Genomic DNA, 115,343 nt, shown 5'->3' on the forward strand with positions numbered 1-115,343 from the left:
ATGCCGCGTAAGGTCCCGCGACGGTGAGCGGGCAAGGACCAGTCGAGATGGTCGGTGTGCATGGTTTTCAATAAAACAGCCTGCAAACTTCCTGGCGCGGTGTCCTCACCGCTTGCGGGACCGTGTGGCGGCATGGATGCCGCCACCGAGCCTCCACGGACGGATTCACGGCGTGTCCCGCGAGCGGTGAGGACATCGCGCCCTCGACCAAAGCGCTTGGGCCATCCAGATGACGCCAAGAGCGGCTAAACCTTACACCGCCCGCGTAACCTCGCCGCACAACCCGATCTGAGCCAGCACCGCCTGCGCCTGACTCAGATGCAGGTCGGCCACGCAGACCTGCAGTACGCCGAATGCAGGTAGTTCGCCGGCGCCGCCCAATAGCGACTCGCCGAACACAAACGCGGTGATGCCCGCATCTTCCAGCGCGTGCTTGGCCAGATGCGCGTCGATGATGTGGCTGGCGCGATACGCGATCTGCATGGTCAATGACGCCCCAGACGTTCGCGCTCGGCGCCCTGCTTCCACTCGCGCAGTGCTGGCAATGCATCGAGTGCGGCCAGATAGTCGCCAGCGGCTTCGAACAGCGGAACGCCGTAGCTGGCAAAGCGCAGTGCGACCGGGGCGAACATGGCATCGACAATGCCGAACTCACCACACAGGTACTGGCCGGCATGCCCGTGCTCGGCGCGCAGGCTGGCCCACAGCGCCTGGATGCGGGTAATGTCACGCTCGGCGGCCGCGTCCCAGTGCGCGCGGCCGGGCGCGCGGGCCAGATCCATCGGCAGTTGGCTACGCAGGGCGGCGAAGCCCGAATGCATTTCCGCCGCGGCAGCGCGTGCCTGCGCCCGCACGGCCAGGTCGGCCGGCCAGCCGCGCCCATCCAGCCAGCGCTCGTTGATGTATTCGCAGATCGCCAGCGAATCCCAGACATGCAAGGTGCCGTCCCACAGCACCGGCACCTGCCGGGTCGGCGAATAGCCGGCGATGCGTGCCTGGAACTCGGGCGTCTCCAGCGGCAGCGCAATCTCCTCGAACGGCACCTGGAAGTGCCGCAGCAGCAGCCACGGGCGCAGCGACCAGGAGGACAGGGTCTTGTCGCCGATCACCAGGCGGGGCAATGACATGCGTGGGGCACTCCGAAGGATCGGCGCAGCGTACGCGTCGGCGGCGATGACAGCCAGCCTGGTTATCGCTCGCCAATGCAGCTGGTCCTGGCCTGGGGTCGACCACACGGAGCCCTTGGCAGCTCGGTGCTTGCCCGCAGGTAACGAAGGCGCGCGATTGCCGCCAACTGCCCGGCTACCCACACGCGTCCTACCCCTAAACCGGTGCCACCGCCTAAACTTGTGGTTTACCTATTGCTGATGCGCGCATGTCCGAGACCCTAGCCACCGACGCCACCGCCCCGGCGGAGAAGAAAGACTTCATCCGCCAGATCGTCCGCGAGGATCTGGCCAGCGGCAAGCACACGGTCATCCGCACCCGCTTCCCGCCCGAGCCCAACGGCTACCTGCACATCGGCCACGCCAAGGCGATCTGCCTGGATTTCGGCCTGGCGGCCGAGTTCGGCGGGCTGTGCAATCTGCGCCTGGACGACACCAACCCGGCCAAGGAAGACCCCGAGTTCGTGGTCGCCATCCAGGACGACGTGCGTTGGCTGGGCTTCGAATGGGCGCAGCTGCGCCACGCCTCTGACTATTTCGAGGTGTATTACCTGGCTGCGGAAAAACTGATCCGCGACGGCCATGCCTTCGTCTGCGATCTCTCCGCCGAACAGGTGCGCGAATACCGCGGCACGCTGACCGAGCCCGGCCGCAATTCGCCGTTCCGCGAGCGCAGCGTCGAGGAAAACCTGGAACTGTTCCGGCGCATGCGCGCCGGCGAATTCCCCGATGGCGCGCGCACGCTGCGCGCCAAGATCGACATGGGCAGCGGCAACATCAACCTGCGCGATCCGGCGCTGTACCGCATCAAGCACGTCGAGCACCAGAACACCGGCAACGCATGGCCGATCTACCCGATGTACGACTTCGCGCATTCGCTGGGCGATGCTGTGGAAGGCATCACCCATTCGCTGTGCACGCTGGAATTCGAAGACCACCGCCCGCTGTACGACTGGTGCGTTTACAAGGTGGATCTGGCCGCGCATCCGGAGTTGCTGCAGCCGCTGCTGGACAAGGGCCTGCCGCGCGAGGCGGCCAAGCCGCGCCAGATCGAATTTTCGCGCCTCAACATCAACTACACGGTGATGAGCAAGCGCAAACTCACCGCGCTGGTGGAAGAACAGCTGGTGGACGGCTGGGACGACCCACGCATGTACACGCTGCAGGGCCTGCGTCGGCGCGGCTACACGCCGGCGGCGATGCGACTGTTCGTGGATCGGGTCGGCATCAGCAAGCAGAATTCGCTGATCGATTTCTCGGTGCTGGAGGGCTGCCTGCGCGAGGATCTGGATACAGCTGCGGCACGCCGCATGGCGGTGATCGACCCGATCAAGCTGGTGCTGAACAATCTGCCGGAAGGCCACACCGAGACGCTGACTTTTTCCAATCACCCCAAGGACGAGAGCTTCGGCACGCGTGAGGTGCCGTTCTCGCGTGAGCTGTGGATCGAGCGCGAAGATTTTGCCGAAGTGCCGCCAAAGGGTTGGAAGCGTCTGGTGCCGGGTGGCGAAGTGCGCCTGCGCGGCGCCGGCATTGCGCGCGTGGACGAGGTGATCAAGGACGCTGCTGGCGAGATCGTGGAGCTGCGTGGCTGGCTGGATCCGGAATCGCGTCCGGGCATGGAAGGCGCCAACCGCAAGATCAAGGGCACCATCCATTGGGTCAGCGCCGCGCATGCGGTGGAAGCGGAAATCCGCTTGTACGATCGTCTGTTCTCGGTCGAAAAGCCCGACGACGAATCCGAAGGCAAGACCTACCGCGACTATCTCAACCCCGAGTCCAAGCGCAGCGTGCGCGGCTATGTGGAGCCGAGCGCCGCGCAGGCTGCGCCCGAGCAGTCGTTCCAGTTCGAGCGTACCGGCTACTTCGTTGCCGATCGCCGCGACCACAGTGCCGCCACGCCGGTGTTCAATCGCAGCGTGACCCTGCGCGACACCTGGGCCAAATGAGTCAACTCCGCACCGGATGGCAGCCATCCGGTGCGGATGCGGCAGTGACAGCCGCAGCGACGCGTGGCATCCGGTTAGCGGCGCGCTGCTGGCTGCCACGCGCGTCACGCACCCCACGTGACGCCACCTCAGAGCGTTGTCTTCTGAGCTAATGAACAATTGAACAAGCGCAATGGAGCCTGCGTGCCGCACTTCATTGCATGCTGCACGGCATAAAGGAGCAGCACGATGCGTGAGCGCTTGATGGTGGGTGTCGCCTGCGGGATCGGTGCAGGCGCGTTGTGGGGATTGGTGTTTCTGGCGCCGCAATTGCTGGCGGCATTTACGCCGTTGCAACTGGCCGTGGCACGCCATCTGTCGTATGGCGCAGTGGCAGCGTTGGTGCTGGCACCGCGCGCACGCCAGACCGCTGCGCGGATGGGGCGCGCCGAATGGTGGGCGCTGGTGCGTCTGAGCTTGTTGGGCAATCTGATCTATTACGTGCTGCTCGGCAGCGCGGTGCAGTGGGCCGGCAGTGCGGCCACCGCGCTGATCATCGGCCTGTTGCCGGTGGTGGTCACGGTGATCGGCACGCGTGCCGCCGGCGCAGTGCAATTGCGGCGCCTGGCTGCGCCGTGCCTGTTATGCGTCATTGGCGTGGCGCTGGTCGCCCTGGACACCTTGCAACACGATTCCGGCCAGCACGCCAGCGATCGCGCCACGCGCATTGCCGGCCTGCTGTGCGCGTTCGGTGCGTTGGCATCGTGGTCGGCCTATTCGATCGTCAATGCGCGCTGGCTGCGGCGGCGCCCGGACCTGTCCGGCGGCGATTGGTCGCTGCTGACCGGCGTGGTCACCGGTGCACTGGCGCTGGTGCTGGCGCCGGCCGCGCTGATCGGCAGCGCGACGCACGCGCCGATCGAATGGGCGAGTTTCTGGGGCATTTCGCTGTTGCTGGGCATCCTGGCCTCGGTGATCGGCAACGCATTGTGGAACCGGGCCAGCCGCGTGTTGCCACTGACCCTGGTCGGCCAGATGATCGTGTTCGAAACGATCTTTGCGCTGCTGTACGGCTTTGCCTGGGAAATGCGCCTGCCCACGCCGCTGGAGCTGGCCGCTATTACCTGTTTATTGGTCGGCGTGTTGTGGTGCGCGGCGCTGCATGCGGAGGCGAAATGACACAGTCGGCTTGCAATGCGTGATAAACCGCAATGGACTCCACTGAGACGGATTACCCGGCCTCATTGTCTGCACAAGATCAGCTGGTGATAAATCGCTACTACGGACACGACCAAACCGCCGTAAGGCCTGAAGCATGCACGAGTGTGCGGTGCCCTCGCCACTGGCGGGACACGCCGTGAATCCGTCCGTGGAGGCTCAGTGGCGGCATCCATGCCGCCACATGGTCCCGCAATTGGCGAGGACACCGCACCAGAAAGTTTGCCGGCTGTTTTATTGAAAACCCTGCACACCGACCATCTCGACTGGTCCTTGTCCGCTCACCGTCGCGGGACCTTACGCCGCGTAAGAGCCTACATGGATGTACTTGCGGCGTGTCCCGCGATGGTGGGTGGGCAAGGGCCCTGCAGCAAATCCGCAAATCAGCCGCTCTACAAGTGAGCTATCCCCACTGACCAACCACTTCATCAACAGCTGCATGGTCTAGAACGTGTAGATCCAAACCCGGCAGCAGTGACTGACCCACGTCTTGCCACACTCCGCACATCAGGGGCTTACCATGGCAGCTCACATGTCCTGATCGGAGCGGCCGCATGTCCCGTCCTTTGTCCTGGTGTCTGAGCAGCTTGTTGTTGCTGGCCTGTCTTGTGTCGATCGGTTGCGTCGCCGCACCACCGACCGATGCCGCCACGCCGCCTCCAGCCACCGGCTCGGCCAGCGGCACAGCGACCGGCAAGCCGATCACCGTCACTACCACCTGTCGCACCGATGCCGATTGCACGGTAAAGAACGTCGGCAACTGCTGTGGCGCATTTCCCGCCTGCGTCAACGTCGACAGCGCCACCGACCCCAAAGGCGTGATGGCACAGTGCCAGGCCAGCGGCATGATGAGCGTGTGCGGATTCCGCGAGATCAGCGCCTGCCAGTGCGTGGCCGGGCAATGTGCCGCAAAGGACGCCCAGGCCGATACACTGCGCCCCGCTCCCCCCTCTACAGAAACGGTCCACTGATGCTTTACGCGCAAGTCCACCTCACGCTGCCCGACTGGATCCACGCGCATGTCGATGACAGCCGCGCCTATCCCAGCGACGCCGACAAGGTGGCGCTGGCGATCGAGCTGTCGCGGATGAACGTGCAGGAACGCAGCGGCGGCCCGTTCGGCGCGGTCGTGTTCGGCCCGGATCACCGCATCATCGCTGCGGCAGTGAACCGCGTGGTGCCGCAGACCACCTCGCTGGCGCATGCTGAAAACATGGCCTATATGCTCGCGCAGCAGCGCCTGCAGACGCCGCGCCTGAACGATGTGCTGTCGCCGGTGACGCTGGCCACCTCTGCGCAGCCGTGCTGCCAGTGCTACGGCGCCACCGTGTGGGCCGGCATCGATCGTCTACTGATCGGCGCACGCGCCGAAGACGTGATGGCATTGACCGAATTCGACGAAGGCCCGCTGCCCGCCGATTGGGTGGGCGAACTCACCCGCCGCGGCATCGAGGTGGTGCGCGACGTGCATCGCGACCAGGCCTGCACCGTGCTGCGTAACTACGGCGAGGGCGGCGGTGACCATTATTGATCTCGAACGCCTCGATCAAGCACGCCAGGCACTGCGATGAGCGGCCTGCTGTGTTATTGCCGCCAAGGCTTTGAGCCGGAGCTGGCTGCCGAGTTGAGCGCACGCGCCGCATTCGTCGGCATCGCCGGCTATGCGCGCACGCAACGCAACGATGGCTATGTGCTGTTCGTCTGCGATGAGGCCGCACAACTGGCCGCCAAGCTGCACTGGCGCGAGTTGATCTTCGCGCGGCAGAAGCTGGTGGTCATTGCCGAGCTGAAAGGCATCGACCCCAAGGACCGCATCACGCCGATCCTGGCCGCACTGGAAGGGCAGCAGCGCTTCGGCGATCTATGGGTGGAACACCCGGATTCGGACGCGGGCAAGCCGCTGGCAGGGCTGGCACGCAGCTTCGGCAATGCGCTGCGTCCGGCCTTGCGCAAGGCCGGCCTGCTCACCGACAAACCGCAGCCGCGCCAGGCACGCCTGCACATCTGCTTTCTCGATGGCGACCACGCCTTGCTGGCAGTGGCCGACAGCGCCGACAGCGCACCGTGGCCGCTGGGCATTCCACGTTTGAAGCTGTTGCCGGAGGCGCCATCGCGCTCGGCGCTCAAACTCGACGAAGCACTACTCACCCTGCTCACACCCGAAGAACGCGAAGCGCTGGTCAAGCCAGGCATGCGCGCGGCCGATCTGGGCGCGGCGCCTGGCGGCTGGACCTGGGTGCTCACGCGCCAGCACGTGCATGTCACCAGCGTCGACAACGGCCCGTTGCGCGAGCATGTCCTGGAAACCGGTCTGGTCGAGCATCTGCGCGCCGACGGGTTTCATTGGAAGCCTGCGCAGCCGCTGGACTGGATGGTCTGCGACATGGTCGAGCAACCGCGTCGCGTCGCCGAACGCATGGCCACCTGGATCCGCGAAGGCTGGTGCCGCAACACCATCTTCAACCTCAAGCTGCCGATGAAAAAGCGCTGGGACGAAACCCGCCTGTGTCTGGATCTGTTCGAGCAACAGTCCGAGAAATCGCTGATCGTGCGCGCCAAGCAGCTGTATCACGATCGCGAAGAGATCACGGTGCTGGCGATGCGGGGCTGAGAGCTGGGATTGGGGATTCGGGATGGGGGATTCGTAAAAGCGGGGGATTGGTGGCGTCATTGCTTTGGGCGCTGGTGAGCATTCGCGTGGCTTGATGTGATGTTTCACCCGCGCGCAGTCGCAGTGTTGGCAGTCCGGCGTGATTGCTGGGCAGCCGCTCCGTTAGTGGACGCACGGCCTGTGGTACGTCACCGTGGCAGGCTGGTGCGCGCCAGCCTGCTCGCATGGCTCAGGCGGGCTTGCCCCGTCGATTGACGAAGCGAGGCGCGATCACAGCACGATCCGCTTGCTGCCCTCGCGGGCCGAGCGGTAGATCGCATCGACGATGCGGATGTCGCGCAGGCCTTCTTCGCCGGGCGCACGCAGCGGTGTGCCGTTGATGATCGCCAGTGCGTCTTCGTCCATTTGCAACGCCTGCTGGTGCGGCACCTTGGCGTCGAACACGCGTCCATCGCTGGCCTTGCCGGTCACGCCCTGATAGCTCTGGAACGGCGACAGCTCGTACCAGCCGCGCTCGCACTCGGCGCGCAGCACATTCATGTTCTTCCCGAAGCTGGTCTTGCACTCGGCACGCACTGAATTGGGAAATTCAAGCGTGAAGTCCATATGCTCGTCGACTTCGTCGAACAGGTCGGGACGATCGGTCCAGCGCTTGGCCGTCACTGCCAGTGGCTCGGTGCCCACCGTGTAGCGCGCGGCATTGAGCGGATAGACGCCCATGTCGTACATCGCACCGCCACCGAATTGCGAACGCAACCGCCACGGACGGTCGGCCTTGGTCGCATCGTGATAACCGTTGTAACCGGCCTCGGCACGCACACGCTGCATCGCACCGAACGGCTTTTCGCTGGCCATCGCAATCAGGCGACGCGTATTGGGTTCGTGCTGCATGCGGTAGCCGATCGTCAGCGCCACCTTGTTGCGTTTGCAGGCCTTGATCATGGCCTCGCATTCGCCGGCATGCATCGCCATCGGCTTTTCGCACCACACATGCTTGCCGGCCGCCGCCGCGCGCAGGGTCAGCGGCGCATGCAAATGGGTTGGCGTGACGATGTACACCACGTCGATCTCGTCGTTGTCGGCGATGCGATCGAAGTTCTCGTAGTTGTAGACGTTGCGATCGGCGATGCCGTACTTGGCCTGCCACTGCGGAATCTTCGAGGGAGTGCCGGTGACGATGCCGGCCAGCTTGCAATGTTTGGTCAATGCCAGACCCGGCGCGAGTTGTTCGCTGGCATAACTGCCCAGGCCGGCCAACGCCACATTCAGCGGTTTTCCAGGCTTTTTCTTCGGCAATGCCCAGCCAGGCGCGGCGAGTAGAATGCCTGCACCGCCGAAGGCAGCGAGCAAGCGGCGACGTGTGATCGATTCCACGGACATGCAAACCTCCTTCGCAAGATGAGAGCGGCTGACACAGCCAGCGCGCGCAATCGTCATCTGACGACGACGCACTCAACCGGAGTGCCAGCGGATACATGCCGCACCGCGTCCCAATCGCGCCGCCCGAAGGTGGGCGCCATCGTAAAACTGGTCGCCGTCGGCCAATGCTGCCCGGGCACCTTACTTGATCGTGCGTGATCACCGCCATGGTCGCGGCGCACGTTCTGGCACACTGCCAACGATCCCATCCGGAGCATGTCGCATGATCGCTGTCGCACGCCGTCGTTTCCTTCCCCTGGCGTTGCTGTTGTCCAGCTCGCTGGCGGTTGCCGCCGATGCGCCCTTCGTTGCGCGCGACCTGATCGGCGATGGCGCCTTCACGCATAACGCCGAGGGTCCAGCAGCCGGGCCAGATGGCGCACTCTATGCGGTGAATCTGGGCAAGGACGGCACCATCGCACGCATCGTCTTGCACGCCGATGGCAGCGCAAAAGCCGAGGTCTTTGTGACCTTGCCCGAAGGCAGCACCGGCAACGGCATCCGCTTCCGCGACGGCGCGATGTATGTGGCCGATTACACCGGCCATAAAATTCTGCGCGTGAACATGCAAACGCGCGCAGTGAGCACCTTCGCCGCGCTGCCCGATGCCGATGGCCCCAACGATCTGGCACTCGCACCCGATGGCAGCTTCTATGCAAGCGACCCGAACTGGAAGGACAACAGCGGGCGCCTGTGGCAGATCAGTCGCGAGGGCGTCGTGCAATTGCTGGAAGCCGGCATGACCACGCCCAACGGGCTGGACGTCAGCCCCGACGGCAAGCATCTCTACGTCAACGAAAGCATGTCGCGCAAAGTGTGGGTGTACGACCGCGTCGATGGCGGCCTGCGCAACAAACGCCTGCTGATCGAATTCCCCGACTTCGGCATGGACGGCATGCGTTGCGATGCCGACGGCAATCTCTACATCGGCCGCTACGACGCCGGGCAGATTGCAGTGGTCTCGCCACAGGGCAGGTTGCTGCGCACGGTCGCACTGAAAGGCCGCAAGGCCAGCAATGTCGCGTTCGGCGGCACCGATGGCAAACAGGTGTTCGTCACCTTGCAGGATCGCGGCGCAATTGAAACGTTCAGATCAGATCGCCCGGGACGCGAAACCGGACGCTGAAACTGCTGCCCGCGTCGCACTGGTTCTCAGGTCGCGCAACAGCGTCCTGGCATCCTGCAGATCACCTGTAGAGGACTCCCCCATGCAACCGATCGAACTCAAGGACGCAGCCGCCTTCGGCAACGAATTCCTGCGTCTGACCCTGCTGCAGGGTTTCCAGTCGCTGACCAAGCGCGATCTGGAATTGCTGATCTTCGTGCTGCTAGAACGCGACGGCGCCATCTCGCGCAACAGCTCCAACGCGATGGTCGCGCTGCACCTGCGGGTGACCTCGGCAAAGGTCAAGGCCTTGCGTCGCGATGGCTATGCGCGCTGGCGCTCGCTGGTGCCCGAAGAAGGCGACGCCGCGATGCAGCGCATCGTCGCCAACGTGCTCACCGAAGACAATCTGCGCTCCGGTGCCAAGCACGTCAGCGAACGCAGCCGCAAGGAAGGATTTCTGGCGGTGCGCATCGAACACCCGGATGATGCGCAGCAATTCGAGCAGGCCATTCTCGATGTCGGCGCCCTGCCGGTGTACGAGCGCAATCGCGAAGTGGTTGCGGTGCGTTTCGACACGCTGCTGAAGATCGCCGAACGCTGGGGCTATCTGCAGCCGGATCCGCAGGCCACCGTGCGTGAACTGCAAAAGCTCACGCCCACCGCTGAAGAAGTGGGGGATCTGTTGAAGAAGGACATCGCGCAACTGCGGTGGGAAGACGTGCGGCGCGCACTCAACAGTCTGGGTGCCAAGGCCGTGGCCAGCACCGCCGAGGGCGGCTTGAAGGGATTGTTGAAGATCGTGTTCCCGTTCATTCCTGGCTGAGCAGGACGCACAGTGGCGTGTCACCCGGTGGCGTGCGATCACCGTGGCGACACGCCATGCATCCTGGCTCATCACCAACGCAGATCCTCGCAAGGGGCGCCACACGTTCTAGACTTGCGGGCTGTTCCACATCAGGGGGATCTGATGACCATCACCACCCGCATCACCGTAACGACCATCTTGCTGCTTTTGGGCAGCAACGCTTTCGCGCAACAAACGCCCACACCCGCCAGCAGCATGCCGCTGGTCGACGTTCCCAACGTCATTCGCACCCAGCCGCTGTCCAGCGGCGACGTCACCCACCAGACTCAGTTGGAGCGCCCACGCGGCGAATCCAGCGTGATCGTGCGTTCGATTCAACCCAGCAGCGTGGTCGGCAGCTACCGCATCGACTTTCAGGCGATGGATACCGATGGCGACGGCCGCATCAGCCGCGCCGAAGCGCAGGCCAACCCCGCGCTGGCCGACGAATTCGATGCGCTAGACACGCGCCATAGCGGCCACCTGATCCGCGAACAGCTCGCCGGCTGGTTGATCCAGTAACCAAGAGCGACCAACAAAACCTGCCAAACGCCGTAGCGATAGCGCACGCGCCTTCGTTGACGCCTGGCCCGTTGTCGGACACGGAAGTGACATTCTTCGGATCGAAAGGAGCCGATCGACCGTACCTCATCGAACGGCCGCAAAACGCACACTGCTCGCAACCAAGCTCACCGACCACCTCCACTGGTCCTTGCCCGCCCACCGTCGCGGGACCTTACGCGGAAGGGCCTACATGGACGTACTTGCGGCGTGTCCCGCGAGGGTGGGCGGGCAAGGACCCTGCAGCCAGCCTGCAGATCAGTCGCTCACACGAGCCAACACACCGGCACTACGCCATCGCGCACCACGCTTCGTTTGTCATCGCATTTGCCTAGATGGACGTACCTGCAGCAGGTCCCGCGATGCTGGGCGGGCAAGGACCTTGCAGCCAGGCCACAGATCAGTCGCTCTACACGTGCCAACACGCCGCCGCTACGCCATCGCGCACCGCGCTTCGTTTGTCGTCGCATTTGCCTCTTGCAGCGCCCGCTTTGGTCGGCTAGATTGTATTTAACGGATACAATTTGGATGGATCGATGACCGCTCGCCTGGCACTTGCCGCAGACCTTGGCTACCAACTGCAACTGGCCGCATTGGCGTCCAGCCATGCCGCGCGCCAGGAGCTGGCCGAGCTACAGCTCACCCCGGCGCGCGTCACCGCGTTGATCCATATCCGCGACCAGCCCGGCTGCGACCAGACCGAACTCGGTAACCGCCTGCTGGTCAATCGCGCCGCCGGTATGAAGATCGCCAACCTCCTGGCCGAGCAAGGCCTGATCGAACGCCTGGCCGGTCGCGATCGGCGCAGCAAGGGCCTGTACCTCACGCCATCGGGCGAACGCACGCTTGCCATGGCGCAGGCCTGCCTGGCCCGCGCGGTCGAGCGCACCTGCAGTGATCTGCAGGCCTCCGAGCGACAAACACTGCTGCGCCTGCTGTGCAAATTGAACGCCAGCGCCGCACTGGAACGGGCCGGCGTGGCAGACACCGCGCTGACCGAAGAACTCTGATCCCCGCACCATTACGACTCCAAGGAGACGCCGCTTGAACGAGCATGACGTGGTATCGGTCCGCATCGAAAACCGCATTGCCTGGGTGAAGTTTGCACGCCCCGACAAGCGCAATGCGATGAGCCCGGCGCTCAATCGCCGCATGATGGATGTGCTGGACGAGCTGGAATTCGACGACAACGTCGGCGTACTGGTGCTCGGCGGCGAAGGCACCGCCTGGTCGGCCGGCATGGATCTGAAGGAATACTTCCGCGAAACCGAAGCCCAGGGCCTGCGTGGCGTACGCCGCTCGCAGCGCGAATCCTACGGATGGTTCCGCCGCCTGCGCTGGTACCAGAAGCCCACCATCGCCATGGTCAACGGTTGGTGTTTCGGTGGTGGCTTTGGCCCGTTGTTCGCCTGCGATCTGGCGATTGCCGCCGATGAAGCGCAGTTTGGCCTGTCTGAAATCAACTGGGGCATCCTGCCCGGCGGCGGCGTCACCAAGGTCGCGGTGGAATTGCTGTCCATGCGCGATGCGATGTGGATGACGCTGACCGGCGAAATGGTGGACGGCAAGAAAGCTGCCGAATGGCGCCTGGTCAACGAAAGCGTGCCGCTGGAACGGTTGGAAACGCGCACCCGCGAAGTGGCCGAGTTGCTGCTCAAGAAAAACCCGGTCGCACTGAAATACGCAAAAGATGCAGTGCGCCGCGTCGGCACCATGACCTACGACGAAGCCGAAGACTATCTGGTGCGCATGCAGGAAGCAGCCAATTCCTTCGACAACAACGCCCGCAAGGAAGGCATCCGTCAGTTCATCGACGAAAAGAGCTACAAGCCCGGCCTGGGCGAATACGACCTCACTAAAAACAGCGCCTGAGTAACGCCTACGGCGCCTGACGCGATGCGTGCACAACACGCATCGCTGGCGCTGCCAGTGGTTTTTCGCACCGAGGAGGCAGTATGGAAGCCTTGTCCGCAACCCTGCGCGGGATTGCCGCGCGTGGGCCGTTGGGTCTGTTCATCGATGGTCAGTGGCGCGCCAGCACCGGCGATCGCCATGTCGATGTGATCGCGCCGCACACCGAAGAGCGCCTGCTGCGTTACACCGAACCCTCCTCTGCCGATACCGATGCGGCAGTCGCTGCTGCGCGTGCCGCGTTCGACACCGGCCCCTGGCCACAGCTGTCGCCGCCCGAACGTGGCGTGGTGCTCAAGCGCATTGCCGAACACCTGCGTGCACGCATGCCGGAACTGGCCGAGGCCTGGACCGGCCAGGTCGGCGCCACCATCGGCTTCAGCCGCCGCGCCTCGCAGCAAGCGCCCGGCCTGTTCGATTACTACGGCGACCTGATCGCCACCCATCCGTTCGTGGAGCCGCGTACACGCGCCAACGGTGGCCGCGTGCATGTCGTGCAGGAACCGGTCGGCGTGGTCGCGGCGATCACGCCATGGAACGCCCCATTGGTGCTGCTCTGCTACAAGGTCGCCGCCGCATTGGCCGCCGGTTGCACGGTGGTGGCCAAGCCCTCCCCGGAAACACCGATCGATGCCTACATCCTGGCTGAATGCATCAGCGCCGCCGGTGTCCTCGATGGCGTGTTCAATCTGTTGCCGGCCGGTCGCGAGGTCGGCGAACAACTGATCGGTCATCCGCAGGTGGACAAGGTGAGCTTTACCGGTTCCACCCAGGCGGGCCGAGCGATCGGCATTGCCTGCGCGCAGCGGTTGGCACGGTGCGGGCTGGAGCTGGGCGGCAAATCCGCAGCGATCGTGCTCGACGATGCCGATCTGGCCAAGGTGCTGCCCAGCCTGGTGCCCTACTCCATGCCGATCACCGGCCAGGTGTGCTTCGCGCTCACTCGCGTGCTGGTGCCGGCGCAGCGGCGCGAAGAGATCCTGCAGGCCTATTGCGCGGCATTGAGTGCGCTCAAGCTCGGCGACCCGTTCGCCGCCGATACCGGCATGGGCCCGTTGGCGCTTGGCCGCCAGCTCGAGCGCGTGCAGTCCTACATCGCGCAAGGCAGCGCCGAGGGTGCGCGCCTGGTCATGGGTGGCGGTCGTCCGGCGCACTTGCCGCGCGGTTTCTTTATCGAGCCAACGGTATTTGCCGAAGTGACACCGGACATGACAATCGCTCGCGAAGAGATCTTCGGCCCGGTGGTCAGCTTTATCGATTATCACGACGACGCCGACCTGATCGCCAAGGTCAATGCCAGTGACTTCGGTCTGCACGGCACGGTCTACAGCGAAGATCCCGAGCGCGCGTATCGCATCGCACGCCGTGTGCGCAGCGGCAGCCATTGCATCAATGGCATGTGGGTGGATATCGAGATGCCATTCGGTGGGTTCAAGAATTCCGGTATCGGCCGCGAAGGCGGTATCGAAGGCCTGCACGCATTTCTTGAAACCAGGACCATTTATCTCAGTTAGAGCGTCCATCGACACAACGACGCGTCCGCTACATAAACGCTCGCTACGTTCTGTTGGCCACCTCTGTCAGCCACGTTCAACCTTCAGCTCTCAGCAGTCGCACTCACGCCAGTCACTCCCCAACTCCGCACTCCGGAAGACCGCGCCATGACCATGCCGACCGACTCGATCGCTTTTCACGCCCGTCTTGCGCCACACACGCTCGCCGCACGCGACCTGTTGCTCGGCGTGCAATGGACCTACGCCGAACTCGATGCGTTGATCGGCCGCTTCGCCGCGTTGCTGCAAGCGCGCGGCTGTGCGGATGGCGAACGCGTCGCGGTGCTGGCACGCAATTCGGTCTGGCAGGTAGCGCTGCATTTTGCCTGCGGGCGGGTCGGCGCGATCTATGTGCCGCTCAACTGGCGATTGAGTGCGGCAGAGCTGGATGCCTTGTTACAGCGTGCCGAGCCAAGGCTTTTTTTAGGCGATGACGTCGCCGCCGGGCGCGCCGATGTCGTGCCTCTGATCGACTTCATCGAAGAGGCCAACGCACGTGAACCCGCCGACACCGCGCCGATTCCGCCCGATCGCGTCAGCCTGATCCTGTTCACCTCCGGCACCTCGGGCCAGCCCAAAGGCGTGATGCTGAGCGAGCAGAATCTGCAGCAGGTGGCGCACAACTTCGGCGTCACCACCCGCGTGGATGCGACCAGCAGCTTTCTGTGCGAGGCGCCGATGTTCCATATCATCGGTCTGGTCACCAATGTGCGCCCGGTATTGGCCGTCGGCGGCTCGATCCAGGTGTCCAGCGGCTTCGAACCAAAACGTACCCTGGGCTGGCTGAGCGATCAATCGCTGGGAATCACGCATTACGTCGGCGTGCCGCAGATGATGCAGGCCTTCCGCAGCCAGCCCGGTTTCGATGCGGCCTCGCTGCGTCACCTGACCGCGCTGGTCAGCGGCGGCGCGCCACATGCCAACGAGGATCTGCTCGGCTGGTTGGACGACGGCATCCCGATGGTGTGCGGTTTCGGCATGAGCGAGGCCGGCACGGTATTCGGCATGTCGGTGGACTGCGCGGTGATCCGCAACAAGCTCGGCGCGGTCGGCATTTCGACACCGGCAGTGCAAACGCGCGTGGTCGATGGCGATGGCAACGACTGCCCGGCCGGTGTCCCCGGCGAGCTGTTGTTGCGCGGGCCCAATCTCAGCCCCGGCTATTGGCGCGACCCGCAGGCAAGCGCCGAAGCGCTCGATGAGCACGGCTGGTTCCGCAGCGGCGACATCGTGCAGCGCGATGCAGATGGTTTTTTCTGGGTCGTCGACCGCAAGAAAGACATGTTCATTTCCGGCGGCGAGAACGTCTATCCGGCAGAAATCGAAGCCGTGCTCGCCGAGCATCCGCAAGTGCGCGAATGCGCGGTGGTGGGCATCGCCGACCAGCAGTGGGGCGAAGTCGGTTATCTGGCAATCGTGCCCACCGATGAGGCACCGGATCTGGACCAGATCCGCGCCTATCTGGTCGAACGCCTGGCCAAGTACAAGGTGCCCAAACACCTGCGCGTCGTCGAGACGCTGCCACGCACCGCGACCGGCAAGTTGCAGAAGGCGCGTTTGAAAGAGACATTGGCGAATGAGGCGTGATATGCGTTGGGTGCGTGCTGCGCCCAGCCATCTCCAAGCCATCAATTCAGCGACCGGACGCGGACGACTTGGCCGCACACGACCTGGCCGCACACAACAAAACGGGCAGCCTGGGCTACCCGTTGTTCGCTTGCATCAGACCCACAGCGCAGTGATCGACAGCACGCATCAAGCACTTACCACGGCACTTTCAGTCGATTACGCAGACGCGTCCAGCAGCATGTCGTCTTCGCCGATCTGCTCATCCACCCACACCGCACCCTGCTCGGCCATCACCCCCAACTGGTGCTCCAGCTCGCGCATCAGCAAGCGCACGCCGGGTTTATGGATCGCTGCGCCATCGCGATAGATCACCCCGCCCGCCCGCGCCTGCGAGGGCTGCTGCAACTGGAACGCGCGCAGCTCGCCACGTGCGATATCGCCTGCCACCATCATGCTCGGCATCACCGCAATACTGTCGGTACCGAGCAAAATCTCGCGGGTGAAACTGGCCGAACTGGAACGCAACTGATCGCGTGTGGCCAGGCCGTGTTCGCGCATGACTTGCGCCACGTCACGTTCCACATGCTGGCTCAACGTCGGCAACACCTGTCGATAGGCCGCGGCTTCAGCAATGCGCACCGGGCCGTTGGCAAACAAGGGGTGATCGCTGCGTGCGACCAAGGCGATCGGATCCTGGTACAGCACCTTGCGGATCAGCGCATCGTAACGAGCCAGCGGATACAGCCGACCCACGACCAGGTCGATCTCGTTGCCGGCCAGCTTGGGCAGCAACTCGTCGGTACGACCGTGCAGCAGGCGTACCCGCAACGTTGGCTCGGCGCGGTACAACGCGGCCAGCACGGCCGGCAACAATCCGCTTGCCGCCACCGGCAATGCGCCCACGGTGATGGTGAGCGCATCGTCCTGCAGCAGACCCTCGAAGGTATCTTGCGCACGCCGTAGCTGGCCAAGAACGACATGCGCGGTCTGTACCAGCACCTCGCCCATCGCATTGGGGCGCACGCCGCGCGAATGGCGCTCGAACAACGGCGCGCCGACGATCTCTTCGATCTCCTGCAGGGCACGCGTCAATGCGGGCTGGGTGACGTTCAATACGCGTGAGGCGCGCAACAGGCTTTTTTGCCGGTCCAGCGCCTCGATGACACGTAGATGCCGGACCTTGATGCGGTGTTCGAAGAACACAGAGGACATGGTCATGGGGAGGACCTTACGTTTGGGAAGTCGGGTGAAGCCGCGCTGCGGCACAGGGCCGACGCGTGCAGATCAGCGTGCATCGGGCACACGCCGCGTCTGCATGAAGTCTTCGAAAGATTCGCCGCGCATGATGGCGTAAACCTGCAGATTGGTCATGCGCACCACGCGTGCAAATTTCTCGATCACAAAAAAATTGGCGCCATACTGCACCAGGCCGAGCCAGTCGCGCGCACGGATCAGCGCTTTTTCCTGATCGGTGAGCTCGGCTTCCTGCATCAGGGTTTCGGCATCCTGCAAAAAACGATCGCGCCAAGGGGCGCGGATCATGTGCCAGAAAAAACGATTGATGCGTAGCGCGCGGTTGCTGGTGCGCAGATCGAACACGTAGGTGCCGCCGATCTGCTCCATGCCCTGTACTTGCGGATTCATCGTCAGGTCCTCATGCCGCGTTCGCGGTGTGCGCGAGCAACTCTGCCGAGCGCAGCGCGCCGGCGGCTTCTTCGCCAGGTTCGTACAGCACCACGGTCATCGCAGTGGTGGTCATCAGGTAGTAGTTCTGATGCAGCTTGCGGATCGGCCCGTCCAGAGCACCGCGCATCGCCAGCCACATGATCTGCTCCACGCTCTCGGCACCGCCCAGGCGCACGTAATCGGTGTGGGTCAACTCGGTCAGCGTTTCAGGCGCATGCTGGAAACGATCCAGAAATTCCATGTCCCACTCGGTGTTGTTGAAACCGGTGCGCTCGCCGTGGATCTGGTGCGACAGCCCGCCGGTACCCACCACCACCACCTTGAGATCTTCCGGATAGGATTCGATCGCACGCCGCACCGCCTGGCCCAGGCGGTAGCAGCGGCGCGCGGTCGGCAGCGGGTACTGCAGCACGTTGATGGCGATCGGCACCACCGTGCCCGGCCAGTCCGGCACGTGCGGCCACAGCAGCGGCAATGGCGCCGCGCAGCCGTGGTCGATGGGCTTGTCCTGGAACACGGTCAGGTCGAATTCGTCGTTGACCAGGCATTCGGCGATATGCGCCTGCAGTTGCACATCACCGCGGATCGGCGGCAGATTGCGCAGCCCCGCACCTTCGTCGGCGACCGGAAAGCGCTCGCCGATGCCCAGTGCGAAGGTCGGGTACAGATCGAAGAAGAAGGTCGTGCAATGGTCGTTGTAGAAGAACACCAGCACGTCGGCCTGTTGTTCGGCCAACCAGGTGGCCACCGGTGTGTAACTGTCGAACAGCGGCTTCCAGTGCGGATCCTGCTGCTTGCCCTTGTCGTAGGCCACCCCGATGGTGGGAACGTGCGAGGTTCCGATGCCGCCGATGATGCTTGCCATGTTGCACTCCTGCGACGCGGGCCGGCCGCTGTTGGGGCCAAACGCGCGTCATTGGTTGAGTCGGGATCAGTGACGCAATGGATCCCAAAGAAGGAAGACCAACGACTCCGGACCGCCAGAACGGTATCCTTGGGATCCAAATTGCCATCAAGCGTTCTCATCCGCAAGGTTTTTATACAAGTAATTGCAAGTTTCCCCGCTCGAAGGAACGTGCGCTGCGGTACGGCGCGAGAGAATGGAGCCAATGGCGAACAACCACCGATTGCAAGCGGTCCAGCAACTACGCGAATTGATCCTGTGCGGCACCTTTGCCCCGGGCGAACGCATCACCGAAGCGGCCTTGGCCGAGCGCTTGGCCATTTCCCGCACCCCCATCCGGCAGGCATTGCCGGCGCTGTGCCAGGAAGGCCTGCTGGTACAGACGGGCAACCGCGGTTATGCGGTGCGGCGTTTCAGCCAGCAGGAGAGCCTGGACGCGCTGGCGGTCCGGGCGCTGATGGAAGGTATGGCCGCGCGCGCCGTGGCCGAACAAGGCGCCTCTGCCGCCCTGCTCGCCGCCCTGCATGCCTGCCTGGACGAGGGTGACCGCATCCTGGCCAAGCGCACCCTGGATGCCAGCGACGAGCTGGCCTACGGCAACATGAACGCGCGGTTCCACCGCATGATCGTGATGGCGGCCGACAAACCGATCCTGATTGAGACGGTGGACCGTTGCACGCTGGTCCCGTTTGTCAGCCCCACCAACGTGGTGTTCGGGCAACGCTCGCCGACGCTGGCCTACGACGATCTGTATTACGGGCATCGGCAACATGGGGCGATCGTGTCGGCCATCGAGCAACGCGACGGCGCGCGCGCCGAACTGTTGTTCCGCGAGCATGCCAACACGCAGCGGCACAGCATGGGCATGTAACTCTGCGGCTTGGTTGCGTTTTCAGCGCGGCCAAACCGCGAAGGCAGCCGACGTCAACACTCACGCGTGCCAGCTCCCTTGCGTTGCGCAAGCGCGCAGTGCGAGTCACGTCACCCCCGCGCTGCACGTCACGTGCATGCCGACTTTGCGCCCGCATGCACGCCGTTCGGCCGCACTACAACGAATGCACGTACATCAGGTTCACGCTGTTACCGGCGACCGAATTCTCCACGTCCAGCGGGATGTAAAGGTTGAGGTTGAACAGGTTCTTTGCATCCACGCGCCATGACAGCCCGGGCCCCAGATACAGCTGCATGCGCTTGCTGTCCGCCACGCGCGCGCCATTGGTCCGGTTGTCTTTGAGCTGCTGCAGGAAATAGCCGTTCACACCCACGCGCAGTTGCTCGCTCACTTTCACCGAGCTGGCAAAGTTGACCCAGACCGCGTCGCCGGCCTGGCCATTGCGAAACCGAAAGCCCGGGATCGGCGGCACGCCACCGGCACGGTCGGTGCGGAAATTGTAGAGATAGTTGATGCGCGCACTGATTTCCCAGTTGTCGGTGGGCTGCACCGTGAATGCCCAGTGCGGTGCGATCGACCAAAAGCCGGTACCCTGGTTGATGGCAATGTCGCGATCGAACTTGCCGACCGGTGCGAACAGATCCAGCGCAAAGCGCTGAAAGAAGAACACACGCCCGTCCCGCATGACCGGCGGCATCTGCAGCGCCGGACCGAACGAAATATCGCCCATGCCAAACCCATTGCTGCTCAATCGCACCGGGCTGTCGGCTGCGAACGAGGTGTCGTAGTTCACCAGCGGGATGATGGTGTTGAAACTCAGCGAACCGCGCCCCAGCGAATACGGCGTCACATAGATCAGCTGGGTCAGTAAGGCGCTGACCCCGACCTGCGGGTCGCGAAACGCAGGCGAGTTATCCCCGCGCGCATTCTTGATCGTGTTCAAGTCGTAGTAACGCAGGTATTCCAGCACCGTCCAGCCCGGCGTGGTGGAGCCGAAGCCATCCATGAAACTGGTGCCGCCCAGGTTGATGCCCTGCGGCATGGCCACTGTGTCGGGCGCTGCCTGCGCGAGGACGATCGCCGGTGCCAGCGTGCCAAGCAAGAGGGCCAGCCTGCCCGCATGCTGGCGGCGCGACCGGGACGATGAAGGACGACGACCAACAGACAAGCGTGCGCGTTCCACTAGGCGATTCTCCGATAAGGATGGGCGATTGAGGCAACGCGACAGGGGGGGAGGAGCAGTGGTGCGATGCCACCCGGGTTCGCCGGGGGCACCGTTGAACAGCGGTGGTGGGTGTCTAGTGCGCTTCCACGCGCACCAGCAATGCGCCGAGGCGTTGTTTGAACAGCCAGTGGTCATCCTGGCGCACCAGCACATCGTCGAACGTGCCAATCAATGCCGGCGCCTGTGCGGTCCACGGCGGCGGCACAGTGGCCTGTGGTGCGCTGTACAGCACCACGTAGCTGTGTGCATGGGCCAATGCGTCTGAGTGCACGCTGACCAGGGTATTGAGCATGAGATGGCAGGTACTGCGCGGCGCCCGTGCACGGAATGCCTCGCGGATCGCCTCGCGCCCATGCACGGGCGCGTCTGGTGCGCTAGGCCTTGCAAAGACGCCATCTGCGGTGAACAACGCAGCCAGTGCGTCATGTTCATGGCGATCGTTGTGCAAGGCGAACCGGCGGATCAGCTGTTCGCAAGCAACGATGATCGAAGCGTCTGGGGACACGCGGTGGCCTCACTGGCAATGGGTGATACGAGAAAAAAGTGGCGGGCGACGCTGACGTCAGCCAACGTGCATTCGCGAGCCGATGGATGTGACGCCGCAAGGGGAGACGGTGGTCATGCAGCCAGCCAATCGCGCAGCGCGGCACTGACCGCAGCAGGCGCTTCCACCGGCGTCATATGCCCGCTGTTTTCGAACACCACCAACTGCGCGTGCGGGATCTGCCGCGCCATGTCCTGATGACGTTCCAGCGGACTCCAGCTGTCTTGCCGGCCAACGCCAAGCAGCGTCGGGCAATGCACCTGCGCCAGCACGGGCGCGGCATCGGGCCGATGCAGTAGCGCGGTCACCTGGGCGGCATAGCTCTGCGGGGTCTGCCGCATGACCATGGCGACCAGTGCCTGCATCAGTTCGGCGTCGTCGTGGCGGTCGGGGTGCAGCATCGGCGGCAACCACTGGCGGGCCAGCGCCTGCATGCCGTCACGGCGCGCCAGCTCCACGAGCGCACCACGCTGCGCATGCTCCTGCGCGTGCGCCGGATGCACGCCGGTGTCCAGCAGCGCCAGACGCTGCACGCGCTCCGGCGCCTGCCGCACGATCTCCAGCGCCACCCGGCCGCCCATCGAATGACCGGCCAGCGCAAACTGGTCAGGTGCCGCGGCCAATGCATGTGCAGCCATCTGCTGCACGCTGTCGATGCCCGGGAAATCGAGCACGCGCACCTCGGCGATGTCTGCCAGCGCCGCACGTTGCGCGTCCCAGATGCTGGCGTCACACAACAGCCCGCTCAGCAGGAGCAGCGGCGGGGTGAGTCGTGCGGAAACGGCGGAGGTCATGGCCCGACTGTAGCCAGCCCAGGCGCGTCCGTCGTATGGAAACTGCGGCCTTCGCTATTACCGCCGGAACATAGCGTCCAGCAGACCGTCAGCGCGGTGCGCTCACGCGTTGCCGGACGCGCGCTTCCACAGCAGGTCCACCAACGGCGGGAGCTTGCCCGCCGCCCCAAGCACCGCGCCACGCAGCAGGGTCAGATGCATCTCGTCGTTGGAGAACACCGTGTTGATCGCGTCGAAGCCGTACGCGGCAACGGTGTTTTCGCTGCGCCGCGTGCGTGCCCAGCGCTGCAGGCGATGTGGGGCAGCCCAGTCGGCACGCTTTGCGAGCGCGTTGCGCACCTCGTCGCGCAACGCCGCCACATCGCGCAGGCCCAGGTTGACGCCCTGCCCGGCCAGCGGATGCACCACGTGTGCGGCGTCGCCCAAGGTCAACACGCGGCCGCTGACGTACTGCTCCACCAACTGCCGCTGCAGCGGAAATGCCGCGCGCGCAGACACCACGCGCACGTCGCCTAGTCGCCCGGCAAAGGCCTGGGTCAACTCGCGCGAGAAGTCGGCATCGTCGAGTGCCAATACGCGCTCGGCTTCGGCATCCGGCAAGGTCCACACGATCGAACTGCGGCCATCGGCGAACGGCAGAAATGCCAGCGGGCCGGTGGTCAAAAAGCGCTGCCAGGCGGTGGAGTGATGCGGCTGCTCGGTCTCCACGAACGCCACCACGCCTCGCTGTGCATAGGCATGCCGCGCCACCGGCAGGCCGGTCAACTCGCGCAACGTGGATGCCGCGCCATCGGCAGCAATCGCAATCGCCGCCTCCAGCCGGCTGCCGTCATCCAGGCGCAGGCGCACGCTGCTTGCGTCCTGCTCCAGCTCGGTCACGCGCGCCGGGCAATGCACTGCGATGCCTGCGGCATGCACGGCGGCCCACAGGCGATCGACCAGCAACGCGTGTTCGACGATCCAGCCAAGTTGTTCGCGGCCCAGCGTGTCGGCATCGAAACTCAATTCGCCGCCACCGCCGGCGTCCCAGACCCGCATGCGCCGGTACGGCTGCACACGTGCGGCGCGCACGGCCTTCCACACGCCCAGGCTGTCGAGCAGCGCAGCGTTGTCAGCGGCAAAGGCGTACACACGCAGATCGAGTTGCTCTGCGTGCCACCGCGTAGGCTCACGGCCTTCGACCAAAGCGACGCTCAAGCCCGCATCGGCCAGGGCCAGCGCGCAGGCGGCACCGACCACACCACCGCCGACGATCAACGCATCGCGGGTGCTGCGGCGGCTCATGCGATTCCCCGGCACAGCTGCGGCACATCGCCACGGAATCCCATTGCCCCGCCGACCAGCATCGATTGCAGCGGCGCCGCCTGCGAGGTGGCGAGCAGCCCGAGACTGCGCAACGGCCGCAGCAACGGCGCCGGATTGCCGGTGAGCCGTGCCAATCCGCTGGAAAACCCGATGGTCTGTTCGCGGTCCACGCGCCGACGCGCCAGATACTCGCTCAGAAGCGCGCCCGCACCGGCATCGCTGCGATCGTGTTCGATCAATTCGGCCAGCGTCAGCGCATCGCGCAAGCCGAGGTTGAAGCCTTGCGCGCCGATCGGGTGCAGCGTCTGCGCCGCATTGCCGATCAGCACCACACGCTCGGCCACCAGATTGGTGGCCAGCACCTGCACCAATGGATACGCGCTGCGCTCGCCACTGGCGACAAAACGCCCGGCGCGCCAGCCGGCTGCGCGCTGCAGGCGGGCCAGCCAGCCTGCCTCGTCGAGCGCAGCCACTGCCTCGGCGTCGGCACGCGCCACGCAATGGATGGCACCGTAATGTCGGTCGCCGCGCGGCAGTAAAGCGGTTGGCCCGTGCTCGCCGAAGCGCTCCCACGCGGTGCCATCCGGCGGCTTGGATGCACGCACCCGCGCGACGAACAGGGTCTGGAAAAAGTCGTGCGCGTCGCTGCCGATATGCAGCAGCTCGCGCACTGCGCTGTCGCGGCCATCGGCGCCGACCACCAGCCTGGCCCGCACAAGCTGCTCGCCTTCATCGGTGGACAGGCGCAGCGCGCGCAGGCCGTCCTGCACCGGTTCGACCCCGATGCAACGCGCCGGGCGATAGCGGCGTAGATGGGTCAATTCGTCCAGGCGTGCCTGCAAGGCGTCACCGAAGTCTCGCGCCACCACCACCTGGCCGAAGCTGTCGCGCCCGTAGTCGGCGGCGTCCAGCTGCACCCGGCCAAAGTCGCCGGCGCGGCTGACATGGATGCGCCGGATCGGCCCCGGCGGGCTGCGCAGCTTGGCCATCACCCCAAGTACGCCGAGCGCGTTGACGGTGGCGGCGGCAAAACTGAGGTTACGTTGGTCGAACACCGCTGGCGGAGTGCCGGCCGGGGTGGCTTCCACCAGCCCGACATCCAGGCCGATGCGGTCCAGCGCGATCGCCAGGCTGGAGCCGACCAGGCCGCCGCCAACGATCAGAACGTCATGTAGGTGTGTCATCCCCACATGATAAGCCTTCGCCCATGGCCTGTTGGCGTGATCGGGTGGGACAGCTTGACGCGCCAGGCGCGCATGGCGCGGCGGGTTCCACGCTACACTCCCGGGCCTGTGATCCGGCTCCTTTCGCGCATGACTCCTCGCTCGCACGACACCCTGATTTTGAGCCTGCTCGCCATTGCGATGGCGGCCACGCGGATCAACCACTTCGCGCCGGTCCCGGACGCGTCATGGGCGGTGTTCTTCATTGGTGGATTCCATCTGGCCGCGCGCAGCAAACTGGCGTTCTCGCTGCTGATGCTGCTGGCGGTGGCGGTGGACTGGCTGGTGATCACCCGGCAGGGCCTGAGCTTCTGGCAGCACTACTGCGTGTCGCCCGCTTACTGGTGCCTGATCCCGGCGTATTTCGCGCTGTGGGCCGGTGGCGTCTGGCTGCGCCGGCATTACAGCGGCGCCGAGTGGAGCGCGCTGGGCAAGCTGGTGCCGGCGCTGTTGATCGCCGTAGCGCTGTGCCAGCTGATCGCCCAGGGCAGCTTCTACTGGATCAGCGCCAGCGTGGCCGAGCCGACCGTCGCCGGCTGGTTCAAGAACTACACCGATTGGCTGGGTCCTTACCTGCGCAGCGCCGCGCTCTACGTTGCGGCGGCCGCGGTGATCCAGGTTGCCGCCGAGCGCCTGACCAGCGCGCACGGCCAGACCCAGGCCGGCTGAGATGGGCAACCGGCTCTCACGCATCTATACGCGCACCGGCGACGACGGCAGCACCGGTCTGGGCGACGGCAGCCGCACCGGCAAGGACGCGCTGCGCGTCACTGCCTACGGCACCGTGGACGAAGCCAATTCGGCCATCGGCGTATTGCTGGCCGCCCCGGGCGTGCCGGAGCCGATCGCCGAGCTGCTGACGACCATCCAGCACCAACTGTTCGATCTGGGCGGCGAGCTGTGCATCCCCGGGCACGCAGCGATCGACGCCGCCGATATCGAGGCGCTGGAGCGTCAGCTCGACCACTTCAACGACACGCTTCCCCCGCTGCAGGAATTCATCCTGCCGGCTGGTGGCGAAGCGGCCGCACGCTGCCATCTGGCCCGCACCATCGTGCGCCGGGCCGAGCGCGAGACCGTTGCGCTGTCGCGTCAGGAGGAAGTGCGCAGCGAGGCGATCGGCTATTTGAACCGCCTGTCCGACCTGCTGTTCGTACTCGCCCGCGTGCTGGCGCGTGCCGATGGCCAGCAGGAAGTGCTGTGGCGGCACGACCGCCGGCGCGGCTGAGCATGCACATGGCACGGCGGACAGGCTAGATTTGCCCAATGTTGGTCTTTACCCATCCCGCCTGCCTCGGCCACGACGCCGGCCCCGAGCATCCCGAGCGCCCCGCCCGTCTGGAAGCGGTGGTCGATGCCCTGCGCGACGCCTTCCCGGATCTGGACTGGCGCGAGGCGCCGCTGGCCAAGCTCGGCGACCTGTGCCGGGTGCACGAGCGCGAACAGGTCGATGCGGTACTGGAAACCGCCTTCGAAGGCCATCACCGGCTCGATGTGGACACCGTGATGTCGCCCGGCTCGCGCGCGGCCGCCTTGCGCGCGGCAGGTGCCGGCATCGCGGCCGTGGACGCGGTCATGCATGACCTCAGCCGCACCGCGTTCTGCGCGGTCCGTCCGCCCGGCCACCACGCCACCGGGCAGGTGTCGATGGGTTTTTGCCTGTTCAACAACATCGCCCTGGCCGCCGCCCACGCGCGCGACCGGCATGGGCTGGAACGCATCACCATCGTGGATTTCGACGTCCACCACGGCAACGGCACGCAGGCGATCTTCGAGCGCGACCCGACCGTGCAATACCTCAGCACCCACCAGTCCGGGCTGTATCCGCACTCGGGCAGCGTCTACGAACGCGGCATCGGCAACATCCACAACCTGCTGCTGCCACCGGGCAGCGACGGGTTGCGCTTCCGCAACGTGTGGGAAGACGAGATGCTGCCGCTGGTCGACGCCTTCCGCCCGCAACTGATCCTGATCTCTGCCGGCTTCGATGCGCATCTGCGCGATCCGCTTGCCGATCTGATGCTCGACGCCGACGATTTCGCCTGGCTGACCCGTGCCTTGCGCACCCTGGCCGAACGGCATGCGCGCGGCCGCGTCGTCTCCATGCTGGAGGGCGGCTACGACCTGCAGGCCTTGCGCGAGAGCAGCGTGGCGCACGTGGCCGCACTGCGTTGAACCCCAACGGCGCGTTGGTCGCGCCACCCATTGCGATGAACCTCGCCCTCCCGATGCGGGGGCTTTTCATTGCCCCCATGCGGGGTATACGGCAAGCTAGTCGCCATTTTACTGGTTGAACCCACGCGTGCGCCGAGTCCTTCGCCTGCTGCCCCTGCCTTTGAGCATTGCCATCTGCCTCCCGGCCATGGCTGCCGACAAGCCGCTGAACTGGGGATTGTGCCCTGCCGTGGACCCGCTTCCCGGCTTCGACGGCGCCCCGGCCGCCGATGCCAAGGCCGCCGAGATGCGCCAACAGCTGCCCACCGATATCGAAGGCGATCAGCTGTCCGGCACCAGCACCACCCCGCAATACCAGGGCAACGTGGCGCTCAAGCGCGGCGACCAGTTCCTGGGTGCGGACAACCTGCGCATGGACACCGAGACCGGCAATTACATCGCCGAAGGCAACGTGCGCTATCAGGACACTTCCTTCCGCATGGTCGCCGACCGCGCCGAAGGCAATCAGGATACCGACGCCCACAAGGTCAGCAACATCCAGTACCAGTTGGTGGATCGCCGCGGTAATGGCGCGGCGGAATCGGTGGACCTGCAGGGCCAGGTCGGGCAGATGCACCGCTCGACCTATACCACCTGCGACCCCTCGCAGCCGATCTGGCGCGTGCGCGCGCCGGAGATCGACGTCGACAACGAAGAAGGCTTCGGTACCGCGCGCAACGCCGTGCTGCAGATCGGCAAAGTGCCGGTGCTGTACTTCCCGTGGTTCAAGTTTCCGATCGACGACCGCCGCATGACCGGCCTGCTGTTCCCGCAGTTCGGCCTGTCCGGCCGCAACGGCTTCGATTACCTGCAGCCGATCTACCTCAACCTGGCGCCGAACTACGACGCCACCTTGTTGCCGCGCTACATGAGCAAGCGCGGTTTCATGTTCGGTACCGAATTCCGTTACCTGTACGAGGGTGGTCGCGGCGAGATCACCGGCAACTATCTGCCCAACGACAAGTTGCGCGACAAGGACCGTGGCAGCGTCTTCTACAGCGGCTATCACAACGTCAACAAGTACTGGCAGGCGCGCAGCAGCATTGCCTGGGTCAGCGACACGCGCTATGTGGAGGACTTCACCAGCCGCATCAATGGCATGGGCTCGGCCTCCAGCCTGCAAAGCACCGTGGGCATCTACGGCACCGGCGAAACCTGGACTGCGGGCCTGATGGCCGACCGCTGGCAGCTGACCGACTACACGCTGGACGAGCAAGCGCTGCCCTACAACCGGCAACCGCGTGCGTATTTCACCTGGGAGAAGCCGTTCGGCATTTTCGAAGCTGGCGTATATGCCGAAGCGGTGCGCTTTACCCACGACGACTCTTACTTTGTCCAGCCCCCTAGGGACGGAAACACCAACGGCGACGACGGGGACGATTACGTCCGCACCAATATCCGTAACAAGGAATACGGCAGCGGCTCACGCCTGGATATCAAGCCTTACATCTCGATGCCTTTGTCAGGTGCGGCGTGGTTCCTGACGCCGACCGTGGCCTGGCGCTATACCACGTACCAGTTGGATTCGACGCTGGCCAACACGGCGCCGCTGACCGGCGATCGCTCGCCCTCACGCAGCCTCCCGATCGCCTCGGTGGATGCCGGTCTGTATTTCGACCGCGAGACCTCGCTGTTCGGCACCAACTATCTCAATACGTTGGAGCCGCGCATGTATTACCTGTACGTGCCCTACCGCGACCAGGACGACCTGCCGGTCTTCGATACGCGTCCGTTTACTTTCAGCTACGGGCAACTGTTCCGCGATTCGCGCTACACCGGCGCCGACCGCCAGAACGATGCCAACCAGTTGACCCTGGCGGTGACCTCGCGCTGGCTGCGCCAGGACGATGGTCGCGAGAAGTTGTCGTTGAGTGCAGGCCAGATTCTGTACTTCAACGATTCGCTGGTCACCATCAACAACAGCACCAACTCGGCGGCCGGTAGCGAGCAGACCATCGAACAGGGCAAGTCCGCCTGGGTGGCCGATGCCAACTACATGATCAACGATCGCTGGTCGATGGGCGCCACCTATCAGTGGAACCCCAACTCGCGCAAGGAAGATCTGGCCAGCCTGCGCACGCGTTATCTGCTCAACAACGACGGCGTCATCAACCTGGCGTATCGCTACCGGCGCAACCTGATCGACGAAAGCGATCAGCTCAAGCAGGCTGATTTCTCGTTTCTGTATCCGATCAATCCCACCTGGAGCGCTGTCGGTCGTTATTACTACTCGCTGCTGGACCGCAAGCCGCTGGAAATCATCGGTGGCGTGCAGTGGGACAGCTGCTGTCTTGCCGTGCGTGGGCTGGTGCGCCGGTTCGTGCGCAACCGCAATGGCGAGATGGACAACTCCATCCAGGTGGAGTTCGTGCTGAAGGGCTTGAGCTCGTTCGGGCAGAACACGGACCGCACTTTGCGCCGTGCTATTCTCGGCTATTACCGCGACGACCTGTACTTGGTCCCGCCCAGCAACACCACGACTAATCCGGACGATTACGATCCGAACTTGATTCCATGACCAAGCCTTTCTCTGTGTTACTTGCCTCGCTGCTGGTGATCACCAGCACGGTTTCGCCGCTGGCCTCGGCACAGCAATCCCAGCCACTGGATCGCATCGCTGCCATTGTGGACGAAGATGTGGTGCTGCAGAGCGAGCTCGATCGCGCTGTGCGCAACGTCAAGTCGCAGTACGCCGGCCGCGATAATCAGCTGCCGCCGGACGATGTCCTGCAGCGTCAGGTGCTCGAGCGTCTGGTGCTGGTCAAGTTGCAGGTCGGCCGCGCCGACAGCACCGGCATTCGCGTCAGCGACGAGGAGCTCAACCGGGCGATCGCCAGCATTGCGCAGCAGAACGGCACCACGGTGGATGGCTTGCGCCAGAAGCTGGCCGCCGATGGCATGGGCTATGGCGACTTCCGTGCCTCGGTGCGCGACGAAATCATCGTGCAGCGCCTGCGCCAGAGCTTTGCGCAGAGCCGTATCAGCGTGAGCGAAGGTGAAGTGGATACCGCGTTGGCCCAACAGGCCACCACCGGTAGCCAATATCACCTGGCGCACATCCTGGTCGGCCTGCCGGAAGGCGCCAACGCCGAACAGATCGCCACCGGCCAGAAAAAGGTCGATGGCGTGAAGGCATTGATCGACAAGGGCGAGCTGGATTTCTCGGCCGCTGCGGTGCGTTATTCGGACAGCCCGAATGCACTGGAAGGCGGCGACCTGGGCTGGCGCAGCCTGGACGAAATTCCCAACGCGTTCGCTCAGCTGATCCGCGACATGCAGCCTGGCCAGGTGGCCGGACCGCTGCGCGGCCCGAGCGGCTTTCAGCTGCTCAAGCTGGTGGAAATGCGCGACGCCAATGCCGGTGGCGAAAAGAAACTGGTCACCGAGTACAACGCACGCCACATCCTGGTGCGCATCGGCGACAACCAGACCGAGGCGCAGGCCAAGGCCAAGATCGATACGCTGCGTGCGCGCATCACCGGTGGCGCCGACTTCCAGGCCACGGCGAAGGAGTCTTCCGAAGACACCAACAGCCGTGGTCAGGGTGGCGATCTGGGCTGGTTCCCGGCCGACGCGTTCGGCCCGGATTTCGGCAAGCAGGTCGAAGGCCTGGCAGACGGCGCAGTGTCCGAGCCGTTCCGCACTCAGGCGGGCTGGCATATCGTGCAGCGCGTCGGTAGCCGCCAAACCGATGTCAGTGCCGAGAGCCAGCGTGCGCAGATCCGTGAAACGATCGGCCGTCGCAAGCTGGAAGAAGAGTACAACCGCTACCTGCAGGAACTGCGCGGCGAAGCGTATGTGAGCTTCCGCACCGGCGACCGTGCCGATGGCGACGCCACTGCCGCTCCGGCCAAGCCGGCAGACCCTGCGGCGCCTGCCGCACCAACGCCGCCGCCGGCACAGCCGACGCGCTGATTCGATGCTCCCGTCGCTCGCGCTGGTGCCAGGCGAGCCGGCCGGGATCGGGCCGGAACTCTGTGTCCGGCTCGCCCAGCGGCCTCGCTCCGATGCACACCTGATCGCCTACGCCGATCCCGATACCCTGCACAGCGCCGCAAAGGCGCTGTGTTTGTCTGTGCGCCTGCTCGATCCGGATCAACCTGCGCGTGCACCCGGCGACCTGCCGCTGCATCCGATCCGCCAGGCCGTGGCGACCCGCTTCGGCACACCCGATCCTGCCAACGCAGCCGCGGTCATCGCCGGCCTGCGTGGTGCGGCCGGCGACTGCCTGTCCGGCAAGCTGCAGGGCATCGTCACCGGCCCGGTGCACAAGGCGGTGATCAATGCCGGCGGCATTCCGTATACCGGCACCACCGAATTACTGGCCGAGCAGGCCGGCTGCCCGGTGGTGATGATGCTGGCCAATGAGATCGTGCGGGTTGCGCTGGTGACCACGCATCTGCCGCTGCGCGCGGTGGCCGATGCGATCACTGCCGACAGCGTTGCACGCTGTTTACGCATCACCGCGGCGGCACTGCAGCGTGACTTCGGCCTGGAACACCCGCGTATCGCCGTGCTCGGCCTCAATCCGCATGCCGGCGAAGATGGCCACCTGGGCCGCGAGGAACTGGACATCATCATCCCGGTGCTGGAGCAACTGCGCGGCGAAGGCCTGCAGCTGATCGGCCCGCTACCAGCCGACACCGCATTTTTGCCGCAGAAGCTCACCGGCTTCGATGCGGTAGTGGCGATGTATCACGACCAGGGCCTGCCGGTGCTCAAGTACAGCGGCTTCGAGCAGGCGGTGAATATCACGCTCGGCCTGCCCTACCCGCGCGTGGCGGTCGATCATGGCACCGCGCTGGAACTGGCCGGGCGCGGGATTGCCGATCCGTCCAGCCTGATGGCCGCGACCGCCCTGTGCGCGCGATTGGCCGCACGCGGCTGAGCGATGCCTAATCGCGTGCGCATTTGCGCGCCGATCGTCCGTTAGATTCGTCAGGCAGTCAGAAACGACACCGCTTGCATGCACTGGCTCCGTTAAACTGCGCGCATGAATCATTCCTTCAGCGCTCCGGCCAAGAAGTCGCTTGGCCAGCACTTTCTTGCCGACCGGTATTACATCGACCGCATTGTGCAGGCAGTGGCCCCGCGCGCAGGCCAGCATCTGGTCGAAATCGGCCCCGGCCAGGGCGCGATCACCTTCCCGCTGCTGCGCAAGCACGGCGCGTTGACCGTGATCGAGTTCGACCGCGACCTGATCGCGCCATTGACCGAGGCCGCCGCACCGATCGGCGCGTTGAGCATCATCCATCGCGATGTGTTGAGCGTGGATTTCACCGCACTGGCCAATGGCACGCCGATCCGGTTGGTCGGCAATTTGCCCTACAACATCTCCTCGCCGATCCTGTTCCATGCGCTGGACCATGCAGGCGCGGTGGCCGACATGCACTTCATGCTGCAAAAGGAAGTGGTCGACCGCATGGCCGCCGGTCCCGGAAGCAAGGTCTATGGCCGGCTGAGCGTGATGCTGCAGGCGTACTGCGAGGTCACCGCACTGTTCGTGGTGCCGCCCGGTGCATTCCGGCCGCCGCCCAAGGTGGACTCGGCGGTGGTGCGGCTGGTGCCGCGCGACCCCGCCACTGTGCTGATCAAGGACCGCCGGCGCTTTGCCGACGTGGTGCGCGCCGGCTTCGGGCAGCGTCGCAAGACCTTGCGCAATGCCCTGTCCGAGGTCTGCGAACCGGCGCATTTCGAGGCCGCGCAGGTGCGCCCGGATGCACGCGCCGAACAACTCGAGGTCGCGGATTTCATCCGTCTGGCCAATGTCGAGCTGGCTTGAGCGCCCCTCCCACATCGTTTTCCTTAGACTTTTCCCATGCAAGATGATCCGCGCTATCGGGTCGAGGTCGAGGTATCGCCCCGCTTCCTCGCTCATCAATCGACCCCGGAAGAAGGCCGCTATGCCTTCGCCTACAGCATCCGCATCCAGAACGCGGGCGCGCTGCCCGCGCGCCTGATCGCGCGCCATTGGCAGATCACCGATGCCAACGGACGTACCGAGCGGGTGGATGGCGAAGGCGTGGTCGGCGAACAGCCATGGCTGCGCCCGGGTGAGGCCTTCAACTACACCTCCGGCGTGCTGCTGGAAACCGAGCAGGGACAGATGCAAGGTCACTACGACATGGTGGCCGACGATGGCACCGAATTCACCGCCCCGATCGCCGCCTTCGTGCTGAGCGTACCCAGGACGCTGCACTGATGGATGTTGCAATGAGGGAGCGCACGCGATGAGCGTCTGGGCAATTGGCGACCTGCAGGGTTGCTACGACATCACCCAGCGCTTGCTGGAAAAAATCAATTTCGATCCCGCGCAAGACACGTTGTGGTTCTGCGGCGATCTGGTCAACCGCGGCGGTCAATCGCTGGAAACGCTGCGGCTGGTGCATTCGCTGCGCGCGCATAGCGTGGTGGTGCTAGGCAACCACGATCTCTCGCTGCTGGCGATCGGCGCGCGCTCGGAAGAAGAACAGCGCAAGGTCAATCCGGATCTGCTGCGCATCGTGCTGGCCGAAGATCGCGACGTGCTGCTCGACTGGCTGCGCATGCAGAAACTGGCGCATGTAGACCGCGCGTTGGGCTGGATGATGATCCATGCCGGGCTGGCGCCAAAGTGGACCACGCAACTGGCCGAGAAGCATGCGCGCGAGGTCGAGCAGCAATTGCAGGGCGGCGGCTATCGCAAACTGCTGCGCAACATGTATGGCGATCAGCCGGGCTGGTCGCCGGGCTTGAGCGGTTACGACCGCAGCCGCGCGATCATCAACCTGTTCACGCGCATGCGCTACTGCACCCCGCGCGGGCGCATCGCCACCGACGACAAGGGCACGCCGGGCACGCAGGCGCAGGGTCTGTATCCGTGGTTCGAAGTGCCGGGCCGGGTGGAGCGCGATCTGAAGATCGTCTGCGGGCATTGGTCTGCGCTCGGTCTGACCATCACGCAAGGCGTGCACGCCATCGACACCGGCGCGGTGTGGGGCGGCAAGCTCACCGCCCTGCAGCTGGACACCGACGACCTGCGCGTAGTGCAGGTACCGGGAATCCCGATCACGCACCCGCCGCAGGCAACGCAGCGCGCACGACCACCGCGTCGTCGGCAACGCCAGCGTGGTGGCGGTGGCGACACCGCGAACGCGAACGCAAGTTCCACCACGGCCCCCAACACGGCTCCGCCCGCCGCAGACTGAAAAGCGGGATTGGTCGGCGTGCTGGTTGCAGCATGCCGAGCGTTTGCTTGGCGGCAGCGTGCCGGCGTTATCGTGGCGCTGTTACCTGACTGGAATGCTTGCGCTCTCGGCTTCCAGCACGCGTGCATGCCGAGATACGTTGCGACTGGAAGTAGTCGGCTGCTTCGATGAAATGCAGGAATCCGCAAAGCCAATGCCCTGCCAACGACGCAACGTTCGGCGAACTGCTGCGGAGTTTCGATCAGGTTCGCAGCGCAACCTGCTGAGTTAATCGTTCTCCACCCACATTCGGTCTGCACTTATCTCCGCAGGCAGTTTCGTCATGCCATCGGCATCATGAGTGGCGATGGAAAGATCGATAAAACACGGCGAATGACGCGTTTTTCATAAAGTCATTCTCAAATCTGATAAGCCATCAGCGCATTTGAAGGTAGCGTGCATTGCCATGTCTGCCAGTGTGCAGTCAGATGGGATGCCACGCTGTCGATATAGAAAACAGTGTCGACGCACTGCTCTTTACCTTGCAGCAACACTGTTGTTATCCGGATGGCACGGATTTACGTGACCGCCCGATACCGCCACCACAGGACTCTTGCATGCGTACTCCGTTGAATGTCGTTGCCGTTTCCGGCGGCACCTCGCGCCCTTCGCGCAGCCTTGCGTTGGCTGAGGCAACGCTTGCCGAACTTGCGCGACGACTGCCTATCAAACCCAGCATTCTCCAACTCGGCGATATCGCCCGGCCGCTGGGCGCGGCGCTGTGGCGCAGCGAATTGGATGAGACGACCGAACAGGCGTTACGCCAGATCGAATCGGCCGACCTGCTGCTGGTCGTCGCGCCGGTGTATCGCGGCTCCTATCCCGGCCTGCTCAAGCATCTGTTCGATCTGATCGACATCAACGCGCTGATCGACACACCGATCCTGCTCGCTGCCACCGGCGGCAGCGAGCGGCATGCACTGGTGATCGACCATCAACTGCGCCCGCTGTTCGCCTTCTTCCAGGCATTGACCTTGCCGATCGGCATCTACGCCACCGAGACCGATTTCCAGGAGTACCGCGTGGTCAATCCGGCCCTGCGTCAACGCATCGAACTGGCCGCCGAACGCGCCGCAGGCGTACTCGGCGCACGCCCCGACGCGCTGCGGCGCATTGCCTGAGCAAATCCTGCATGCGCAAGTGCGAGCTCTGATAGATCAGCCGTTTATTAAGTCCCCGCGCACGCAATGACGGACTATTTCTGCAGAACTCGCCTAGCACACGTACGCATAGATGCGATGGCTCCCGCAACGAATTGGCCCGTTCTACTCCCCACACGGATGTGCGGCTCCTGCGACGGACTCGCCCGTTCTAATCCCCGCACATGGATCTGCGGGCTCCTGCGAGGGACTCGCACCGAATGCTCGCACCAAAGAGACCAACCATGGACATGTTCTGGTTCATTCCCACCCACGGCGACAGCCGCTATCTGGGCACCAGCGCCGGCGCTCGCCAGGTCAGCGCCGAGTACGTCACCCAGGTGGCCGTTGCGGCCGACACCCTGGGCTACGACGGTGTGCTGATTCCCACCGGGCGCTCTTGCGAAGACCCCTGGGTGGTCGCGTCCAGTCTGATCAACGCCACACGCCGGCTGAAGTTTCTGGTCGCGCTGCGCCCTGGCCTGATGGCGCCAGCGCTGGCCGCACGCATGGCCGCCAGTTTCGATCGGCTGTCCGGCGGGCGCCTGCTGGTGAACCTGGTCACCGGCGGCGACCGTGGCGAGCTGGAAGGCGATGGCGTGTTTCTCGACCACGCCGAGCGCTATGAAGCTTCGGCAGAATTCATCCGCATCTGGCGCGAGATCATCGCCCACAGCCACGCAGGCGACAGCTACGACTTCGACGGCAAACATCTGCAGGTGAAGGCGGCCAAGCTGCTGTATCCCACCGTGCAGCAGCCGTATCCGCCGGTGTGGTTCGGCGGTTCTTCCGATGCTGCGCATGAGTTGGCCGCCGAACAGGTCGATACCTATCTCACCTGGGGCGAGCCGCCGGAAGCGGTGGCGGAAAAGATCGCCTCGGTGCGCAGCAAGGCCGCCGCGCTCGGGCGTACGCTCACCTTCGGCATCCGCCTGCATGTGATCGTGCGTGAGACCGATGAACAAGCGTGGGCAGCAGCCGAGTCGCTGATCAGTCACCTGGACGATGACACCGTAGAGCGTGCCCAGAGCGCCTTCGCACGCATGGACTCGGTGGGCCAGCGGCGCATGGCCGCGCTGCACAGCAGCGGTCAGCGCCGCACCCGCGCCGATCTGGAAGTCAGCCCCAACCTGTGGGCCGGCGTCGGCCTGGTGCGTGGCGGGGCCGGCACCGCGCTGGTCGGCGACCCGCAGACCGTGGCCAAGCGTATCGAGAAATACGCAGCGCTCGGCATCGACACCTTCATCTTCTCCGGCTATCCGCATCTGGAGGAGGCCTACCGCTTCGCCGAGCTGGTGTTCCCGCTGCTGCCGCGCGCGCTCAAGCAGAAGCTGCCAGGGCAGGCCCTGAGCGGCCCCTTCGGCGAGGTCATCGCCAACACCATCGTGCCGCGCGCTGCGGCGCGCTGACTGGAGCATTTATGAAGCGCCGCAACCTGCTGAAATTCGGAACCCTCGCTGGCGTCGCGCTCGGCGCCTCGCCGCTGTTGTCGAGCACCGCCCTTGCGCAAGCCAAAGGTGCGGTTCCCAAACAACTGCGCCTGGACTACGCCTACTACTCACCGACCTCGCTGGTGCTCAAGCACTTCGGCTGGCTGGAACAAGCGCTCAAGGGGCAGGGCACGCAAGTCAAATGGGTGCTGTCGGCCGGCAGCAATCGCGCGCTGGAATACCTGGGCGGCAACAGCATCGACTTCGGCAGCACCGCCGGCCTGGCCTCGCTGCTGGCGCGCGCCAACGGCAATCCGATCAAGGCCGTGTACATCTACTCGCGCCCGGAATGGATCGCGCTGGCGGTGGGCAAGAACTCGCCCATCCGGCAGCTGACCGAACTCAAGGGCAAACGCATCGCCGCCACCAAGGGCACCGACGCCTACCTGTTCCTGCTGCGCGCGCTGCGGCAGGCGGGGTTGAGCAAGAACGCGGTGGAGATCGTCCATCTGCAGCATCCCGACGGGCGCACCGCGCTCGAACGCGGCGATGTGGACGCGTGGTCCGGCCTGGACCCGCACCTCGCCGCGAGCCAGATCGAGGCCGGCACGCGGTTGATCTACCGCAACGTCGCCTTCAATTCCCGTGGCTTCTTGAATGTCAGCGAGACCTTCGCGGCCGCTTACCCCGATCAGATTTCGCTGGTGATCCAGGCCTACGAAAAAGCGCGCAAATGGGCGATCGCGCACCCCGACGAACTTGCCGCGCTGATCGCCACCGAGGCCCGGTTGTCACCCCAGGTCGCCAGGCTACAGCTGCAGCGCACCGACCTGCGCAATCCGGTGATTGGTCCCGAAGAGCGGGCGGCGCTGCAGAGCGCGGCGCCCATCCTGCTGGAAGAAGGTCTGGTCCGGCCCGGCACCGATCTGAGCAAGGTGCTGGCCGCACTGATCGATCCCAGTTACGCCACACGCACACGCGTGGCGCAGGGCTGAGCGCAGCGATGAACGAGACTTCCTTGCGCGTTGCGCGCAGCTTACCGACCACGGCGCCGTCGCGACTGCGACTCGGACTGCCGGCCAGCAGCCTCGGCTGGCTGTTGCCATTGAGCTTCTTCGGCGCGCTCGAAATCGCCTCGGCGCTCGGCTGGACACCGCGCTACCTGCTGCCGCCGCCAAGCCAGATCCTGACCACGCTGGCAGACGAGGCCGGCCGCGGGCTGGCCAGCCATATCGGCGCCAGCGTGTTGCGGGTGCTGGCCGGCTTCGCCATCGGCGCCGGCCTGGGCTTGCTGATCGGCGTCGGGGTTGGACTGAGCCGCTGGCTGGAACAGCTGATCGACCCCAGCTTTCAGGCGCTGCGCGCGGTGCCCAGCCTGGCCTGGGTACCGTTGCTGTTGCTGTGGATGGGCATCGACGAGGCGCCGAAGATCACCCTGATCGCCATCGGCGCGTTCTTCCCGGTGTATCTGGGCGTGGTCAGCGGCCTGCGCCAGGTCGACCGCACGCTGGTGGAACTGGGCGAAAGCTACGGCCTGTCCAAACCGCGCCTGGTGCGGCGGATCCTGCTGCCGGCGGCGCTGCCGTCCATCTTCACCGGGCTGCGCACCAGCCTGAGCCTGGCCTGGATGTTTCTGGTGGCGGCCGAATTGATTGCCGCCACGCGCGGGCTGGGCTATCTATTGAGCGACGGGCGCGAAACCTCGCGGCCGGACATCGTGATCGGCGCGATCGTGCTGCTGGCCCTGCTCGGCAAACTCAGCGACAGCGTGCTCAAGGCGATCGAATCGCGCACCTTGCGCTGGCGCGACAATCTGCAGAACCGCAGCGTGCCTGGTCATGCAGGAAACCACACGTGAGCAGCACCGGCCTGCAGCTGCGCATCGCCGGCAAGCAGTTCGGCGCGCGCCAGGTGCTGCGCGACATCGAGCTGCAGTTGGCACCGGGCGAGATCGTCAGCCTGATCGGCGCCAGCGGTTGCGGCAAAAGCACCCTGCTACGCATCGTGGCCGGTCTGGAACGCGATTACGCCGGCGAGGTGCTGCTGGATGGCGCGCGCGTGCGCGGGGTCGACCGGCGCATCGGTTTCATCTTCCAGGAACCGCGCCTGCTGCCGTGGCTGGACGTGGCCGCCAATGTCGCCTTTGCCGACGAAAGCGATCTATCACCAGCTGCGGCGCGGCAATCTCCACGCGTGCAGCAGTTGCTGGGCGAGGTCGGCCTGCTCGACTACGCAAGCGCGCTGCCCAAGCAACTGTCCGGCGGCCAGGCGCAACGCGTGGCGCTGGCCCGCGGGCTATATCGACAACCGCGCGTGCTGCTGCTCGACGAGCCCTTCAGCGCGGTGGATGCGTTCACCCGCATCAAGCTGCAGGACCTGTTGCTGCGCCTGGCCGGCGAGCATGCTTTCAGCGTGCTGCTGGTCACCCATGACATCGAAGAAGCGGTCTACCTGAGCGACCGTGCGATTGTCATCGGCGGCCAGCCCGGATCGATTGCGCATGCACTGCAGCTGGACACGCCGCGTCCGCGCGACCGTCAGGCCGACGAACCGGCACTGCGTCAGGCCCGCCAGACCCTGCTCGCGGCGCTGCACGACATTCATGTATTTTGAAGTGATGATCAGGCGCGAGAACGGCCGTCGGCCGGCCTTGGACAAGTCGCAGACGACGTCATGCAAGCGTGGCACATGAGATTCCGAGTACCGTGCATGCCGATCTGATGAGCGCACAGCCGTTTTGCTCGCCACGCCTGACGCGTCTGCCGAACTGGAATGCAGGCGCAAGACCCTGCTTGGCTGCCGCCCCGATCATCAGCACTCAACACTTTGCTACTGGTCAACCCGCACTGACCGCACTGTTTCCCATCCGACAAGGCCATCGCGCATGACGAGCCTCCCACCACAACCGTCCGTGCTCACTCCGCTACAGACCGCTCAGCGCCTGGCGGCCGAATTCGCCGAGACCGCGGTCGAACGCGACGCACGCGGCGGCACGCCCAAGGCCGAACGCGATGCATTGCGCGCCAGCGGCCTGCTCGCGCTGAGCATTCCCGTGCAGTACGGGGGGCTCGGCGCCAGCTGGAGCGAGGTGCTGCAGATCGTGCGCACATTCGCCAAGGTCGACAGTTCCATCGCGCATGTCTTCGGCTTCCATCATTTGATGCTGGCCACCGTGCGCCTGTTCGGCCAGCCAGCACAGTGGCGGCCGTGGCTGGAACAGACCGCGCGCGCGCACTGGTTCTGGGGCAACGCCCTCAATCCGCTGGATACCCGCACCGTCGCCGTGCACCACGACGGCTGGCGCGAGTTCTCCGGCAAAAAGAGTTTCTGTTCCGGCGCGATCGACTCGCAGATGCTGATCGCCTCCGCATTGGACGAACGCAGCGGCAAACTGTTGATCGGCGCCATTCCCACTGCGCGCAGCGGCATCTCGCTGGGCCACGACTGGGACAACATCGGCCAGCGCCAGACCGACAGCGGCAGCGCCACTTTCGAACGCGTGCGCGTGGAAGAAAGCGAACTGTTGCTCGATCCCGGCCCCTTGAGCACACCGTTCGCCTGTCTGCGCCCATTGATCGCGCAGTTGCTGTTCGCGCATCTGTTCCTGGGGATTGCCGAGGGTGCGTTCGAAGAAGCGCGCACCTACACCCTGACCCAAGCCCGCGCCTGGCATCGCTCCGGTGTCGAACAGGCCAGCGAGGACCCCTACATCCTGGCCCATTACGGCGAGTTCTGGCTGGGCCTGGAAAGTGCCCGGCTACTCACCGGCCGCGCCGCCGAACTGCTCGATGCCGCCTGGCGCAAGGAACACGCACTGAGCAGCGACGAACGTGCACAGGTCGCGTTGGCGGTGGCTGCCGCCAAGGTCGCCACCACCCGGGTCGGGCTGGAGGTCTGCAGCAAGCTGTTCGAAGTCACCGGCGCGCGCGCCACCCACGCCGCGCTGCGGCTGGACCGCTACTGGCGCAACCTGCGTACCCAGACACTGCACGACCCGGTCGATTACAAGCTGCGCGAACTCGGCGAATGGGCGCTGCGGCAGCAGCCGCCGACGCCCAGCTTCTATTCCTGAGTGTTCCATTCCTGAGTGCGCTGACGTTTCGCCTGCATCCACGCACTCGTTGTGTCAGCCGCGCTTGGTTGCTTGAACGTGATGCGGCGGTAGCGACCAACCGATCATTCAACGCACGCGCCACTGCGCACTGCAGCGATCAGTCTTTCAGCAACGCGCATGCCTCAGCGCCGGTGATAGTCCACATAATCGAACGCGAATGCATGGCGGGCATCGGCCGTGTGTCGCTCGCGCTGTACCGGTTCCCACACGGCCGGGTTGATCGGCGGGAAGTGGGTGTCGGCCTGCTCCACGATCGTGGCGACCTCGGTCACGGCCAGAACATCTGCCAGTTCCATCGTCAGGCGATACACCTCGCCACCGCCGATGACGCACAGCTCTTGCGCACCGGCCGCATCGGCCTGCGCAATCGCTTCATCGACCGAAGCCACCGCCTGCATGCCCTCGAACGGCACCTGCGCGGAACGCGTCAGAACCAGATTCAAGCGCCCCGGCAACGCACGCCCCAAGGACTGCGCGGTCTTGCGCCCCATCAGGATCGGCTTGCCTAACGTCAGCGCCTTGAAGCGCTTCAGATCGTCCGGCAATTTCCACGGCAATTCGTTATCGCGGCCAATGGCGTTGTTGCGGTCGAAGGCGACGATCAAGGTGATTTTCATACGTCAGCATACAGCGCAGGCCGATCGCATCATGCGACCGCCGCTCACACCGCAACCGGTGCCTTGATCGCCGGATGCGGGTCGTAACCCTCGATGGCGATGTCGGCGAAGCGGAACGCGAACAGATCGGTCACCTCCGGATTCAAGCGCAAGGTGGGCAACGCGCGCGGTGTGCGCGTCAGTTGCTCGCGCGCCTGCTCGAAGTGATTCGAATACAGATGTGCGTCGCCCAAGGTGTGCACGAAATCGCCCACGCCCAGCCCGGTGGCCTGCGCCACCATATGCGTCAGCAATGCATAGCTGGCGATGTTGAACGGCACGCCCAGAAAGATGTCGCCACTGCGCTGATAGAGCTGGCAGCTGAGCTTGCCGTTCACCACATAGAACTGGAACAGGCTGTGGCAGGGCATCAGCGCCATCTGCTGCAGCTCGCCCACGTTCCAGGCGCTGATCACCAGCCGGCGCGAATCCGGGTTGCGCTTGATCTCGTCCACCAGCCATTGCATCTGGTCGATTTCCACACCATCCGGGCCGGTCCAGCGCCGCCACTGCTTGCCGTAGACCGGGCCGAGATTGCCATCGGCATCGGCCCATTCGTCCCAGATGCGGACCTGGTTGTCCTTGAGATAGCCGATGTTGGTGTCGCCCTGCAGAAACCACAGCAGCTCGTGGATGATCGAGCGCACGTGCAGCTTCTTGGTGGTGACCAGCGGAAAGCCGTCGTTGAGGTCGAAGCGCATCTGCCAACCGAACACGCTGCGCGTGCCGGTGCCGGTGCGATCGGACTTCTGGGCGCCGTGTTCCAGCACATGCTGCAGCAGGTCCAGATACGGCTTCACTTGGCAGCTCCCGCCACGGCGGTGTCCACCACTACCGGCTGCAACACCGGCGCGCGGCGCGACATCGCCAACAACACCAGCCCGCCGATGATCAACGGCAGACTCAGGATCTGCCCCATCGTCAGCCAGTTGAAGGCCAGGTAGCCGATCGGCGCGTCGGGCACGCGCACGAATTCCACGATGAAGCGGAACACCCCATACAGCAGCGCAAACATCCCCGACACCGCATAACGCGCACGCGGCTTCATCGAGAACGCCCACAACACCACGAACATCACCACGCCTTCCAGCGCGGCTTCGTAGAGCTGCGAGGGATGGCGCGCGAACTGATTCAACGCACCGCTGGCGTACTGCGCCTGAATCTGTGCCGGCAACTGGCCGGCCAATTCCGGCGCAAGCGGGAAGATCACGCCCCATCCGGCCTGGGTGAACTTGCCCCACAACTCGCCGCCGACAAAATTGCCGAGCCTCCCGAAGCCCAGACCCAACGGCACCAGCGGCGCCACAAAATCCATCACATCGAAGAAGTGCAGCCGGTGCTTGCGCGCCCATAGCCCGCAGGCGATCAACACCCCCAGCAGGCCGCCGTGGAAGCTCATGCCGCCTTGCCACACCTTGAACAAAATCAGCGGGTTGGCCAGCAGGCTGTCGAACGCATAGAACAGCATGTAGCCGATGCGCCCGCCCAGCACCACACCGAGCATGCCGTAGAACAACAGGTCGGAAAATCCGTCCATGTCCACGCCCGGCAGGCGGCCGCGCAGGATGCGCGAGCGGCCCAGCGCCCAGGCGGAGAAGAACGCGGCCAGGTACATCAACCCGTACCAGTGCACCTGCACCGGGCCAAGCGAGAAGGCGATGGGGTCGATGGCGTGCAGATAGATCATGCGGACCGCGGATCACAAAAAAGCGAGGCGTCTATTCTGACATCTCGCACGCGCTCAGCCTAAGAGCTGGGGACGATCGGGCAGCTCGTCTTCATGCTGCGCGTTTGCAGCGGCCGGGAAATGCTCGCTCAATAGCTCGGTCACCGCCTCGATCCCGGCCAGCACCGCCGCCTCGTGCTCACCGCCGCGCAGGAATTCCTGCATGCGCCGACACACCTCCGCCCACTGCGCGTCCGGGACCTGGCGGCGCAGGCCGCGGTCGGCCACCACTTCGATGGCGTGGTCGGCCAGCAGCAGATAGAGCAGCACCCCGTTATTGGCGTCGGTGTCCCAGGTGCGCAATTGCGCAAAGGCCTGTTCGGCGCGTTGCCGGGCGGTGTGCCCACGCCATAGCGCGCTCAGCGGCAGATCGGCTTCCACCGCCACCATGATCTGGCCGGTGTGGGTGCGCTCGCTGGCTGCAACGGCTGCGGCAATCGCGTCCATGCAACTGGCCGGGAAACTACGCTGCGCCGAGGGCGCGAAGACATGCCTGAGCCAACGCATTACCAGCTCCCCGAGGCGCCACCGCCTCCCGATGACCCGCCACCACCACCCCAACCACCGCCGCCGAACCCGCCACGGCCGCCGCCCCCAAATCCGCCGAACCCGCCGCCGCCCCAGCCACCGCCGCCGACAAAGCGCCCCGGCGATCCGGATGCCAGCCCCGCCAGCAGCCCGATGACCGCAGCGCCAACGCTGGCAAACAACAGTGAAGTGAAGAGCAGTGCGGCACCGCCGGCTGCGACGCCGGTCAGCAACGCGCGCAGCGGCCGTGGCAACGCACCAAGAATGCCGCGCGCCACCATTGCAACGACAAAGCCGATGAACAACGCCATGATCCAGCCGCCGCCACCGCCCGAGCCATTGCCCAAGCCGCCATCGGCATGCCCGCTGACCGGCGCGGGCAAGGCCTCGCCCTCGATCAAACCGGCCAGCGTCGCAGTCGCAGCGCTGATACCGCCGGCATAGTCACCCTCACGGAAGCGTGGTGCCAGATACTCCTGGATGATGCGGTTGGCCGTGATGTCGGGAATCGCGCCCTCCAGGCCGTAACCGGGCTGGATGCGCACGCGGCGGTCGTCCTTGGCCACCAGCAGCAATACACCGTCGTCCACGCCCTTGCGGCCGATCTTCCACTGGTCGAACACGCGCTGGGTGTATTGCTCGATCGCCTCCGGCTGGGTGGTCGGCACGATCAGGATCTGCAACTGCGCGCCCTTGCGCTGTTGCAAGGCGAGCGCCTGCTGCTCCAGCTGCTGGATCTGGGTGGCATCCAATGTGCCGGTGACATCGACCACTGGCGAGCGTAGCGGCGGAATGGCTGCAAGGTCCTGGGCCAGCAGCGATGTCGGCAGCAGCAGTAGCGCCATCATCCACAAGACCCATCTGTGCGTTTGCCGCATTAGCTAACTCCTACCTGATGAGTACTGAAACTCAGCCGTTCCCTTCTCCCATCGGGAGAAGGTGCCCCAGAGGGGCGGATGAGGGTACGAGCGAAGCCTCGTGCAGTTAGACGACACATAGGCTTCGCCCCGTACCCTCACCCCAACCCCTCTCCCGCTGGAGAGGGGCTTGATGCCCAGCTTCTGAAAGTTGGTTGAGCAAGCGGACGATAGATAGATCGACATGGCTAACCTAACAATTGCCTCGACATGCCGTGCGGCCAACCCCGCAGTGTTTGATGCTGCGCAAATCGCAATTACTTACTGCGCAGGCTGCTGCTGCGGCACGGGCTGCTGCTGCGGCGCCTGTTGATTACCGAAGTCCACCTGCGGCGCACGCGAGATCTGCGCTTCGTTTTCCACAGTGAAATTTGGCTTGGGCTGATACCCGAAGATCTTGGCGGTGATCAGCTGCGGGAACGAACGGATATAGGTGTTGTACTCCTGCACCGTCTGGATATAACGACCGCGCGCCACGGTGATGCGATTTTCGGTGCCTTCCAGCTGTACCTGCAGATCGCGGAACGACTGGTCGGATTTCAGCTGCGGATAATTCTCGCTGACCACCAGCAGGCGCGACAGCGCGCTGCCGAGTTCGCCCTGCGCTTGCTGGAAATTCTTCAGCGACGCTGCGTCGTCGGCGTTGACCTGAATCTGCCCGACGCGCGAGCGCGCATTGGTCACCTCGGTCAGCACCTGGCGCTCCTGCTGGGCGTAGCCCTGCACCGTGCGCACCAGATTGGGAATCAGATCGGCGCGGCGCTGATATTGATTCAGCACTTCCGACCAACCTGCCTTCACGCCTTCTTCCTTCTGCTGGATCGCGTTGTAACCGCAACCGGACAGCGAGACGGTCAGCATCAGCAACACCAGGGCGCGAATCAGGACAGGCATGCAGGCGAGTTCCGTTTAAGAAGAGCTGCAGCATGCCATGTAGCAAGTCAAGCCGGCATACACATGCGTACGACTGGCGGGTTGTTCCGCTGGGCGATCAGTTCTCGAATTAAGAACAATGTCAGTTCGAACGCATCGGTGTGCGCACGGTCGCTAGGCGCGACAGAGGCTGACAACTGGTAGAGAGAGTCACTACGCGCCACACGAACGCCGGGCTCTTCCGCCGACACACCCACGCTCTGATGCGTCGCATCGCCATGTACGTCTCCACGCTTTCGCTAAGCAATCGCCTACAAGGGCCTGGCTGCCACGGCGCGCGCGTGACCAATCGCTCTCAGAACACCCGCGGCAACAGAATCAGCCCCCAGCACAGCAGCACATTGATCAGCAGCAAGAACACCGCCGCCGAGCCCATATCCTTTGCGCGGCCGGCCAGCACATGGTGTTCCGGGCCGTAGCGCTCGATCACCGCCTCGATCGCGGAATTCAACAATTCGGCGGCCAGCACGATCAGCAAGGGCGCAATCAGCGCGATGCGCTCCAGACCGGACTGACCGAGCCACAGCCCCAGCGGCGCCAGCACCACGGCCAGGCAGACCTCGAGCCGAAACGAAGATTCATGCAGCCATGCCGCGCGCAATCCCTGCCACGACCAGATTGCCGCCTTGAGCATGCGGCGCGGGCCGCGCGGCACGTGTCCCAGTTGATCGGCCACGCGTCAGCGCTTCCGGCCGCAAGGGCGTATCAGGGGACGGATCGAACGCATGGTGTGGTCGCTACTCAGGAAAGGCCGAATTTTGCACCGTGGCGCTGCGCACCGCCAGGGCGTGACACCTGTCCGAACAGGTGGCGTTGGGCCTACAAGGCAGTCGGATGCTGCCGCAAGGCGCAGCATCTGCCGCATGGTCGGGTCTGGCCCGGCGAAGCGATCTGCGCGCAAAGCGATGCTACGCCCTGAAAGCCAACGGGTTTGCCCTCCGCTTCGAGCCTGTCGCACCATGGCGGTCCGCTTCACTGCAGCAGGCCCTCTCGCATGATCAAGCATCCCTTGCGCACACTGCTGTGCGCCCTTGCGTTGTTGTCCGGCCACGTCCACGCCGACACCCCACACACCGCGCCGCAAGTCCCGGCGCAGGTCTCCAATGCCGCATGGGAAAACGACATGCAGCGCTTTGCCGACAGCGACGCGCAGCAGCCGCCACCCAAGCACGGCATCGTATTCGTGGGCAGCTCGTCGATCCGTTTCTGGGACACCTTGGCGCAGGACTTTCCTGGCAAGCCGGTGATCAATCGCGGCTTCGGCGGCTCGGAAGTGCGCGACAGCACATGGTACGCGGACCGCATCGTGCTCCCCTACGCGCCGCGCCAGGTGGTGCTGTATGCCGGCGACAACGATCTCAACAGCGGCCGTACGCCGGAGCAGGTGCGCGACGACGTGCTGGCATTCGTAATGCGCATTCGGCGCGATCTGCCCAAGGCGCGCATCAGCTATCTGTCGATCAAACCCAGCCCGTCGCGCGCGCATTTGCTGCCGGCAATCGTGACTGCCAATCGCCTGATCAAGGACGCACTCGCGCCGCTGCCGCGCGTGGACTACGTGGACGTTTACACGCCAATGCTGGATGCCAGCGGCAAACCGCGCGCCGAGCTGTTTCGCGAGGACATGCTGCACATGACTGCCGACGGTTACGCGATCTGGCGCACAGCGGTGGCACCTGTGTTGGAGCAGAAGTAAGACCAGGCAGATCGGCCGACAAAAGACGTCCTCAGGCCACCACCACCGCCACCGACGTCCCCACATCGGCTTCGCTATGCAATTCGATCCGCCAACCAAAGCGGTCGCACAGCCGGCGCACGATCGACAGGCCCAGCCCGGTGCCCTGCGGGCGTGTGGGATCGGCGCGGAAGAATGGCTCGAATGCACGTGCACGTGCTTCTTCGCTCATGCCGATGCCGGTGTCGCGCACGATGATGCGGTCCTGGGTCACTTCGACTTCGATGCTGCCGGTGTCGGTGTAGGCACAGGCATTGCGCAACAGATTACTCAGCACCACGCGCATCACTCGCGGCGGGGCGAACATCTGCAGGCTGCGGTCGCCGACCATCTGCAACGACACCGGCTTGTCGCCAAGCAATTCACGCGCGCTGTCGACTTCTTCGCTGGCCAGTTCGGCGGCGTCGAAGGTTTCGCTTTGCGGGTCGATTTCGGCCTCGCGTGCCAGGATCAGAAACGCATCGATCACCGCCTCCATATCGTGGCCGGCACGCTGGATACGGCGCAGGCTGCGTTGCGTGCGCGGCGACAATTCGTCGTCGGCCAAGGCCATGTCGCTGGCCACGCGGATCACCGTCAGCGGCGTGCGCAATTCATGACTGGCATCGCGGGTGAAATTGCGTTCGCGCGCAACATGGTCGCTGACCCGTTGCCCCAGCGCATGTAACGCTGCGGCCAACTGCCGTGTTTCTCCCTGCAATTCGGCGGGCAATCGCTCCGGTGCCAACTCATCCACATCCGGATTGCGCGGGTCCCACTGTGAAACGCGCCGTGCGAGCCAGCTGATCGGCGATACCAGGCGTTTGGAGATGCGATAGGTAAACCACGACACGCCGTAGATCGACAGCAACACCACGATCGCCGGCACCACGCCGTACCACAAGGTCAGATGGGCGGCGCGCGAGCGCGAAAATACCAGATACAAGCGCCCTTCCGGACGTTGATCGACATACACCAGCGCGTCGGCAGCGGCCACTTCGCTGAAGCCTCGCGGCAACCGTTGCAATACCGGCGGTGCGCTGTCGCCGAGCTTGCCGGCAGGCGAGAAATAGCCCTGGATATTGCGGGTATTCGGCGGCGGGTTGTTCGGCGCACTCTTGTGCAGGCGCCAAAAATGCACCGCCTCGTCGGCCAGTACGGTGCGCACCAGGCTGTACTTGATCACGAAGGAGATCAGATAGCCGCCAAGGACGATCGCCAGACTCGCCAGTGCGACCTGCAACAGGAAGGCGAGACGTATTTTTCGTGGGAGCCCGTGCGGCATTGCGGCATCCAGGGAGAGCGCCGGATTAGAGGCAACGCTTCCGTGAGCCCGTCGTGCAACCAGCCGGCAGCACGCGGAAGCGAGCGGCGCGTGAGCGCCTACAGGAAAAGCCGGCCGCCAGAAGGCGACCGGCCGGTGACATCAGGCCATTGGTTGGGCGATGTCGGCGATGCGATAGCCGGCGCTTTGCACGGTGTGCAGCAGAGGGCGATCGAACGGCTTGTCGATGATCTTGCGCAGGTTGTACAGATGGCTGCGCAAGGTGTCCGAATCCGGCAACCCATTGCCCCAGATCTCGCGCTCGATTTCCTGGCGGGTGACCACACGCGGCGATTCGCGCATTAGGATGGTGAGCAGACGCAGGCCGATCGGGGAGAGCTGCAGCTCGGTGCCGGCACGGGTGGCGCGCATGCTGACCGGATCGAGCACCAGGTCGGCGACCTTGAGCACTTCCGAACCCACCTGGCGGCGCTCGCGACGGATCAGGGCACGCAGGCGTGCTTCCAGTTCCTGAATCGCGAACGGCTTGGTCAGGTAATCGTCGGCGCCGAAGCCCAAGCCGGTGAGCTTGTCGTCCAGCGTGTCGCGGGCGGTCAGCATCAGCACCGGGGTGGACTTGCGTGCGTCGTTGCGCAGGCGGCGGCACACTTCGATGCCGTCCAGGCGCGGCAGCATGAGATCCAGCACGACCACGTCGTAGCTGTTCTCGGCGGCCAGACGATAACCGTCCAGTCCGTCCTGCGCATAGTCGACCTCGAAGCCACGGCCTTCCAGGTACTCGCCGATCATTTCGGAGATATTGCGATTGTCTTCGACGACCAGCACGAGGCCGGACGTTTCCTTGGTCTGACGCATGGACTTTCCTCGGTCTTCAGCTTTGTGAAACATGCCGGATCGACGGTGGAAAGGGCGTGAAGGACCGGCGACGTTCTGTGACAGACGACGCCTAGCGACCGAGCAGTGGACGCAGGGCCGGCCAGACCGTTTCCAGCACCTTCGGCTGGGCCGCAGCGGTCGGATGCAAGCCGTCGGCCTGCACCAGCCCCGGCTGTAGCGCGACCTTTTCCAGGAAGAACGGCACCAGCGCGGTTTTGTACTGTCTGGACAGGTCGGCATAGGTCGCCTTCAGGCGTTCGCGGTAGGCCGGGCCGTAGTTCGGCGGCACATCGATACCGAGCAGCAGCACCTTTGCGCCGGCCTGCTGGCTGAGCTGGATCATCTTTTCCAGATTGCCCTTGAGCTGGGCCGGGGTCAGCCCGCGCAGCGCATCGTTGCCGCCGAGTTCGATCACCACCACGCCGGGGCGGTGCTTCTGCAGCAGGCCGGGCAGCCGCGTCAATGCGCCGGAGGTGGTCTCGCCACTGATGCTGGCATTGACGACCGCCGGTGGCGTCGCCATGTCACGCTTCAGGCGTTGGTCCAGCAGAGTGACCCAGCCGGACTGCACCGGGATGTTGTGCGCAGCGCTCAAGCTGTCGCCCACGACCAGGATCGGTGCGGTTGCCACCGGACTTTTGGCAGAGGCAATTCCCGGCGCAAGCAGGGACAGTGTCAGTAGCCACAGGACCAGCGCGCCATATCGCAGTGTTCTTTCACGCATTCGGAGATTCCTCATCGACAGTCTGGCCCCCCGCTCCAGCACCCGCACCGCCATCGACGTCCGCGAGGTCGGCAAGTCCGTCAGTGGACCGGAGGGAACACTCCACATCCTCGACAACGTGAGCTTGACGGTCAGTGAAGGCGACAGTATCGCCATTGTCGGCGCATCCGGTTCGGGCAAGACCACCCTGCTCGGCCTGCTTGCCGGGCTGGATCTGCCCAGCCGCGGCAGCATCGCGCTCTCCGGCCAGGATCTGGGCCAGCTCGACGAAGAAGCCCGTGCCGCCCTACGCGCGCGCGAAGTCGGCTTCGTATTCCAGAGCTTCCATCTGCTGCCGGCACTGACCGCCGAAGAAAACATCGCACTCCCGCTGGAACTGGCCGGGCGCGAAGATCCGGCGCGGGTGCGCGAGGTGCTGGAGGCGGTGGGCCTGAGCGCACGTGCGCGCCACTACCCGCGCCAGCTGTCCGGCGGCGAGCAGCAACGCGTGGCGCTGGCACGCGCATTCGTGGGCAAGCCACGCATCCTGTTCGCCGACGAGCCCACCGGCAGCCTCGATCAGACCACCGGCGCGCAGATCAGCGACCTGCTGTTCGCGCTCAATGCCACCAGCGACACCACCCTGGTGCTGGTGACCCACGACATGACGCTGGCCCAGCGCTGCCATCACATCTACCGCATCGACAGCGGCCGCCTGCACGCTCAGACCGGTCCGGCCGCATGAACGTGCTGCGACAGGCCGCGCGCGCGGTGCGCCGCGAGTTTCTGGCCGGCGATCTGCTGACCGTGTTCGCAGCGCTGGTGCTGGGCGTGGCGGTGATGACGGCGGTCGGCACGCTGGTCGACCGGGTGACGTTGGCGCTGACCTCCAGCGCGGCCGAAGTGCTCGGCGGCGATCTGGGCGTGACCGGCCGCCAGGAGATCCCGGCCGACTTCGCTGCTGAAGCGCAGCGGCGCGGGCTGCAGAGCACGCGCATGGTCAGCTTCCCCAGCGTGTTGTTCCATGGCGAATCCAGCCAGATGGCCAACATCCGCGGCGTCGGCGCTGGCTACCCGCTGCGGGGTCAGTTGCTGGTCTCCAAGGACAGCACTGGCACGGAAGGCAACGTCGCCAGCGCACCGCCGGCTGGTCAGGCCTATGCCGACCCGCGTCTGCTGGAGGCGCTGGGCCTGCGGGTGGGCGAGCAGCTGGAATTCGGCGCCGGCCATCTCACCATCGCCGGCGTGCTGCGTGCCGAACCGGATGCCTCCGGCGAGTTGATGCAGTTGTCGCCGCCGTTGTTGGTCAATCGCGCCGATATCGACGGCGCCGGCCTACTCGGCCCCGGCAGTCGCGCTTCGTACCGGCTGATGTTCTCAGGTGCGCCGGAGGCCATTGCCGACTTGCGCGCCTGGTTGAAGCCACGCGCCAGCGAATACCGTCTGGTCGGCATCGAAGACACCCAGCGCGGCATGCGCGCGGCGTTCGACCGCGCCGGGCGCTTTCTGGCCTTGTCGGCGCTGCTGGCGGTGCTGTTGTCCGGCGTGGCCACCGCCTTGGCGGCCAACCGGTTTGCGATGCGCCGCATCGACACCGTTGCCGTGTTGCGCTGCCTGGGCGCACGCCAGCGCGACATTCTGGCGATGCTGTCGCTGCAATTGCTGTTGACCGCGATCCCGGCCTGCCTGGTCGGGATCGGCCTGGGCATGCTCGCGCAGGAAGGCCTGGTGCAGGCGCTCGGCAGCCTGATTCCGAACCGGCTGCCGTTGCCGCAGGCCACCCCTGCCCTGGCCGGTGCCGGCATCGGGTTGGTACTGCTGCTGGGCTTCGGCCTGCCGCCGCTGCTGCGGCTACGCAACGTGCCGCCGATGCGCGTGCTAAACCGCAGCTTCGCCGCAGTACCGCCGAGCTCGTTGCTGGTCTACGCCGCTGCGTTGGCGGCCACGCTGGCGCTGACCGTCTATGCCACCGGCAATCTGGTGCTGGCCGGCTGGGTGCTGGGCGGGCTGGCTGCATTGGCGCTGGTGGCGATGGCCCTGGGGCTCGGGCTGCTCACGTTGCTGCGGCCGATCCAGCATCGCCTGCGTGGCGCCTGGAAGTTGGGCCTGGCCTCGCTGACGCGGCGGCGCGGGCTGAGCGTGGTGCAGTTGGTCGGGCTGTCGCTGTCGCTGTGCGCGCTGTTGCTGCTGGCCGTGGTCGGCCCCGGACTGCTCGGGCAATGGCGCGAGCGTCTGCCGGTGGATACGCCCAACTATTTCCTGATGAACATCCAGCCCGAACAGACCGCGCCGGTGCTGCAGACGCTGCGCGGCTTGGGCGTGGACGATGCGGCCGTGGAGCCGTTTTCGACCGGGCGCCTGGTGGCGATCAACGACAAACCGCCTGCGCGCGGCGACCGCGATCCACAGGACAATGGCGACGGCGACAACCGCCCGGTCAATTTCTCCTGGCGGCATGCATTCCCCCCCGCAAACACCTTGCTGGAAGGCAAATTCTGGGCCGCCGACAGCACCGCGCCGGAGGCCTCGGTGGAAGAAGGCTGGGCGCAGCGGTATCAGCTCAAACTCGGCGACCGCATCACCTTGTTGCTGGGCGAACAGCAGCGCAGCTTCACCGTCACCAGCATCCGCAAGGCCGACTGGGATTCGTTCCGGGTCAACTTCTTCCTGCTACTCAATCAGGGATCGGTCGGCGATGCACCGTACAACCTGATTTCCAGCTTCCATCTGCCACCCGGCAATGCGCCCAAGCTGGCGTCGTTGAGCCGCGACTATCCCAACATCTCTGTGCTGGATATCGACGCCATCCTCGGCCGCGTGCGCGAAGTCATCGACCAGGTGGCGCAGGCGGTGCAACTGGTGATGGGCTTCAGCCTGCTGGCCGGCGTGCTGGTGCTGCTGGCGGCCTTGCAGGCCACCGCAGGCGAACGTCGCTACGACAGCGCGGTGCTGCGCACGCTGGGCGCGCGACGCGGGCAACTGCGTGGCGCGGTACTGGTGGAATTCGGCGCGCTCGGCTTGCTCGCGGCAACGCTGGCGGTGACCGCAGCGGCGGTGATCGGCGCGGTGGTTGGGCGCCAGGCGTTCGAAATTGCGTTGACGCCGGATTGGCCGCGTCTGCTGATCGGCGGCGCCTTCGGCCTGGCACTGAGTCTGTTGGCCGGTTGGTCGGGCACCCGGCGCATCCTGTCCACGCCGCCGGCATTGGCGTTGCGGGCGGAATAAGAGTGCACCACAAAGCGACTGCGCTGCCCAGGCGGCGCTGCGTCAATATCTACTCATCGACGTAAAGCAGTTGAGCCCGAATCGGGTGGCGCCAAGTTGCGTCGCCCGTCATGCCGGGTCGCATATACCTGCAGCGCATAAGCACGTTGCCAATCGTACGTTCGCAGCGGCGGCACGACTGCCTAGAGTGGTCTGTCCGGTCGCCGGCCCAGGCGGCCTTTAGTTGCCGTCGAGGTGCCACCGTCATGGCCAGCGTCACTTCCGCCGCGCGTGCGCAGACCCCGCGCGATGCGGTTTCCACAGTGCAAGCTTCCGGCGTGCAGATCGTGCCATTCGATGCCCCGCTGGGCGCCGAAGTGATCGGCCTGGATCTGTCGCAACCGCTTGATGCGGACTCCTTTGCGCGTATCCATCAAGCGCATCTGGACCACCACGTGCTGGTGTTCCGCGACCAACGCATCACTCCAGCGCAGCAGGTCGATTTCAGCCGGCGCTTTGGCCCGCTGCAGATCCATGTGCTGCGCAATTTCCAGTTGCGTGGGCATCCGGAAGTGCTGGTGGTGTCCAACATCAAGGAGAACGGCGAACCAATCGGTCTGGGCGATGCCGGGCATTACTGGCACTCGGACCTGTCGTACAAGGAAACGCCGAGCCTGGGATCGTTACTGCACGCGCAAGAGCTGCCCAGCGAGGGCGGCGACACCTTGTTCGCCAATCAGCATCTGGCCTGGCAAACCTTGCCCGATGCGCTCAAGCACGCGGTGCAGGACCTGCGCGCCGAGCACAGCTATCTGGCCAAATACGAAGAGCTGCGTGCGCGCAATCCGTGGCGTCCGGCGCTGACGGCCGAACAGATCGCCGAGGTGACACCGGTGCAGCATCCGATCGTGCGCACGCATCCTGAGACAGGCCAGAAAGCGCTGTTTGTCAGCGAACATTTCACCACTCGCATCGTCGGCTTGCCCGATGACGAAAGTGATGCGCTGCTGCAGGCTTTGTTCGAACACAGCACCCGCGAGGCATTGGTGTATCGGCATCGTTGGCAGCCGCACGACATGGTGTTCTGGGACAACCGCTCGGTGATGCATCTGGCCGCCGGCACGCCGGATCACCTGCGCCGTCGGCTCAACCGCACCACCATCGAAGGCGATGCGCCGTTCTAGAAACGCGCTGCCTCAAGCGCGTCTCACGGCACGTAACGCGTGGTGAGACACGCATCTTCCCTCCCCTCTCGACTGGAGCGCCGCATGCGTTTGACCGTCACTTCTCACGCAGCTCCGCAGCGCCGACGTTTCTCCCGGCGTGTCGCGTTGCTGCTTCTGGCCGCGTTACCGCTGCTGCTCAGCGCGCATGCGCAGGCAGAAGGAAAACTGCGCGTCGCTAAACAGTTCGGCATCGTCTATCTGCTGCTGGACGTAGCGCAGGATCAAAAGCTCATCGAACAGCAGGGCAAGGCGGCTGGCGTGGATATCGACGTGCAGTTCCTGCAGTTGTCCGGCGGCGCTGCGGTCAACGATGCCTTGCTGACCGGTTCGATCGATATCGCCGGTGCCGGTGTCGGGCCGTTGTTCACCATCTGGGACCGCACGCATGGCCGGCAGAACGTGCGCGGCGTGGCCTCGCTGGGCAATTTTCCGTACTACCTGATCAGCAACAATCCCCGCATTAAAACTATCGGCGATTTCACTCCGCAGGACCGGATTGCGGTACCGGCCACCGGCGTGTCGGTGCAGTCGCGTTTTCTGCAGCACGCTTCGCAGCAACGTTGGGGCGACAAGGGCACCCATCAGCTGGATCCGCTGCAGGTCGCATTGCCACATCCGGATGCCGCCGCCGCGATCATCCGTGGTCGCACCGAGATCACTGCGCACTTTGCCAGCCCGCCGTTCCAGGAGCAGGAACTGGCGCGTAACCCGGCCGCGCATATCGTGACCAGCTCCTACGAGATCGAAGGTGGCCCCTCGTCGGCGACGGTGCTGTATGCCACCGAAAAATTCCGCCGCGACAATCCCAAGACCTATCGCGCCTTCGTCGCTGCGCTGGATCAGGCGGCACGTTTTGTCACCGCGCATCCGGAACAGGCGGCGGATATCTTTCTGCGTCGCAATGGCTCGAGCATCGATCGCGCGCTGGTGTTGCAGATCCTCAAGGACCCGAAAGTGCAATTCACCGTGGTGCCGCAGAACACGCTGGGGCTGGGCAAGTTCATGCAGCACAGCGGCGCGATCAAGCAGACGCCTAACAAGCTGAGCGACTACTTCTTCGACGACCCGCTGATCGCGGGCGGGAGCTGAGCGATGCCCACGCCGACGCCATTGCTGCAGGTCGATCACGTCAGCCTGGAATACGCCTCCGCGCAGCGCGTGGTGCGTGCCACCCACCGCGTGCGTTTCGATGTGCATGAAGCCGATCGCTTCGTGCTGCTGGGGCCGTCGGGTTGCGGCAAATCCACCTTGCTCAAGGCGGTGGCCGGCTTTGTGACCCCGCGCGAGGGGCAGATCCGTCTGGATGGCAACGCGGTCACCGGGCCGGGGCCGGACCGGGTGGTGGTGTTCCAGGAATTCGATCAGCTGGCGCCGTGGAAAACCGTACGCGAGAACGTGGTGTTCGGCCTGCGCGCGGCACGCAAGCTCTCGCGTGCCGAAGCGCGCGAACGTGCTGACGACAGTCTGGCGCAGGTCGGTCTGAGCGCCTTTGCCGATGCCTATCCGCACACCTTGTCCGGCGGCATGAAGCAACGCGTGGCGATCGCGCGCGCATTGGCGATGCGCCCGCGCGTGTTGCTGATGGACGAGCCCTTCGCTGCACTCGATGCATTGACGCGTTCGCGCATGCAGGAGCAGGTGCTGGAGCTGTGGGAGCAATCGCGCTTCACCTTGCTGTTCGTCACCCACTCGATCGAAGAAGCCCTGGTGGTCGGCAATCGCGTGCTGCTGTTGTCGCCGCATCCGGGGCAGGTGCGCGCCGAACTCAACGCGCATGCGTTCGGGCCGCAGAGTGCCGGCAGCGTGGCGTTCCAGCAGACCGCGCAGCGGATTCACCGGCTGCTGTTCGACTTGCCTGACGACACGCTGGACGACGACAAGGTGGCACCGTTGCGTCGCCCGGCCGCGTTGCAACGCGAGGCGCTGCCATGAGCCATAGCGACGCCACCGCGCTGCCGCCGCTCCCGCCGGTGCGGCCCGAGTACGAACGTGCACTACAACCGCTGGACCCCGCATTGATCGCTACCGCCGCGCCGGCGCGCTGGCAGGCACCGCCGTGGCTGCGCAAGGCGCTGGTGCTGGTGGTGCTGGTCGCCGTGTGGGAGATCGCCGCGCGCGTGGTTGGCGACGATCTGATGCTGCCCAGCGCCCTGCAGACCGCACGCGCGTTTTACGATGGACTGCTGTCGGGCGAGTTGCTGCGCCGCGTGGGCGCTTCGCTGCGCGTGCTGGCGCAGGGCTACGCGCTCGGCGTGGTGCTGGCCTTCGTGCTGACCGCGCTGGCCGCCTCCACGCGCTGGGGCCGCGATGTGCTCGGCACCTTGACCGCCATGTTCAACCCGCTGCCGGCCATCGCGCTGCTGCCGCTGGCCTTGTTGTGGTTCGGCCTGGGCACCGGCAGCCTGGTGTTCGTGCTGGTGCATTCGGTGCTGTGGCCGCTGGCGCTGACCACCTATGCCGGCTTCCAGGCAGTACCGGAAACGCTGCGCATGGCCGGGCGCAATTACGGGCTGCGTGGGCCGCGCTACGTGGCGCAGCTGCTGATCCCCGCCGCGCTGCCGGCGATCCTGTCCGGGCTGAAGATCGGCTGGGCCTTCGCCTGGCGCACCCTGATCGCCGCCGAGCTGGTGTTCGGGGCCACTTCCGGCCAGGGCGGTTTGGGCTGGTACATTTTCCAGAACCGCAACGAGCTGTATACCGACCGGGTGTTCGCCGGCCTGGCGATGGTGATCGTGCTGGGCTTGCTGGTGGAAGGGGTGGTATTCCAGGCGATCGAGCGGCTGACCGTGCGCCGCTGGGGCATGCAGCGCTAGGCGGCACCGGGCTCATCGGCACGGTCGCGTGCGCTTAACGGGGCTGGATTATGCTGCCGGCCCGCTCACACCCCGACCGCCGTCATGCCCACCGCGCCCTTCACTGCTTACGTCTACCCGATCCTGCTGTTGCTCGCCAGCAACGTGTTCATGACCTTCGCCTGGTACGGGCATCTGAAGTACAAGAGCACGCCGTTGATGATCGCGATCCTGGTCAGCTGGGGCATCGCGTTTTTTGAATACTGCCTGCAGGTGCCGGGCAACCGGCTCGGGAGCGCGGTGTATTCGGCCCCGCAGCTCAAGGGCATGCAGGAGGTGATCACGCTACTGGTGTTCGCCGGCTTCTCGACGTTCTACCTGGGCCAGTCGTTGAAGTGGAATCACTGGGCCGCGTTCGGCCTGATTCTGGTGGCCGCGTTCTTGATGTTCAAGGAATAAGGCTAATGCCCCGTAGGAGCGCGCTGGCGCGCTATGAGGCGTTACGATAACGCCTCAATCGCGCGCCAGCGCGCTCCTACGACATCCGGGTGCCTAGTTCGCTGGTTCCACCCACTGCGCGAACACCGCATCGAGTTGCGCGTCCTTGACCCGCTTGCCCTTCTGCACGGTCTCGGCCTGCTGGAACATTGGCATGATCATCGCCATGCCGTCCGGCTTGGTCTTCAGATGCAGGCCGGGCGGCGTGTCCAGGAACTTGGCCCAGCGCGTGCGCACCTTGGCCCAGTAGCCCTGGGTGCCCTTCCAGTACGCATAGGCCGGGGCGAAATCGACCTCGGTGGTCTTGCGGTAATCGTTGAAGCCGAACTCGCGCGCGATCGCTTCCTGGCTGCCATCGGGCTTGCGCAGCACCTTGGTGTTGAACTGTTCGTGGGTCCAGCCGTTGGGCGTAAGCGTGTGGCGATTGATCACCGACAGCGCGTTGTAGTCGCTGCGCTTGGTGTATTCGCGGCGCGGCAACGGGCGCCAGCTCAGATCGCTGGTCCAGGTGGGATGACCCTCGGCATAGTCCCAGCGACCGGTGCCGCAATAGCGGGGCGCGTCGCTGACTTCATACACGCATTGCGTCCATGCGCCGGACGTGACTGCCGGCGGCAGCGCATGCACCGTCCAGGTCTGCTCGGCAGTGAACTCGAAACGCTGCGGCGCTTCATAGATCCAGTCCTGCCGCCAGTGCTTGGTGACATGCTTGCTCTTTTCATCGACCAACAAGTGCTGCAGCACCACTTTTCGCGGTGAATCTTCGACCACGATGACCACTTCGCTGGCGCCGCTGCGCATGGCTGAGGCACGTTCGTAACCGGGCTTGAGCAGCACGGTTTCGTCGAAGGCGAAGTCCACGGCGTATTCGCCCTGCATCGCCAGGATGCTCTGGCGATCGCGCTGGGCGTCGGCGGCGGCAATCAACGGCAACAGGCTCAGCGTCAGTGCGATACAGCGGGGAAACAGTGGGCTCATCGGAACTCTCGTTGGTGGTCTCAGGAACGTCAGCGGCGCAAGCGCACCAGCGACGTCGTCATGTCGGATGGGTGGGTGCCGCTGGATGAGGTGGAGTCAGCGCGCAAGGCCGCAGCGCGTGCGCAGCAGCAATCATCCACCGCCACGCGTCCGTCGATGCCCTCCTCGCGCGCCAGGCGTGCGGCCACTTCCGCGCCCAGTGCCGAGACTGTCGCCAGGCTGGCGACAAATGGTTGTTCGCGAGTGGCGGCCGTCTGCAGACGCAGCGCGCTCAATCGCCAGGCCTCCCCACGCATACGGCCGGCCAGGCGCCGCCACAGCCGCTCGCCGACGCCCAGCTCATGGGTTTCCATCGGCAGCGGCGGCAAGCGCGAGACCAGGCGATCCCAGATCAAAAAATCGCTGTCCGGCAACAGACAAATCCGCCAGCAGCAGTGTCCTTCGGCATCGAAGAACCAGATGCTTTCGCGCACGCCGTCGCTGTCGACCTGCCGGCATGCCGCCGCATCCACCGCGTGCTGCCAGCCATCCAGCTCATTGCCCAGCGCGGGCCGATACAGACATAGCACCGTGCCCAGGGCCGCCAGCTGCTGCGGACGCGGCAGCGCGGCGCGGGTGGCACGTGCATGCGACAACTGCGGCAGTGGGCGGGCGCTGGTCATGGCCGCTACCAGCTCACGGCCAGGCTGATCGAGGCGGTACGCCCGGCGCCGGTGAAGCGGTCGAGCACCGTGCTGCTGGCAAGCGTGCCGTTAGGCAGCGCGTTCCAGTCCACATAGCGGCGATCGGCCAGATTGAAGATGCCGGCGGTGACCTTGGCGCCGGGCGCAAATTCCCAATGCCCCATCAGATCCAGCGTGGCGTAGCCGGCCGGCGTGTAATAGCTGTCCAGCTGCGGGCGGCGTTTGCGCGCAACGAAGGTGCCGATCAATTCCGCGCCCCAGCCATCGCTATCGAAGGCCACCCCGAAGGTGCCACGCAGCGGGTCGACCGAATTGAGCGGGGTGTCATCGGTAAGATTGTCGCCTTCCGAATAGGCGACGGCGCTGTTGAGCGACCAGCCCTGCCAGCCCGACAGCGCGCCCAGATCGACACCGGCGCGCGCTTCGGCGCCCTTGATCACCACATCGTCCACGTTGCGCGACTGGAACAGCATCAGCCCATCGGCGTTGAAGCCGGCCGGCGCATACGATTCGATGAAGTTGCGGTAGTCGGTGTAGTACACGGCGACGCCCAGATACCCGATCGCGTCGTTGAAGCGCAGCCCCAATTCGCCACCACGGCTGGTCTCCGATTTCAGGTCCGGATTGGCGATGGCGGTGTAGCGCGCCTGCAGATTGGTGAAGCCAATATTGACGTCGTTGTACGGCGGGGCGCGGAAGCCGTGCGCGTAATTGGCATATGCCGACCATGCATCCGAGAAACGCCACACCGCACCGAACTTGGGCGAGACCTGGGTTTCGTCGATGGTCGCAGCGACCACGCCGGGATTGTCTTCGCGGAAGATATCGTCCACCTGTGGCGAGAGGCGGAAATAATCCACGCGCACACCGGGTGTCAGCGACAGCTTGCCGTCGAACAGGCGGATCTCGTCCTGCGCGTACAACCCGAGCTTGGTGGTTTCGCTGTTGGGGAAATCGCGCACCGGAAACACGTCCTGGCCGACGCGATTGGTGATCGCGCCATTGGCCAGATTCACCGAATACCCGTCGCGCTTGGCGCGGGTGTCGGTCCAGGTGCCATCTAACCCGTAGGTGATGTCATGGCTGAGCGTGCCGGTGTCGATGGCTTTGTGCGCATTGACCAGCAGGCCATACACGCGCTGATCGAAGTTGTGTTCGTTATGACGGCGCGTGTTGTTGCCGCGCAGCTCGTTGGTGCGCTGCAGGCTCTCGCTGTCCTGGCGATACAGCTGCCACTGCAGATCGTCGGCGAGCACCCAATCCAGCGCATCCAGCTCGTGCCGCAGCGAGACGCGCGCGCGGGTCTGATGATCGCGCCCTTCCTGCGACAGAATGCGCAGCGAGGCCATCGCGTTGCGCGGGTCGATACCGGTCAAGGCATCGATGCTGCCGTAGTCTTCGTTGCCTTCCACGGTGAGCTTGAAGCGCTGTTGCGCGCTCGGCGCGTAGACGAGTTTGGCGAGCACGCTGCGGCCATCGACTCGCTGCGGGTTGGCCGCGGTGCGGGTGAAATCGCGGCTACGGTTGTCGCCCTGGTTCTGCGCTTCCTGACCCTGGCGGTGACTCACCGCCACCATGCCGCTCCAGCGCTCGCCGCCGAACGCGCCGGTGGCACCGGCGAACAGCCCGTTCCAGTCGCCCTCGTAGCCGAACTTCAGCCCGACGTAGCTGTGCTTGTCGGCGCTGAGATAATCGGCCGGGTCCTTGGTGACGAAGGCCACCACGCCGCCCAGCGCATCGGAACCGTACAAGGAGCTGGCCGGCCCGCGCACCACTTCGACGCGCTTGAGCGTTTCCAGATCGACGAAGTTGCGGTTGGCATTGAGGTAACTGCCGAAACTGAAGGTGTCCGACACCGGCACATTGTCGACCAGGATCGCCACGCGGTTGCCGTCCAGCCCGCGGATGCGGATGCCGTTGGCGCCGGTGAAGCGGCCGCTGGTACTGGTCACCGACACGCCGGGCGTGTAACGGAACAGATCCTTGAGCTCGCGCACCAGTTGGTTGTCCAGTTGTTCGCGGTCGATCACATCCACCGTGCTCGGCACATCGACCAAGGCGCGCTGGGTGCGCGTGGCGGTCACCTGCAGCCGGTTGAAGTCGTGCACCTCACGCGCGGCATCCCCGCTGCCGTCGAGTTCAGCAGCATGGGCACACAACGGAACAGCAGGCAGCGCCAGCGACAGCGCGACCAACAGCGGATGCAGGCGGATCATCGGAAACCTTCGAGAAGAACCCCCGACAGCGCGCGCTGTGGCAGACGCCGCGAGCGGCAGCCGAGGGTAGATGATGAAGTGGCGGGCGGCGGCGGCAACGCCCGCGGCAGACAGCTCCAATACCTGCGTTAGCGGGCATCGGTGGGGGGTGAAGCGACTTAGAACATCGTGCGCGGCAATCAGGCGGCGGGAGCGAACGAGTGCGGCTGATGCTGGCACCTGCCGACCTCGACCGCCAGCGCCCGCTTGGCGGTGCGCAGCGGGTTATCGGCGGTGTTACTTGGTCAGGATGAGCTTGTCGTTGCTGGTATGGCGCAGGCGATAGACACGATCGCCATGCTGAATCAGCACTTCGCGACGGCCCTTGAGCAGCGCCTCGCTGCTGATGACGTCTTCTGCGGGGACAGCGCGCGGGACGGCGCGGTCGCGCAGGTTGACCGGTTCGGAGCGAAGCAGCACGGGGTGAGCGGTCATGATCTGGATCTCCAGTCGGTTGGCCAGACAAATAATAACCATTCTCATTTAATGATCAAGAGCCATTCTCATTTGAACGCCTGGATCTTTAGATGAATACACCCATTTCGATTGTATTTATCAATCGATATGCGCAGCGGTTGTGCCGCAGCTCCATCGTCCGTCATGAAAGCCTGCCTTCTCACATTCCAGCTGCAGCCGACCTGGCCCAGCTGGATCAACAATCCCACCTCTCAGCGCATGACCTCTTCCACCCGCGCCCAGCCAGCTGCATCGACCTTGGTCAGCGTCTCCAGCGCGCCTAGGTTTTCTTCCAGTTGCGCTACGCGGCTGGCGCCGAGAATCACCGTGGACACATGCGGGTTGCGCAGGCACCAGGCGATGGCCAGGCGTGCGGGCGACTGGCCCAACTCGGCGGCCAGCGCGCAGAACGCGCGGGCACGTTCCAGGCGGCGGGCCTCCGGTGCACCCAGCACTTCGTCCTGCAACCAGTGATTGCCCGGCTGGCCCAGGCGGGTGTCGGCGTCCACGCCGGCGTTGTACTTGCCGGTCAGCAGGCCCGAGGCCAGCGGTGACCAGATGGTGGTGCCCAGCCCGGCTTCGCATAGCGGGGCGTACTCGCGCTCCAACCGGTCGCGATGCAGCAGGTTGTACTGCGGCTGCTCCATCGACGGGGCGTGCAGATGCTCCTGCTCGGCGATGGCGATGGCGGCGCGTAACTGTTCGGCGCTCCATTCGGAGGTGCCCCAGTACAGCACCTTGCCCTGGCGGATCAGTGCGTCCATGGCGCGCACGGTTTCCTGGATGGGCGTCTCCGGGTCGGGCCGGTGGCAGAAATACAGATCCAGATACTCCACGCGCAGGCGCTTGAGTGCGGCATGGCAGGCATCGGTGATGTGCTTGCGCGAGAGTCCGCGCTGGGTCGGGCGCGGACTGTCCACCGCGCCGAAGAACACCTTGCTCGATACGCAATAGCCATCGCGCGGCAGGCGCAGGTCGGCGATGACATCGCCCATCACTTCTTCGGCGCGGCCGCGTGCATACACCTCGGCGTTGTCGAAGAAATTGACGCCGTTGTCCCAGGCGGCGGCAATCAGGTTGCGCGCTTCGCTGCGCCCGATCTGCTTGCCGAAGGTGACCCAGGCCCCGAACGACAAGGCCGACAGCTGCAGCCCGGTGGAACCCAGACGACGGTAATGCATTGGCAGACTCCAACAACCTCCGCGGCGCCCTGCCCCGGATCGGCGTGCGCAGTGTAGGACGTGAGGTTGCCGGGGCGACAGGGCATGTCGTACAGGCCTAATAATCACTGTGGATCCGCAGGTACGCTGTTTGCCCGAAGGCATCGCTTTCCGATCAGCAGCCACGAAGAGTGGAAGCGCGGTGTCGTATCCGGGGGCGGGACCGTGTGGCGGCATGGATGCCGCCACCGAGCCTCCAGGGACGGATTCACGGCGTGTCCCGCTCCCGGATGCGGCGCCGCGCATCGACCGCTCCCACCCGCGACGTCTGACCGGTTTTTGAGAAAGCCTCGGTCACTGCGGGGCGCTTGCACGCGTACCGGCGTGGGACACGCCGCAAGTACGTCCATGTAGGCTCTTCTGCGGCATCCATGCCGTATAAGGTCCCACGCCGGTACGCGCGCAAGCACCACCGATTGTGGTCGGTGACTGGAAGAAAAACGTATTTGTGGCCGACGGCTGCCGGAAAGCAGCGTCTAGCTGGCTGATCGTGCTTGGGAACGTGCCCTTGCTGGCGGCATACGGCCGGCGAGTCGACGCCGCACATCCCCGACTTTGCGCAAGCGTGGCTCACCCGCTTGCCAACTCCACCCTACCCGCGCCCGCTGCATCTCGGTTGCGGGCTGACGGGGAACGTCTGAACACCGCTCGCCTTGCCCACCGTCACCCCCTGCTCTAGGCTTCTCGGTTTGCCGTCTGCGCCGGGGAATGGAATGGTCGAAGGTTTGGGAAGGATCGGCTTCGGCCTGTTCGGTCTGGCGGTGCTCATCGGCATCACCTGGCTGTTTTCGAACAACCGCCGCGCGATCGACTGGAAGCTGGTCGCCACCGGTCTGGCGCTGCAGATTTCGTTCGCCGCACTGGTGCTGCTGGTGCCGGGCGGGCGCGACGTGTTCGACTGGCTAGGCCAGGGCTTCGTGAGGGTGCTGAGCTTCGTCAATGAGGGCTCCAGCTTCATTTTCGGCAGCCTGATGGACATCAACAGCAACGGCTTCATTTTTGCGTTCCAGGTGCTGCCCACCATCATCTTCTTCTCCGCGCTGATGGGCGTGCTCTACCACCTGGGCGTGATGCAGGTGATCGTGCGTGCGATGGCCTGGGCGATCACCAAGGTGATGCGCGTGTCGGGGGCGGAAACCACCAGCGTGTGCGCCAGCGTGTTCATTGGCCAGACCGAGGCGCCGCTGACCGTGCGCCCGTACATTCCCAAGATGACCCAGTCCGAGCTGCTGACGATGATGATCGGCGGCATGGCGCATATCGCCGGTGGCGTGCTGGCTGCGTACGTCGGCATGCTCGGCGGCAGCGACCCTGCGCAGCAGGCGTTCTACGCCAAGCACCTGCTCGCCGCCAGCATCATGGCCGCGCCCGCCACCCTGGTGGTGGCCAAGCTGCTGGTGCCGGAAACCGGCACCCCGCTGACCCGCGGCACGGTCAAGATGGAAGTGGAAAAGACCACCAGCAATGTCATCGATGCGGCTGCGGCCGGCGCCGGCGATGGCTTGCGGCTGGCGCTGAATATCGGCGCGATGCTGCTGGCCTTCATCGCGCTGATCGCGTTGATCAACGCACCGCTGACCTGGTTGGGCGATGTCACCGGCGCCGCCAAGGCGCTGGGCCATCCGACCAACCTGTCGACGATCTTCGGCTACGTGCTGGCGCCGATCGCCTGGGTGATCGGCACCCCGTGGGTGGACGCGACCACGGTCGGTTCGCTGATCGGCCAGAAGGTGGTGATCAACGAGTTCGTCGCCTACAGCGAGCTGTCGCGGATCGTGAAGGGCGAAGTACCGGGCGTGGGCCTGAGCGCCGAAGGCCGGCTGATTGCCACGTATGCGCTGTGCGGCTTTGCCAACTTCAGCTCGATCGCGATCCAGATCGGCGGCATCGGCGGTCTGGCACCGGAACGCCGTCACGATCTGGCCAAGTTCGGGCTGCGCGCGGTGCTCGGCGGTTCGATCGCAACGTTCATGACCGCTACCATTGCCGGCGTGCTCTCGCATTTCGGTTGAGGTGGCGCGGGTTCATCGGTGTGCCGGTCTAATCGCGGCACGCCACGTTTTATTCAGTCATTCAAGTTAAGGGTATTTATGAGTTCGGTCGTCGTTGTCGGGTCCTTCAATGTCGATCACGTGTGGCGCTGTGATGTCCTGCCCGCGCCGGGTGCCACCATCGCCGGTCGCTACAGCACCGGCCCGGGGGGCAAGGGGTTCAATCAGGCGGTCGCGGCCGCGCGTGCCGGCGCCAAGACGCATTTTTTGTGCGCGCTGGGCGACGATGCCGGCGGTGCGCTGGCGCGCTCGCTTGCCGCGCACGATGGCTTTGCGCTGATCGCCGAGCCCAGCAATGAGCCGACCGGCACCGGCGGTATCTATGTAGATGCGCATGGCCGCAACACCATCGTGATCGGTGCCGGCGCCAACTCGGTGCTGAGCGCCGCGTTCGTCGACAACCAGCGCGCGCTGGTCGCCTCGTCCCGGGTGTTGCTGGCGCAGCTGGAATCGCCGGCGGAAACCATCGAATCTGCGTTGGCCTTGGCGCGCGAATGCGGCGTGCTCACTGTGCTCAACGCCGCGCCGGCCAATGCGCCGACCTCGATCGGTCTGCTCAAGTTGTCGGATGTGCTGACGCCCAACGAAACCGAGTTTGCCGCCCTGCTCGGCCGCCATGTTGGCGAACGCATCAACGCCGACGATGTGGCGGCGCTGGACGGCAACACGCTGCATTCGCTATGCCGCAAGTTGCTGCCGGGCGGCACCGTGGTGGTGACGTTGGGTTCGGTGGGCGCGTTCATTTCGCACGCAGAAGAACAGCTGCGTGGCGATACCGCCGCGCATTACCGCGTGGGCGCGGAAAGCGCGCAGACGGTGGACACCACCGGCGCCGGCGATGCCTTCAATGGCGCGCTGGTGGCCTCGCTGGCGCAGTCGCCCGGCGCCAGCTTCAACACCCACGTGCGCTTTGCCACCCGCTTTGCCGCACGCTCCACCGAAGTGGAGGGCGCTGCTACCTCGATGCCGCGAATGGTGCCCGAACCGGCCGTGTGATCCGCACGCTTCACGCGACGACGAAGGCGACCGCAGCGATGCGGTCGCCTTTTGCGTTCAGGGTGTTGGCCTGCATTTTAGAGACTGTTTTTGATTGGCGAACGGCATGTTGAGACCTGTCTGCCGACGGACGCTGCGAGCACTGTCGGCAACGAAACCTCTGTCCTCTTCATCGGACAGTCGTCTGGGGTAAACAGGACGAGGCCTGATGCAGTGTCGGCGCCCGTACCCTCATCCGGCGCTAACGCGCCACCTTCTCCCGAGGGGAGAAGGATGGAGAAGCCCCTCTCCCCGCGGGGCGAGAAGGCGCTGCTTACGCGCCAGTGGCGCGTGTGCCTTGGAGCGCCCGCGCCGCAAGCGCGGGCAGGGGCGCGAAGCGGGGGTTGGGGTGAGGGTACGACGGAAGACAGTCAACTCCACAGCACAGTTGGAGTGAGGTACGGCCAACCAATACTCCCGCCACTGTCGTCCTTTACACGTCGCACTTTGCCAATCACGCGGACATTGCTCAACTGACTCGCATAGCAATCGCTCAGGCCGAAGCCCGCAAGCGCTCTTACGATTCCCCAATCCCCATTCCCGACTCCCCCTTCCCCTCCCAGCTACAATGCCGCCATGCACATCGGCCCCTACTCCATCGACCCCAAGGTGATCCTGGCCCCGATGGCCGGCGTCACCGACAAGCCGTTCCGGCTGTTGTGCAAACGGCTGGGCGCCGGGCTGGCGGTGTCGGAGATGACCATCTCCGATCCACGCTTCTGGGGCACGCGTAAATCGCTGCATCGCATGGACCATGCCGGCGAGCCGGATCCGATCAGCGTGCAGATCGCCGGCACCGAGCCGCAGCAGCTGGCCGAGGCCGCGCGCTACAACGTGGATCATGGCGCGCAGCTGATCGACATCAACATGGGCTGCCCGGCCAAAAAAGTCTGCAACGCCTGGGCCGGCTCGGCGCTGATGCGCGACGAAGACCTGGTGGCGCGCATCCTGCGCGCAGTGGTGCAGGCGGTGAATGTGCCGGTGACCTTGAAGATCCGCACCGGGTGGGATTGCGATCATCGCAACGGCCCCACCATCGCGCGCATCGCGCAGGACTGCGGCATTGCGGCGCTGGCAGTACACGGGCGCACCCGCGATCAGCATTACACCGGCAGTGCGGAGTACGCGACGATTGCGCAGATCAAGGCTGCACTGCAGATTCCGGTGATCGCCAATGGCGATATCGACTCGCCGCAGAAGGCGGCGCAGGTGCTGCGCGACACCGGCGTGGATGCGGTGATGATCGGCCGCGCCGCGCAGGGGCGGCCGTGGATCTTCGGCGAGGTGGCGCATTACCTGGCCACCGGCGAGCTGTTGCCGCCGCCGTCGTTGGCGTTCGTGCGCGACACCTTGCTTGGCCATCTGCAAGCGCTGCATGCGTTCTACGGGCAGCCGCAGGGCGTGCGCATCGCGCGCAAGCATCTGGGCTGGTACGCCAAGGATCACCCGCAAAGCGCTGACTTCCGCGCGGTGGTCAATCGCGCCGAAACGCCGGAGGCGCAGCTGGCGCTGACCCGCGATTATTTCGATGCGTTGATCGCCGGCGTGCCGCCGGCGCTGTCGGCCGCAGCCTGAATCTGATTTTCTAGCTTCAACCTTTTGTGAGAGCTGCACGCATGAGCGCACCTGGCGATACCCCAACCTATCTGCATGGTTTTTCGCCCACCGAACAGGCACGCCTGCTCAAACAGGCGCGCTTGCTCGAAGCCACCTTGTTCAATCAGATCGACTACAGCGGCGCGCGGCGTCTGCTGGAAGTGGGCAGCGGCGTGGGCGCGCAAACCGAGATCCTGTTGCGCCGCTTTCCCGATCTGCACGTGACCGGCGTGGACTTGAGCGAAGCGCAATTGGGCGCGGCACGCGCGAATCTCGAGCGGCTGGCGTGGTGCCGCGAGCGCTACACCTTGCAACAGGCCGATGCGACCGACCTGCCGTTCGAGGCGCGTCAATTCGATGCGGCATTCCTGTGTTGGGTGCTCGAACATGTGCCCTCGCCCGCACGCGTGCTCAACGAAGTGCGCCGCGTGCTGTTGCCGGGCTCGCCGGTGTACGTCACCGAGGTGATGAATGCCTCGTTCCTGCTGCATCCGTACTCGCCGAATCTGTGGCGCTACTGGATGGCGTTCAACGATTTTCAGCACGACCAGGGCGGCGACCCGTTCGTCGGCGCCAAGCTGGGCAACCTGCTGCTGGCCGGCGGCTTTCGCGATGTGCAGACCGAGATCAAGACGCTGCATCTGGACAACCGCGAGCCGGGCCGGCGCAAGACCATGATCGGGTTCTGGGAAGAAGTGCTGCTGTCGGCGGCTGAGCAATTGCTGCAGGCCGGCGCGGTTGACGCAAAGACCGTGGAAGGCATGCGCCGCGAACTGGCGCAGGTGCACAGCGACCCGAATGCGGTGTTCTTCTATTCGTTTGTGCAGGCGCGCGCCACGGTGTACTGAGCCGGCGTCGAGAGGGTTTACTGCGCCGTTCTATTGAGTAACCGGCGCAGGCGCGGCGGCATGTTCCAGATCGCCGGTCAGCACCGTGCCGGCCGGCTCGTGCCAGATGCGTCGCCACATCTGCGCCAGCACTTCGCCGATCTGATCGCGTGCCACCGGCGCCCGGTAGGCCGCCTGGACCTGCCGCGGGGTGATCGGCTGCCACTGGCCGTCCTGGCGATGGGCCACCACGAAGTTGAAGTTGTAGTCCGGCTCCAGGCCCATGCGCAGGTCGCTGAGCATCAACTCGTCGTCGACCAGGCGCGCGCGCATGAAGCCGCGATTGAACCAGGTCAGCCGGCGCACCGATTCGAACCTGGCCACTTCGCCCAAAGCCTGGGTGTTGCTGGAATAGCCGCGGAACTGCATCGGGCCCTTGTCAGCCACCAGCGAGCGCTCGCCGATCACATAGCCGTTGGGCGTCATCGCCACCACCCGCCACAACAAGGTGTTGAGCGGCATCGGCACCGAGAAGCGCGGCGCATCCTTCAAGCCGAGTGCGGCCAGCGCGCGATCGGCTTCGCGGTCGACCAGGTGCTTGGCCAGCAGCGACCAACCCAGATACGCGGAACTCAACGCAAGGCCGATCACCAAGGCGTGCTGGGCAAGCGGCCGCGCACGTGCAAACCATGCCACTGCACAGGCCAGCAACAGCCATAGCGTGTAGCCCGGATCGATGATGAACACACTCGACCACATGGCCGGATGCGGCTGCAACGGCCACCACAGCTGGGTGCCATAGACAGTGAAGGCATCCAGCAAGGGGTGCGTGATCAAGGCCAGTTGAATCGCCCAGAACCAGCGCTTGGGCGCACTGGCCACGCGCCGGTTGCCGTAGCGGCGGTACAACCACCAGATCAACCAACCGACCAATGGCAGCACCAACAACGAATGGCTAAAGCTGCGATGCACGGTCATCAGCGTGACCGGGTCGTCGGTGAGCGGCAGCAGCGCCAGCGAATCGAGGTCGGGCAAGGTGCCCAGTGCCGCGCCGGCCAACAAGGCGGCACGGCGCTGTCCGGCCGGGGCGATGGCGGCAGCGACGGCGGCGCCGAGAACGATCTGGGTCAATGAATCCATCGCCCGATGCTAGCAGGCCCAACATGCATTGGCAGGCATGTTTGTACGCGTTTTCAGTCGAATGCAGGGCGATCATCCGCGAGGCTTGGCTGGTCGTCCGGGACAGCAGCGCCTTGCTGTCACCGACGTCTGCTTAACTCCATTGCCACCTGTTCAGGCGCACAATGCAACGGACATGCGGGGCGTGTATCATCCGCAGCCATCTTTTCATCCGAATCAAGGGATATAAGCCAGATGTCCAGCTACCTGTTCACCTCCGAATCGGTCTCCGAAGGCCATCCGGACAAGATCGCCGACCAGATCTCCGACGCTGTGCTGGATGCCATCCTGGCCCAGGACAAGCGTGCCCGCGTGGCGTGCGAGACGATGGTCAAGACCGGTGTTGCGATCGTTGCCGGCGAAGTGACCACCAGCGCCTGGATCGACCTGGAAGCGCTCACCCGCAAGGTGATCCTGGACATCGGCTACAACAGCTCCGACGTCGGCTTCGACGGCGAGACCTGTGGTGTGCTCAACCTGATCGGCAAGCAGTCGCCGGATATCAACCAGGGCGTTGACCGCAAGAACCCGGAACAGCAAGGCGCTGGCGACCAGGGCCTGATGTTCGGCTATGCGACCAACGAGACCGACAGCCACATGCCCGCCGCGATCCACCTGGCACACCGCCTGGTCGAGCAGCAGGCCAAGATCCGCAAGAAGAAGAACTCGGCGCTGTCCTGGCTGCGTCCGGATGCCAAGTCGCAGGTCACCTTGCGCTATGAAGACGGCGTTGCGACCGCGATCGATGCGGTGGTGTTGTCGACCCAGCACGATCCGGGCGTCAAGCAGAAAGACCTGATCGAAGCGGTGCGCGAGGAAATCCTCAAGCCGGTGCTGCCGGCCAAGTGGCTGCACAAGGGCACCAAGTTCCACATCAACCCGACCGGCAAGTTCGTGATCGGCGGCCCGGTGGGCGATTGCGGCCTGACCGGCCGCAAGATCATCGTCGACACCTACGGCGGCTGGGCCCGTCACGGTGGCGGTGCGTTCTCGGGCAAGGATCCGTCCAAGGTCGATCGCTCGGCTGCCTACGCTGCGCGCTATGTCGCCAAGAACGTGGTGGCTGCCGGCCTGGCCGACCGTTGCGAAGTGCAGGTTTCCTACGCCATCGGCGTGGCCGAGCCGACCTCGATCTCGGTCACCACCTTCGGCACCGGCAAGATCGCCGACGAGAAGATCGAAAAGCTGATCCGCAAGCATTTCGACCTGCGCCCGTTCGGCATCATCCAGATGCTCGACCTGATCCACCCGATGTACCAGCAGACCGCGTCCTACGGTCACTTCGGCCGCAAGCCGAAGGACTTCAGCTACACCGACGCAACCGGTGCGCAGCACAACGCCACCGCGTTCTCGTGGGAAAAGACCGACCGTGCCGACGCGCTGCGCGCCGACGCCAAGCTGAAGTAAGCCAGTTGCTCCAGCGGGAGCGGATGTAGTGAGTTGCACATGGGCCGCTGATGCGGCCCATGTGCGTTTTGGCCGAACGCGTACCGTGATCAAGGCTTGTGTGGGGAGCATCGCCTGCCGATCAGCGCTAGCAATACTGGGAGCGCGGTGTCGCCTCCGGGGGCGGGACCGTGTGGCGGCATGGATGCCGCCACCGAGCCTCCAAAGATGGATTTACGGCGTGTCCCGACACCGGATGTGGCACCGCGCCGCCGACCGACTCCGCATACCGATCGGCCTTGCGCACGACATCTGGCGTTTTCATGCCAATGCTTCGGTTTGCTGCGGGCGCTTGCACGCGTACCGGCGTGGGACACGCCGCAAGTACGTCCCTGTAGGCTCTTACGCGGCATCCATGCCGCGTAAGGTCCCACGCCGGTACGCGTGCAAGCACCACCGGTTGTTGTCGGTGGTTGACGGAAAAGCGGGGTCTGGTTGAACTGATCGAGCTTCGGAGCGTGGACTTCGCTGGCGAAGTGATAGTTCCAACGACTGGCACTATGGCAGCAGCGTCGAATGGCAACGTGTTGAATTGATACCGACAACATCGCCTGCGGAATCAGCAAGCATTAGGCCGCTTGAAAGCCTTTAGCTTTGCTTTGCGACAGCGACGATTCTGCGGGAGAGGGTTTGGCGTGAGGGTACGGGGCGAAGCCTCCTTGCGTATTCGATGACACCAGGCTCCGCACGTACCCTCATCCGCCCCTGCGGGGCACCTTCTCCCGGTGGGAGAAAGAACAGCCGCTGATCGCATTTTTCGAGTTAAAGATTGCTGCTGCACGGTTACCGATCGAGCTGCAGCTGCTTCTCGAGCGCCTGCGTAAACTCCGGCAACGGGCACGCCATACGTTGCTCTGCTGTGCAAACGCCAAGCGCCAACTTCTGCTGCAACGGCGGATGCTCCAGATTGAGCGGCGCCAGCGTCCGCAGTTGATCCAGCGATTGCGCCAGATACTGCGCACGCACCACCTGCGTCCCACTCGGCTCGCGCCATAGGCTAAGCACCAACGCACCGCCCGGCGGCGGATCATCCGCGCCGTAGCCGGGCAAGTGAAAGTGCACGCCCAGCAAACTGCTCAACGCGGCGATATGCGTGTCGCTGCCGACGAACAGCGATACCTTCGCCGCCTGCGCGTCACCGAAGCGTTGCAGCACTTCGCGCGCCAGCGGTGCACCCGAGCGCGCGGCCATGTAGTGCGGCCGTGCGTAGATGTCGAACAGCAGCGCATGCAGCCGCGAGACCTGCGCCAGCCGCTCGGGCGTGGCGCGGCCCCAGCCGACCTGCGACAGCGGCAGGCCTTCGGCGTATTGCAGCAGCAGGACCTCGCCGGTGCCGGAGGTCAGATCGATCGGCCCACCCAAGGCCAGGCCGCGGCCATTGGCAGACGGCGTCAGCGTGGATGGCATCTGCACAAAATCGCAAGGCGTGCGGGTGCAGCCCAGAATCTGCTGCATCGCCTGCAGTTCGGCCGCATGCCCTTGCAGCAACGCGGCAGGACCGCCGGTCTGCTTTTCGATCGAGGCGACCGCTGCAATGGCATCGAATGCAACCGCGCCGGCTTCGATCGGTCGGAACAACGGGTCGTTGCTGCCGGCCTCGCGGTGCCCGGCCACGATACCGCAACCGGGTGCCAGCGCCTCGGCCAGCAAGGCGCCGCTGTCGATGGTGCGTTGATCGGTGTTGGCCCAGATCGACACGCTGCCTGGCGCCGGGCAACCGCTGCTCGGCACCACCTTGTGCTGCGCCAGCCATTGGCGCAGATAGTCGCCGCTCAATTGCACGCCGATGCGCCCATGCGGGGTGAGCAGGCTAGCCGGCGTGGACCACTGCGGCCACGGCGCGTCTGCGTAGTGCGCTGCGGCGGCTTCGCCCTGCAACGGCGCACGTACACCATGTCGGAACACCACAACCACGCGCTCCAATTGCGTGGTCGGCACGACTGCAGGCGGCGCAGGTGTCCGCGGCGTGCAAGCGATCAGCAGCAACATGCCAAGTGCAAGTGCCGGCATCGGCCAGCGCGGCCGAGGCACTGTCTTCGAGCGTTGCCTGACACCTGCCTGCAACGGCGCATTGATCCCGCGCGACGGCAACGACGCAATCCCCATTGCGCCGCTGCCGTCATCGCCTGCGGGCGTCTGTTCACCACCCTGCCCCGTTTTCCTAGCTTGCCTGGAACACATACTTGGCGGTCATCCCGTTGGTCATTGCGGAATGTACGGTGCCAATATGCAAGGCAGACGACACCTGGCGAAACTTCCTCAAATATCCGGGCAGCCGCCACGCGGCGATAGATCCCCGGAATCAGCCGCACGGTTGCGGTACCAAGAGCGGCATCAGTCTTGTCCAATGACGACTCGCCGCAGGGGGCGCTGCCTTGCGTAGATAACCCAACACACCGGTCGTCAGGACGCACTGCACAAGGCAGCAGCACGATGACATGCAGATGGGCCGGCATCTGCATAACTGCCCGAGCCGCGTGCGTGGTACGTCACCTGTCCGCGCTCGCACGGCCCTGCGTCTCCATGCGAGCGATGCCGCGCAGATCGGCTCGCACTCAGGTGCGTAGAAAGATTTCCACACGCCGATTGAGCTGCCGCCCGCCCGGGTTGTCCTGTCCATTGAGCGTATTCGGCGCTACCGGCTGCGATTCGCCGTAGCCCTTTGCGCCGGCCGACTGCGCGGCACCGCGTGTGTGTAACGCGGCCAGTACTGCATCGGCGCGGCGCTCGGACAGCGCCTGGTTATAGGCATCGCTGCCCTTGGCATCGGTATGCCCGCGCACTTGCATGTCCTTGGTGTTGACCTTGCCGAGTGCGGCGGCCAGCACGTCGAGTACGCGCGCGGCATCGGGGCGGATCTCGGCCTTGTCGAAGTCGAACAGGATGCGTTCGTTCAAGGTGATCAGATAGCCACACGGTGCGCCAGGCGGTACGAATTTCTGCAGCAGCGGAAAGCGCCCGGCAGGCGGCACCTTCGGCAGCGGCGGCATGCGTACCTCGCGCGGCGGTGTGCCGACGGTGCCGGTGCCATCGCCGCGGTTCTGCACTAGCCCGTCCGGGCCGTTCCAGGTTCCCGAACCGTCGGCGTTGATGGTGATCAGGCCGCGTGGACCGTTCCAGGTGCCGCTGCCATCGCCGTGATTGTTCACCAAGCCGCTCTTGTCGCTGTTCCAGGTACCCGCACCCTTGGCGTCCAGGCTGATCAGACCGGCCGGGCCGTTGTAGGAGCCGGCACCGTTGGCTTGCACCTGGATGATTGCGTCGTCGCCACCGGCGCCGCTGGCATTGATGGTGCCGCTGCCGTCGGCGTTGACGCGGATCAGGCCACCGTCGAAGTTGGCGGTGCCGCTGCCGTCGGCCTTGAGGTCGAACAGCCCGCCGTCGCCGTTGCGCAGCAGATTGCCGTTGGCATCGACGCTGGTGATGCCGGCATCGTTGATCAGGGTGCCGCCATCGCCGCAACGTGCCGGCGCCACGCTGACGCCTTCGATCGGGTCGAGAATGTCCTGCAGCGAGGTTTCCAGCGCGCGTTGCGCCGGGGTCACGCCGGCGATGTCCGGCACCACGATCAACGGGATGGCCGGGAACTCGGGCACCGCCTCATCGGTGGCCGGCAGCGCATCGGATGCACGCGCTGCAGTCTGCGCTGCCGGCGGCGTTGCAGCCGCAGCGTCTGCCGCGCTCTTCTGACCTTCGCCGCGGCCGCAACCGGCCAGCAGCAAGGGCACCCAGATCACTGCCGACAGCGTCTTGCGCATCGCGTCTTCCTTGTTGGAGCGTGTTCGAGAGAACCGCCTGATAGCATGAGGCTGGTAAACAATGCGCTAAGAACGGCGAACAAAGCCGCTGCGCGGCCGCCACGCGTGAGTGCAGTGATTTTGTCGGTCACGTCTTGGTGAATGCAGTCAAAAGCCTAGTTAGTCGAGGGCGCGGTGCCCTCACCGCTCGCGGGACACGCCGTGAACCCGTCCCTGGGGGCTCGGTGGCGGCATCCATGCCGCCACACGGTCCCGCAATCGGCGAGGACACCGCACCAGACAGTTATAGGTTGCCTTGTTGAAAGCCTGCCTATTTCTCGGCTTGTCTTGGAAGCTGATCGGGCGCGCCGTTACCCAAACGACGCACGTCATGCATTGCTTGCACCATGCAAAACGACACTCTCGACTGGTCCTTGCCCCCACGCGGCATGGATGCCGCGTAAGAGCCTACAAGGACGTACTTGCGGCGTGTCCTGCGATGGTGGGCGGGCAAGGGCCCTGCAACCAACTCGCAGCGTCGAGGGCGCGGCGCCCTCACCGCTCGCGGGACACGCCGTGAACCCATCCCTGGGGGCTCGGTGGCGGCATCCACGTCGCCAACGATCCCGCAATCGGTGAGGACACCGCACCAGATAGCTGGCCGGCTGTTTTTTATTGAACGCCATGCGCACCGACAATTCGCTGACCACAACGGCGTCTCGATTCTGCTTGCTTTCAGAACGTTGCCGAGGGTGCAGCCGGTGTCTCGCCTTGCGCGCCGTGCGCACTCTTGTTTCCCGCCTCCTCGGCCTGCAGCTGCGCATGCAGGATGCGGCGAATCTCCAGAATCGCCTGCGGCGTTTCCTGCACGCTATGCCAGGAGGTCACCACCAGTTCCGACTCGGCACCCTGCAGATGCGCACTACGATAAGGCACCAGACCATCGTCGGAATCGGCCAGCGGCACCTGCGGTTTTTCGCGCCCGACGATGGTGTGGTAATGCACCTGTGGGGAGATCGGCAGGTCCATGCTGGCGCGCACGAACGGGTCGGTATCGCGCAGGTTGTCGATGCTGGTCGGCGGCAGCAAGCGCTGCTTGCGTCGCGGGTCGCCGCCCTGCCCGTCACGCTCGCTATTGGCCAGGTCCTGCAGCACATCGCCGAAGCGATCCAGCAAGGCGATCGGCAAACGCACCAAGCGGCCGACGAAGCGCCCCAGCCCACCTTCGGCCAATGGCGTACCGCGATGCGGTGCGGCAATGAAGATGGCGCGGTCGACCTGCGGCAGTGGCGAAAAATGCAGCAGCGGCGACAACTTCGCGCGCACGCGTGCGCCGCGCTCGCCTTCCAGCCGGTAGTTTTCCAGCAATGAATTCCACAACGTGTCGCCGGAAGACGACACCAGCAAGCGCCCGATCACCCCGCCCATGCTGTGGCCGATCAACACCATGTCGTGCGATGCGATGGCCGTGCCGGCCGGGTCGAAGTGCTGCAGGCTGCGCTCCACCAATGCCTGGATTTCTGCGCGGTTGACCGCCACCGGCGCGTTGGTCGGGTAATACACCTGCCAGATCTGGTAACGCTGGCGCAGCGTTTCATCGCCCATCACCTCGTTGGCGACATTGACCCAGGCTTCCGGGCTGCTGGCCAGCCCGTGCAGCATCAGCAGCACGCGTCGGTCCGGGTCGTAGGGCTGCATCAGATACAGATGCGGGCGATCGATGCCGCGCGCGCTGCCCAACATCGAACGCAACGACTGCGCGGCGAAACCGGATTTGGCCAGCCATAGCCCATAGGCGGCAGTGAAGTTGGCCGCCAGCGGCACGCGCTGCCCATGCAGCACCACCTCGTTCTGGCGATACGGGTCGTACGGCACCACGGTGGCGATGTTGCCGCGTAGCACGGCATCCAGCGTGTCGCCTTCGAAGCGCAGCAGCAGCGTTGCCGGTGCGTACGGCATCTCGCTGAAAGTAGGCAACGGGCGCTCTGGCGATGCGACTGCAGTGGCGGCTTGTTGCAAGGCCAGCCCGGCAGGATCGCCGACCACTTGCGGGTCCACTTCGGCCACCAGCTCGGCACCGAAGCCATCACGCCGATAGGTGCTGCGCAGTCCGTTGAAGCGCAAGGCCGAGGCAGCGAAGATCGCGCGTGGCGTGTTGCCGCCGCCCGGCAACCGATACGCAGACATGTCGATCGCCACCTGCCAGCGGCCCAAGGTGGTCGGTTCGCGCTCGTTTTGGCCGGTCTGCTGCGCGCGTGCGAACAGGCGTTCGATCACCTGCTGCACGGCGTAGTTGTAGTAGTCGCGCACCTGCGTCTGGCGATTTTCGAACGCACGTGCACTGGGCGGGCGTGCGCTGAAAAACAGGTACGCGTACGCATGCCGCGCGGCTTCCAGCCAGGCGTCGACTGCAGCGTCGCTCATCGTTGTCGGGTCGCGCCCGCCTAACGCAATCGCATGCGCGGTCCATAGCTCGGCTTGCGTTGCCAGACGGCGCTCGTCGCCGATGCCCGCCACGCTGGTGAGTTGCTGCAGGCAAGGCAGTGGGTCGCTGCGGCAGGCCTTGGGTTGCAGCCCGGCCACCTGCAGGGTCTCGCTGCTGGCCTGGCTTAACTCGCCGGTGCTGAGCACATCGCCGCGCGTACGCGCGATGTAGTCGCCGCTGCTGTGCGATTGCACCGTGACCATGGCGCAGCCGCTCAGCAATAGGCTGCCAAGCACACCCGCCAACACTGCAGCGGTGCGGCGCCCACGCAGGCGCGGCGTCACCGGGGTGCGCTCGTGACGGCGGCTGGCGCCGGGGCCTGCGGCATGCCGACACGGATGCGCTCGGAGAAATCCGCCGCCGTATCGGCTGCGATCGCACGTGCGGTGAAATGCCCGCGCTGCTTCAAGGTGGCAAAAGCGTAGCCGGGCAGCAGGCCTTGATGATCGTAGGCGTATGCGTCCACGTAGCCGGACAGCAGCAGGCGATGATCCAGCGGCAGCGTCGGCTGCAATTGCCGCGCCAGCGCAAACACAATCGTGGTGCAGTTGCTGGTGAGCGTGTTGTAGAACGCCGGGGCGCGATTCAGGTCGTTGGCCATGCCCACATACCCCATGAACATGCGGCGCAGACCAGCCTTGGGAATCGCCAGCCGATATAGATACATGTCCTCGCCACGCACGTTGGTGCGCACGCGCAGAATGTCGCGCTCGTCGGCGGCCACCAGGGTTTCTTCGAAGCTGCGGAAAAACCCGCCCAATGCAGAAAACGACTCGCCGCGTTCCTTGCGGATTTCCAGCGAGAACACCACGTGCGAGCCGTCGTCGAAGCCGAACGACACCAGCGTGTGCGCGATGGCTGGGCCCATCCAGTACGAGAGCGCCAGATCTGCGCTGACCAGACGATCCAGATCGTAGCGCCGGGTTTCCCAACGCGGCTGGTAGTCGGTTTCGCTCTGCCAATCGAAATTGCGCACGTTGCGCAGCGTGACGATGTTGCCGTGCACTTCGGGCTGCAGCCGCTGGGCGACATCGTCGGCCCAGTCGCGGTCCTGGCTGGGCTGCATCATCCACCACGACACCGCCAGCACAGCAAACGCCGCACTGAAGATGCCCACCAACGCCCAGTTCTCGCGGCCACGGCGCAAACCCCACAACGCCGCCAGCGCCATCGCGCACCACGAGCCCACCCAGGCCGCGCGCACGAATGCATTGCCAGTGATCGCGAAGTAGATCGCAAGCCCACCCCATAGCGCGGCCAGCACCAGCGCCACGCGCAGCGCCCAGCGACCGAGGCGGGACCGCGTGGTCGGTGTCATCGGGTGCCGCCTTCCGGCACCTGCATGCCCAGCGCATGCATCAGCAGATCGGCCGAGCGATGGGCAAGCCGTTTGCGTTCGGATTCGTCATTGCCACGCAGGCAGCTGCCCAGCATGTCGATCACCAGCAGCAACTGCTCGTCGTCGACATCGGCGCGGCACAGGCCGGCGTCGCGGGCACGATGCACGAACGGCAGGAAGATGCGCACCACACGCCGATCGGCCGCTTCCACGGCCGGGTGCGCGCGTTCGATCGAACGCCAGAAATCCACCAGCGGTGCGGATTGGGCGATGTGCTCGGCCACGTCGTGCAGCAGCACGGCCAGCCCGTCCGGGCGCTCGCCCAGATCGGCGGCGAGACGTTCCAGCCCGTCCAGGCCGCGGGTCATCAACGCGGTCATCAACGCGAGCCGGTCGGGGAAATTGCGGTATAGCGTGGCGCGGCCAAGGCCGGCACGTTCGACCACCAGTTCCAGCGGGGCATTGACGCCGTGTTCGCTGAACACTTCGTCGGCGGCATCGAGTATCTGCCGGCGGCGCAGCGCGGCATCGGGGCGGGGAGTCGTCATGGCGGCATTATCGGACAGATTTGTCCGGTAACGCCAGAGTCCGCTTGACGAATCCGCACCCTCTCCGACCAACGGTCTAGGCAGTCCGATTCGACCGTCGGATCCAACGGTCGGGCCAGCAGACCGGATCAGCCGGTGTTCTGCACGCCTTGCGAGACGCCGTTGACGCAGGCGACCAGCGCGCGCAGCAGCTCGTCGTCTTCGCCATCGGTGGCGCGCCAGCGTTGCAGCAGATCCACCTGCAACACGCTGATCGGGTCGATGTAGGGGTTGCGCAGGCGGATCGACAAGGCCAGCCGCGGGTCGTGCTGCAGCAGCGATTGCTGCCCCGTCAACGCCTTCACCCAGCCCTTGGTCAGCGCCAGTTCGTCGCGAATGCCCGGGAAAAATCGCTCATGCAGGTCACCCGACAGCCGCGAAAACAGCTCGGCGATGTTGAGGTCGCCCTTGGACAGCACCATTGCCACGTCGTCCAGAAAGGTGCGGAAGAACGGCCAGTCCTGCGCCATCTCGCGCAAGGTCTCTTCATGTCCCGCATCCACTGCCGCCTGCAGGCCGCTACCCACGCCGTACCAGCCCGGGATCACCGCGCGCGCCTGGCTCCACGCGAACACCCACGGAATCGCGCGCAGATTGGACAAAGCCGCGTCCTGGCCGAGCCTGCGCGACGGGCGCGAGCCCAGGGTCATGCGTTCGATCACATCGATCGGCGTGGCGCGGCGGAAATACTGCATGAAATCCGGCGCGCCAACGAACGCGCGGTACGCGACAGTGCTTTGTTCTGCGACCAGATCCATCACCGGCCGCCAGCGATCCTCGCGCGGCTCGGGCGCACGCGGGCGCAGGCTGGAGAGCAGCACCGCACCGGTCATCTGTTCCAGCGAGCGCAATGCCAGCGCGCGAATGCCGTACTTGCGATGGATCACCTCGCCCTGTTCGGTGACGCGCAGCCGGCCATCGACACTACCGCGCGGTGCGGCATCCAGCGCGCGGCTGGTCTTGCCGCCGCCACGCGCAATCGAGCCGCCGCGGCCGTGGAAGAAGGTCAGCCGCACGCCCAGCTCGGCAGCGGCTTCAAGCAATTCCACCTGCGCGCGCTGCAGGCCCCAGCGCGAGGCAGTGATGCCGCCGTCCTTGCCACTGTCCGAATAACCGAGCATCACCATCTGGGTGTCGCCGCGCGCAGCCAGATGCTGGCGATAGACCGGGTCGGCAAGCAGATCCTGCACGGTGCCGGTGCCGCCGCGCAGATCGTCCACGGTTTCGAACAGCGGCACGATATCCAGCGGCACTGCACCAGCGTCGTCGACCAGGCCGCCGCGTCGCGCCAGCGCGAGCACGGTGAGTACGTCGGCGCGGTTGTGCGCCATCGAGATGATGTAGCTGCCCAACGCATCGGCGCCGTGACGGCTGCGCGCATCGGCGAGCGCGGCAAACACCGCATCCAGCCGTGCATTGCCTTCGTCGGCCACGCGCGGCAGCACCTGTTCGCCGGAGGCATACGGGCCGAGCAAGGCAGCGCGCTGCCTGGCGTCCTGGTCGTCCCAATCGGCCTGGCCCAACGCATCGGCCACCGCGCGCGCATGCACGCTCGATTCCTGGCGCACATCCAGACGCGCCAGATGAAAGCCGAACGTGCGCACGCGCCACAACAGCCGGCGCACCGCGAACCAACCGGCGTGCAGCCCCTTGTTGGCCTGCAGGCTGTCCAGGATCAATTGCAGATCGTGTTCCAGCTCGGACGGTGCGGTGTAGGCGCCCTCGGCATCGTCCAGCGTGGCCTGCAGACGCGCGCGCATCAGATCGTTGAGCAGCCGGTACGGCATGTCGCCATGGCGCGGGCGCGAGCGTGCGGCGTCCTCCGGCAGCAGTGCGCGGTAGCGCTCCAGTTGCTCGCTCAATTCCGCACTGACTGCCACCAGCGTGGTCGACTGGCTGAGCAGGCTGGCCAGTTGCCACAGCTCGTTTCGATAGCGATCCAGCACCGCGCGTCGCTGCGCATCCAGCGTGCCGGCGATGGTGGTGGCATCCACATTGGGATTGCCGTCCATGTCGCCGCCCACCCAGGTGCCGAAGCGCAGCAGGCGCGGCAGGGTCGGCACGCTGCCGTAGGTTTCTTCGATGGCGTGTTCGAGGGTCTCGTACATCACCGGCACCACGCGATACAGCACCTGGGTGAGATAGAACCCCACATGCTCGCGCTCGTCTTCCACGGTGGGACGCACCGGCGAGGAATCGGCGGTCTGCCAGGAGGCGGTCAGGGCCATGCGAAAGCGCGCCGCATCGGTGGCGCGCTCGTTGGGCGTGCGCATGCCATCCAGGTTGTCGACCAGGCTGGCGACCATCAGCTGTTCTTTTTCCAGCAGCGCGCGGCGCACCGCTTCGGTGGGGTGCGCGGTGAACACCGGCTCCACATCGATACGCGGCAACCACGCGCTGAGTTCGTCCAGCGTCACGCCCTGCGCCTTGAGCCTGCGCAGTGCATCGTGCAGGCCATCCGGCTGCGGGGTGTCGGTGCTGCTGCGCTGGTACTCGCGGCGGCGGCGGATGCGATGCACGCGCTCGGCGATGTTGACCACCTGGAAATAGGTGCTGAAGGCGCGCACCAACGATTCGGCTTCGCGCGGCTCGCGCCCGGTCAGTTGCTCGCTCAGCGTGGACGGCGGTGCATCGCCCTCGCGCCGCGCAATCGCCGTGGTGCGGACATGTTCGATCTCTTCGAGGAATTCCGCAGAGACCTGCTCGGCGAGCAGATCACCGACCAGTGCACCAAGCCGACGCACATCGTCGCGCAAGGCAAGATCGGGGGTAGCGAACACAAGACTGCTGCGGTACTCGTTCATCGGAAACGCACACCCTCTTCAAGCGCAAAGTCGTCGAAGACTAACCCAAAAGGATTAGATGGTTGCGACAAGCGCGACGGTTTCAACACCAACCATCGTGTGCCAGTGCCCCCTATCCGATGGCTCTCGTAGGAGCGCGCTGGCGCGCGATGGGGCTTTCCCGGTAATGCCCCATCGCGGGCAAGCCCACTCCTTCGCGGTGTGGCTGTCCTGGTCATGCCCCGTCGCGCCCAGGTGCGCTCCTACGGTGATCGCGGCAATCGTGTGGACGCCGCAGCGAATCTTCCCGGGACGCGCGGCGGCCGCATCCACCGTAGGAGCGCACCCGGGCGCGACGAAGCTTTATCGGTGATGCTTCATCGCGCGCGAGCGCGCTCCTACGGGTGCCAGCGCACGATCGATCAACGCGTGCGCGTAGCGCCGGTCTCCTTCACCGGCACCGGCTCGCCGAGATTGGTCTTCAACCATTGCTCGCTCTCGGCCAGCATCTGCAGGATCGACTGCCGCGCGCGATACGCATGCGATTCGTTGGGCAGCATCACCAGGCGCGCGTTGCCGCCCAGGCCCTTGATCGCAGCGAACATGCGCTCGCTCTGAATCGGGAAGGTACCGGTGTTGTTGTCGTCCTGGCCGTGGATCAGCAGCAACGGGTCTTTGATCTTGTCGGCGTAGTTGAACGGCGACATCGCCTGATACACCGATTGCGTCTGCCAGTAATTGCGTTCTTCGGCCTGAAAACCGAATGGCGTGAGCGTGCGGTTGTAGGCGCCGCTGCGCGCGATGCCGGCCTTGAACAGCCGCGTATGCGCGAGCAGATTGGCGGTCATGAAGGCGCCGTAGGAATGCCCGCCGATGGCGATGTGCTCACGGTCGGTGACCCCGCGTCGCACCACTTCGTCCACGGCGGCCTGCGCATCGGCGATCAACTGCGGCAGATAGGTGTCGTTGGGCTCGGCATCGCCTTCGCCGACGATCGGCATGGTCGGGTTGTTGAGCACCACGTAGCCGATCGCCAGAAACGCCTGCGGGCCCCAGTAGCTGATCGCGTTGAAGCGGTACGGCGAATCGGTGACCTGGCTGGCGGTGTCGGCACTCTTGAACTCACCCGGGTAGGCCCACATCAGCAGCGGCCGCGGGCCGTCGCGCTTGGGGTCGTAGTTCGGCGGCAGCAACAGCGTGGCGGTGAGGTCCACGCCATCGGCGCGCTTGTAGCGGATCTGCTCCTTCTGCACGCCGCGCAGCTGTGGCAACGGGTGCACGAAGTGCGTCAATGCGCGCGGTGCAGGGGCTGCATCGCCCAGCGCCTGCACGACATAGTTGGCCGGCTCCTCGGGCGACTCGCGGCTGAGCAGCAACTGCGTGCCTTGCGCATCCAGCAATGCCAGCGGCGCGGAATAGCTCGGTGCCTGCGAATGGAACAGGCGCGTGGCGCGTTTGCTCTGCAGATCGAAGCGGTCCACGAACGGGCGATCGCCTTCCGGCGAGGCGCCCTTGCCGAGCAGGAACAGACTGTTGCCATCGGTACCGGTCTGCAGCAGCGCGCGGCCCTTGCCATCGGCCACCGTCGCCGGCGTGCCGGGGTCGTTGTAGCGGTCCTGCGAGGAACGGTCCCACAGCAGTTCAGGCGCACGCTGCGGTTGATCCGGTGCGATCCGCCACTGTTTGGTGCGGCGGGTCTTCCACCAGCTCTCGCTGAGAATGGCTAGATCGCCACGGCCCCACTGGATGCCATCGAAGCGGCTACCCAATTGCGCCAGCGTCACCGGCGCGCGCGCGAACGGCGCGGCCTGCATCAGCACCGCATCGCGGATTTTGCTGACGCGTGCCGGGTCGCCGCCGTCCTGCGCCTCGGCCCAGACCAACGTGGCCGGTGCATCAACGCGCCAGGCGATGTCGCGCACGCCGGTGGGCACTGCGTCGTTGCCGGTCGGCAGGCCTTCCACCAGCGGCAGCTTGGCGATCTGCCGCACCAGCTTGCCCTGCAGGTCCAACACTTCGATGCGACGCGCGAAATTGTCCACCGGCACCACATACGAGAACGGCCGCTCGCTACGTTCGCTCAGGATGTAACGGCCATCCGGCGACACCGACAGGTTGAGATAGATGCCGGGCGCGGCGATCGGGCGCACCTGCCCGCTCACCGTGACGATGATCGGCTGGCCGGTGGCGTAGTACTCGAACACGCGCGCATCGGCCTCGTTGCGCAGCAGGTCCTGGTAGGTCGGCAGCGAGCGCACCCCGGCTGCGGCGCTGGTCTGCTGGGTCGCAGGACCGTCCGGCACCGCATCGCGCGTGGGCGGCGCGCCCTGCCCTGCCACTTGCTGCTGAACCAGCAGCCCGCTGCCATCGGGCAACCAGCCCAACTCGTCGTTGACGCTGGTGTTCAAGCCGGCCACCAGACGCCGCGCCTGCCCGGCCGCCACATCCACCAGCCACAGCTCGTTTGCACCGCTGGTCGCATCCTCTCGGCGGAACGCCAGGTAGCGTTGATCCGGCGACCAGCTCAACGTGGCCAGCGACAGTGGCGACGGCAACCCGGCGATCTGCCGCTCGCTGCCGTCGGCGACCGACAGCAGCCACAGCTTGCCGGCGAAGGCAAACCGGCTGCTGGCGAAGGTCTTGGGATGGATGCGCAGACCGGCCAGCTTGAGCTCGGGTTGGGCGACCTCGGCGATATCCGGCAGCGCCGGCATTTGCAGCATCGCAGCCAGATCACGTTTCGGCGAGATGTGCAGCAGTGGCGCGCGCGGGGCGTCCACCACCGCCTGCAGCGCTTTGGAGGGCAGTTGGTACCCGCTGGCCGCCGCAGTGGGTTGCGCAGCCGGCGTGCTGGCCGCCGATGCCAGCAGCGGCGCGCTCAGCGCCAACACGCCCGCCCACGCCCACGTGTACTGCCGCCAGCCCTGCGCATTCCGCTTTGCCTGCATTGTCCTTCCCCGGTCTCGATCGTCCCTGGACCATAGCAGCCGTTGGTCGGCGACTCCCCTGCCGTTGGTTGGGGGTCATGCCAATTGATGCCGGCCAATTCATGCCGGAGGGGGGTGCTGCCGATATAATCGACGCTCTCGTCGAGGGGCGCTGCGACCGGTATGGCGGACTGATCCGCCAACTGCACCAACTGTGCAGAAAATACGGCCAGGCTCGACAAGCATTCATCGTTCAACGGCGCCCCGAATTGCAGACATTGGTCTGCTTACCGGAGCTATTGCATGAACGCTGTCACGAAAATCGCCCCACATACTGACTACAAGGTCGCCGACCTCTCCCTGGCCGATTGGGGCCGCAAGGAGCTGGACATCGCCGAGCACGAGATGCCGGGCCTGATGTCGATCCGCCGCAAGCATGCGCAGAGCAAGCCGCTGAAGGACGTACGCATCACCGGCTCGCTGCACATGACCATCCAGACCGCCGTGCTGATCGAAACGCTCAAGGACATCGGCGCCAACGTGCGCTGGGCCTCGTGCAACATCTTCTCCACCCAGGATCACGCTGCTGCCGCGATCGCGGTCACCGGCACCCCCGTGTTCGCCTGGAAGGGCGAGACGCTGGAAGAGTATTGGGACTGCACCCTCGACGCGCTGACCTTCACCCTGCCCGACGGCACCCAGACCGGTCCGGAACTGGTGGTGGACGACGGCGGAGACGTCACCTTGCTGATCCACAAGGGCTATGAGCTCGAAAACGGTTCGACCTGGGTCGACGAGCCGGCGGCTTCGCACGAAGAAGGCGTGATCAAGGCGCTGCTCAAGCGCGTGGCCGTCGAGCGTCCGGGGTACTGGACCCGCGTGGTCAAGGACTGGAAGGGCGTCTCCGAAGAGACCACCACCGGCGTGCACCGCCTGTACCAGATCGCCGAAGCCGGCAAGCTGCTGATCCCGGCCATCAACGTCAACGACTCGGTCACAAAGAGCAAGTTCGACAACCTCTACGGCTGCCGCGAGTCGCTGGCCGATGGCCTCAAGCGCGCGATGGACGTGATGCTGGCCGGCAAGGTCGCCGTGGTCTGCGGTTACGGCGACGTCGGCAAGGGCAGTGCCGCATCGCTGCGCGCCTACGGCGCCCGCGTCATCGTCACCGAGATCGACCCGATCTGCGCATTGCAAGCGTCGATGGAAGGCTTTGAGGTCAACACCATCGAATCCACCCTGGGCCGCGGCGACATCTATGTCACCACCACCGGCAACAAGGACATCATCACCGTCGAGCACCTGCAGGCGATGAAGGATCAGGCCATCGTGTGCAACATCGGCCACTTCGACAACGAGATCCAGGTCGATGCGCTGAATGCACTCAAGGGCGTGGAGAAGATCAACATCAAGCCGCAGGTGGACAAGTACGTGTTCGCCAACGGCAACGCGATCTTCCTGCTGGCCGACGGTCGCCTGGTGAACCTGGGCTGCGCCACCGGCCACCCGAGCTTCGTGATGTCCAACTCGTTCGCCAACCAGACCCTGGCGCAGATCGACCTGTGGGAAAAGCGCGACAGCTACGAGAAGAAGGTCTACATCCTGCCCAAGCACCTGGACGAAGAAGTGGCCCGCCTGCACCTGGAAAAGATCGGCGTCAAGCTGACCACCCTGACCAAGGACCAGGCCGATTATCTCGGTGTGGACGTGGCTGGCCCGTACAAGCCGGATCATTACCGCTACTGATCACCTGGGCTGATGATTGCCCGGATGTCACAGGTTGAGCAGAACGGGCGCCGAAAGGCGCCCGTTTTCTTTGCAAAATGCTGAATATTCATGCGTGGAAGCGGACCCACATGGCGATCAACCTACGCTCGCAACATGCGGCGACATCAACGCGCATCGCAAGTGCAACGTTTTGAGCAATACACCATGGAAACTCAAGCACTCCCGCGATAGCTTTGCCGTGAGCGTGCCAGCTATTCCTGTATGCGATACTCGCTCAAGGCTTGCAAATTACCCGGCGTGGCGGCAAGACTGACCGACCACTACGTAACACCCATCGTCGAAAGGAAACAACATGGGCGGCTTTAGCATCTGGCACTGGATCATCGTTCTCTTCTTTTTTTTCAGCATCGCTGCTGTCATCAGCCTGATCGTCTGGGTTGCAAAGCGGGCGTCGCGCAAATCAACAATCGCGACGACAGGGTCAGCAGTACCAAAGACCGCTCAATCCAGACTATTGGAACTGGACACTCTGAGGTCGCAGCAGTTGATCACGGATGCGGAATACCACCAGCGCCGCACCCACATCCTGAGCGAAATCTGAGCAGCTGCAGCGCATGAACTATGTTTCCGCTGTGCTGGATCAACATGTTCATGTCATTTGCGAAGTTGCCATGCGCCAGAAACTACTGGCGCGCGGCACTTCGATACAAGACGGCATGAATCTGAGCTTCAAGACCCCTCAAGAACTTTCCGAAATCTTCAGCCTGCTGCAATCACTGCAGATTCCCTTTGCCGACGCACCTGCAGGTTGGCCGCCCACTGCCGTGTTCGCGCGGCTCAGAGATCAGGGACTGGTGCAAGGCGCGATCACTACCGTTGCATGGATCGCCCCCGACATGCCCGTGCTCGGCGTCGGCTAGCGCGCATCTACGCGAGGGTTACCGGCGGCTAGCCAGGCGAAATCAACGCAACGGTGCGCTTGAGAATCTCGGCTGCTGTGCACACACGCCTGCGGCTAACAACTTTCCAAACTCCGCTGATTAACGTCGCGCTGCAACGCTTGCTCCGATTCAGGGCCTGCGTTGGTGATTCCCTGCCGCACTCGTATTCTCAAGAGAACCTGTCATGAAAAAAAGCATGCTCACGTTGGCGCTCTCGGCGCTGGTCCTGACAGCCGCACCCGATGTCTTTGCACAGGGTGCATCCGGCGACGGATCAGGGTGGTTCGTCAACGGCGGCGTCGGCCGCACCTCGCTCAAGAGCGGGCCATACGATGGTAGCGATACCGGCTACAACGTCTCCGCCGGGTATCGCTGGAACGTGCTGTTTCCATGGCTATCGATTGGTCTGGAAGCTGGCTACAACGATCTTGGCAACATCCAGGCAAAAAATCTCTTCAACGGTGACGCGGTCGTCGAAGACGAGAGCCAGCTGCGTGGATGGACGGTAGGCGTGAATCAGCGCTTCGCACTCGGCGACAAGTGGTATGCCAGCATGCGCGGTGGGCTGTATGGCTGGAAGGGTCAAGGCCTGCGCAATGACACCGTGTCGGACCGCGCCGACCTGGACAAGCTCTCGTGGTATGCAGGCGCCGGCGTAGGCTACAACCTGAGCGAGCACTTCAGCATCGGCGCCAACTACGACCATTACAATGCCAAGAAATTCGAAGTGGACTTGAGCACCGACATGGCGTCGGTGAATGCCGAATATCGGTTCTGACAGTTACCAGAATGTCGAGCTGCGGCGAGTCCGAAAACAGCACACGCAGCTCGGCTCTGCAGTCGTAAGTGCAACCACATCTCACGCTCAGCGAAAGGATACGCGCGCGGCGGCGAAGCGGCACTGTGCAGCCGACAGGCCTGAGTTCAAGAGCAGTGCTCTTTTGTCTGCCGCGCGAAAATCGCACGATACGACACGAGCGATCTGCCTGCTACGGCCGCCAATTCGCATTGCGTTCCCAGAACGCAACGCTGCGCCGATACGCGTCACGATCAAGCGGTGTGCCGGAGCCGCCCTCTTCCACGCCCAGTGCGTTGCGCAACATCGTGATCGGCGCCATCGGGATTTCCTCCGGCTCGGTGGTATAGAGGCAACCGACTACGCCCCAGTCAGCGTCGATGGGCGAGCCTTCTTTCGCTAGCTGATCGCGGCTATACAAAATCGGCAAGAGATACGTGGCCACCGGCGGTTCGACACCTTCGAACCAACGCACCAGCACCGGCAATTCCTGCGTACTGCGCGCCTCGTAGCCGGAACGCAGCAAGTGACGATTGTCGCCGGTGATCGGCGCGGTAAGGCAGCGAGTCGAGGTCCAGTTACGGTGCACGTGCAACCGGCAGAACGGCGCATAGCCTTCGATCACGCGCACTGGCGTCTCGTCATTGAGCCGCTGGATGAACTGCTCGGGCGTGCAGTCCTGGATGGCGTTGCCGCGACCACCGCGCGGGAACAAACGGGTACGGGCGAACGGCGTTAGAACGATCGACATGGCAGTGTTGGAGGCGACAAAGACCGCCAGGGTAGCCTGCAGCCTTGCACGCGGCCACTCACCAGATCAGATCGTCCGGCACCTTGAACTGGCTGTAATAGTCATCGTCGCTGTCTGTCGCTGCCGGGGCGCTGCCGCGGCCATGGTCCAGCACCACGGTGTCCGCATCGCGACTGTAGACCTTGTCGGCGGCTGCGCGTGGAATCAGCTCGAAGCCGTCGCCGTGGCGTGCGATCACCAGCGCGCCACTGGCCAACTGGCTGCGCAGCGTGGGGTTGACCAGCACGCTGCGGATGACGCTGCCGTCGTTGAAACGGTAGTCGATCTCGCCCTCGCGCTTGACCTTGCTGGTCTCCACGATCTGCCGGACCTGGGCCAGCACCTCCTGCCGCCGAAGTTGCACCTTGCGCTCCTCGGCCAGCGCGCGATCGCGTTCGGCGCGCTCGGCCTGCAGACGCGCGGTGTCCACCTTGTCCACGTCTGTCGGCGCCACCGCTGCGCCCTTGGCGTGGCGCTGCTTGAGCTGCTCGCGTGCGACCTTATCCACCTGGGCCTTCTTGACCAGGCCAGCCTTGAGCAGTTGTTCTTGCAGTGGATTGCGCATGGGAATGGGTCGGCAGGTGGGTATGGGCATAGTTTAGCGGCCAGCGCGTGGTCCTGCTGCTCGGCGCGCTTACCGGGGTATCTGCTTCATCGGCCGGCCACGCCTGGACAGCACGCGTCATCCCCATCCCCTGCCCGCGCGCGGGGCACGTCTTTGGCGTCGTTGAGTTGCGAGGCAATCCAGGCGAATACGCCACACGCCACTGTTCTCATCGCACGACAAGGTGACTTGTAGCGCACCTGTGAACCTGCCAATACACCGCCTTGTTGAGATCGACACGGTGCCTCTGCCGCGTCATGGCCCGCGAATGACTTTTTATCTCCCGAATAATTTGCGCAGTTTTCCTATGTTTCCAGTAACGCTCGCACACGTGATGCGGCAACGCAGAGGGAGCGAAATATCGCAGCACCATCAACGCGCGCTCGCGTTCAACTCGCATTGATTGAAAAAAGAAATCTCGCGACTGCAACGAAGCCGCTTGTTCGCCGGACCTACGGGGGCAACTCGACGCATGCAGTGTGATCAGCACATCGCATGCGCCGCAGCTATCCCCCGATGAGGCGACGCCGCCTTGCTTCAGTGAGCGACGCCTCAGTCTCGATGAACTATGCAGCAGACCGGAGCAATGCGATGCCTCTCTATTTCGTGCGCCATGGTGAGTCGCTCGCCAACGAACAGAACTATTTTGCCGGTGCGCAGAACTCACCGCTCACGCCGCTCGGCCGCCGCCAGGCAAAGCAGGCAGCACGCTACGTGCGCCAACGCGCATTACGTTTCGACGAAGTGCATGTGTCCACATTGGAGCGTGCACAGGCCACAGCGGCCATCATTCTGGAGGGTGCGCAAGGCAACCCGCAGGTGCGCTCGAGCGCCGCGTTGGTGGAGCGCGATTTCGGCATTTTCGCCGGCAAGAACAAGACCTTGATCAAGAAGTCGATCGGTCACCGTCTCTACGACGCTTGCTTTCACGACGCTGATGGAGCGCCACCCGATGGCGAACACTGGATGGACATGTATGCGCGTTGCAAGCACTACTACGACACCGTGCTGGCCCCGCTGGATCGACAAGGCAAGCAGGTCCTGGTGGTGGCGCACAAGTACATCGTCGAAGTGTTCGCGCTGATTGCCTCTGGCCTGCCGCCTGCCGAGTACATCGACTTCCGCCTGCCCAATTCGCGCCCGCTGTCGTGGGACGAACTCAAGCAGATGACCGCGCGCAGCTCATCGCGCATGAATTATCTGGGCGAGCAGACCGAGATCCGCCTATTGCAATGGATGTTGCTCGCGGCAATCAGCGGCTTCGCACTGTCGTGCCTGGGCGTCAGTCTTCCCCATGTCGTCACCACCACCGCCGTCGTCGCGCTGCTGGCAGCGAATGCCTTCTTCCTGTCGGTGCGTATCGAACCGGGCGCTCTGCGCCTGACCCAAGGTCCGGAAAACATCGCGCTCAGCATCATCAGCGTGGCACGTGCGCTGTGTGCCATGTTCCTGCTCACACACTTCCAGAACGAATGGATCCATGTGATCGGCTTGCTGCTGATCGTGCCGCCCGCCTTGTCGGTACCGACCTTCTCGCTGGCGCGCGGTGGCGATTACTTTTTTGCGGCACGCTACACGCTGGTGCTGTCGATCCTGCTGCCGGTGCTGTTATTGGTGTTGTATGTGGACCACCGTGAAGTACTGGGCAACGCGCATGCGCTGGAGCGCTTCTTCGTGGTGCTGTTGCTTGCCTTGGCGTTGCCCTCCTTGCTCGCACAGGGCTGGCGGCGTGCGCGCCCGATCGCGGCCGGCAAGCTCGCAACCAACTGGGGCTGGGTTGGCTCATTGACGATGGTGCCGATGGCCTTGCTGGTCTCGCTGCGCGCCGACGGAGCGGCGCTGGCCGATGCATTGCTGCATGGCGGCTGGCCGGCATGGGCTGCATTGCTGCTGCCGTTTACGCTATTGATGGCATGCCGTGTGGGCAGCGCGTTGTATCTGCACGCGCACCAGGTGGTGACCGGCAAGCGCATCAGTGCGGCCATCGCCTCGGACATCCATCTGCTGCAGACCTCGCCCAATATCTTTTTGTGGCTGAGCCTGTTGCTGCCCGGCACGTTTGCGCACGCACCCACGCTGGTGGCCGGTACCTTGCTGGGCTTCTTTGCGTTTGCGCTGCTGGACGAGGCATGGGTGGTCAGGCGCTTCCGCGCGCAGATCGCACCTGCGATGCACAAGCTTGCGAGTCGTTCCACTTCAGCCAATGGCGTGACCACTACCGGCACGGTCGGGCAGGACGAGGCGGTGCTGGACAGTCGCTGAGACATGCCGGCAGCAGAAGTGTCGACCCGAGGCGTTTGCTGCCGATTCGCTGGAATACGCTCGTGGAAACGCGCGGTCTCTGACGCAAAAAAAAACACCGGCCAACGGCCGGTGTTTGCAATGCTGCAGCACCCTGGAGAGCGCGACCGACTACCAGGCAAACGGCGCGGTAACCTTGCGTGCAGCCAGCAGAAACGCGTCGGCAACGTGCACAAATGGCGCGACATCCACTTCCGACTCGCCGCTGCGCACCAGCTGCACAAAGCGCCGATACAAGCCGTCGTACTCGCCGGCCGCATCCACTGCCTGCGGCTGCCCATCGATGCTCAGCTTGGCACCGCCCTCGCTGAGCATGAGCAGGCCTGCGGTGGTTTCCACCTCGATATTCCAGCGCTGATGACCAGTTTGCAGGAAGTCAAATTCGGCCGTCACCGGCACACCCGCGGTATCGACAAAGGCGAGCTTGGCGTATAGCGGTGCCTGGCGGTTTTCCGGCGTATGTAACTCGGCCTCGCGCAGCGCGAAGGGGCGTGGCAACAGATGCGTGATGATGGACAACGCATTGATGCCGGGATCGAACACGCCCATGCCGCCCGGCTCCAGAATCCAGTCCTGCCCCGGATGCCAATGGCGAATGTCTTCTTTCCAGGTGATGTGCGCGCGCAGGATCTGTTTGTCGGCCAGCCACGCCCGCGCAGGCTCCACAGCGGCGGCACACCGCGAATGCCAGCTGGTGAACAGGCTGCGTTGCGCACGCTGCGCCACTGCACGTAGATCATCGATTTCTGCGAGCGTAGCGGCGGGGGGCTTTTCCAGGAACACATGGCGGCCAGCGCTCAGTGCGGCTTGGGCAAGCGCATGACGCCCGACCGGTGGCGTGCACAACGCCACTGCCTCGATCTGCGGATGCGCAGCAAACGCCTCTTCCAACGTGTGATAGGCCGGCACGCCATCGACCGTGCCGTGCCGGCTGACGGTGGCGACCAGTTGCACATCCTCGCGCGCGGCGATGGTGGGCACATGCTGGTCGCGGGCGATCTTGCCGATACCGACAAGGGCAATGCGCAATGCGTCTGGATGCTTCATCGAAACCTTCATGCTGATGTGGAAGTGACAGCGCCGCTTCGATCGCATGAAGCAAGCGATTGCGCGGAGCCAACGCGGCAATGGCGCAATGCAGCTCCGCAGCCCTGCACGCGAGCACGCAGTGTACGGTCAGGGTGCGGCTCGCCGCGAGACATCGCTCCTGCTTGTTTTGCTATACCTGCGACGCGTGGTGGCCGCACAAGAACGGCCATTGCTGCGCGCTTTTACGACGTCGTGCTCGGCGCGCTCGGCTATGTGCGGGTGTGGTCCGATCTGGAGCCGGGCACGCCCGATCAGGGGTCGGCTACGGCTGGCCCGGCGGCGAAGACAGCCTGGCGTTGAAGCATCGTGAAGCGGGCATGCCGTGGATTGATCCATACACAAACCCGCTCGGATGCGCATTGCAATGCGCTATCCGACAACATCACGCCGCGACAGGCATCGCTTGCCTGACACGCGCACATGCCAGGCAGCTGACCGCGGGCAGTCACATCTCCAGTACCACCTTGCCCAGGTGGCTGCCCTGTTCCAGATAGCGGTGCGCCGCAGCGGCCTCGCTCAGCGGGAAGCGCTTGTCCAGCAGTACGCGCAGCTTGCCCTGCGCGATCCACGGCCACACCACGCGCTCCACTTCCGCCGCCAGACGCGCCTTTTCGTCGGCATTGCGCGGGCGCAACGTCGAACCTGTGAGGATGGCCTGCTTGCGCATCAGCAGCGGAATCGGCACCTCGATGGTCGAACCGGCCTGCGAGGCGATGTAGACGATGCGCCCGCGCGGATTGAGCGCTTCGAGGGTATCGGCGAACACCGCAGCGCCCACCATGTCGAGCGACACATCCACACCGCCGTGCGCCTTGGCCACGGCGACAAACGATTCGGTGGTGGAGTCGATCGCCACATCGGCGCCCAGTTCGCGCGCCTGCGCTGCCTTGCTCGCCGAACGCGCGGTAGCCAATACATGCGCGCCGGCGGCCTTGGCCATCTGGATCGCGGTGACGCCGATCCCGGAAGTGGCGCCATGCAGCAACAGCCACTCGCCGGCCGCGAGCCGGCCGTGCTCGAACAGGTTGGCGTAGGCGGTAAAGATGGTTTCCGGCAGCGCGGCGGCGTGCACTAGATCCATGCCGGCCGGAATCGGCAGCACATGGCGCGCGTCGACCGCTGCGTACTGCGCGTAGCCGCCACCGCCCAGCAACGCACACACGCGATCGCCCACCTTCCAGCGACCGGCCGGCTCCAAGATTTCGCCTGCGATTTCCAGCCCAAGGATCTCCGGCGCGCCGGGCGGCGGCGGATAGTGGCCGGCACGTTGCAGCAGATCAGGACGATTGATGCCGGCGGCGTGCACGCGGATCAACACTTGCCCTGGCGCGGGACGCGGGCGCGGTTGCTCGCTGACGTACAGCGCATCCGCATCGCCCTTGCCATCGCGGATGGCGATGGCGGTCATCGTGGTGTCGCTCATGCAAGGCGCTCCGTAGAAAGTGCGCCCAGTGTAGGCATGCAGGCGTCAACGTTTGGCGCAGGTACGCAACAATGCTGCGCAGCGCAAGATCACATGAATCGCCACGCGCGCCTGCACTGACACAGACGCGCATGGCACGCATCACTCCTCGCTGGGAGCGACGCCCTGGTCGATGTACTGGCGAATCGCCTCGAACACCTTCGAGGTGCCGTCGTCCTGCCCGGACGGCAGGCGTGCAGCGAAGTCGCTCAGCAACTTGTCGCCATCCACACCGGGTTGCTCGGCCAGGGCGAGCGCCAGGTCGCCGACGCTGCGCGCCAGCGCGACCCAGATGCGGCCCAACGATTCGGCGATGACATCCATTTCCTGTTCTTGCATGTTGCGCTCCGATCAAGTGGCGTGGGGTGCCTGGAAGCTTACCGCGTGCGCTAGGTAGAGAGGCCCTCGCGCAAGCAGCCGCAACCATGCGGATATCACGCCTGCATCCGGGTGCCCGCATGACGGCGAGCTCGAAAATCGGGACACCCGCAACCAAATATGCATTCATCGCGATGAAGCGATATTATGCCCGCACGCTCTGCCGGACCCGCCGCGATGACGCATCTCAGTTTCGAGTTCTACCCGCCCAAGACCGACGACCAGCGCGCGCAGCTGGACCGCACTGCGGCCAGGTTGAAGGGCTACGCGCCGGAGTACGTGTCGTGCACCTTCGGCGCCGGCGGCTCCACGCTCAGCTACACCTCCGAGACGGTGCGTCACCTCAAGCAGAAGCATGGCTTCGAAGCCGCCCCGCATCTGTCCTGCGTCGGCGGCAGCCGCGAGGAAATCCGCGAACTGCTCAAACTCTATCGCGCGATCGGCTGCACCCGCATCGTCGCGCTGCGCGGCGATCTGCCCTCGGGCATGGGCCATCCGGGCGACCTGCGCTATGCCTCCGACCTGATTGCCTTCATCCGCGCCGAGCACGGCGATGCGTTCCGTATCGAAGTCGGCGCGTATCCGGAAACCCATCCGCAAGCGACCGATGCGCTGAGCGATCTACGTTACTTCAAGGCCAAGGTGGATGCCGGCGCCGATGCGGCGATCACCCAGTACTTCTACAACGCCGATGCGTACTTTCATTTCCGCGACACGGTGCAGCGCATGGGCGTGGAGATCCCGATCATCCCCGGCATCATGCCAATCTCCAATTTCTCGCAGCTGCGGCGTTTTTCCGAGCAATGCGGTGCGGAGATTCCGCGCTGGATCGGCAAGAAGATGCAGTCCTACGGCGACGATGCCGATGCGGTGCGCGCCTTCGGTGCGGAAGTGGTGGCCACGGTGTGCGAACGCCTGATCGCCGGCGGCGCGCCGGCCCTGCACTTCTACACGCTCAACCTGGCCAAGCCGACCACGCAGGTGTTGCAACTGCTCGGGCGCTGAGTGCGGGCTTTGCGCGCGCGTGCGCTGCTGGCGCGCGTTTGGCCGGCCTTGCATCACAACCACAGCACGTCGCACACCGATGCGCAGGTTCTGATGCGCATGCGTGCTGCCGAGGTTGAACGCGTGACCGGCCGGTATCGCATGCACGTCTGCGCGCGCACGTATCTCGCCAGCTCACACGCCCCCGGCTACGCTGCGCCGATGCCTCGCCTCCTGCTGCCTTTGTTGCTGTTGTTCTGCCTTGGCTCCGCCACGCGTGTGCAGGCGCAGGAGATCCGCCGCTGCGTCACGCCGGATGGGCAGACCATGTTCACCGACCGCCGCTGCGAAGACGTCGGCGCCGCTGCGCGTCCGCCACCGGCCACCCGCACGCAGGGCAACACCGGCCTGTATCGCTACGGCTGCCCGCGTCGACTGAGCGAACTGGTGTCATTGCTGCAACTGGCGGTGGACAGCCGCGACGTCAACCGGCTCTCCAGCCTCTACCTCTGGAGCGGGCAATCCGACGCCGCTGCCAACCAGGTCTTGAGCCGCCTGGAAGCCGTCGTGCAACGCCCGTTGCTGGATATCGTCCCGATGTACCCGCAAAGCGAGACACCAACCTGGGAAGCCGAGGCCGGCAGCACAGCCGCAGCCGCTCCATCGTTGGACGGCAGCGCCATCGACGCCCCGCTTCCCGCAACTCCAAGCCGCCCACGACCGTGGGGCCTGCGCCTGGAACAGAACCTCCCCAGCGGCACGCCCGCACGCAGCGTGCTGCGCCTGCGCCGGCAGTACAACTGCTTCTGGGTGACGTTTTAAAGCCGCTCACAAAACACGCGTGGGCTGCCATGACCGTCTCTGCTTCGAGCAGCCCTCTCAAATGGAGTTGCCCGCACGTAGGCACACAGCTGGCCAAACGCTTTCAGACTAAGCAGCAAACCGACGCATGATCTCTGCAACCGCTTGCTCTGGACTCAGCACCGCGCTGTCGATCACCCAATGCGGCTCGGTCCAGGCCACATAGTCATGCGCGAGTACGGACGACCACTCCGGCGCGCGTAGTCCGGGGATTTCGCTATGCCGCGATTCCACGCGCTGCCGATGAACGTCGCGATCGCTGCACACCACTTCGATCTCCAGCAGCCGACTTTGTGTGCGACGCGCCACATCGCGCCACGCCTCGCGGGTGACCGGCAAGGGATTGACGCTATCGGCAACCACCACCTGGCGTTGGCGCAGATTCGCCTCTGCAATGGCGTAGGCAATCAGATAGCCGGCTGGCCCGACGTCCTCAGCGAGTGCACCGCTGTCGCGCAGCGCTTGCTCGATGGTATCGATGCGTAGATACATCGCATTGCAGTGCGTGAGCAGCAGCTGTGCAATGGAACTCTTGCCGACGCCCGGCAATCCGCCGAACACCACCAGGGTCGCCGACGGTGCAATCACTGCGGCCAGAGCGAGCGAATCGCCGCAATGCCTTGCGCACCATGCGAGCGTGCTTCGCGCAGGTCGTCGATCTGCATGCCGCCGAGTGCGTAGATCGGTAGCGAGACCTGCTCGCGCAAGGTTTCGAAACCGTCCCATCCCAACGGTGTCGCACCCGGATGCGAGGTCGTCGTCTGCACCGGACCCAGCACCGCAAAATCGCAGCCGAGCCGCTGTGCGTGACGCAGATCTTCCAGTCCGTGGCACGAAGCGGCAACCAGCTGTTCGGCCGGCAGCGGGCGCTGTTGCAGTGCGGCCAATTGCTCAGATCCCAGATGCACACCGATGCCGAGTTCGCCAGCCAACGCGATGTCGCGATTGAGCAGCAACTGCGCGCGCGCACGACCACGCAGGCGCATCACCTGTTGCAGCAATGCCTGCCAGCGCACGGACTCGGCCTGCCGCGCGCGCAACTGGATGCGCGTAACGCCATCTTGCAGCGCACGCTCCAGACCTTCCAGCCACAGTATCTCGTCGTCGGGTTCGGGCGTGATCAGATAGCGGTCGGGCTGGCGCAATGCCCCCACTACCGGCACGTCGGCCGGCGGCATCGAATAGCGGGTCAGCTTGTCTGCGGCCACCCAGGTCATCGCCTGGCCTTCGCGCCCGCGCGGGCTGCCTTTCCATGCGGTGATGTGGCGCACTTCCAGACGCAGCCGCTTGTCCGGGTACAACTGCGGCACATCCATCAGCCACTCGCCCACCTGCGCCTCGATACCGAGCTCTTCATTGAGTTCGCGCACCAGCGCCTGTTCGGAGGTTTCGCCGGGTTCGCGCTTGCCGCCGGGAAACTCCCACAGGCCGGGCATGTCACGGGTTTCGGTGCGGCGGGTCAGCAGGATGCGGCCGCGAGGGTCGGTGATCACGCCGGCAACGACGTGGATGGATCTTAGAGAATCGGGCATGGGCACAAGAGTGCCGCGAGTGAGCGGTTCAGTGCAATCGCTTGAGGGCGGGGATTCGGGATTCGGGATTCGGGATTCGGGATTGGTAGAAGCACACATGCTGCGCTTTGACCAATCCCCAATCCCCAACCACGGCCCTACAACGGATGCCCGATGCGCCAGAGCACTCCGCTGGGATCGTGCAAGGTGAAATCGCGTGCGCCCCATGGTCGATCTTCCGGCGCACTGCAGGTCACCCCGAACTGCTCGCCCAGCCCGGTGTCGTGCACGTGTTGCCACCAACCATCGGCATCGTCCACCCACAGGTGCAGCATCAGATTCTCGGCCAGCTCGCGCAGATAGAAATCCTGCAGCAAAAACGCGCAATGCGTGCCATGCCGGAAGCAGGTCACGTTGCCCACCTCGTCTTCCTGCACAAAGCCCAGCGCGCGATAGAACCGTTGCGACAACGCGTAGTCGCGCGCAGGCACGAACACTTTCAGTTGCTGGCTGGACAGCGACATGACCGCACTCCACGCAGGACGTGGAATGAGCATACGCCGCGCTGACGCTCACCGGGGTAGAGCCCGCCAAGCGTGCCCTCCTCGCCCTTAAGCCATGCTTTCCAGACAAATGCCTACCGACTCTGCAAACAAGGCTCTTGGTAGGAAGTTCGCCAAACGCAAACGGAATCGGGAGACAGGCCTTGCACGCAGCCTCCGACATTCAATACCGCTGTTCAAACAATTCACGCTTCTCAACAAGCCCCACGAATCCCCTCCGTCAGTAGAGCCCCCTTGGTAAGAGGGCGCGCCAAAGACGCGGGGATCGGAGGAATACCGTGCACCCAGCGTCCGCTACGCGGACACTGGGTGTGCAGCCCGCTCCACGGGCTGCACCACGGTCAACTCAGCTCAGCTGAGTTGACCGTGGCAGTGCTTGTACTTCTTGCCGCTACCGCACGGGCATGGATCGTTACGGCCCACCTTGGGCTCGTCGCGAGTCACCTGCGACACCGGCACCGGCGCGTTGCCGCCCTGCATCTGTTCCACTTCTTCGTCGGCACCATAGCCGCCGGCGTCCTGGTGCTGGAACTGCGAAGCCATCAGGCGCGCTTGCGCCTGCAGACGCTCCTGCTCTTCCAGCTCGGCCACTTCTTCTTCGCTGCGGATGCGCACGCGCGCCAGCAGGTTGATCACTTCGCGCTTGGCGCTCTCCAGCATCTCGGAGAACAGCTCGAAGGCTTCCTTCTTGTATTCCTGCTTGGGCTGCTTCTGCGCATACCCGCGCAGATAGATGCCCTGGCGCAGGTAATCCATCTTGGCCAGATGCTCCTTCCAGCCCTGGTCGAGCACGGTCAGCATCACGTGCTTCTCCAATGCGCGCATGGTGTCGTTGCCCACTGCCGCTTCCTTCTCGGCAAAGTGCGCATCCACCGCCGCCTGCACCTTGGCCGCAATCTGCTCGGCGTCCAGTTCTTCCTGCGTGCGCGCCATCTCGCTCAGCGCCAGCGGCATGCCCAGTTCCGATTCCAGCGTGGCTTCCAGACCCTTGAGGTCCCACTGCTCGTCGACCGAATTGGGCGGCACGAAGCGCGCGACCAGGTCGTAGATCACATCGCCACGGATGCCGTCGACGTTGTCCTTGACCGATTCGGCATCCAGCAATTCGTCGCGCTGGGCGTAGATCACCTTGCGCTGATCGTTGTTGACGTCGTCGAAGTCCAGCAGGTTCTTGCGGATGTCGAAGTTGTGCGCTTCCACCTTGCGCTGCGCCTTTTCGATCTGCCGGCTGACCAGGCGATCTTCGATGACGTCGTCTTCCTTCATGCCCATCATGCGCATCGCCTTCTGGACCCAGTCCGAGGCGAAGATGCGCATCAGGTTGTCTTCCAGCGACAGATAGAAGCGCGAGGAACCCGGGTCGCCCTGACGACCGGCACGGCCGCGCAGCTGGTTGTCGATACGGCGCGACTCGTGCCGCTCGGTACCGATGATGTGCAGGCCGCCGGCCGCCTTGACCGCGTCATGCCGACGCTGCCATTCGGTCTTGGCCTGCAGGCGCTGTTCGTCGCTGATGTCCTCGCCCATGCCGTGCAGCTCGGTTTCCAGCGAACCGCCCAGCACGATGTCGGTACCGCGACCGGCCATGTTGGTGGCGATGGTCACCGCACCCGGCTGGCCGGCGTTGGCCACGATGGTGGCTTCGCGCTCGTGCTGCTTGGCGTTGAGCACTTCGTGTTTCACCCCGGCCTTGCGTAGATGCTCGGACAGCATCTCCGAGGTCTCGATCGAGGTGGTCCCCACCAGCACCGGCTGACCGCGCTTGGCGCAATCTTCGATATCGGCCAGCACCGCATTGAACTTGCCCTTGCGGTTGAGGAACACCTGGTCCGGATGATCTTTACGCACGGTCGGGCGGTTGGTCGGAATCACCACCACTTCCAGGCCGTAGATGCTCTGGAATTCGTAGGCTTCGGTGTCGGCCGTACCGGTCATGCCGGACAGCTTCTTGTACATGCGGAACAGGTTCTGGAAAGTGATGCTGGCCAGCGTCTGGTTCTCGCGCTGCACCGGCACGCCTTCCTTCGCCTCGACCGCCTGATGCAGGCCATCGGACCAGCGACGCCCTGACAGCGTACGGCCGGTGAATTCGTCGACGATCACCACTTCGCCATCGCGCACGATGTAATCCACATCGCGCTGGTAGATCGCATGCGCACGCAGTGCGGCGTTGAGGTGATGCACCACGCTCAGGTTCTGCGCGGCATACAGGCCGTCTTCGGCATTCTCGAGAATGCCGGCCTGCATCAGCAGTTCTTCGGCATGGCCCATGCCCGCTTCGGACAGGTGCACCTGCTTGCCCTTCTCGTCAATCCAGTAATCGCCCTCGCCCTCTTCGCTTTCCTGCTTGGTCAGCTGCGGCACGATGCGGTTGACGCGGATGTACAGCTCCGGCGATTCGTCGGCCGGGCCGGAGATGATCAGCGGGGTGCGCGCTTCGTCGATCAGGATCGAGTCGACTTCGTCGACAATCGCATAATGCAGATTGCGCTGATAACGATCGGCACGCGACAGCGCCATGTTGTCGCGCAGGTAATCGAAACCGAATTCGTTGTTGGTGCCGTAGGTGATGTCGCTGCCGTAGGCCTCGCGCTTGTCGCTGTGCGGCATGCCCGGATACACCACGCCCACGCTCAGGCCCAGCCAGTTGTACAACTTGCCCATCTGCGCGGCATCGCGGCGCGCCAGGTAGTCGTTGACGGTGACCACGTGCACGCCCTCGCCCTGCAGCGCGTTGAGGTACACCGGCAGCGTGGCCACCAGCGTCTTGCCTTCGCCGGTGCGCATCTCGGCGATCTTGCCCAGGTGCAACACCATGCCGCCGATCAGCTGCACATCGTAATGGCGCATGCCGAGCACGCGGCGGCTGGCCTCGCGGCACACCGCAAAGGCTTCGGGAAGAATCTTGTCCAAGGACTCGCCGGCGGCAAGTCGCTGCTTGAACTCCGGGGTCTTGGCTTGCAGCTCGGCGTCGGAGAGCTTCTCGATCGTCGGCTCCAGCGCATTGATCTGGGTGACGAGGCGGGTGAGCTGGCGCAGCTGGCGTTCGTTACGACTGCCAAAGACACGGGTAAGCAGACTGTTGATCATTGAAGAAACCGGTTGAAAAGGAACGGTTTGACCGACGCCGGTCCCCAAGACCCGGCCGCCGTAAACGAAACAGGGCGCACTGCGCCCTGTCGATGGCAACACCCTATTGTAGCTTGGGGCGGGCCTCCACGAATCAAGCGCCGAGCGCGCCTTCGTCAACCGCGCCCGCGGCGTCCTACCGGCGTGTTGGTGTCGCCCAGGAACTTGCGCGGATTGACCACCCGCCCGTCCGCCCACACTTCGAAATGCACGTGTGCGCCGGTGGAACGGCCGCTGGAACCGGCCCTGGCCACCTGCTGGCCGGCGCGCACCAGATCGCCCACCTTCACCACCAGCCGCGAGTTGTGCGCGTAGCGGGTCACGTAGCCATTGCCGTGGTCCACTTCGACCACGTTGCCGTAGCCGCCGCGCACACCGGCGTAGCTGACCACGCCATCGGCAACCGACATCACCGGGTCGCCCACGTTGGCGTGGAAGTCCACACCCTTGTGGAAGGCCGAACCGCCGTCGAACGGATCGGCGCGGCCGCCGAAGCCCGAGGTGATGTAGGTGTTGCGGATCGGCATCCGCGAGGGCACCGAATTCTGTTCGAGCTGATGGTCGAACATCAGCGAGGCAAGCACGTTCAATTGCTGGCCGGAGGCGGAGAACTGCTGTTCCACTTGCCCTAGGGTCTCCTTGAGCGATTCGACCGGCATGTCGCTGACCGGCTCATCGCCGCCACCGACACCGACCGGCGCATCGAAGTCGAACTCGCCGTCCTTCAACTTGCCCATTTCGGTCAATCGCTCGCCCAAGGCATTGAGGCGGGTGGCCTGCGCCTGCAGCTCACCCATGCGCGCGGCCAATGCGTTGACCTGCGCCTGCGAAGCGCGCTGCGCCTGGGCAAGCTCGACCTGCTGCTGCGCGACCTTGGCCTGCAGCGCGGAATTGGTCACCATGCCGGTGGCGGTGCTGGCACCGACGCCGATCAACATCCCCAAGCCCAACACCGCGCCGAGGACTACCATCGGTCGATCTGCGGCGAAGCCCTGGAACTGTCGGACCACACGCTGGGTCCGGGTTTGCCGAGATTTGATTACAACTTTCTTCAACGCCATATGAGTGTCATGTCCAAGCCCAAGTCCAACGCACGCAACCCTTCCGCTCCACAACCGGCCATCGAAGCCGCGTTGGGTGAAAAGGCTGGCGACCCCTTGCGTCGCGCCTTGTGGCTCGATGCGCTGGACCGGCAGTTGCGCCCCCTGTTACCGCCTCATCTGGCCACCCGTTGCCGGTTGGCCAATGTCCGAGGCGAACAGCTCGTTTTTCTGGTTGATTCACCTGTCTGGCATGCCAAGTTGCGGCTTGCCGAGACCCAATTGTTGGATGCCGCCCGATCCATCGGACTGAAGGCCACCGCAGTGACCATCAAGACCATCACGACCCCGCTGCATTCCCCAATGCCGCAGAACCGTGAACGTCCACGCCCTGTTTCCGAGGCGACGCACAAAGGACTGCGCGACGCCTTGGCCTCCTTGCAGGACGTTCCACCGACCAAGCGGTGATGTCCGTGCCGCCTTGTCGAAACGGCCGCCGGTGCGTGAAAGAATTGCGAAGACCGCACACGACCCGACGCATCCTAGCGGGCATAGGCCACGCAGGAGTTAGAGAAGTCTTAAATAAACGTTAAGAACGGGCCGGAAATCCGACAGAGTTCACACTTCGAACGCCAACTGCGGCATTCCCTGACATCAGGCGTAGACGGGGCTGGCGTAGGTGACCGGCGGCTGCACGCTGCCTTCGGGGAAGCTGACCCATTCCCAGGCGGCTTGATCGGCCAGCAGCGCACGCACCAGCTTGTTGTTGAGCGCGTGGCCGGATTTGAAGCCTTCGTAGGCGCCCAGGATGGCACCGCCGGCAAGATACAGATCGCCGATGGCGTCCAGGATCTTGTGCCGCACGAATTCGTTCGTGTAACGCAGGCCGTCCTCGTTGAGCACGCGGAACTCGTCCAGCACGATGGCGCTGTCCATCGAACCGCCCAGGCCCAGATTGCGCTCGCGCATGTACTCAAGGTCGCGCATGAAGCCGAAGGTGCGGGCGCGCGAGATTTCCTTGACGTAGGCCGAGGTGGAGAACTCGATTTCCTGGCGCGACTGCTTGGCCGGGATCATCGGGTGATTGAATTCGATAGTGAAGCCGAGCTTGTAGCCCTCGTATGGCTCGAAGCGCGCGACCTTGTCGCCCTCGCGTACTTCCACCGTGTGCTTGATGCGGATGAAGCGCTTGGCCTTGTTCTGCTCGACGATGCCTGCCGACTGCAGCAGGAACACGAACGGGCCGGACGAGCCATCCATGATCGGTAACTCGGCCGAGGACAGTTCGACGATGACGTTGTCCACACCCAGGCCGGCCAGTGCCGACATCAGGTGTTCAACTGTCTGGATCTTGGCGCCATTGCAGGTCAAACCGGTGCACAGCGTGGTCTCGGTGACCAGCTCGGCATCGGCGGGGACTTCGACGACAGGTTCCAGGTCCACACGCCGGAACACCACGCCATGATCGACAGGAGCCGGTCGTAGCGTCATATACACCTTGTCGCCGCTATGCAGGCCGACGCCGGTGGCACGAATGGTGTTTTTGAGAGTGCGTTGCTGGGTCATATGCGAAGTCTGGATGAACAATGCAGACAGGCGCTGAACCGGCTGTCCAATCGTTGAGATTATCCGAATTTTAACAAGTCACGCGTGACGGCAACTGTAATCGACCGGTCACGCCACTGCAAAAGCTGCCGGATCAATAAGTCGATCCGGCAGAAAGAGGACATGGCATTGCAACCCCGAAGCGAACCTCGGGGCATTGCGGGCGGCGCCACCAAGGTGGCATCGCAGTGAAGCGTCAGTCTGCCTGGCGGCGCAGGAACGCCGGGATATCCAGGTAGTCGTTGGGCAGGTCTGCCGCCGGCGCAGAGGAACCGCCGCCGTTGGTGTTGCTGCTGCCGACCGAGTCGCTGCTGGGACGACGCAGGCCGAGGCCCATGCTGCCGCCAACGGCCTTGGATACCGCATCGCCACCGCTAGTTTCGAAATCGCCGAATTCCGGCTGGCCGGTGGTGGCGTTGCGCACCAGCTTGATCGGCGCGCGCTGGTCCGGACGCTGGGTCTGACGTGCAACCGCACGGTTCAGGCCAGTGGCGACCACGGTGACGCGCACTTCGTCCTGCATGTCCGGGTCGAGCACGGTACCGACGACCACGGTGGCATCTTCCGAGGCGAACGCTTCGATGGTGCGGCCGATCTCGTCGAACTCGGCCATGGTGAAGTCCGGGCCGGCGGTGATGTTGACCAGGATGCCGTTGGCGCCGGCCAGGTTCACATCGTCCAGCAGCGGGTTCTGGATGGCGGCTTCGGCAGCGGCCTGCGCGCGATCGTCGCCGCGTGCCGACCCGGTGCCCATCATGGCCAGGCCCATTTCCGACATCACGGTGCGCACGTCGGCGAAGTCGACGTTGATCAGACCCGGACGCACGATCAGATCGGCGATGCCCTGCACGGCGCCCTGCAGCACGTCGTTGGCAGCGCGGAACGCCTGAATCATGGTGGCGTTGCGGCCGAGCACGGTGATCAGCTTTTCGTTGGGAATGGTGATCAGCGAATCGCAATGCTGGCTCAGTTCCTCGATGCCCTTCAGCGCAACCTGCATGCGTCGGCGGCCTTCGAACGGGAACGGCTTGGTGACCACGGCCACGGTCAGGATGCCCATTTCCTTGGCCAGCTGCGCAACCACCGGTGCTGCACCGGTGCCGGTGCCGCCGCCCATGCCGGCGGTGATGAACACCATGTCCGCGCCCTGCAGCGCGTCCATGATGCGCTCGCGATCTTCCAGCGCAGCCTGACGGCCGACTTCCGGATTGGCGCCTGCGCCCAGACCCTTGGTGACGTTGGTGCCGAGCTGCAGCTGCAACTTGGCGCCGCAGTTCTTGATCGCCTGCGAGTCGGTGTTGGCGGTGATGAATTCCACGCCATCGACGTTGGTGTTGACCATGTGTGCAACCGCGTTACCGCCGCCGCCGCCCACGCCAACGACCTTGATTACCGCGTTGGGAGCCATCTTTTCGATCAGTTCAAAATGTGCCATGTCAGTGTCCTCTTGAGCCGGGATTGGGGAGTGGGGATTGGGATTCGCAAAAGCGTTGGTCCCTGCCCACTCCGCACCACGGCGAGTGTTGTTGTTTGAAAGTCGGGATTCGTGTGCGGGACCGTAGATGCGCTGTTGCGCTCTACGACTCACCTCACCTACTCCTCGACGCAATGCCTGCAAAAAATTTTACCGCCTACCCGCTCGCCGCTCTCTACTTAATCCTTGCTGCCACTCTGCTTTTCTTTCGCTCTTACCAATCCCAAATCCCGAATCCCCAATCCCGGCCCCTCAGAATTCGCCGCGATACCAGTTCTTCAATTTCTTGAACAAACTCCCGGCACGTCCGGTCGGGATCGACGGACGACGCGGGTGTTCGATCTGGCTGCCCATCAGCAACAGGCCCACGCCGGAGGCGTGCACCGGGTTGCCGACGACTTCGCCCAGGCCGGTGACGTGCTGGGGAATGCCCACGCGCACCGGCATCTGCAGCATTTCTTCGGCCAGTTCGACCACGCCTTCCATCTTCGACGCGCCACCGGTGAGCACCATGCCGGCGCGCACCATCTCCTCGAAACCGGAGCGGCGCAATTCGGCCTGCACCATTTCGAAAATTTCTTCGTAACGGCCCTGCACCGCCTGCGCGAGTGCATGCCGCGGCATGCGGCGCGGCGGGCGGTCGCCGACCGAGGGCACCTGGATGCTTTCTTCGGCGGTTGCCAGCTGCGCGAGCGCACAGGCGTAGCGGACCTTGATCTGCTCGGCTTCCGGGGTCGGCGTGCGCAGCATGTGCGCGATGTCGTTGGTGACGTGGTCGCCAGCGATCGGTAGCGATGCGGTGTGGCAGATCGCGCCCTGCACGTAGACGGCCAAGTCGGTGGTGCCGGCACCGATATCCACCAGCACCACGCCCAGTTCGCGTTCGTCGGCGGTCAATACCGCCACCGACGATGCGAGCGAGGACAGCACCAGATCGTCGACCTGCAAGCCGCACTTCTGCACGCACTTGGTGATATTGGCCGCGGCCGACTGCGCGCATACCACCAGATGCGCATGCACCTCCAGGCGCACGCCGGTCATGCCGACCGGATTGCGGATGCCTTCCTGCGAATCGTCCAGCACGTATTCGCGCGGGATCGCATGCAGGATGCGCTGGTCGGCAGGAATGGCCACGGCCTTGGCCGCATCCAGCACGCGCTCCAGATCGCTCCAGGTCACTTCGCCGTCGCGGATCGGCACGATGCCGGGCGAGTTCTTGCACTGCACGTGGTTGCCGGAGATCGAGGCGTACACCGAGCGGATTTCGCAGCCGGCCATCAGCTCGGCTTCTTCGACTGCGCGCTGGATCGACTGCACGGTGGATTCGATATCCACCACCACGCCGCGCTTGAGACCGCGCGACTCATGCGAACCGATGCCGATCACTTCGATCGGATTGCCGGGCGAGTACTCGCCGACCAGCGCGACGACCTTGGAGGTGCCGATGTCCAGTCCAACGATGAGGGATTTGTCGCCTTTGCGGTTCATGTCTTAAAGCCGGGAATAGCGAATGGGGAATGGGGAATGGTCAACAGCGGTGTACGGAGGCGTAGAGAATTCAGGACCAGCGTGTGCGGCGCAGCGGGCGACGCCGGCTTGGGTTTTTTATCCATTCCCGATTCCCCATTCTCCATTCGTCGTTCGACCGTGAAGCCATTGGTGTAGCGCAGGTCGGCGCGGGCGATCGGGCGTTGCGGGTCGGCCAGTTGCGGCAACACGCGGGCGAAGCGCTGCAGGCGTGCGCGCGCATCGTCGCGGCCGATCACGATCTGCACGCCGTTGCTCAGTCCCAGAGACCAGCTGCCGCGTGCGTCCATTTCCAGGCGCTCCACATCCAGCCCGGTCGGCGCGAACAGCGCGCGCGATTCGTTGTAGAGCGCCACCACGTCCTGCGTCTTGCTGTCCGGGCCGCCGAGTTGCGGCAGCTTGAAGTCCTTCAACAACGGCGGGGTGCGGAACAGCCGGCCCTGCTCGGACAGCATGCGGTCGGTGCCCCAGCGCGCGAACGGCTTGTGCTCGGTGACGCGCACTTCCAGCACGTCCGGCCAACGCTTGCGCACCTGTGCACTTTCCACCCACGGCAACCGTGCGATGGCGTCCTGCGCGTTCTGCAATTTCACTGCGAAAAAACCCGAGCGCGCATACGGCAGCACCACCGCACGCAGCTCTTCGGCCGGCACCCGCTTGAAGTCGCCGGAGACCCGCAACCGCGCCAACGGCCAACGCTCGGCGCCGACCCAGCCATTGAGCACAGCCACCACAGGCAACGCGACCAGCGTCACCGCGATCAACCAGGCCAGGATGCGCAGGGTGGCGTTCATGGGCGCGCTCCGCGCGCGGAATTGGTGATTCGGGATTGGGGATTGGCAACAGCGCGAGCTGCGCTCGCGTGATTGGAGATTGGGGATTGGGGATTTGTAACGGCAATAGCAACAGCGCACGCGGCGTCGCTGTTCACCAATCCCGAATGGCGATTCCCCAATCCCGTCTTCATAGCGTCTGCTCCAGCACGCGCCAGACCAGTTCTTCGAAATCGATACCGAGCTGGCGCGCGGCCTTGGGCACCAGCGAGTGGCTGGTCATGCCCGGAGCGGTGTTCACTTCAAGCAGATACAGCTGGCCGCTGGCGCGGTCGCGCATCACGTCCACGCGGCCCCAGCCACGTGCGCCGGCAGCGCGGAAGGCGTCGAGTGCGAGCTGGCGGAGTTGCGTTTCGGCATCGCCTTCCAGGCCCGGGCACACGTACTGGGTGTCGTCGGCCACGTACTTGGCGTTGTAGTCGTACCACTGGCCCTTGGGCACGATGCGGATCGACGGCAGCGCGACCTCGCCGAGCACGGCCACGGTGAGTTCGTCGCCTTCGATCAGCTGTTCCATCAGCAGCGCGCCGTCGTAACGCGCCGCCAGCACCACGGCTTCTTCGAGCTGGGCCTGGTCGAACACGCGGCTGATGCCGACGCTGGAGCCTTCGTTGGCAGGCTTGACGATGACCGGCAGGCCAATCTGCTGTGCGGCAGCCTGAATTTGATCGGCGCTGGCGCCGGCGGCCAGACGCGCATAGCGCGGCGTGGACAGGCCCAGCGACAGCCACACCTGCTTGGTGCGGATCTTATCCATGCTCAGCGCCGAGCCGAGCACGTTGGAGCCGGTGTACGGCACCTTGAACGCTTCCATCAGGCCTTGCACGATGCCGTCTTCGCCGCCGCCGTTATGGCCGTGCAGCACGTTGAAGACACGGTCGAAACGTTTTTCGACCAGGGCCTGCGCCAGTGCCGGAATGCCATCGACCGGCTGTGCATCGACGCCGCGCGCGCGCAGTGCATCGAGCACGTTGCTGCCGGAGTTCAACGACACTTCGCGCTCGGACGAGGTACCGCCGAGCAGCACGGCGACACGGCCGAACGCAGCCGGATCGGTGCCGCGCACGTTGGCGACCGTCGCGCTCATGCAGCCGCTCCGGTGAAGCCGTTATTGATGATGTGCTGGGCCACGTAACCGATATCGCCGGCACCCATCATCAGCAACAGATCGCCGTCCTGCAGCACGTCCGGCAACACTTCGGCCAGGCCCGAAATCTGGCCGACCACCACCGGCTCGCTGCGGCCGCGCGCACGGATGGCACGCGCCAACGCACGCGAATCGGCGCCGGGAATCGGCACTTCGCCGGCCGGGTAGACTTCGCTCAACACCAGCGCATCGACGGTACTCAACACCGCAGCAAAGGCGTCGAACTGATCGCGGGTACGGCTGTAACGATGCGGCTGGAATGCGACCACCAGACGCTTGTCCGGCCAGCCACCGCGGGCTGCGGCGAACACCGCTTCCAGCTCGCGCGGATGGTGGCCGTAATCGTCGACCACGCGCACGCGTGCACCGGTGCTGGTGGTGACTTCGCCCAGATCGTTGAAGCGACGGCCGATGCCGGCGAAGTTTTCCAGCGCACGCGCAATGGTTTCCGGCGCCACGCCCAATTGCCAACCGATCGCCGCTGCTGCCAGTGCATTGAGCACGTTGTGACGGCCCGGCAGTGCGAGCGTCACCGGTGTGGTGGTGCCTTCGGGCAGGCGCAGCGTGAAGCGCATGCGCGGGCCGTCCTGCACCACATCTTCGGCGCGCACGTCGGCGTTTTCGCTCATGCCGTAGCTCATCACGTGGCGCGGCGTCTTGCTGGCCAGCGCGGCCACTTCCGGGTCGTCGATGCACAGCAGGGCCAGACCGTAGAACGGCAGGCGCTGCAGGAATTCTGCGAATGCCGCCTGGATGCGCGAGAAATCGTTGCCGTAGTTTTCCAGGTGATCCGAATCGATATTGGTGATCACCGCCATCAACGGATTCAGGCGCAGGAAGCTGCCATCGCTCTCGTCGGCTTCGGCAACCAGCCACTGGCCGCCACCGAGTTTGGCGTTGGCACCGGCAGCCAGCAACTGCCCGCCGATGACGAAGGTCGGATCCAGCCCGCCTTCGCTCAGCACGGCCGCCGCCAGACTGGTGGTGGTGGTCTTGCCGTGCGTGCCGGCCACCGCGATACCGCGACGGAAGCGCATCAGCTCGGCCAGCATCGCCGCACGCGGCATGATCGGAATGCGCTGGCTGCGCGCTTCCATCAGCTCGGGGTTGTCTTCGCGAATCGCGCTGGACACCACCACGCAATCGGTGCCGAGCACATTGGCCGCCGAATGCCCGCGCATCACCCGCGCACCCAGCTTGGCCAGCCGACGTGTGGCCGCGTTATCGGAGTTGTCGGAACCGGAGACTTCATAGCCCAGCGTCAGCATCACTTCGGCAATGCCGCTCATGCCGGTGCCGCCGATACCGACGAAATGCACGCGCGGGAACGCACGCACCAGATCGCCGCTGTCCTGCAGACGGCGGATCACGCGGCACCTCCTGCGGAGGTGCGAATCGGGACTCGGGAATCGGGAATCGTATGAAGCGGAGCGCCAGCGGCGACGGATACTTGGTCGGTGCGCTTGTCTGCGTGCATCAATTTGTGTTCCTGCAAGTGTTCTGAGCTCTGCCCATTCCCCATTCCCGATTCACCATTCCCGGCTTCCTGGAGGATGATGTCGGCGATGCGTTCGGCGGCATCCGGCTTGGCCAGGGTGCGGGCGGCTTGTGCCATCGACAGGCGGCGCGCGGGGTCGGCGAGCAAGGTCTGCAAGACCTGCTGCAGACGCACTGCCAGGGTGTCGTCCTGCTTGAGCAGCACGGCGGCGTCGGCGCCGACCAGGTATTCGGCATTGCGGGTCTGGTGATCGTCGACGGCGGCCGCGAAGGGAACCAGCACGCTGCCGATACCGGCGGCACACAGTTCGGCCAGCGTGGAGGCACCGGCACGGCACACGACCAGATCGGCCCAGGCGTAAGCAGCCGCCATGTCGGCGATGAAGGGTTCGACACTGGCGTTGACGCCGGCCTGCGCGTACGCCGCTTCGGCTTCGGCGCGCAGCTTTTCGCCGCACTGATGACGCACGTCGACATCCGGGTGACCGAGTGCCGCCAGTGCCGCCGGCACGGCTTGATTCAATGCGCGTGCACCCTGGCTGCCGCCGAGGACCAGCATGCGTACCGGGCCACCACGACCGACCAGGCGCAGAGCCGGCACGGGGAGCGCTGCAATTTCCGCGCGCACCGGATTGCCCACCGCTTCTTCGCCAGCGAAGCTGCCCGGGAAACCGGTCAACACGCGACGCGCGAAACGCGACAACACCTTGTTGGTCATGCCGGGTGCACGATTTTGTTCGTGCACCAGCAACGGCACGCCGAGCAGACGTGCAGCCATGCCGCCCGGGCCGGCCGCAAATCCGCCGAAGCTGATCACCGCACGCGGCTGGCGCTTGCGCAGTACGAAGCCGGCGGCGCGCACCGCGCGCATCACCCGTACCGGCGCGCCGAGAAGTTTCACGATGCCTTTGCCGCGCAGCCCGGTGATGGCCAGCGTGTCGAGTTGAATATCGTGCTGCGGCACCAGGCGGGTTTCCATCGCGCCATCGGCGCCGAGCCAAGTCACCGGCACGCCACGCGCGCGCAGCACCTTGGCCACGGCCAGGCCCGGGAAGATATGCCCACCGGTTCCGCCAGCCAGAATCATCACCGGCCGAACAGCAGACTGCGCGGGCGCTTGTGCGGGATTGGCGTGCTTATTACTCACGCGATCCTCCCGAACGTCGGTTCCACACGCGGCTGCATGCGGCTGGTGCCGCGCAGGATGGCCGATGCCGGCGCCACCGATGCTGCAGCGACCGGTGCGGGTGCGGGCGCAGCGGCAGCCACGGTGTCGCGCTGCGGTTTGCGCGCTGGCGCATACGCCGGCGGCACTGAGTCGACCACCGGCTCGGCAGGCTCCGCCGACGGCGCGCCTGCACCCTGCGGCGACAACTTGCTGCGCAGACGCTCGGCGCGATCCATTTCGTAGGACACGCGCAGCAGCAAGCCCATCGCCACGCAGGTCATCAGCACCGACGAACCGCCGGAGGAAATCAGCGGCAAGGTCAGGCCCTTGGTCGGCAGGATGCCCAGGTTCACGCCCACCGAGACGAAGCTCTGCAGGCTGATCCACAGACCGATGCCGAAGGCGATGTAGCCGGAGAAATGACGCTTCATTTCCACGCAGCGCATGCCCAGCCAGAACGCGCGGCCAACCAGTAGCGCGTACAGCGAGATCACCCCGCACACGCCGACAAACCCGAGCTCTTCGGCAATCACCGAAAAAATGAAATCCGTATGCGCTTCGGGCAGGTAGTTGAGCTTTTGCACCGAGGCGCCCAGGCCCACGCCGGTCCACTGGCCGCGGCCGACCGCCATCAAGGCGTTCGACAACTGGTAGCCGGAGCCGAGCTGATCGGCCCACGGATCCAGGAACGAGGTGATACGGCGCAGGCGGTACGGTTCCAGGATCGCGATGAAGGCAAACACCGGCAGGCCGAACACGATCGGCATCGACATACGCGGCAGGTTCACCCCGCCCAGCACCAGCATGCCGGCAGTGATCGCCAGCAACAGCGTGGACGAGCCGAAGTCCGGCTGCATCAACAGCAGGCCGACCAGTGCGATCGCAACGCCTAGCGGCTTGAGCATCGCCGGCCAGGTCGCATTGACCTCGTCGCGAAAGCGCACCAGGTAGCTGGACAGCCACACGATGTAGAGCACCTTGACCGCTTCCACCGTCTGGAATTTCGACACGCCCAGATTGATCCAGCGTTTGGCGCCGTTGACGCTGCTGCCCAGGCCCGGCACGAACACCACGATCAGCAGGCCGAAGCAGGCCAGCAGCAACACCTGGTTGTACTGCTCGATGGTCTTGAGCTCGGTACGCATCGCCCAGAAGGCCAGGCCAATGCCGATGCCCAGGAACAGCAGATGGCGGGTGAGGTAATAGAACGGGTTGTCGGACAGTTCGATCGAGCTGGACGCCACCATCACCACGCCCAGCGATGCCAGGGTTGCGGCGGCGCCGAGCAGCCACGGGTCGTAGCGGCCGCCGATGGCCTCGAGTCGAGTGGCTTGACGCGCGTTGTCGTTCATCAGCGCACCTTCAACGTGGCAAGGCCGATCAGCACCAGCACCACCGAGATGATCCAGAAGCGCACGATCACGCGCGGCTCGGGCCAGCCCTTGAGTTCGAAATGGTGATGAATCGGCGCCATGCGGAACACGCGCTTGCCGGTGAGCTTGAAGCTGGCGACCTGGATGATCACCGACAGCGTTTCGATCACGAACACGCCGCCCATGATCACCAACACCAGTTCCTGACGCACGATCACCGCGATGGTGCCGAGCACCGCGCCCAGCGACAGCGCACCGATATCGCCCATGAACACCATGGCCGGATAGGTGTTGAACCACAGAAACCCTAACCCTGCCCCGGCAATCGCCGAGCAGATGATGATCAGCTCGCCGGCCCCGGGAATCAGCGGAATTTTCAGGTATTCGGCAAACACCACGTTGCCCGAGGCATACGCGAACACACCCAGCGCGCAGGCCACCAGCACGGTGGGCATGATCGCCAGACCATCCAGGCCGTCGGTCAGATTGACCGCGTTGGAGAAGCCGACGATCCAGAAGTAGGCAATGACCACAAAGCTCACGCCGGCCAACGGCAGCGCCACCGCCTTGAACATCGGAATGTAGAAGGTGATTGCGGCCGGCACATCGGCGGTGTAGTACAGGAACAGGCCGGCAGCCAGGCCGAAGATCGACTGCAGCAGATATTTCCAGCGCGACTTCAGGCCGTTGGGGTCGCGGCGCACGATCTTGATCCAGTCGTCGTACCAGCCGATCGCGCCAAAACAGAGCATCACTGCCAGCACCAACCACACATAGCGGTTACGCAGATCGCCCCACAACAGCACCGACAAGGTCACCGTCAGCAGGATCAGCGAGCCGCCCATGGTGGGGGTGCCGGCCTTGGAAAAATGCGTCTGCGGGCCGTCCTGACGGATCGGCTGGCCGCCCTTGAACTGGCCCAGCTTGCGGATCACCGCCGGGCCCATCCACAACGACAGGAACAACGCGGTCAGCGCCGCTAGGATGCCGCGGAAGGTCAGATAGTTGAACAGCCCGAACAGGCTCTCCAGTTGCTGTAGCCAACGGGCCAACTCAAGCAGCATGGGAAGTGTCCTCCGCCGCTGCGAGCAACGCGGCGACGATGCGATCCATCGCACTGCCACGCGAGCCTTTCACCAACAACGTGGGCGGGACCTGCGCCGTGGTGGCGGCAGTCTGCGCCGCCGCACCGGTGTGTTCGTGCATCGAAGAAGATTCCTGCGTTTGAGTCGGCGAAACGGCGACCTGCGCCAGATCCGCCTGCAACGCCGCGACCAGCGCGGCATGAGTGGCGAACACGCGGCCGCCATCGCCGA

At 64.8% G+C, this 115,343-nt stretch carries 103 protein-coding genes, 1 pseudogene and 1 riboswitch (1 of these 105 running past the window's edge); of the genes and pseudogenes, 50 read left to right on the forward strand and 54 right to left on the reverse strand.

Going from position 1 to position 115,343, the window contains the following annotated elements; genetic code table 11:
- Positions 1–252 precede the first annotated feature (252 nt).
- Together FFY45_RS04835 and FFY45_RS04840 are read right to left on the reverse strand one after the other, a co-directional pair.
- Entirely contained in the window at positions 253–483 is a 231-nt protein-coding gene (locus FFY45_RS04835; RefSeq protein WP_006449566.1) for a putative signal transducing protein, read from the reverse strand.
- Between the two features lie 2 nt (positions 484–485).
- The gene (locus tag FFY45_RS04840; protein ID WP_176339564.1) at positions 486–1,127 is read right to left on the reverse strand and encodes a glutathione S-transferase family protein; all 642 of its coding nucleotides are present in this window, start codon (positions 1,125–1,127) and stop codon (positions 486–488) included.
- A gap of 248 nt (positions 1,128–1,375) precedes the next feature.
- On the opposite strand from FFY45_RS04840, the gene FFY45_RS04845 reads away from it, so the two are divergent.
- The 5 genes from FFY45_RS04845 to rlmM all read left to right on the forward strand — a co-directional run bounded on the left by FFY45_RS04845 (position 1,376) and on the right by rlmM (position 6,923).
- Positions 1,376–3,115: a glutamine--tRNA ligase/YqeY domain fusion protein gene (locus FFY45_RS04845; RefSeq protein WP_176339565.1), complete on the forward strand. Its 1,740-nt coding sequence runs from the start codon at positions 1,376–1,378 to the stop codon at positions 3,113–3,115.
- A 228-nt stretch (positions 3,116–3,343) separates the two neighbouring features.
- Positions 3,344–4,273: a DMT family transporter gene (locus FFY45_RS04850; protein WP_176339566.1), complete on the forward strand. Its 930-nt coding sequence runs from the start codon at positions 3,344–3,346 to the stop codon at positions 4,271–4,273.
- Positions 4,274–4,866: 593 nt separating this feature from the next.
- Complete coding sequence (locus tag FFY45_RS04855; RefSeq protein ID WP_115039860.1) at positions 4,867–5,283, forward strand: hypothetical protein; 417 nt, start codon at positions 4,867–4,869, stop codon at positions 5,281–5,283.
- Positions 5,283–5,843, forward strand: coding sequence for a nucleoside deaminase (locus FFY45_RS04860; RefSeq protein WP_176339567.1), 561 nt, complete (start codon positions 5,283–5,285; stop codon positions 5,841–5,843). Before FFY45_RS04855 ends, FFY45_RS04860 begins: the two co-directional genes overlap by 1 nt.
- Positions 5,844–5,879: 36 nt before the next feature.
- Complete coding sequence (gene rlmM, locus FFY45_RS04865; RefSeq protein ID WP_074056737.1) at positions 5,880–6,923, forward strand: 23S rRNA (cytidine(2498)-2'-O)-methyltransferase RlmM; 1,044 nt, start codon at positions 5,880–5,882, stop codon at positions 6,921–6,923.
- Between the two features lie 270 nt (positions 6,924–7,193).
- On the opposite strand, the gene FFY45_RS04870 is transcribed toward rlmM, so the two are convergent.
- On the reverse strand, positions 7,194–8,303 hold the full coding sequence (locus FFY45_RS04870; RefSeq protein ID WP_104550651.1) for a Gfo/Idh/MocA family protein: 1,110 nt from the start codon (positions 8,301–8,303) through the stop codon (positions 7,194–7,196).
- 262 nt (positions 8,304–8,565) lie between these two features.
- On the opposite strand from FFY45_RS04870, the gene FFY45_RS04875 reads away from it, so the two are divergent.
- The 7 genes from FFY45_RS04875 to FFY45_RS04905 all read left to right on the forward strand — a co-directional run bounded on the left by FFY45_RS04875 (position 8,566) and on the right by FFY45_RS04905 (position 15,906).
- Entirely contained in the window at positions 8,566–9,468 is a 903-nt protein-coding gene (locus FFY45_RS04875; protein WP_176339568.1) for an SMP-30/gluconolactonase/LRE family protein, read from the forward strand.
- Positions 9,469–9,550: 82 nt separating this feature from the next.
- Positions 9,551–10,273: a hypothetical protein gene (locus tag FFY45_RS04880; RefSeq protein ID WP_023902956.1), complete on the forward strand. Its 723-nt coding sequence runs from the start codon at positions 9,551–9,553 to the stop codon at positions 10,271–10,273.
- 144 nt (positions 10,274–10,417) lie between these two features.
- Positions 10,418–10,816, forward strand: coding sequence for an EF-hand domain-containing protein (locus FFY45_RS04885; protein ID WP_176339569.1), 399 nt, complete (start codon positions 10,418–10,420; stop codon positions 10,814–10,816).
- Positions 10,817–11,391: 575 nt separating this feature from the next.
- Entirely contained in the window at positions 11,392–11,865 is a 474-nt protein-coding gene (locus tag FFY45_RS04890; protein ID WP_006449019.1) for a MarR family winged helix-turn-helix transcriptional regulator, read from the forward strand.
- Positions 11,866–11,899: 34 nt separating this feature from the next.
- Entirely contained in the window at positions 11,900–12,727 is an 828-nt protein-coding gene (locus FFY45_RS04895) for a p-hydroxycinnamoyl CoA hydratase/lyase (RefSeq protein WP_006449020.1), read from the forward strand.
- A gap of 83 nt (positions 12,728–12,810) precedes the next feature.
- Positions 12,811–14,280: an aldehyde dehydrogenase gene (locus tag FFY45_RS04900; protein WP_176339570.1), complete on the forward strand. Its 1,470-nt coding sequence runs from the start codon at positions 12,811–12,813 to the stop codon at positions 14,278–14,280.
- 147 nt (positions 14,281–14,427) lie between these two features.
- Positions 14,428–15,906, forward strand: a complete 1,479-nt coding sequence (locus tag FFY45_RS04905) for an AMP-binding protein (protein WP_176339571.1) — start codon at positions 14,428–14,430, stop codon at positions 15,904–15,906.
- 198 nt (positions 15,907–16,104) lie between these two features.
- Here FFY45_RS04905 and FFY45_RS04910 read toward each other — a convergent pair whose 3' ends face one another.
- The 3 genes from FFY45_RS04910 to FFY45_RS04920 form a co-directional block, all read right to left on the reverse strand.
- Positions 16,105–17,106: a LysR substrate-binding domain-containing protein gene (locus tag FFY45_RS04910; RefSeq protein WP_043888995.1), complete on the reverse strand. Its 1,002-nt coding sequence runs from the start codon at positions 17,104–17,106 to the stop codon at positions 16,105–16,107.
- 66 nt (positions 17,107–17,172) lie between these two features.
- Entirely contained in the window at positions 17,173–17,532 is a 360-nt protein-coding gene (locus tag FFY45_RS04915; protein ID WP_176339572.1) for a protocatechuate 3,4-dioxygenase, read from the reverse strand.
- A gap of 10 nt (positions 17,533–17,542) precedes the next feature.
- Entirely contained in the window at positions 17,543–18,439 is an 897-nt protein-coding gene (locus tag FFY45_RS04920; RefSeq protein ID WP_176339573.1) for a gallate dioxygenase, read from the reverse strand.
- 235 nt (positions 18,440–18,674) lie between these two features.
- On the opposite strand from FFY45_RS04920, the gene FFY45_RS04925 reads away from it, so the two are divergent.
- Entirely contained in the window at positions 18,675–19,349 is a 675-nt protein-coding gene (locus FFY45_RS04925; RefSeq protein ID WP_176339574.1) for a GntR family transcriptional regulator, read from the forward strand.
- A 175-nt stretch (positions 19,350–19,524) separates the two neighbouring features.
- Here FFY45_RS04925 and FFY45_RS04930 read toward each other — a convergent pair whose 3' ends face one another.
- From FFY45_RS04930 to ubiH, 5 genes are all read right to left on the reverse strand, one after another.
- Positions 19,525–20,553 (reverse strand): SphA family protein, encoded by a 1,029-nt coding sequence (locus FFY45_RS04930; protein WP_176339575.1) that lies wholly within the window; start codon positions 20,551–20,553, stop codon positions 19,525–19,527.
- A gap of 115 nt (positions 20,554–20,668) precedes the next feature.
- Positions 20,669–21,100 (reverse strand): nuclear transport factor 2 family protein, encoded by a 432-nt coding sequence (locus FFY45_RS04935; protein ID WP_176339576.1) that lies wholly within the window; start codon positions 21,098–21,100, stop codon positions 20,669–20,671.
- 113 nt (positions 21,101–21,213) lie between these two features.
- Positions 21,214–21,933: an alpha/beta fold hydrolase gene (locus FFY45_RS04940; RefSeq protein ID WP_176339577.1), complete on the reverse strand. Its 720-nt coding sequence runs from the start codon at positions 21,931–21,933 to the stop codon at positions 21,214–21,216.
- 102 nt (positions 21,934–22,035) lie between these two features.
- Positions 22,036–23,217, reverse strand: coding sequence for a UbiH/UbiF family hydroxylase (locus tag FFY45_RS04945; RefSeq protein ID WP_176339578.1), 1,182 nt, complete (start codon positions 23,215–23,217; stop codon positions 22,036–22,038).
- The gene (gene ubiH / locus FFY45_RS04950) at positions 23,214–24,422 is read right to left on the reverse strand and encodes a 2-octaprenyl-6-methoxyphenyl hydroxylase (protein WP_176339579.1); all 1,209 of its coding nucleotides are present in this window, start codon (positions 24,420–24,422) and stop codon (positions 23,214–23,216) included. The genes FFY45_RS04945 and ubiH overlap by 4 nt, the downstream gene beginning before the upstream one ends.
- A gap of 129 nt (positions 24,423–24,551) precedes the next feature.
- On the opposite strand from ubiH, the gene FFY45_RS04955 reads away from it, so the two are divergent.
- The 15 genes from FFY45_RS04955 to FFY45_RS05025 all read left to right on the forward strand — a co-directional run bounded on the left by FFY45_RS04955 (position 24,552) and on the right by FFY45_RS05025 (position 40,542).
- Positions 24,552–25,130 carry a hypothetical protein gene (locus tag FFY45_RS04955; RefSeq protein WP_176339580.1) on the forward strand — a complete coding sequence of 193 codons (579 nt, stop codon included), beginning with the start codon at positions 24,552–24,554 and terminating at the stop codon, positions 25,128–25,130.
- A 1-nt stretch (position 25,131) separates the two neighbouring features.
- Positions 25,132–25,689 carry a cob(I)yrinic acid a,c-diamide adenosyltransferase gene (locus tag FFY45_RS04960; protein WP_176339581.1) on the forward strand — a complete coding sequence of 186 codons (558 nt, stop codon included), beginning with the start codon at positions 25,132–25,134 and terminating at the stop codon, positions 25,687–25,689.
- A 38-nt stretch (positions 25,690–25,727) separates the two neighbouring features.
- Positions 25,728–26,636 carry a histone deacetylase family protein gene (locus FFY45_RS04965; protein ID WP_176339582.1) on the forward strand — a complete coding sequence of 303 codons (909 nt, stop codon included), beginning with the start codon at positions 25,728–25,730 and terminating at the stop codon, positions 26,634–26,636.
- Positions 26,637–26,763: 127 nt separating this feature from the next.
- Positions 26,764–29,193, forward strand: a complete 2,430-nt coding sequence (lptD, locus tag FFY45_RS04970; RefSeq protein ID WP_369333967.1) for an LPS-assembly protein LptD — start codon at positions 26,764–26,766, stop codon at positions 29,191–29,193.
- Positions 29,190–30,590 (forward strand): peptidylprolyl isomerase, encoded by a 1,401-nt coding sequence (locus FFY45_RS04975; protein ID WP_176339584.1) that lies wholly within the window; start codon positions 29,190–29,192, stop codon positions 30,588–30,590. Before lptD ends, FFY45_RS04975 begins: the two co-directional genes overlap by 4 nt.
- A 4-nt stretch (positions 30,591–30,594) precedes the next feature.
- Positions 30,595–31,563, forward strand: a complete 969-nt coding sequence (gene pdxA / locus FFY45_RS04980) for a 4-hydroxythreonine-4-phosphate dehydrogenase PdxA (protein ID WP_176339585.1) — start codon at positions 30,595–30,597, stop codon at positions 31,561–31,563.
- A gap of 105 nt (positions 31,564–31,668) precedes the next feature.
- On the forward strand, positions 31,669–32,457 hold the full coding sequence (gene rsmA, locus FFY45_RS04985) for a 16S rRNA (adenine(1518)-N(6)/adenine(1519)-N(6))-dimethyltransferase RsmA (protein WP_176339586.1): 789 nt from the start codon (positions 31,669–31,671) through the stop codon (positions 32,455–32,457).
- Between the two features lie 36 nt (positions 32,458–32,493).
- Positions 32,494–32,877 (forward strand): Co2+/Mg2+ efflux facilitator ApaG/CorD, encoded by a 384-nt coding sequence (gene apaG / locus FFY45_RS04990; RefSeq protein ID WP_006451488.1) that lies wholly within the window; start codon positions 32,494–32,496, stop codon positions 32,875–32,877.
- Positions 32,878–32,905: 28 nt separating this feature from the next.
- The gene (locus FFY45_RS04995; protein WP_176339587.1) at positions 32,906–33,862 is read left to right on the forward strand and encodes a symmetrical bis(5'-nucleosyl)-tetraphosphatase; all 957 of its coding nucleotides are present in this window, start codon (positions 32,906–32,908) and stop codon (positions 33,860–33,862) included.
- A 596-nt stretch (positions 33,863–34,458) separates the two neighbouring features.
- Positions 34,459–35,022, forward strand: a complete 564-nt coding sequence (msuE, locus tag FFY45_RS05000; RefSeq protein WP_104550672.1) for an FMN reductase — start codon at positions 34,459–34,461, stop codon at positions 35,020–35,022.
- A gap of 263 nt (positions 35,023–35,285) precedes the next feature.
- The gene (ssuD, locus tag FFY45_RS05005; protein WP_176339588.1) at positions 35,286–36,449 is read left to right on the forward strand and encodes an FMNH2-dependent alkanesulfonate monooxygenase; all 1,164 of its coding nucleotides are present in this window, start codon (positions 35,286–35,288) and stop codon (positions 36,447–36,449) included.
- A gap of 11 nt (positions 36,450–36,460) precedes the next feature.
- Complete coding sequence (locus FFY45_RS05010) at positions 36,461–37,465, forward strand: aliphatic sulfonate ABC transporter substrate-binding protein (protein WP_176339589.1); 1,005 nt, start codon at positions 36,461–36,463, stop codon at positions 37,463–37,465.
- A gap of 8 nt (positions 37,466–37,473) precedes the next feature.
- Complete coding sequence (locus FFY45_RS05015) at positions 37,474–38,328, forward strand: ABC transporter permease (RefSeq protein ID WP_176339590.1); 855 nt, start codon at positions 37,474–37,476, stop codon at positions 38,326–38,328.
- Positions 38,325–39,083, forward strand: coding sequence for an ATP-binding cassette domain-containing protein (locus tag FFY45_RS05020; RefSeq protein WP_176339591.1), 759 nt, complete (start codon positions 38,325–38,327; stop codon positions 39,081–39,083). The genes FFY45_RS05015 and FFY45_RS05020 overlap by 4 nt, the downstream gene beginning before the upstream one ends.
- 271 nt (positions 39,084–39,354) lie before the next feature.
- A complete protein-coding gene (locus FFY45_RS05025) occupies positions 39,355–40,542 on the forward strand; it encodes an acyl-CoA dehydrogenase family protein (RefSeq protein ID WP_176339592.1) in 1,188 nt (395 codons plus the stop codon).
- A gap of 164 nt (positions 40,543–40,706) precedes the next feature.
- On the opposite strand, the gene FFY45_RS05030 is transcribed toward FFY45_RS05025, so the two are convergent.
- From FFY45_RS05030 to FFY45_RS05060, 7 genes are all read right to left on the reverse strand, one after another.
- Positions 40,707–41,201 carry a dihydrofolate reductase gene (locus FFY45_RS05030; RefSeq protein WP_176339593.1) on the reverse strand — a complete coding sequence of 165 codons (495 nt, stop codon included), beginning with the start codon at positions 41,199–41,201 and terminating at the stop codon, positions 40,707–40,709.
- 44 nt (positions 41,202–41,245) lie between these two features.
- Positions 41,246–42,040, reverse strand: coding sequence for a thymidylate synthase (locus FFY45_RS05035; protein ID WP_176339594.1), 795 nt, complete (start codon positions 42,038–42,040; stop codon positions 41,246–41,248).
- Positions 42,037–42,927, reverse strand: a complete 891-nt coding sequence (gene lgt / locus FFY45_RS05040; RefSeq protein ID WP_176339595.1) for a prolipoprotein diacylglyceryl transferase — start codon at positions 42,925–42,927, stop codon at positions 42,037–42,039. Before lgt ends, FFY45_RS05035 begins: the two co-directional genes overlap by 4 nt.
- A gap of 54 nt (positions 42,928–42,981) precedes the next feature.
- A complete protein-coding gene (locus FFY45_RS05045; protein WP_176339596.1) occupies positions 42,982–43,473 on the reverse strand; it encodes a TPM domain-containing protein in 492 nt (163 codons plus the stop codon).
- On the reverse strand, positions 43,473–44,372 hold the full coding sequence (locus FFY45_RS05050; RefSeq protein WP_176339597.1) for a TPM domain-containing protein: 900 nt from the start codon (positions 44,370–44,372) through the stop codon (positions 43,473–43,475). Before FFY45_RS05050 ends, FFY45_RS05045 begins: the two co-directional genes overlap by 1 nt.
- Positions 44,373–44,672: 300 nt before the next feature.
- Positions 44,673–45,305 carry a LemA family protein gene (locus FFY45_RS05055; RefSeq protein WP_176339598.1) on the reverse strand — a complete coding sequence of 211 codons (633 nt, stop codon included), beginning with the start codon at positions 45,303–45,305 and terminating at the stop codon, positions 44,673–44,675.
- Between the two features lie 334 nt (positions 45,306–45,639).
- Positions 45,640–46,020 carry a diacylglycerol kinase gene (locus tag FFY45_RS05060; RefSeq protein ID WP_023902762.1) on the reverse strand — a complete coding sequence of 127 codons (381 nt, stop codon included), beginning with the start codon at positions 46,018–46,020 and terminating at the stop codon, positions 45,640–45,642.
- 318 nt (positions 46,021–46,338) lie between these two features.
- Between FFY45_RS05060 and FFY45_RS05065 the strand changes: the two genes are divergently transcribed.
- Entirely contained in the window at positions 46,339–47,040 is a 702-nt protein-coding gene (locus FFY45_RS05065) for an SGNH/GDSL hydrolase family protein (RefSeq protein ID WP_176339599.1), read from the forward strand.
- A 31-nt stretch (positions 47,041–47,071) separates the two neighbouring features.
- Here the strand turns inward: FFY45_RS05065 and FFY45_RS05070 are convergent, their stop codons facing one another.
- The 3 genes from FFY45_RS05070 to FFY45_RS05080 all read right to left on the reverse strand — a co-directional run bounded on the left by FFY45_RS05070 (position 47,072) and on the right by FFY45_RS05080 (position 49,958).
- Complete coding sequence (locus tag FFY45_RS05070; protein WP_176339600.1) at positions 47,072–48,343, reverse strand: sensor histidine kinase; 1,272 nt, start codon at positions 48,341–48,343, stop codon at positions 47,072–47,074.
- Positions 48,344–48,484: 141 nt separating this feature from the next.
- Positions 48,485–49,198: a response regulator transcription factor gene (locus FFY45_RS05075; protein WP_002811889.1), complete on the reverse strand. Its 714-nt coding sequence runs from the start codon at positions 49,196–49,198 to the stop codon at positions 48,485–48,487.
- A gap of 91 nt (positions 49,199–49,289) precedes the next feature.
- The gene (locus tag FFY45_RS05080) at positions 49,290–49,958 is read right to left on the reverse strand and encodes an arylesterase (RefSeq protein ID WP_176339601.1); all 669 of its coding nucleotides are present in this window, start codon (positions 49,956–49,958) and stop codon (positions 49,290–49,292) included.
- 103 nt (positions 49,959–50,061) lie between these two features.
- Here FFY45_RS05080 and FFY45_RS05085 point away from each other — a divergent pair, with 103 nt between their 5' ends.
- The 7 genes from FFY45_RS05085 to FFY45_RS05115 all read left to right on the forward strand — a co-directional run bounded on the left by FFY45_RS05085 (position 50,062) and on the right by FFY45_RS05115 (position 57,603).
- On the forward strand, positions 50,062–50,667 hold the full coding sequence (locus tag FFY45_RS05085; protein ID WP_343204085.1) for an ABC transporter ATP-binding protein: 606 nt from the start codon (positions 50,062–50,064) through the stop codon (positions 50,665–50,667).
- Entirely contained in the window at positions 50,664–53,147 is a 2,484-nt protein-coding gene (locus FFY45_RS05090; protein ID WP_176339603.1) for an ABC transporter permease, read from the forward strand. The genes FFY45_RS05085 and FFY45_RS05090 overlap by 4 nt, the downstream gene beginning before the upstream one ends.
- Before the next feature lie 245 nt (positions 53,148–53,392).
- Complete coding sequence (locus FFY45_RS05095) at positions 53,393–54,310, forward strand: TauD/TfdA dioxygenase family protein (protein WP_176339604.1); 918 nt, start codon at positions 53,393–53,395, stop codon at positions 54,308–54,310.
- A gap of 84 nt (positions 54,311–54,394) precedes the next feature.
- Positions 54,395–55,441 carry an ABC transporter substrate-binding protein gene (locus FFY45_RS05100; RefSeq protein WP_176339605.1) on the forward strand — a complete coding sequence of 349 codons (1,047 nt, stop codon included), beginning with the start codon at positions 54,395–54,397 and terminating at the stop codon, positions 55,439–55,441.
- A 3-nt stretch (positions 55,442–55,444) separates the two neighbouring features.
- Positions 55,445–56,284: an ABC transporter ATP-binding protein gene (locus FFY45_RS05105; protein WP_176339606.1), complete on the forward strand. Its 840-nt coding sequence runs from the start codon at positions 55,445–55,447 to the stop codon at positions 56,282–56,284.
- On the forward strand, positions 56,281–57,165 hold the full coding sequence (locus tag FFY45_RS05110; protein ID WP_176339607.1) for an ABC transporter permease: 885 nt from the start codon (positions 56,281–56,283) through the stop codon (positions 57,163–57,165). The genes FFY45_RS05105 and FFY45_RS05110 overlap by 4 nt, the downstream gene beginning before the upstream one ends.
- A gap of 84 nt (positions 57,166–57,249) precedes the next feature.
- Positions 57,250–57,603: a DMT family protein gene (locus tag FFY45_RS05115; protein WP_023902752.1), complete on the forward strand. Its 354-nt coding sequence runs from the start codon at positions 57,250–57,252 to the stop codon at positions 57,601–57,603.
- Positions 57,604–57,696: 93 nt separating this feature from the next.
- Here the strand turns inward: FFY45_RS05115 and FFY45_RS05120 are convergent, their stop codons facing one another.
- The 5 genes from FFY45_RS05120 to FFY45_RS05140 all read right to left on the reverse strand — a co-directional run bounded on the left by FFY45_RS05120 (position 57,697) and on the right by FFY45_RS05140 (position 63,195).
- The gene (locus FFY45_RS05120; protein WP_176339608.1) at positions 57,697–58,620 is read right to left on the reverse strand and encodes a DUF6607 family protein; all 924 of its coding nucleotides are present in this window, start codon (positions 58,618–58,620) and stop codon (positions 57,697–57,699) included.
- Between the two features lie 29 nt (positions 58,621–58,649).
- Positions 58,650–59,282, reverse strand: coding sequence for a ChuX/HutX family heme-like substrate-binding protein (locus FFY45_RS05125; RefSeq protein WP_176339609.1), 633 nt, complete (start codon positions 59,280–59,282; stop codon positions 58,650–58,652).
- A 5-nt stretch (positions 59,283–59,287) separates the two neighbouring features.
- A complete protein-coding gene (locus FFY45_RS05130; protein WP_176339610.1) occupies positions 59,288–61,519 on the reverse strand; it encodes a TonB-dependent hemoglobin/transferrin/lactoferrin family receptor in 2,232 nt (743 codons plus the stop codon).
- Positions 61,520–61,795: 276 nt separating this feature from the next.
- On the reverse strand, positions 61,796–62,035 hold the full coding sequence (gene hemP, locus FFY45_RS05135; protein WP_023902748.1) for a hemin uptake protein HemP: 240 nt from the start codon (positions 62,033–62,035) through the stop codon (positions 61,796–61,798).
- A 191-nt stretch (positions 62,036–62,226) separates the two neighbouring features.
- Positions 62,227–63,195 (reverse strand): potassium channel beta subunit family protein, encoded by a 969-nt coding sequence (locus tag FFY45_RS05140; protein ID WP_176339611.1) that lies wholly within the window; start codon positions 63,193–63,195, stop codon positions 62,227–62,229.
- A 752-nt stretch (positions 63,196–63,947) separates the two neighbouring features.
- On the opposite strand from FFY45_RS05140, the gene FFY45_RS05145 reads away from it, so the two are divergent.
- From FFY45_RS05145 to FFY45_RS05160, 4 genes are all read left to right on the forward strand, one after another.
- Entirely contained in the window at positions 63,948–65,246 is a 1,299-nt protein-coding gene (locus FFY45_RS05145) for a NupC/NupG family nucleoside CNT transporter (RefSeq protein WP_006451423.1), read from the forward strand.
- 78 nt (positions 65,247–65,324) lie between these two features.
- Positions 65,325–66,281: a ribokinase gene (locus FFY45_RS05150; RefSeq protein ID WP_176339612.1), complete on the forward strand. Its 957-nt coding sequence runs from the start codon at positions 65,325–65,327 to the stop codon at positions 66,279–66,281.
- 615 nt (positions 66,282–66,896) lie between these two features.
- On the forward strand, positions 66,897–67,895 hold the full coding sequence (gene dusB, locus FFY45_RS05155; protein WP_176339613.1) for a tRNA dihydrouridine synthase DusB: 999 nt from the start codon (positions 66,897–66,899) through the stop codon (positions 67,893–67,895).
- A 41-nt stretch (positions 67,896–67,936) separates the two neighbouring features.
- Complete coding sequence (locus FFY45_RS05160) at positions 67,937–68,764, forward strand: class I SAM-dependent methyltransferase (RefSeq protein ID WP_176339614.1); 828 nt, start codon at positions 67,937–67,939, stop codon at positions 68,762–68,764.
- A gap of 30 nt (positions 68,765–68,794) precedes the next feature.
- Here the strand turns inward: FFY45_RS05160 and FFY45_RS05165 are convergent, their stop codons facing one another.
- On the reverse strand, positions 68,795–69,883 hold the full coding sequence (locus FFY45_RS05165; protein ID WP_176339615.1) for a metal-dependent hydrolase: 1,089 nt from the start codon (positions 69,881–69,883) through the stop codon (positions 68,795–68,797).
- 234 nt (positions 69,884–70,117) lie between these two features.
- Here FFY45_RS05165 and metK point away from each other — a divergent pair, with 234 nt between their 5' ends.
- Positions 70,118–71,329 carry a methionine adenosyltransferase gene (gene metK / locus FFY45_RS05170; RefSeq protein ID WP_115039816.1) on the forward strand — a complete coding sequence of 404 codons (1,212 nt, stop codon included), beginning with the start codon at positions 70,118–70,120 and terminating at the stop codon, positions 71,327–71,329.
- Between the two features lie 822 nt (positions 71,330–72,151).
- Here metK and FFY45_RS05175 read toward each other — a convergent pair.
- The 7 genes from FFY45_RS05175 to FFY45_RS05205 all read right to left on the reverse strand — a co-directional run bounded on the left by FFY45_RS05175 (position 72,152) and on the right by FFY45_RS05205 (position 85,247).
- Positions 72,152–73,474: a histidine-type phosphatase gene (locus tag FFY45_RS05175; protein ID WP_439333512.1), complete on the reverse strand. Its 1,323-nt coding sequence runs from the start codon at positions 73,472–73,474 to the stop codon at positions 72,152–72,154.
- 449 nt (positions 73,475–73,923) lie between these two features.
- On the reverse strand, positions 73,924–75,126 hold the full coding sequence (locus FFY45_RS05180; protein WP_176339617.1) for an OmpA family protein: 1,203 nt from the start codon (positions 75,124–75,126) through the stop codon (positions 73,924–73,926).
- 714 nt (positions 75,127–75,840) lie between these two features.
- Entirely contained in the window at positions 75,841–77,793 is a 1,953-nt protein-coding gene (locus FFY45_RS05185; RefSeq protein WP_217902468.1) for an esterase/lipase family protein, read from the reverse strand.
- Positions 77,794–77,870: 77 nt separating this feature from the next.
- Positions 77,871–78,908, reverse strand: a complete 1,038-nt coding sequence (locus tag FFY45_RS05190) for a DUF4105 domain-containing protein (protein WP_176339618.1) — start codon at positions 78,906–78,908, stop codon at positions 77,871–77,873.
- Complete coding sequence (locus FFY45_RS05195; RefSeq protein WP_006450143.1) at positions 78,905–79,477, reverse strand: TetR/AcrR family transcriptional regulator; 573 nt, start codon at positions 79,475–79,477, stop codon at positions 78,905–78,907. The genes FFY45_RS05190 and FFY45_RS05195 overlap by 4 nt, the downstream gene beginning before the upstream one ends.
- Positions 79,478–79,605: 128 nt before the next feature.
- Complete coding sequence (ppc, locus tag FFY45_RS05200; RefSeq protein ID WP_176339619.1) at positions 79,606–82,320, reverse strand: phosphoenolpyruvate carboxylase; 2,715 nt, start codon at positions 82,318–82,320, stop codon at positions 79,606–79,608.
- 401 nt (positions 82,321–82,721) lie between these two features.
- On the reverse strand, positions 82,722–85,247 hold the full coding sequence (locus FFY45_RS05205) for a S9 family peptidase (RefSeq protein ID WP_176339620.1): 2,526 nt from the start codon (positions 85,245–85,247) through the stop codon (positions 82,722–82,724).
- Positions 85,248–85,384: 137 nt separating this feature from the next.
- Positions 85,385–85,498: riboswitch (S-adenosyl-L-homocysteine riboswitch) on the forward strand.
- 31 nt (positions 85,499–85,529) lie between these two features.
- Here FFY45_RS05205 and ahcY point away from each other — a divergent pair.
- The 4 genes from ahcY (at position 85,530) to FFY45_RS05225 (ending at position 88,673) form a co-directional block, all read left to right on the forward strand.
- The gene (ahcY, locus tag FFY45_RS05210; RefSeq protein ID WP_168957065.1) at positions 85,530–86,972 is read left to right on the forward strand and encodes an adenosylhomocysteinase; all 1,443 of its coding nucleotides are present in this window, start codon (positions 85,530–85,532) and stop codon (positions 86,970–86,972) included.
- 334 nt (positions 86,973–87,306) lie between these two features.
- Complete coding sequence (locus FFY45_RS05215; RefSeq protein WP_176339621.1) at positions 87,307–87,555, forward strand: twin-arginine translocase TatA/TatE family subunit; 249 nt, start codon at positions 87,307–87,309, stop codon at positions 87,553–87,555.
- A 13-nt stretch (positions 87,556–87,568) separates the two neighbouring features.
- Positions 87,569–87,874: a hypothetical protein gene (locus tag FFY45_RS05220; protein WP_176339622.1), complete on the forward strand. Its 306-nt coding sequence runs from the start codon at positions 87,569–87,571 to the stop codon at positions 87,872–87,874.
- Between the two features lie 205 nt (positions 87,875–88,079).
- A complete protein-coding gene (locus FFY45_RS05225) occupies positions 88,080–88,673 on the forward strand; it encodes a porin family protein (protein ID WP_176339623.1) in 594 nt (197 codons plus the stop codon).
- A 211-nt stretch (positions 88,674–88,884) separates the two neighbouring features.
- On the opposite strand, the gene FFY45_RS05230 is transcribed toward FFY45_RS05225, so the two are convergent.
- Positions 88,885–89,442 carry a DUF3228 family protein gene (locus FFY45_RS05230; protein WP_176339624.1) on the reverse strand — a complete coding sequence of 186 codons (558 nt, stop codon included), beginning with the start codon at positions 89,440–89,442 and terminating at the stop codon, positions 88,885–88,887.
- A gap of 58 nt (positions 89,443–89,500) precedes the next feature.
- The gene (locus FFY45_RS05235; protein WP_176339625.1) at positions 89,501–90,046 is read right to left on the reverse strand and encodes a DUF2058 domain-containing protein; all 546 of its coding nucleotides are present in this window, start codon (positions 90,044–90,046) and stop codon (positions 89,501–89,503) included.
- Positions 90,047–90,676: 630 nt separating this feature from the next.
- On the opposite strand from FFY45_RS05235, the gene FFY45_RS22065 reads away from it, so the two are divergent.
- On the forward strand, positions 90,677–92,347 hold the full coding sequence (locus FFY45_RS22065) for a histidine phosphatase family protein (protein WP_255171857.1): 1,671 nt from the start codon (positions 90,677–90,679) through the stop codon (positions 92,345–92,347).
- 150 nt (positions 92,348–92,497) lie between these two features.
- On the opposite strand, the gene FFY45_RS05250 is transcribed toward FFY45_RS22065, so the two are convergent.
- A complete protein-coding gene (locus FFY45_RS05250) occupies positions 92,498–93,433 on the reverse strand; it encodes a Gfo/Idh/MocA family protein (RefSeq protein WP_176339626.1) in 936 nt (311 codons plus the stop codon).
- Between the two features lie 174 nt (positions 93,434–93,607).
- Here FFY45_RS05250 and FFY45_RS22430 point away from each other — a divergent pair.
- A pseudogene (locus FFY45_RS22430) lies at positions 93,608–93,789 on the forward strand (VOC family protein); the annotation flags it as partial.
- Positions 93,790–93,920: 131 nt separating this feature from the next.
- Here FFY45_RS22430 and FFY45_RS05255 read toward each other — a convergent pair.
- Positions 93,921–94,898: an NAD(P)H-quinone oxidoreductase gene (locus FFY45_RS05255; RefSeq protein ID WP_176339627.1), complete on the reverse strand. Its 978-nt coding sequence runs from the start codon at positions 94,896–94,898 to the stop codon at positions 93,921–93,923.
- Positions 94,899–95,039: 141 nt separating this feature from the next.
- A complete protein-coding gene (locus FFY45_RS05260; protein WP_055822521.1) occupies positions 95,040–95,276 on the reverse strand; it encodes a hypothetical protein in 237 nt (78 codons plus the stop codon).
- Positions 95,277–95,492: 216 nt separating this feature from the next.
- Here FFY45_RS05260 and metF point away from each other — a divergent pair, with 216 nt between their 5' ends.
- Positions 95,493–96,320 (forward strand): methylenetetrahydrofolate reductase [NAD(P)H], encoded by an 828-nt coding sequence (metF, locus tag FFY45_RS05265; RefSeq protein ID WP_023903044.1) that lies wholly within the window; start codon positions 95,493–95,495, stop codon positions 96,318–96,320.
- 141 nt (positions 96,321–96,461) lie between these two features.
- Entirely contained in the window at positions 96,462–97,121 is a 660-nt protein-coding gene (locus FFY45_RS05270; protein ID WP_176339674.1) for a hypothetical protein, read from the forward strand.
- A 108-nt stretch (positions 97,122–97,229) separates the two neighbouring features.
- Here the strand turns inward: FFY45_RS05270 and FFY45_RS05275 are convergent, their stop codons facing one another.
- From FFY45_RS05275 to FFY45_RS05295, 5 genes are all read right to left on the reverse strand, one after another.
- Complete coding sequence (locus tag FFY45_RS05275) at positions 97,230–97,748, reverse strand: AAA family ATPase (protein ID WP_176339628.1); 519 nt, start codon at positions 97,746–97,748, stop codon at positions 97,230–97,232.
- Complete coding sequence (locus tag FFY45_RS05280; RefSeq protein ID WP_176339629.1) at positions 97,745–98,692, reverse strand: Nudix family hydrolase; 948 nt, start codon at positions 98,690–98,692, stop codon at positions 97,745–97,747. Before FFY45_RS05280 ends, FFY45_RS05275 begins: the two co-directional genes overlap by 4 nt.
- A gap of 137 nt (positions 98,693–98,829) precedes the next feature.
- Positions 98,830–99,195, reverse strand: a complete 366-nt coding sequence (locus FFY45_RS05285) for a VOC family protein (RefSeq protein ID WP_023902735.1) — start codon at positions 99,193–99,195, stop codon at positions 98,830–98,832.
- A 390-nt stretch (positions 99,196–99,585) separates the two neighbouring features.
- Positions 99,586–102,324: a preprotein translocase subunit SecA gene (gene secA / locus FFY45_RS05290; protein WP_176339630.1), complete on the reverse strand. Its 2,739-nt coding sequence runs from the start codon at positions 102,322–102,324 to the stop codon at positions 99,586–99,588.
- A 155-nt stretch (positions 102,325–102,479) separates the two neighbouring features.
- Positions 102,480–103,424 (reverse strand): M23 family metallopeptidase, encoded by a 945-nt coding sequence (locus tag FFY45_RS05295; protein WP_006448958.1) that lies wholly within the window; start codon positions 103,422–103,424, stop codon positions 102,480–102,482.
- On the opposite strand from FFY45_RS05295, the gene FFY45_RS05300 reads away from it, so the two are divergent.
- The gene (locus FFY45_RS05300) at positions 103,425–103,871 is read left to right on the forward strand and encodes a DciA family protein (RefSeq protein ID WP_006448957.1); all 447 of its coding nucleotides are present in this window, start codon (positions 103,425–103,427) and stop codon (positions 103,869–103,871) included. It begins immediately after the preceding gene.
- Positions 103,872–104,057: 186 nt separating this feature from the next.
- Here the strand turns inward: FFY45_RS05300 and lpxC are convergent, their stop codons facing one another.
- The 10 genes from lpxC to FFY45_RS05350 all read right to left on the reverse strand — a co-directional run.
- Entirely contained in the window at positions 104,058–104,969 is a 912-nt protein-coding gene (gene lpxC / locus FFY45_RS05305) for a UDP-3-O-acyl-N-acetylglucosamine deacetylase (RefSeq protein ID WP_176339631.1), read from the reverse strand.
- Positions 104,970–105,204: 235 nt separating this feature from the next.
- A complete protein-coding gene (gene ftsZ, locus FFY45_RS05310; RefSeq protein ID WP_104550786.1) occupies positions 105,205–106,443 on the reverse strand; it encodes a cell division protein FtsZ in 1,239 nt (412 codons plus the stop codon).
- A 291-nt stretch (positions 106,444–106,734) separates the two neighbouring features.
- On the reverse strand, positions 106,735–107,970 hold the full coding sequence (ftsA, locus tag FFY45_RS05315; RefSeq protein ID WP_003485272.1) for a cell division protein FtsA: 1,236 nt from the start codon (positions 107,968–107,970) through the stop codon (positions 106,735–106,737).
- On the reverse strand, positions 107,967–108,803 hold the full coding sequence (locus FFY45_RS05320; RefSeq protein WP_176339632.1) for a cell division protein FtsQ/DivIB: 837 nt from the start codon (positions 108,801–108,803) through the stop codon (positions 107,967–107,969). The genes ftsA and FFY45_RS05320 overlap by 4 nt, the downstream gene beginning before the upstream one ends.
- A gap of 169 nt (positions 108,804–108,972) precedes the next feature.
- Entirely contained in the window at positions 108,973–109,929 is a 957-nt protein-coding gene (locus FFY45_RS05325) for a D-alanine--D-alanine ligase (RefSeq protein ID WP_176339633.1), read from the reverse strand.
- The gene (gene murC, locus FFY45_RS05330) at positions 109,926–111,359 is read right to left on the reverse strand and encodes a UDP-N-acetylmuramate--L-alanine ligase (RefSeq protein ID WP_176339634.1); all 1,434 of its coding nucleotides are present in this window, start codon (positions 111,357–111,359) and stop codon (positions 109,926–109,928) included. The genes FFY45_RS05325 and murC overlap by 4 nt, the downstream gene beginning before the upstream one ends.
- A complete protein-coding gene (murG, locus tag FFY45_RS05335; protein ID WP_176339675.1) occupies positions 111,356–112,573 on the reverse strand; it encodes an undecaprenyldiphospho-muramoylpentapeptide beta-N-acetylglucosaminyltransferase in 1,218 nt (405 codons plus the stop codon). The genes murC and murG overlap by 4 nt, the downstream gene beginning before the upstream one ends.
- Before the next feature lie 56 nt (positions 112,574–112,629).
- A complete protein-coding gene (gene ftsW / locus FFY45_RS05340; protein ID WP_176339635.1) occupies positions 112,630–114,006 on the reverse strand; it encodes a putative lipid II flippase FtsW in 1,377 nt (458 codons plus the stop codon).
- Complete coding sequence (gene mraY / locus FFY45_RS05345; protein ID WP_023902725.1) at positions 114,006–115,091, reverse strand: phospho-N-acetylmuramoyl-pentapeptide-transferase; 1,086 nt, start codon at positions 115,089–115,091, stop codon at positions 114,006–114,008. Before mraY ends, ftsW begins: the two co-directional genes overlap by 1 nt.
- Positions 115,081–115,343, reverse strand: the end of a protein-coding gene (locus FFY45_RS05350; protein WP_176339636.1) for a UDP-N-acetylmuramoyl-tripeptide--D-alanyl-D-alanine ligase. 1,231 nt of this gene lie beyond the right edge of the window; 263 of the gene's 1,494 nt are visible here — the last part of the coding sequence; the start codon falls outside the window, past its right edge; the stop codon is at positions 115,081–115,083. The genes mraY and FFY45_RS05350 overlap by 11 nt, the downstream gene beginning before the upstream one ends.

The sequence above is a fragment of the Xanthomonas hortorum genome (assembly GCF_011305375.1).
Taxonomy (GTDB): domain Bacteria; phylum Pseudomonadota; class Gammaproteobacteria; order Xanthomonadales; family Xanthomonadaceae; genus Xanthomonas; species Xanthomonas hortorum_E.

Coding starts and splice junctions, on each gene's coding strand:
- metK (WP_115039816.1), top strand. CDS start 70,118: ATGTCCAGCTACCTGTTCACCTCCGAATCGGTCTCCGAAGGCCATCCG.
- FFY45_RS05130 (WP_176339610.1), bottom strand. CDS start 61,519: ATGATCCGCCTGCATCCGCTGTTGGTCGCGCTGTCGCTGGCGCTGCCT.
- FFY45_RS04955 (WP_176339580.1), top strand. CDS start 24,552: ATGACTCCTCGCTCGCACGACACCCTGATTTTGAGCCTGCTCGCCATT.
- FFY45_RS04860 (WP_176339567.1), top strand. CDS start 5,283: ATGCTTTACGCGCAAGTCCACCTCACGCTGCCCGACTGGATCCACGCG.
- FFY45_RS05050 (WP_176339597.1), bottom strand. CDS start 44,372: ATGCGGCAAACGCACAGATGGGTCTTGTGGATGATGGCGCTACTGCTG.
- FFY45_RS05025 (WP_176339592.1), top strand. CDS start 39,355: ATGACGAGCCTCCCACCACAACCGTCCGTGCTCACTCCGCTACAGACC.
- ftsZ (WP_104550786.1), bottom strand. CDS start 106,443: ATGGCACATTTTGAACTGATCGAAAAGATGGCTCCCAACGCGGTAATC.
- FFY45_RS05280 (WP_176339629.1), bottom strand. CDS start 98,692: ATGCCCGATTCTCTAAGATCCATCCACGTCGTTGCCGGCGTGATCACC.
- FFY45_RS05065 (WP_176339599.1), top strand. CDS start 46,339: ATGATCAAGCATCCCTTGCGCACACTGCTGTGCGCCCTTGCGTTGTTG.
- pdxA (WP_176339585.1), top strand. CDS start 30,595: ATGCTCCCGTCGCTCGCGCTGGTGCCAGGCGAGCCGGCCGGGATCGGG.
- FFY45_RS04880 (WP_023902956.1), top strand. CDS start 9,551: ATGCAACCGATCGAACTCAAGGACGCAGCCGCCTTCGGCAACGAATTC.
- FFY45_RS05270 (WP_176339674.1), top strand. CDS start 96,462: ATGCACGTCTGCGCGCGCACGTATCTCGCCAGCTCACACGCCCCCGGC.
- FFY45_RS05175 (WP_439333512.1), bottom strand. CDS start 73,474: ATGGGGATTGCGTCGTTGCCGTCGCGCGGGATCAATGCGCCGTTGCAG.
- FFY45_RS04840 (WP_176339564.1), bottom strand. CDS start 1,127: ATGTCATTGCCCCGCCTGGTGATCGGCGACAAGACCCTGTCCTCCTGG.
- FFY45_RS04940 (WP_176339577.1), bottom strand. CDS start 21,933: ATGACCTCCGCCGTTTCCGCACGACTCACCCCGCCGCTGCTCCTGCTG.
- FFY45_RS05055 (WP_176339598.1), bottom strand. CDS start 45,305: ATGCCTGTCCTGATTCGCGCCCTGGTGTTGCTGATGCTGACCGTCTCG.
- FFY45_RS04905 (WP_176339571.1), top strand. CDS start 14,428: ATGACCATGCCGACCGACTCGATCGCTTTTCACGCCCGTCTTGCGCCA.
- lpxC (WP_176339631.1), bottom strand. CDS start 104,969: ATGACCCAGCAACGCACTCTCAAAAACACCATTCGTGCCACCGGCGTC.
- FFY45_RS04960 (WP_176339581.1), top strand. CDS start 25,132: ATGGGCAACCGGCTCTCACGCATCTATACGCGCACCGGCGACGACGGC.
- FFY45_RS04915 (WP_176339572.1), bottom strand. CDS start 17,532: ATGAATCCGCAAGTACAGGGCATGGAGCAGATCGGCGGCACCTACGTG.
- FFY45_RS05140 (WP_176339611.1), bottom strand. CDS start 63,195: ATGCATTACCGTCGTCTGGGTTCCACCGGGCTGCAGCTGTCGGCCTTG.
- FFY45_RS04845 (WP_176339565.1), top strand. CDS start 1,376: ATGTCCGAGACCCTAGCCACCGACGCCACCGCCCCGGCGGAGAAGAAA.
- FFY45_RS05250 (WP_176339626.1), bottom strand. CDS start 93,433: ATGAAGCATCCAGACGCATTGCGCATTGCCCTTGTCGGTATCGGCAAG.
- FFY45_RS04945 (WP_176339578.1), bottom strand. CDS start 23,217: ATGAGCCGCCGCAGCACCCGCGATGCGTTGATCGTCGGCGGTGGTGTG.
- FFY45_RS04995 (WP_176339587.1), top strand. CDS start 32,906: ATGAGCGTCTGGGCAATTGGCGACCTGCAGGGTTGCTACGACATCACC.
- murG (WP_176339675.1), bottom strand. CDS start 112,573: ATGATTCTGGCTGGCGGAACCGGTGGGCATATCTTCCCGGGCCTGGCC.
- FFY45_RS05090 (WP_176339603.1), top strand. CDS start 50,664: ATGAACGTGCTGCGACAGGCCGCGCGCGCGGTGCGCCGCGAGTTTCTG.
- ftsA (WP_003485272.1), bottom strand. CDS start 107,970: ATGAACCGCAAAGGCGACAAATCCCTCATCGTTGGACTGGACATCGGC.
- FFY45_RS05075 (WP_002811889.1), bottom strand. CDS start 49,198: ATGCGTCAGACCAAGGAAACGTCCGGCCTCGTGCTGGTCGTCGAAGAC.
- FFY45_RS05150 (WP_176339612.1), top strand. CDS start 65,325: ATGAGTTCGGTCGTCGTTGTCGGGTCCTTCAATGTCGATCACGTGTGG.
- FFY45_RS05295 (WP_006448958.1), bottom strand. CDS start 103,424: ATGGCGTTGAAGAAAGTTGTAATCAAATCTCGGCAAACCCGGACCCAG.
- FFY45_RS05125 (WP_176339609.1), bottom strand. CDS start 59,282: ATGACCAGCGCCCGCCCACTGCCGCAGTTGTCGCATGCACGTGCCACC.
- mraY (WP_023902725.1), bottom strand. CDS start 115,091: ATGCTGCTTGAGTTGGCCCGTTGGCTACAGCAACTGGAGAGCCTGTTC.
- hemP (WP_023902748.1), bottom strand. CDS start 62,035: ATGGTTATTATTTGTCTGGCCAACCGACTGGAGATCCAGATCATGACC.
- FFY45_RS04900 (WP_176339570.1), top strand. CDS start 12,811: ATGGAAGCCTTGTCCGCAACCCTGCGCGGGATTGCCGCGCGTGGGCCG.
- ahcY (WP_168957065.1), top strand. CDS start 85,530: ATGAACGCTGTCACGAAAATCGCCCCACATACTGACTACAAGGTCGCC.
- FFY45_RS05010 (WP_176339589.1), top strand. CDS start 36,461: ATGAAGCGCCGCAACCTGCTGAAATTCGGAACCCTCGCTGGCGTCGCG.
- FFY45_RS05195 (WP_006450143.1), bottom strand. CDS start 79,477: ATGACGACTCCCCGCCCCGATGCCGCGCTGCGCCGCCGGCAGATACTC.
- FFY45_RS05115 (WP_023902752.1), top strand. CDS start 57,250: ATGCCCACCGCGCCCTTCACTGCTTACGTCTACCCGATCCTGCTGTTG.
- FFY45_RS05180 (WP_176339617.1), bottom strand. CDS start 75,126: ATGCGCAAGACGCTGTCGGCAGTGATCTGGGTGCCCTTGCTGCTGGCC.
- FFY45_RS05285 (WP_023902735.1), bottom strand. CDS start 99,195: ATGTCGCTGTCCAGCCAGCAACTGAAAGTGTTCGTGCCTGCGCGCGAC.
- ftsW (WP_176339635.1), bottom strand. CDS start 114,006: ATGAACGACAACGCGCGTCAAGCCACTCGACTCGAGGCCATCGGCGGC.
- FFY45_RS04855 (WP_115039860.1), top strand. CDS start 4,867: ATGTCCCGTCCTTTGTCCTGGTGTCTGAGCAGCTTGTTGTTGCTGGCC.
- FFY45_RS04850 (WP_176339566.1), top strand. CDS start 3,344: ATGCGTGAGCGCTTGATGGTGGGTGTCGCCTGCGGGATCGGTGCAGGC.
- FFY45_RS04885 (WP_176339569.1), top strand. CDS start 10,418: ATGACCATCACCACCCGCATCACCGTAACGACCATCTTGCTGCTTTTG.
- FFY45_RS04870 (WP_104550651.1), bottom strand. CDS start 8,303: ATGTCCGTGGAATCGATCACACGTCGCCGCTTGCTCGCTGCCTTCGGC.
- FFY45_RS04925 (WP_176339574.1), top strand. CDS start 18,675: ATGGAGCCAATGGCGAACAACCACCGATTGCAAGCGGTCCAGCAACTA.
- apaG (WP_006451488.1), top strand. CDS start 32,494: ATGCAAGATGATCCGCGCTATCGGGTCGAGGTCGAGGTATCGCCCCGC.
- msuE (WP_104550672.1), top strand. CDS start 34,459: ATGCGTACTCCGTTGAATGTCGTTGCCGTTTCCGGCGGCACCTCGCGC.
- FFY45_RS05120 (WP_176339608.1), bottom strand. CDS start 58,620: ATGAGCCCACTGTTTCCCCGCTGTATCGCACTGACGCTGAGCCTGTTG.
- FFY45_RS05095 (WP_176339604.1), top strand. CDS start 53,393: ATGGCCAGCGTCACTTCCGCCGCGCGTGCGCAGACCCCGCGCGATGCG.
- FFY45_RS05160 (WP_176339614.1), top strand. CDS start 67,937: ATGAGCGCACCTGGCGATACCCCAACCTATCTGCATGGTTTTTCGCCC.
- FFY45_RS04835 (WP_006449566.1), bottom strand. CDS start 483: ATGCAGATCGCGTATCGCGCCAGCCACATCATCGACGCGCATCTGGCC.
- FFY45_RS05080 (WP_176339601.1), bottom strand. CDS start 49,958: ATGAGGAATCTCCGAATGCGTGAAAGAACACTGCGATATGGCGCGCTG.
- FFY45_RS22065 (WP_255171857.1), top strand. CDS start 90,677: ATGCCTCTCTATTTCGTGCGCCATGGTGAGTCGCTCGCCAACGAACAG.
- ubiH (WP_176339579.1), bottom strand. CDS start 24,422: ATGACACACCTACATGACGTTCTGATCGTTGGCGGCGGCCTGGTCGGC.
- FFY45_RS05300 (WP_006448957.1), top strand. CDS start 103,425: ATGAGTGTCATGTCCAAGCCCAAGTCCAACGCACGCAACCCTTCCGCT.
- FFY45_RS05220 (WP_176339622.1), top strand. CDS start 87,569: ATGAACTATGTTTCCGCTGTGCTGGATCAACATGTTCATGTCATTTGC.
- FFY45_RS04890 (WP_006449019.1), top strand. CDS start 11,392: ATGACCGCTCGCCTGGCACTTGCCGCAGACCTTGGCTACCAACTGCAA.
- FFY45_RS05215 (WP_176339621.1), top strand. CDS start 87,307: ATGGGCGGCTTTAGCATCTGGCACTGGATCATCGTTCTCTTCTTTTTT.
- FFY45_RS05030 (WP_176339593.1), bottom strand. CDS start 41,201: ATGAAAATCACCTTGATCGTCGCCTTCGACCGCAACAACGCCATTGGC.
- FFY45_RS05165 (WP_176339615.1), bottom strand. CDS start 69,883: ATGGATTCATTGACCCAGATCGTTCTCGGCGCCGCCGTCGCTGCCGCC.
- FFY45_RS05260 (WP_055822521.1), bottom strand. CDS start 95,276: ATGCAAGAACAGGAAATGGATGTCATCGCCGAATCGTTGGGCCGCATC.
- lgt (WP_176339595.1), bottom strand. CDS start 42,927: ATGATCTATCTGCACGCCATCGACCCCATCGCCTTCTCGCTTGGCCCG.
- FFY45_RS04910 (WP_043888995.1), bottom strand. CDS start 17,106: ATGACCATGTCCTCTGTGTTCTTCGAACACCGCATCAAGGTCCGGCAT.
- rsmA (WP_176339586.1), top strand. CDS start 31,669: ATGAATCATTCCTTCAGCGCTCCGGCCAAGAAGTCGCTTGGCCAGCAC.
- ppc (WP_176339619.1), bottom strand. CDS start 82,320: ATGAACGAGTACCGCAGCAGTCTTGTGTTCGCTACCCCCGATCTTGCC.
- FFY45_RS05105 (WP_176339606.1), top strand. CDS start 55,445: ATGCCCACGCCGACGCCATTGCTGCAGGTCGATCACGTCAGCCTGGAA.
- FFY45_RS05070 (WP_176339600.1), bottom strand. CDS start 48,343: ATGCCGCACGGGCTCCCACGAAAAATACGTCTCGCCTTCCTGTTGCAG.
- secA (WP_176339630.1), bottom strand. CDS start 102,324: ATGATCAACAGTCTGCTTACCCGTGTCTTTGGCAGTCGTAACGAACGC.
- FFY45_RS05205 (WP_176339620.1), bottom strand. CDS start 85,247: ATGCAGGCAAAGCGGAATGCGCAGGGCTGGCGGCAGTACACGTGGGCG.
- FFY45_RS05230 (WP_176339624.1), bottom strand. CDS start 89,442: ATGTCGATCGTTCTAACGCCGTTCGCCCGTACCCGTTTGTTCCCGCGC.
- ssuD (WP_176339588.1), top strand. CDS start 35,286: ATGGACATGTTCTGGTTCATTCCCACCCACGGCGACAGCCGCTATCTG.
- FFY45_RS05100 (WP_176339605.1), top strand. CDS start 54,395: ATGCGTTTGACCGTCACTTCTCACGCAGCTCCGCAGCGCCGACGTTTC.
- FFY45_RS05255 (WP_176339627.1), bottom strand. CDS start 94,898: ATGAGCGACACCACGATGACCGCCATCGCCATCCGCGATGGCAAGGGC.
- FFY45_RS05320 (WP_176339632.1), bottom strand. CDS start 108,803: ATGAACGCCACCCTGCGCATCCTGGCCTGGTTGATCGCGGTGACGCTG.
- FFY45_RS04920 (WP_176339573.1), bottom strand. CDS start 18,439: ATGGCAAGCATCATCGGCGGCATCGGAACCTCGCACGTTCCCACCATC.
- FFY45_RS05190 (WP_176339618.1), bottom strand. CDS start 78,908: ATGACACCGACCACGCGGTCCCGCCTCGGTCGCTGGGCGCTGCGCGTG.
- rlmM (WP_074056737.1), top strand. CDS start 5,880: ATGAGCGGCCTGCTGTGTTATTGCCGCCAAGGCTTTGAGCCGGAGCTG.
- metF (WP_023903044.1), top strand. CDS start 95,493: ATGACGCATCTCAGTTTCGAGTTCTACCCGCCCAAGACCGACGACCAG.
- FFY45_RS05225 (WP_176339623.1), top strand. CDS start 88,080: ATGAAAAAAAGCATGCTCACGTTGGCGCTCTCGGCGCTGGTCCTGACA.
- FFY45_RS04975 (WP_176339584.1), top strand. CDS start 29,190: ATGACCAAGCCTTTCTCTGTGTTACTTGCCTCGCTGCTGGTGATCACC.
- FFY45_RS04965 (WP_176339582.1), top strand. CDS start 25,728: ATGTTGGTCTTTACCCATCCCGCCTGCCTCGGCCACGACGCCGGCCCC.
- FFY45_RS05185 (WP_217902468.1), bottom strand. CDS start 77,793: ATGGTCACGGTGCAATCGCACAGCAGCGGCGACTACATCGCGCGTACG.
- FFY45_RS05235 (WP_176339625.1), bottom strand. CDS start 90,046: ATGCGCAATCCACTGCAAGAACAACTGCTCAAGGCTGGCCTGGTCAAG.
- FFY45_RS05110 (WP_176339607.1), top strand. CDS start 56,281: ATGAGCCATAGCGACGCCACCGCGCTGCCGCCGCTCCCGCCGGTGCGG.
- FFY45_RS05015 (WP_176339590.1), top strand. CDS start 37,474: ATGAACGAGACTTCCTTGCGCGTTGCGCGCAGCTTACCGACCACGGCG.
- dusB (WP_176339613.1), top strand. CDS start 66,897: ATGCACATCGGCCCCTACTCCATCGACCCCAAGGTGATCCTGGCCCCG.
- FFY45_RS05045 (WP_176339596.1), bottom strand. CDS start 43,473: ATGCGTTGGCTCAGGCATGTCTTCGCGCCCTCGGCGCAGCGTAGTTTC.
- FFY45_RS05145 (WP_006451423.1), top strand. CDS start 63,948: ATGGTCGAAGGTTTGGGAAGGATCGGCTTCGGCCTGTTCGGTCTGGCG.
- FFY45_RS04875 (WP_176339568.1), top strand. CDS start 8,566: ATGATCGCTGTCGCACGCCGTCGTTTCCTTCCCCTGGCGTTGCTGTTG.
- FFY45_RS05325 (WP_176339633.1), bottom strand. CDS start 109,929: ATGAGCGCGACGGTCGCCAACGTGCGCGGCACCGATCCGGCTGCGTTC.